92 protein-coding genes and 5 tRNA genes (1 of these 97 running past the window's edge) are annotated in these 115343 nt (G+C 39.4%); 55 read left to right on the forward strand and 42 right to left on the reverse strand.

Going from position 1 to position 115343, the window contains the following annotated elements; genetic code table 11:
- From pseI to AAG747_RS24720, 17 genes are all read left to right on the forward strand, one after another.
- Positions 1 to 982 (forward strand): pseudaminic acid synthase (gene pseI, locus AAG747_RS24640; RefSeq protein WP_346823917.1); only part of this gene is annotated, 982 nt, incomplete at its 5' end.
- A gap of 241 nt (positions 983 to 1223) precedes the next feature.
- On the forward strand, positions 1224 to 2477 hold the full coding sequence (locus tag AAG747_RS24645) for a lipopolysaccharide biosynthesis protein (protein ID WP_346823918.1): 1254 nt from the start codon (positions 1224 to 1226) through the stop codon (positions 2475 to 2477).
- Between the two features lie 8 nt (positions 2478 to 2485).
- Complete coding sequence (locus tag AAG747_RS24650; RefSeq protein ID WP_346823919.1) at positions 2486 to 3091, forward strand: DapH/DapD/GlmU-related protein; 606 nt, start codon at positions 2486 to 2488, stop codon at positions 3089 to 3091.
- Positions 3088 to 4479, forward strand: a complete 1392-nt coding sequence (locus AAG747_RS24655; RefSeq protein WP_346823920.1) for a capsular polysaccharide export protein, LipB/KpsS family — start codon at positions 3088 to 3090, stop codon at positions 4477 to 4479. Before AAG747_RS24650 ends, AAG747_RS24655 begins: the two co-directional genes overlap by 4 nt.
- 9 nt (positions 4480 to 4488) lie before the next feature.
- Positions 4489 to 5739 carry a hypothetical protein gene (locus AAG747_RS24660; RefSeq protein WP_346823921.1) on the forward strand — a complete coding sequence of 417 codons (1251 nt, stop codon included), beginning with the start codon at positions 4489 to 4491 and terminating at the stop codon, positions 5737 to 5739.
- Positions 5729 to 7057: a glycosyltransferase family protein gene (locus tag AAG747_RS24665; RefSeq protein WP_346823922.1), complete on the forward strand. Its 1329-nt coding sequence runs from the start codon at positions 5729 to 5731 to the stop codon at positions 7055 to 7057. The genes AAG747_RS24660 and AAG747_RS24665 overlap by 11 nt, the downstream gene beginning before the upstream one ends.
- A 6-nt stretch (positions 7058 to 7063) precedes the next feature.
- The gene (locus tag AAG747_RS24670; RefSeq protein WP_346823923.1) at positions 7064 to 7951 is read left to right on the forward strand and encodes a carbohydrate deacetylase; all 888 of its coding nucleotides are present in this window, start codon (positions 7064 to 7066) and stop codon (positions 7949 to 7951) included.
- A gap of 905 nt (positions 7952 to 8856) precedes the next feature.
- A complete protein-coding gene (locus AAG747_RS24675) occupies positions 8857 to 9984 on the forward strand; it encodes a glycosyltransferase (protein WP_346823924.1) in 1128 nt (375 codons plus the stop codon).
- A 128-nt stretch (positions 9985 to 10112) separates the two neighbouring features.
- Positions 10113 to 11240: a glycosyltransferase family 4 protein gene (locus AAG747_RS24680; RefSeq protein ID WP_346823925.1), complete on the forward strand. Its 1128-nt coding sequence runs from the start codon at positions 10113 to 10115 to the stop codon at positions 11238 to 11240.
- Positions 11241 to 11256: 16 nt separating this feature from the next.
- The gene (locus AAG747_RS24685; protein ID WP_346823926.1) at positions 11257 to 11868 is read left to right on the forward strand and encodes a sugar transferase; all 612 of its coding nucleotides are present in this window, start codon (positions 11257 to 11259) and stop codon (positions 11866 to 11868) included.
- A 40-nt stretch (positions 11869 to 11908) separates the two neighbouring features.
- The gene (locus AAG747_RS24690; protein ID WP_346823927.1) at positions 11909 to 12136 is read left to right on the forward strand and encodes an acyl carrier protein; all 228 of its coding nucleotides are present in this window, start codon (positions 11909 to 11911) and stop codon (positions 12134 to 12136) included.
- Positions 12137 to 12246: 110 nt separating this feature from the next.
- Positions 12247 to 13305, forward strand: a complete 1059-nt coding sequence (locus AAG747_RS24695; RefSeq protein ID WP_346823928.1) for a ketoacyl-ACP synthase III — start codon at positions 12247 to 12249, stop codon at positions 13303 to 13305.
- A gap of 5 nt (positions 13306 to 13310) precedes the next feature.
- Positions 13311 to 14084, forward strand: a complete 774-nt coding sequence (locus AAG747_RS24700; RefSeq protein WP_346823929.1) for an SDR family NAD(P)-dependent oxidoreductase — start codon at positions 13311 to 13313, stop codon at positions 14082 to 14084.
- A gap of 11 nt (positions 14085 to 14095) precedes the next feature.
- Positions 14096 to 14752 (forward strand): acetyltransferase, encoded by a 657-nt coding sequence (locus AAG747_RS24705; protein ID WP_346823930.1) that lies wholly within the window; start codon positions 14096 to 14098, stop codon positions 14750 to 14752.
- A gap of 82 nt (positions 14753 to 14834) precedes the next feature.
- Positions 14835 to 15542: an ElyC/SanA/YdcF family protein gene (locus AAG747_RS24710; protein WP_346823931.1), complete on the forward strand. Its 708-nt coding sequence runs from the start codon at positions 14835 to 14837 to the stop codon at positions 15540 to 15542.
- A gap of 77 nt (positions 15543 to 15619) precedes the next feature.
- Positions 15620 to 16753, forward strand: coding sequence for a DegT/DnrJ/EryC1/StrS family aminotransferase (locus AAG747_RS24715; RefSeq protein ID WP_346823932.1), 1134 nt, complete (start codon positions 15620 to 15622; stop codon positions 16751 to 16753).
- Positions 16754 to 16942: 189 nt separating this feature from the next.
- Positions 16943 to 18904 (forward strand): polysaccharide biosynthesis protein, encoded by a 1962-nt coding sequence (locus AAG747_RS24720; RefSeq protein WP_346823933.1) that lies wholly within the window; start codon positions 16943 to 16945, stop codon positions 18902 to 18904.
- A gap of 40 nt (positions 18905 to 18944) precedes the next feature.
- On the opposite strand, the gene AAG747_RS24725 is transcribed toward AAG747_RS24720, so the two are convergent.
- From AAG747_RS24725 to trhO, 6 genes are all read right to left on the reverse strand, one after another.
- Positions 18945 to 19718, reverse strand: coding sequence for a LytR/AlgR family response regulator transcription factor (locus AAG747_RS24725; RefSeq protein ID WP_346823934.1), 774 nt, complete (start codon positions 19716 to 19718; stop codon positions 18945 to 18947).
- Positions 19715 to 20782 (reverse strand): histidine kinase, encoded by a 1068-nt coding sequence (locus tag AAG747_RS24730; RefSeq protein ID WP_346823935.1) that lies wholly within the window; start codon positions 20780 to 20782, stop codon positions 19715 to 19717. Before AAG747_RS24730 ends, AAG747_RS24725 begins: the two co-directional genes overlap by 4 nt.
- 13 nt (positions 20783 to 20795) lie before the next feature.
- On the reverse strand, positions 20796 to 21848 hold the full coding sequence (locus AAG747_RS24735) for a sensor histidine kinase (protein WP_346823936.1): 1053 nt from the start codon (positions 21846 to 21848) through the stop codon (positions 20796 to 20798).
- A 251-nt stretch (positions 21849 to 22099) separates the two neighbouring features.
- Positions 22100 to 23662 carry a hypothetical protein gene (locus tag AAG747_RS24740; RefSeq protein ID WP_346823937.1) on the reverse strand — a complete coding sequence of 521 codons (1563 nt, stop codon included), beginning with the start codon at positions 23660 to 23662 and terminating at the stop codon, positions 22100 to 22102.
- Positions 23663 to 23899: 237 nt separating this feature from the next.
- On the reverse strand, positions 23900 to 24679 hold the full coding sequence (locus tag AAG747_RS24745) for a hydroxypyruvate isomerase family protein (RefSeq protein WP_346823938.1): 780 nt from the start codon (positions 24677 to 24679) through the stop codon (positions 23900 to 23902).
- A 192-nt stretch (positions 24680 to 24871) separates the two neighbouring features.
- Positions 24872 to 25912, reverse strand: coding sequence for an oxygen-dependent tRNA uridine(34) hydroxylase TrhO (gene trhO / locus AAG747_RS24750; protein ID WP_346823939.1), 1041 nt, complete (start codon positions 25910 to 25912; stop codon positions 24872 to 24874).
- Positions 25913 to 26610: 698 nt separating this feature from the next.
- Between trhO and AAG747_RS24755 the strand changes: the two genes are divergently transcribed.
- Entirely contained in the window at positions 26611 to 26754 is a 144-nt protein-coding gene (locus AAG747_RS24755) for a hypothetical protein (RefSeq protein WP_346823940.1), read from the forward strand.
- A gap of 235 nt (positions 26755 to 26989) precedes the next feature.
- Complete coding sequence (locus AAG747_RS24760) at positions 26990 to 28033, forward strand: tetratricopeptide repeat protein (RefSeq protein ID WP_346823941.1); 1044 nt, start codon at positions 26990 to 26992, stop codon at positions 28031 to 28033.
- Between the two features lie 65 nt (positions 28034 to 28098).
- Here AAG747_RS24760 and mazG read toward each other — a convergent pair whose 3' ends face one another.
- From mazG to AAG747_RS24775, 3 genes are all read right to left on the reverse strand, one after another.
- Positions 28099 to 28896 (reverse strand): nucleoside triphosphate pyrophosphohydrolase, encoded by a 798-nt coding sequence (mazG, locus tag AAG747_RS24765; RefSeq protein ID WP_346823942.1) that lies wholly within the window; start codon positions 28894 to 28896, stop codon positions 28099 to 28101.
- A 109-nt stretch (positions 28897 to 29005) separates the two neighbouring features.
- Positions 29006 to 29476, reverse strand: a complete 471-nt coding sequence (locus tag AAG747_RS24770) for an NfeD family protein (RefSeq protein WP_346823943.1) — start codon at positions 29474 to 29476, stop codon at positions 29006 to 29008.
- A gap of 257 nt (positions 29477 to 29733) precedes the next feature.
- Complete coding sequence (locus AAG747_RS24775; RefSeq protein WP_346823944.1) at positions 29734 to 30516, reverse strand: hypothetical protein; 783 nt, start codon at positions 30514 to 30516, stop codon at positions 29734 to 29736.
- A gap of 512 nt (positions 30517 to 31028) precedes the next feature.
- Between AAG747_RS24775 and metF the strand changes: the two genes are divergently transcribed.
- The 4 genes from metF to AAG747_RS24795 all read left to right on the forward strand — a co-directional run bounded on the left by metF (position 31029) and on the right by AAG747_RS24795 (position 38353).
- Positions 31029 to 31982 (forward strand): methylenetetrahydrofolate reductase [NAD(P)H], encoded by a 954-nt coding sequence (metF, locus tag AAG747_RS24780; protein WP_346823945.1) that lies wholly within the window; start codon positions 31029 to 31031, stop codon positions 31980 to 31982.
- A 32-nt stretch (positions 31983 to 32014) separates the two neighbouring features.
- Positions 32015 to 33292, forward strand: a complete 1278-nt coding sequence (locus AAG747_RS24785) for a hypothetical protein (RefSeq protein WP_346823946.1) — start codon at positions 32015 to 32017, stop codon at positions 33290 to 33292.
- Positions 33293 to 33306: 14 nt separating this feature from the next.
- The gene (locus AAG747_RS24790) at positions 33307 to 35805 is read left to right on the forward strand and encodes a ligase-associated DNA damage response DEXH box helicase (protein WP_346823947.1); all 2499 of its coding nucleotides are present in this window, start codon (positions 33307 to 33309) and stop codon (positions 35803 to 35805) included.
- 262 nt (positions 35806 to 36067) lie between these two features.
- Complete coding sequence (locus AAG747_RS24795; protein WP_346823948.1) at positions 36068 to 38353, forward strand: NADP-dependent malic enzyme; 2286 nt, start codon at positions 36068 to 36070, stop codon at positions 38351 to 38353.
- Between the two features lie 169 nt (positions 38354 to 38522).
- Here AAG747_RS24795 and AAG747_RS24800 read toward each other — a convergent pair whose 3' ends face one another.
- Both AAG747_RS24800 and AAG747_RS24805 read right to left on the reverse strand, forming a co-directional pair.
- Positions 38523 to 38651 carry a hypothetical protein gene (locus AAG747_RS24800; RefSeq protein WP_346823949.1) on the reverse strand — a complete coding sequence of 43 codons (129 nt, stop codon included), beginning with the start codon at positions 38649 to 38651 and terminating at the stop codon, positions 38523 to 38525.
- A 195-nt stretch (positions 38652 to 38846) separates the two neighbouring features.
- Positions 38847 to 39755: a hypothetical protein gene (locus AAG747_RS24805; RefSeq protein WP_346823950.1), complete on the reverse strand. Its 909-nt coding sequence runs from the start codon at positions 39753 to 39755 to the stop codon at positions 38847 to 38849.
- Positions 39756 to 39934: 179 nt separating this feature from the next.
- On the opposite strand from AAG747_RS24805, the gene AAG747_RS24810 reads away from it, so the two are divergent.
- Positions 39935 to 40093: a hypothetical protein gene (locus AAG747_RS24810; protein ID WP_346823951.1), complete on the forward strand. Its 159-nt coding sequence runs from the start codon at positions 39935 to 39937 to the stop codon at positions 40091 to 40093.
- Between the two features lie 241 nt (positions 40094 to 40334).
- Complete coding sequence (locus tag AAG747_RS24815; RefSeq protein WP_346823952.1) at positions 40335 to 43679, forward strand: UvrD-helicase domain-containing protein; 3345 nt, start codon at positions 40335 to 40337, stop codon at positions 43677 to 43679.
- Between the two features lie 61 nt (positions 43680 to 43740).
- Here the strand turns inward: AAG747_RS24815 and AAG747_RS24820 are convergent.
- The 5 genes from AAG747_RS24820 to AAG747_RS24840 all read right to left on the reverse strand — a co-directional run bounded on the left by AAG747_RS24820 (position 43741) and on the right by AAG747_RS24840 (position 44327).
- Positions 43741 to 43816: transfer RNA gene (locus AAG747_RS24820), tRNA-Lys, on the reverse strand.
- Positions 43817 to 43885: 69 nt separating this feature from the next.
- Positions 43886 to 43961: transfer RNA gene (locus AAG747_RS24825), tRNA-Lys, on the reverse strand.
- Positions 43962 to 44032: 71 nt separating this feature from the next.
- A tRNA-Lys gene (locus AAG747_RS24830) sits at positions 44033 to 44108 on the reverse strand.
- Positions 44109 to 44124: 16 nt separating this feature from the next.
- A tRNA-Leu gene (locus AAG747_RS24835) sits at positions 44125 to 44208 on the reverse strand.
- 46 nt (positions 44209 to 44254) lie between these two features.
- Positions 44255 to 44327: transfer RNA gene (locus AAG747_RS24840), tRNA-Lys, on the reverse strand.
- Between the two features lie 332 nt (positions 44328 to 44659).
- Between AAG747_RS24840 and AAG747_RS24845 the strand changes: the two genes are divergently transcribed.
- The 4 genes from AAG747_RS24845 (at position 44660) to AAG747_RS24860 (ending at position 50221) form a co-directional block, all read left to right on the forward strand.
- On the forward strand, positions 44660 to 45199 hold the full coding sequence (locus AAG747_RS24845) for an SH3 domain-containing protein (RefSeq protein ID WP_346823953.1): 540 nt from the start codon (positions 44660 to 44662) through the stop codon (positions 45197 to 45199).
- 436 nt (positions 45200 to 45635) lie between these two features.
- A complete protein-coding gene (locus AAG747_RS24850; protein ID WP_346823954.1) occupies positions 45636 to 46043 on the forward strand; it encodes a hypothetical protein in 408 nt (135 codons plus the stop codon).
- Positions 46044 to 46285: 242 nt separating this feature from the next.
- Positions 46286 to 46678, forward strand: a complete 393-nt coding sequence (locus AAG747_RS24855; RefSeq protein ID WP_346823955.1) for a response regulator — start codon at positions 46286 to 46288, stop codon at positions 46676 to 46678.
- Positions 46679 to 46999: 321 nt separating this feature from the next.
- Positions 47000 to 50221, forward strand: a complete 3222-nt coding sequence (locus tag AAG747_RS24860) for a translocation protein TolB (RefSeq protein WP_346823956.1) — start codon at positions 47000 to 47002, stop codon at positions 50219 to 50221.
- Between the two features lie 145 nt (positions 50222 to 50366).
- On the opposite strand, the gene AAG747_RS24865 is transcribed toward AAG747_RS24860, so the two are convergent.
- The 5 genes from AAG747_RS24865 to AAG747_RS24885 form a co-directional block, all read right to left on the reverse strand.
- Entirely contained in the window at positions 50367 to 51101 is a 735-nt protein-coding gene (locus tag AAG747_RS24865) for a polyprenol monophosphomannose synthase (RefSeq protein WP_346823957.1), read from the reverse strand.
- 93 nt (positions 51102 to 51194) lie between these two features.
- Entirely contained in the window at positions 51195 to 52079 is an 885-nt protein-coding gene (locus AAG747_RS24870; protein WP_346823958.1) for an aldose 1-epimerase family protein, read from the reverse strand.
- A gap of 5 nt (positions 52080 to 52084) precedes the next feature.
- Positions 52085 to 52498, reverse strand: a complete 414-nt coding sequence (locus AAG747_RS24875; RefSeq protein WP_346823959.1) for a DoxX family protein — start codon at positions 52496 to 52498, stop codon at positions 52085 to 52087.
- A 198-nt stretch (positions 52499 to 52696) separates the two neighbouring features.
- Positions 52697 to 53620, reverse strand: coding sequence for an endonuclease/exonuclease/phosphatase family protein (locus AAG747_RS24880; RefSeq protein ID WP_346823960.1), 924 nt, complete (start codon positions 53618 to 53620; stop codon positions 52697 to 52699).
- A 150-nt stretch (positions 53621 to 53770) separates the two neighbouring features.
- Complete coding sequence (locus AAG747_RS24885; RefSeq protein ID WP_346823961.1) at positions 53771 to 55126, reverse strand: MptA/MptB family glycosyltransferase; 1356 nt, start codon at positions 55124 to 55126, stop codon at positions 53771 to 53773.
- 99 nt (positions 55127 to 55225) lie between these two features.
- Between AAG747_RS24885 and AAG747_RS24890 the strand changes: the two genes are divergently transcribed.
- A complete protein-coding gene (locus tag AAG747_RS24890; RefSeq protein WP_346823962.1) occupies positions 55226 to 57166 on the forward strand; it encodes a PAS domain S-box protein in 1941 nt (646 codons plus the stop codon).
- Between the two features lie 10 nt (positions 57167 to 57176).
- Here the strand turns inward: AAG747_RS24890 and AAG747_RS24895 are convergent, their stop codons facing one another.
- The gene (locus AAG747_RS24895; protein ID WP_346823963.1) at positions 57177 to 58244 is read right to left on the reverse strand and encodes a DNA polymerase beta superfamily protein; all 1068 of its coding nucleotides are present in this window, start codon (positions 58242 to 58244) and stop codon (positions 57177 to 57179) included.
- A gap of 65 nt (positions 58245 to 58309) precedes the next feature.
- Entirely contained in the window at positions 58310 to 60472 is a 2163-nt protein-coding gene (locus AAG747_RS24900) for a hypothetical protein (RefSeq protein ID WP_346823964.1), read from the reverse strand.
- Between the two features lie 85 nt (positions 60473 to 60557).
- Here AAG747_RS24900 and AAG747_RS24905 point away from each other — a divergent pair, with 85 nt between their 5' ends.
- Positions 60558 to 60806: a hypothetical protein gene (locus AAG747_RS24905; RefSeq protein ID WP_346823965.1), complete on the forward strand. Its 249-nt coding sequence runs from the start codon at positions 60558 to 60560 to the stop codon at positions 60804 to 60806.
- Here AAG747_RS24905 and AAG747_RS24910 read toward each other — a convergent pair.
- From AAG747_RS24910 to AAG747_RS24920, 3 genes are all read right to left on the reverse strand, one after another.
- On the reverse strand, positions 60803 to 61324 hold the full coding sequence (locus AAG747_RS24910) for a DUF2867 domain-containing protein (protein WP_346823966.1): 522 nt from the start codon (positions 61322 to 61324) through the stop codon (positions 60803 to 60805). The genes AAG747_RS24905 and AAG747_RS24910 overlap by 4 nt on opposite strands.
- A gap of 73 nt (positions 61325 to 61397) precedes the next feature.
- Positions 61398 to 61940: a TetR/AcrR family transcriptional regulator gene (locus AAG747_RS24915; RefSeq protein ID WP_346823967.1), complete on the reverse strand. Its 543-nt coding sequence runs from the start codon at positions 61938 to 61940 to the stop codon at positions 61398 to 61400.
- A 66-nt stretch (positions 61941 to 62006) separates the two neighbouring features.
- On the reverse strand, positions 62007 to 62474 hold the full coding sequence (locus tag AAG747_RS24920; RefSeq protein ID WP_346823968.1) for an Lrp/AsnC family transcriptional regulator: 468 nt from the start codon (positions 62472 to 62474) through the stop codon (positions 62007 to 62009).
- Positions 62475 to 62669: 195 nt separating this feature from the next.
- Here AAG747_RS24920 and AAG747_RS24925 point away from each other — a divergent pair, with 195 nt between their 5' ends.
- Entirely contained in the window at positions 62670 to 63809 is a 1140-nt protein-coding gene (locus AAG747_RS24925) for a histidine decarboxylase (RefSeq protein ID WP_346823969.1), read from the forward strand.
- A gap of 190 nt (positions 63810 to 63999) precedes the next feature.
- On the opposite strand, the gene AAG747_RS24930 is transcribed toward AAG747_RS24925, so the two are convergent.
- The gene (locus AAG747_RS24930; protein ID WP_346823970.1) at positions 64000 to 65520 is read right to left on the reverse strand and encodes a sulfatase family protein; all 1521 of its coding nucleotides are present in this window, start codon (positions 65518 to 65520) and stop codon (positions 64000 to 64002) included.
- Between the two features lie 585 nt (positions 65521 to 66105).
- Here AAG747_RS24930 and AAG747_RS24935 point away from each other — a divergent pair.
- Positions 66106 to 66594, forward strand: coding sequence for a beta-barrel fold lipoprotein (locus AAG747_RS24935; RefSeq protein ID WP_346823971.1), 489 nt, complete (start codon positions 66106 to 66108; stop codon positions 66592 to 66594).
- An 85-nt stretch (positions 66595 to 66679) separates the two neighbouring features.
- Here the strand turns inward: AAG747_RS24935 and pckA are convergent, their stop codons facing one another.
- Positions 66680 to 68293: a phosphoenolpyruvate carboxykinase (ATP) gene (gene pckA, locus AAG747_RS24940; RefSeq protein WP_346823972.1), complete on the reverse strand. Its 1614-nt coding sequence runs from the start codon at positions 68291 to 68293 to the stop codon at positions 66680 to 66682.
- A gap of 489 nt (positions 68294 to 68782) precedes the next feature.
- Here pckA and AAG747_RS24945 point away from each other — a divergent pair, with 489 nt between their 5' ends.
- The 5 genes from AAG747_RS24945 (at position 68783) to AAG747_RS24965 (ending at position 75522) form a co-directional block, all read left to right on the forward strand.
- Positions 68783 to 70237, forward strand: a complete 1455-nt coding sequence (locus AAG747_RS24945; RefSeq protein ID WP_346823973.1) for an arginine deiminase family protein — start codon at positions 68783 to 68785, stop codon at positions 70235 to 70237.
- 220 nt (positions 70238 to 70457) lie between these two features.
- Positions 70458 to 71207, forward strand: a complete 750-nt coding sequence (locus AAG747_RS24950; RefSeq protein WP_346823974.1) for a 2-phosphosulfolactate phosphatase — start codon at positions 70458 to 70460, stop codon at positions 71205 to 71207.
- A 91-nt stretch (positions 71208 to 71298) separates the two neighbouring features.
- A complete protein-coding gene (gene smpB, locus AAG747_RS24955; protein ID WP_346823975.1) occupies positions 71299 to 71763 on the forward strand; it encodes an SsrA-binding protein SmpB in 465 nt (154 codons plus the stop codon).
- Between the two features lie 174 nt (positions 71764 to 71937).
- On the forward strand, positions 71938 to 72768 hold the full coding sequence (locus tag AAG747_RS24960) for an aminotransferase class IV (RefSeq protein WP_346823976.1): 831 nt from the start codon (positions 71938 to 71940) through the stop codon (positions 72766 to 72768).
- A gap of 213 nt (positions 72769 to 72981) precedes the next feature.
- Positions 72982 to 75522, forward strand: a complete 2541-nt coding sequence (locus tag AAG747_RS24965; protein ID WP_346823977.1) for a DUF5686 and carboxypeptidase-like regulatory domain-containing protein — start codon at positions 72982 to 72984, stop codon at positions 75520 to 75522.
- 11 nt (positions 75523 to 75533) lie between these two features.
- Here the strand turns inward: AAG747_RS24965 and AAG747_RS24970 are convergent, their stop codons facing one another.
- The 3 genes from AAG747_RS24970 to AAG747_RS24980 all read right to left on the reverse strand — a co-directional run bounded on the left by AAG747_RS24970 (position 75534) and on the right by AAG747_RS24980 (position 78182).
- Entirely contained in the window at positions 75534 to 76181 is a 648-nt protein-coding gene (locus AAG747_RS24970; RefSeq protein ID WP_346823978.1) for a hypothetical protein, read from the reverse strand.
- 331 nt (positions 76182 to 76512) lie between these two features.
- Positions 76513 to 77781 carry a lipopolysaccharide biosynthesis protein gene (locus AAG747_RS24975; RefSeq protein WP_346823979.1) on the reverse strand — a complete coding sequence of 423 codons (1269 nt, stop codon included), beginning with the start codon at positions 77779 to 77781 and terminating at the stop codon, positions 76513 to 76515.
- 5 nt (positions 77782 to 77786) lie between these two features.
- Positions 77787 to 78182 carry a DUF3127 domain-containing protein gene (locus AAG747_RS24980; RefSeq protein WP_346823980.1) on the reverse strand — a complete coding sequence of 132 codons (396 nt, stop codon included), beginning with the start codon at positions 78180 to 78182 and terminating at the stop codon, positions 77787 to 77789.
- A gap of 331 nt (positions 78183 to 78513) precedes the next feature.
- Here AAG747_RS24980 and AAG747_RS24985 point away from each other — a divergent pair, with 331 nt between their 5' ends.
- From AAG747_RS24985 to AAG747_RS25005, 5 genes are all read left to right on the forward strand, one after another.
- A complete protein-coding gene (locus AAG747_RS24985; RefSeq protein ID WP_346823981.1) occupies positions 78514 to 79221 on the forward strand; it encodes a CoA transferase subunit A in 708 nt (235 codons plus the stop codon).
- 158 nt (positions 79222 to 79379) lie between these two features.
- Positions 79380 to 80750, forward strand: a complete 1371-nt coding sequence (hisS, locus tag AAG747_RS24990) for a histidine--tRNA ligase (protein WP_346823982.1) — start codon at positions 79380 to 79382, stop codon at positions 80748 to 80750.
- A 74-nt stretch (positions 80751 to 80824) separates the two neighbouring features.
- Positions 80825 to 81739 carry a DUF72 domain-containing protein gene (locus tag AAG747_RS24995; protein ID WP_346823983.1) on the forward strand — a complete coding sequence of 305 codons (915 nt, stop codon included), beginning with the start codon at positions 80825 to 80827 and terminating at the stop codon, positions 81737 to 81739.
- Positions 81740 to 82241: 502 nt separating this feature from the next.
- The gene (locus tag AAG747_RS25000) at positions 82242 to 83000 is read left to right on the forward strand and encodes a response regulator transcription factor (protein ID WP_346823984.1); all 759 of its coding nucleotides are present in this window, start codon (positions 82242 to 82244) and stop codon (positions 82998 to 83000) included.
- Complete coding sequence (locus AAG747_RS25005) at positions 82997 to 83449, forward strand: peptidylprolyl isomerase (protein WP_346823985.1); 453 nt, start codon at positions 82997 to 82999, stop codon at positions 83447 to 83449. The genes AAG747_RS25000 and AAG747_RS25005 overlap by 4 nt, the downstream gene beginning before the upstream one ends.
- 167 nt (positions 83450 to 83616) lie before the next feature.
- Here AAG747_RS25005 and secDF read toward each other — a convergent pair whose 3' ends face one another.
- The 3 genes from secDF to AAG747_RS25020 form a co-directional block, all read right to left on the reverse strand.
- Complete coding sequence (secDF, locus tag AAG747_RS25010) at positions 83617 to 86664, reverse strand: protein translocase subunit SecDF (RefSeq protein ID WP_346823986.1); 3048 nt, start codon at positions 86662 to 86664, stop codon at positions 83617 to 83619.
- A 96-nt stretch (positions 86665 to 86760) separates the two neighbouring features.
- Positions 86761 to 87087 carry a hypothetical protein gene (locus tag AAG747_RS25015; RefSeq protein WP_346823987.1) on the reverse strand — a complete coding sequence of 109 codons (327 nt, stop codon included), beginning with the start codon at positions 87085 to 87087 and terminating at the stop codon, positions 86761 to 86763.
- Between the two features lie 100 nt (positions 87088 to 87187).
- A complete protein-coding gene (locus tag AAG747_RS25020; protein ID WP_346823988.1) occupies positions 87188 to 88675 on the reverse strand; it encodes a hypothetical protein in 1488 nt (495 codons plus the stop codon).
- Between the two features lie 557 nt (positions 88676 to 89232).
- Between AAG747_RS25020 and AAG747_RS25025 the strand changes: the two genes are divergently transcribed.
- Complete coding sequence (locus AAG747_RS25025; protein WP_346823989.1) at positions 89233 to 90708, forward strand: Do family serine endopeptidase; 1476 nt, start codon at positions 89233 to 89235, stop codon at positions 90706 to 90708.
- A 133-nt stretch (positions 90709 to 90841) separates the two neighbouring features.
- Here the strand turns inward: AAG747_RS25025 and AAG747_RS25030 are convergent, their stop codons facing one another.
- From AAG747_RS25030 to folD, 4 genes are all read right to left on the reverse strand, one after another.
- Positions 90842 to 92050: an outer membrane beta-barrel protein gene (locus AAG747_RS25030; protein WP_346823990.1), complete on the reverse strand. Its 1209-nt coding sequence runs from the start codon at positions 92048 to 92050 to the stop codon at positions 90842 to 90844.
- A 152-nt stretch (positions 92051 to 92202) separates the two neighbouring features.
- Positions 92203 to 92862 (reverse strand): DUF2461 domain-containing protein, encoded by a 660-nt coding sequence (locus AAG747_RS25035; protein ID WP_346823991.1) that lies wholly within the window; start codon positions 92860 to 92862, stop codon positions 92203 to 92205.
- A gap of 259 nt (positions 92863 to 93121) precedes the next feature.
- Positions 93122 to 93703 carry a 7-carboxy-7-deazaguanine synthase QueE gene (locus AAG747_RS25040; RefSeq protein ID WP_346824031.1) on the reverse strand — a complete coding sequence of 194 codons (582 nt, stop codon included), beginning with the start codon at positions 93701 to 93703 and terminating at the stop codon, positions 93122 to 93124.
- 153 nt (positions 93704 to 93856) lie between these two features.
- Positions 93857 to 94729 (reverse strand): bifunctional methylenetetrahydrofolate dehydrogenase/methenyltetrahydrofolate cyclohydrolase FolD, encoded by an 873-nt coding sequence (gene folD, locus AAG747_RS25045; RefSeq protein WP_346823992.1) that lies wholly within the window; start codon positions 94727 to 94729, stop codon positions 93857 to 93859.
- A gap of 365 nt (positions 94730 to 95094) precedes the next feature.
- Between folD and aat the strand changes: the two genes are divergently transcribed.
- The gene (aat, locus tag AAG747_RS25050) at positions 95095 to 95802 is read left to right on the forward strand and encodes a leucyl/phenylalanyl-tRNA--protein transferase (RefSeq protein ID WP_346823993.1); all 708 of its coding nucleotides are present in this window, start codon (positions 95095 to 95097) and stop codon (positions 95800 to 95802) included.
- 122 nt (positions 95803 to 95924) lie between these two features.
- Here the strand turns inward: aat and AAG747_RS25055 are convergent, their stop codons facing one another.
- Positions 95925 to 96935 (reverse strand): isoaspartyl peptidase/L-asparaginase family protein, encoded by a 1011-nt coding sequence (locus AAG747_RS25055; protein WP_346823994.1) that lies wholly within the window; start codon positions 96933 to 96935, stop codon positions 95925 to 95927.
- 235 nt (positions 96936 to 97170) lie between these two features.
- On the opposite strand from AAG747_RS25055, the gene AAG747_RS25060 reads away from it, so the two are divergent.
- From AAG747_RS25060 to AAG747_RS25080, 5 genes are all read left to right on the forward strand, one after another.
- Positions 97171 to 98889: an alpha-amylase family protein gene (locus tag AAG747_RS25060; protein WP_346823995.1), complete on the forward strand. Its 1719-nt coding sequence runs from the start codon at positions 97171 to 97173 to the stop codon at positions 98887 to 98889.
- 150 nt (positions 98890 to 99039) lie between these two features.
- On the forward strand, positions 99040 to 100827 hold the full coding sequence (gene lepA, locus AAG747_RS25065; protein WP_346823996.1) for a translation elongation factor 4: 1788 nt from the start codon (positions 99040 to 99042) through the stop codon (positions 100825 to 100827).
- 101 nt (positions 100828 to 100928) lie between these two features.
- Positions 100929 to 102140, forward strand: a complete 1212-nt coding sequence (locus AAG747_RS25070; protein WP_346823997.1) for a lycopene cyclase family protein — start codon at positions 100929 to 100931, stop codon at positions 102138 to 102140.
- Positions 102141 to 102192: 52 nt separating this feature from the next.
- Positions 102193 to 103251, forward strand: a complete 1059-nt coding sequence (locus AAG747_RS25075; protein WP_346823998.1) for an N-acetyltransferase DgcN family protein — start codon at positions 102193 to 102195, stop codon at positions 103249 to 103251.
- A gap of 78 nt (positions 103252 to 103329) precedes the next feature.
- Entirely contained in the window at positions 103330 to 104397 is a 1068-nt protein-coding gene (locus tag AAG747_RS25080) for a mandelate racemase/muconate lactonizing enzyme family protein (RefSeq protein ID WP_346823999.1), read from the forward strand.
- A 152-nt stretch (positions 104398 to 104549) separates the two neighbouring features.
- Here AAG747_RS25080 and AAG747_RS25085 read toward each other — a convergent pair whose 3' ends face one another.
- Entirely contained in the window at positions 104550 to 105257 is a 708-nt protein-coding gene (locus AAG747_RS25085) for a flavodoxin family protein (protein WP_346824000.1), read from the reverse strand.
- Between the two features lie 461 nt (positions 105258 to 105718).
- Between AAG747_RS25085 and carB the strand changes: the two genes are divergently transcribed.
- Both carB and AAG747_RS25095 read left to right on the forward strand, forming a co-directional pair.
- Positions 105719 to 108532, forward strand: coding sequence for a carbamoyl-phosphate synthase large subunit (gene carB, locus AAG747_RS25090; RefSeq protein WP_346824001.1), 2814 nt, complete (start codon positions 105719 to 105721; stop codon positions 108530 to 108532).
- 387 nt (positions 108533 to 108919) lie between these two features.
- Positions 108920 to 109993 (forward strand): potassium channel family protein, encoded by a 1074-nt coding sequence (locus tag AAG747_RS25095; protein ID WP_346824002.1) that lies wholly within the window; start codon positions 108920 to 108922, stop codon positions 109991 to 109993.
- 110 nt (positions 109994 to 110103) lie between these two features.
- Here the strand turns inward: AAG747_RS25095 and AAG747_RS25100 are convergent, their stop codons facing one another.
- Both AAG747_RS25100 and AAG747_RS25105 read right to left on the reverse strand, forming a co-directional pair.
- On the reverse strand, positions 110104 to 110553 hold the full coding sequence (locus tag AAG747_RS25100) for an Hpt domain-containing protein (protein ID WP_346824003.1): 450 nt from the start codon (positions 110551 to 110553) through the stop codon (positions 110104 to 110106).
- An 859-nt stretch (positions 110554 to 111412) separates the two neighbouring features.
- On the reverse strand, positions 111413 to 111895 hold the full coding sequence (locus AAG747_RS25105; RefSeq protein ID WP_346824004.1) for an Mpo1 family 2-hydroxy fatty acid dioxygenase: 483 nt from the start codon (positions 111893 to 111895) through the stop codon (positions 111413 to 111415).
- Positions 111896 to 112189: 294 nt separating this feature from the next.
- Here AAG747_RS25105 and AAG747_RS25110 point away from each other — a divergent pair, with 294 nt between their 5' ends.
- From AAG747_RS25110 to AAG747_RS25120, 3 genes are all read left to right on the forward strand, one after another.
- A complete protein-coding gene (locus tag AAG747_RS25110; RefSeq protein WP_346824005.1) occupies positions 112190 to 112639 on the forward strand; it encodes a GNAT family N-acetyltransferase in 450 nt (149 codons plus the stop codon).
- Between the two features lie 104 nt (positions 112640 to 112743).
- Positions 112744 to 114729, forward strand: coding sequence for a putative porin (locus AAG747_RS25115; protein WP_346824006.1), 1986 nt, complete (start codon positions 112744 to 112746; stop codon positions 114727 to 114729).
- Positions 114730 to 114878: 149 nt separating this feature from the next.
- Positions 114879 to 115343: the 5' portion of a hypothetical protein gene (locus AAG747_RS25120; RefSeq protein ID WP_346824007.1), read on the forward strand. Its footprint extends 27 nt past the window's final position; the window shows 465 of its 492 coding nt (coding positions 1-465); the start codon lies at positions 114879 to 114881; the stop codon falls past the right edge of the window.

Genomic DNA, 115343 nt, shown 5'->3' on the forward strand with positions numbered 1-115343 from the left:
AAACCATAACCAAGACATTCGTATCGCTATTGATACCATAAAGGCTGCTAAATTAGCGGGAGCTGATGCTATCAAATTTCAAACATATACTCCTGATACCCTAACCATTGATTGTGATAATGAGTATTTTCGCATCGACCAAGGAACACTTTGGGACGGAAGAACGCTATATGATCTTTATAAGGAGGCCTATACTCCGTGGGAGTGGCATCAGGAACTGTTTCAAGTCGCCAGAGAAGAGGGCTTGATCTGCTTTTCTTCCCCTTTTGATAAAACAGCCGTGGACTTTTTGGAAAACCTCAATGTTCCGGCCTACAAAATAGCCTCATTTGAAATTCAAGATATTCCATTGATTGAATATGTGGCGTCTAAAGGTAAGCCTGTAATTATCAGTACGGGTATTGCCAGTTTGGAGGACATTGAATTGGCCCTGGAAACTTGCAAAAAGGTAGGTAATGAGCAAGTCATATTACTGAAATGTACTTCTGCGTATCCGGCACCGTTGGAATTGGCGAATTTGAATACCATGCCCGATTTGAAAAAACGTTTCCGAGTAGAAGTAGGTCTCTCAGATCATACATATGGAATTATTGCGCCTATTACATCAGTCGCTTTGGGAGGCAAAGTCATTGAGAAGCACTTTATCCTTGATAAAAAGCAAGGAGGACCCGACGCGGATTTCTCTTTAGATCCTCAAGAGTTTAAACAAATGGTAGAAGCAGTGCGTGATACGGAGAAAGCTTTGGGAAAAGCCACCTATCAACTCTCTGAAAAAGTAGAGAAAAACCGAAAATTTGCAAGGTCATTATTTGTGGTAAATGACATCAAAAAAGGAGAAGCTATCACAGAAGAAAATGTGCGGTCTATCCGCCCAGGTTATGGACTGCACCCTAAATATTTAAAAGGTATTTTAGGAAAAACCGTGACACAGGATTTAAAAAGAGGAATACCGCTTACATGGACTTATTTAGAAAATAAATAAAATCCTGGTATAAAGAGATAAACATATATATAAATGTTTGTTAGGTCAAATTACAATTAGAAACTTAGGTTAAGGTTTTGACATTCATAAATAACTTCCAAGAAATTGGAAACATATAAGATATTGATACCCCTCTAATTCAAGATAACAGTTTTCAATTATGCCAATTCTTATAGTGTATTTTATTTACACAAAATAGGAAAAGTCATTTTATTCTCTAAATTAAATTTATTATTAAAATTTGATAACTCTTATTAAAAATAAGATTCAAGGTAATATAGGAGAACTAGTATATTTACTAGGGCAATATAGCACTCCTATAGTAAGCTTTCTTATTAACACATTGGTAATGCGTTACATAGCTCCTGAAACCCTTGGCATACATCAATCTATAATGCTTTGGACATCATATCTTTCATTTCTTCAACTTGGTGTATTCAATGGATTAAATAGAAATTTAGCGTATTATAAAGGGGCGAATGAAGAGGAAAAATTAAGGAAAGCATCTTCAACCGGATTTGTATTCTCATTTTGTGTTTCAGTAGTATCTATAATAATCGTAATATTAATATACAATACTTCATCAGATGATCAATATTCTGAAATATCTTTTTTAGCTTATGTGCTGTTAGGTTTAACAGTTTTTACACAACCCATCATTACTTTTTTTGATACACTTTATAGAACTGGACAAGATTTTAAAAAATTAGGAGGTTTCATTAGTACTAATAATGCTATTTATCTAGCTAATAGCTTGTTAATGTTTTTTTTTGGTTATGTTGGATTTGTGATTCAATCAGCCATAAAATTAGCAATAGCTTTAATATTACGAACTCATAAAAAAATATTTTTTCTAAGGGTTAAATTCTCAAAAAATTCTTTTAAAGAACAAATAACCACTGGATTTCCAATTTTACTTAATAGCTATTTAAGTAGTACGTTTTTTATTTTCGATCAATTTTATATAACACACAATTTTGATAAAATAGAATTAGGTTACTATAATCTAGCTAGACTTGTATTATTCATCATACCTGTTATCCCTAACTCATTGACAACAATTTTTTACCCAAAAGCATCAACTTTATATGGTAAATCAGGTAAGAATAAACAGGTATTAAAACCTTTTTTTGTCAAATCATTACTAATTAACTTGCTTATTGTATTTCCTTTAATTGGATTAGTCTATATTACAATTGAGCCAGTTGTTAACCTTTTTTTACCAAAATATGTATCTGGAATTGAATATGCAAAGGCATCTGTTCTTGGAGGGTTGGGATATATATTTGTAGGACCTTCTGTTATTTTGGGAGTATTAAAATCTAATAAAATTAATTTTGTGCTTCTAGCCGGTTTGTCAACAAGTACTTATGGTTTATATTTTATTAATATTTTAGAATTTGGATCTATAATTAACTTAATTTACTACAAAAACCTTTTATTCATTGGGTATTCTATATTTATGATATGCTATGTTTATTATAAAATAAAATAAAATATGATATGATAAAAAAACACTTAGATATTGTTACATATTTTTCAATTATTAAAAACAAAGTTTTGTCACCTTTAATTAAAGGCTATCTAATAAATTTTTGTGGAATTACAATTGGAAAACATGCACGGTTCTATGGAATGCCCATTTTATTAGCTAGAAACAATGGTAAAATAATAATTGGTGATAATTTTAAAGCTAATTCAAATTCAATTGCAAATCCAGTCGGTATATCACACCCATTAATTATCACTGCAACAGGAGATATTGCAAAAGTTTATATTGGGAATAATGTAGGTATTTCTGGAGCTAGTATTACTTGTAAAACCAAAATTACAATTGGTGATAATGTTTTAATAGGAGGAGGAGTTGCAATTTGGGATACAGACTTTCACCCTGTAGACGCAGAACAAAGAATTCAAGAACCTAATGCAGGAAAAACAGCTCCCATCTCTATAGAAGACAATGTCTTTATTGGAGCTAGGGCCATCATACTAAAAGGAGTAAGTATAGGGGTTAATAGTGTAATCGCAGCTGGTACTATTGTAAATAAGTCTATACCTCCTAACTGTATCGCTTATGGTAATCCCATGCTAATAAAGAATTTAAAATGAGAAACTACGTATTTATTGTTAGACCTTGGAATTTAAGCTTTTTTCTTTCGCTTGAAGGATTAATCCTTCAAAAAGAGGGTCATGCCAATATTATATGGTTAACTATGCAAAGAAAAGTTATAAATTCTCTAATGAAAAAAGGTAAAAATGTACACTATTTACCTGAAAAATTATCCATGTATAAAGATGATAACTTAGAAAGCTCAAAAGTGACAAAATCATTTGATATTTGGATGAACAAACATTATAATTTTGGAATTAATTTACTTTTTGACTGTGAGAGGTTTAGACCATCCCAAGAACAATCCAATCAATTTATAAAATCTCATATATGCACTTTAAACAAACTAATTCCAGAAAAAAGTGTACTAGTATCGTTAACATGTGATCATTTTGTTTATTTCGTGAGTGCTTATCTTAATAAGATGAAAGATGGGCACAACTTTTTTGTTCAACCTATTGGCTTCCCCTTAAATGCTCAACTTATAATGGAGTCACCTTGGGATGTAGTAAACTTCAGGAAAGAGGCTTTACCAGATTGCAAATTAATTGAATACATAGATTCATTACAATTAGCTCCAGAAAAATCCATCCATTATATGAAAAAAAGTAAACTTCCAAGTCTTTGGGAAAGTTTAGCTATAAAATTCAAAGAATTAAAAGACGCATCTAATATACCTAATAATATATATACATATTTAGAGAAAAAAAGAACAAATATTCTACCTGAAAGAATATTACTAAAAAAAATAATACCCTATAATTGTAGGTTTATCAATGACGAAGACTTGACAAAAAGTAAAAGAAGTTATAATCTATTTTATTATCCTTTGCAGTTTGAACCAGAAATGTCAATACTTGCGTATTCTCCATGGTATAAAGATCAACTAGAAATTATACGTTTGATCAGTCAATCAATGAACGCTGAAGACATTTTATTGTTAAAAGAAAATCCTAAAATGCAGGGCATTAGAAAAATGGATTTTTATAAAGAAATAGATAAATTCCCTAATGTTAAATGGGCACACCCAAAATTAAACTCAAGATTAATTATTCGAAATTCTGATAAAGTTATTTCTATCACAGGAACAGCCACAATAGAAGCAGCTTGTTTGGGTATTAATTCAATGATTTTCGGATATCCTCCATTCAGAACTTTATTGAAAGAAAGGCCCATATCAGAACAGAAGATAAGTAATTTCAAAAAAATACTATATAACTTTTATGATGCAGAAGATATTCTAGATCATTTAAAAAGTAAATGGCCTCAGTTTTCTAAAGGTGTTCTTTTTGCTAATTATATTCCTCAAAGGCAAGGTAATGAAAACACCTTAATGGCCCCCAACAATCTAGCAATACAGTTTTACAATGAAGTTATTCTACAATAATCTTTTGGCTTGAAAAAATATAGATTAATTACCAGATTTGTATTAATACTTTATAGCATCAATTTAGTTGCGATGGCTATGTGGGTATTTAGTTTTGATACTATAAGAATTGTGTTATTATCTTTTTCAGGTATTGGTTTATATATATTATTCTTCATATATGCAAAGCAAAAGACTGCTTATATTTTGAAAGCAGTTTCAATATTACTAGTTATTCTTGGATTCATAAACTCTAGTGATCGATATGTGTACTCACTTATATTTGACATCTGTTTTATTGGGATAATAGGATCCGTATTCCTTTTGAAGGATATAGAAAAACAAGCCATAAATCGCTTTTTTTATGTGATAGCAATGTGTTTCATTTGTTATTACATTTACGTAATACCTAAGTTAAATTACATGTTGATATTTTCAGGATCAAGTATTACAAGAGAAAGTACTTTTCATTTTGTTACTTCTGCTGATTCTGAATACCTAAAAGAATATTTAATATACTTAACTCAAAGTATGTTTGTTAATTTATTGCTTATATTATTACTAATATACCCTTTAATAAGAATAAAAAATAAAGTACTGGATATATTAATATTTACACTGATCTTTACCATTATATTACTCTATAGTATATATTATGTAAAAAGGCAGCCGTTTCTTGAATTAGGGATAGTTTTATTTATATATTTCTTTTTTTATAAGAAAATTGCAAAGGGAATTATTCCCTCCAATATTCTGATTCGAAATACATTACTTATTTCAATTATATTAGTAATTCTCAGTGCAAATATAACATCAACTATAACTGAAAGGTTTGGAAACTTAATACAAAATATTAGTGAGTTTGATCGGTTAGAAGAAACTCAAAAGGTTTTTTCAGAATTTGATTATATTGATTACATATTTGGACGAGGGTTAGGTGTAATTACTTCTACTGCATTTAGTGCTGGTAACACCCTTCACATTGGATATGCTAATTTGATATTTAAAGGAGGGGTTATCTTATTATTATTTTATATATCCCAGTTCGCTTTCAATTTTTTATATTGTTATAAACGGTCTCAAACAGAAAGTAAATATTATATAATAGGATCTGGTATTTCCTTGTTTGCCGCTATTAGTTTATTCTATACTCCAGGATATTATTGGACTATCAACACAATAGTTGTTCCTTTAGGGATGTTTTCCAGGTATCCTCTAAAAGCTTATTTTAATAGTATTTTTTCTAGTCAAAAATCCATACTAAATAAAAATGAATCATAACTTTCCTAAAGTTTTACTTGTATGTGGGTTTAACCAAAATACAGCAAATGGGATTACAATTAGTAATTTATTTCAAAAATGGCCATCTGAAAAGATTGCCGTACTTGAATACAGCTCCAATATACAGGACATTGCTGTTTCGAATATTGAGAAATATTATTGTTTAGGAAGTCGAGAAACAACATTAGTTTGGCCTTTTAGACATTTCCAGAAAGTAAGACAATCATGCCATTTCAACAAATATATAAAAGATAAAGTACAACACGAAGAGGTCAAAAATGACATAATTAGAACGCAGAGTTCTATAAAAAGGCTCTTATTCAAATTAAAACTTAATTTTTTGTACATTACTGGTTTAATATATAAAACTAGGAAATATACAATTTCGGATGTACTTGATACATGGATACAAAACTTTAACCCAGATATTATATATGGTACTACAGAAGATCTTGAAAAAATGAACTTCTTACTTATCTTAAAAAATAGGTATCAAAAAAAATTAGCTATACACACTTTTGATGATTGGGTACACAGTGGGCATCGATATCATTTTTTACAAAGATATTGGAATAAAAAAATGATAACTACTTTTAAAAAAACACTTGATAAATCAGATATAAGACTGACTATTAGTGATAAAATGTCAAATGAGTACTCACAAAAATATAATTTATCATTTCATGCATTTCATAACCCTGTTGACACCAATTTTTGGAATGCGGACAACTTTTTAAAAAACAGCCAAAAAGAAAGTATATTTACTTTTATCTATGCAGGTAAAGTAAATCGGGATACCATACAACCACTACAACAATTTATCAGAGCTATTGAAAGTTTAAAAAATGAAGGTCTAAATATTGCTTTTTCTATTTACTCTCCATATGATATTAAAGTCATATATGAATATCTAGGTCAAAACGCAAAAAAATACTTTAAAGGCACTGTTGAATATGAAATGCTTCCAGTTATATTTAAAAGATCTCATGCTCTTTTATTACCACTTGCTTTCAATAAAGACACTATCAATTATATAAGATTATCAATGTTAACAAAAGCAACAGAATATATGATTTCTGGCACTCCAATTTTTTTATATACACCTGACAATGTAGCTGTTTCTGAATACTTAACAAGTCACAAAGCTGCATATAAACATGAAAATAGTTTAAGCTTATCAACTTCAATTAAGAAGTTCATAAATGATTATACAAATGCAATGAAGTTTGCTAGTAATGCAAAAAAAAGAGCGGAGCAATTTCATAGTATAGAAAGAGTAACAGCAAATTTGCAAAAAGTATTAAACTTAAATAGATAAAGGCTAATGAAAGTAATAATCAATGTTGATGACTTTGGGTTTTCACAATCTACAAATGACGCTGTTTTTGAATTAGCTGAAAAAGGTACCATTACCTCAACAACTGTAATGGTTAATATGCCTTTCTATAAACAAGTTATTGAATTAATGAAATATGGGAATATTAGTGTAGGGTTGCATTTTAATTTAACAATGGGGAAACCCATATCAGATCCTTTATATATTCCTTCATTAGTAGACAAAAATGATAGTTTTTATTCAGTCAATGAATTTAAACGCAGAGCCTTATTAGGAAAAATAAATAAACCTGAAGTATTAACTGAATTAAAGGCACAATATAACAGATTAAAAGCTCATATTGGAGAGGAGAGCATTAGCCATTTTGATTCTCATAATGATATTACAAAATTTAATGTGGTAACAAATGCTTTAATTTCATTAAAACACGAATTAAATTTAAAAAAATCCATTAGAGTTTATAATAAACATATTATTGGCATGAATTCAACTAAACTTATAAACATGAATTCTCCAAGAATAAATACCATAAAATTCTTTGGTCTCAAAAGAACTTTCCTAGAACTTTTATTAATACAGCACACTAATAAATTAGGAAATCACTTCACTCATGGAGATGGTTTAATTTTAACTAAAAGTTATAGAGCCCTGGACATTTTTAAATACTTAGCTGAAGCATCGTTAGAATCTCTTACATCTTTAGAAGGAGTTTTTGAGATATGTTGTCACCCAGCTATAACAACTGCCGATCTTCCCAAGACAATTTTAACACACACAAGAGTACGAGAATATGAATACCTAAAATCTGAAGAATTTAGCAAGGTTAAGGAAAAAGCTCAACTTATAAATTACGATACATTGTTAAAACACAATTAAGATCATAATAAAATTTTGAAGTGACCAAACAATAAAGTTTATGGAAATATGATTTTCGGGATGTAGTGGACTCTTTCTTGTACTGCCTACGCAATGGGCAATAATGGTATAGCCTCTCGATAGAAGGACATCCTCCTTGGTACATGGTATATTATTATTTCCAAAATGGCAGAGAGAGGGCACAATACTCTGTTGAGAGTTGTGAATACGACACGACCCTCGACAAGTTAGAATAAACAGGAAAGTCTAGAAGGCTAACCCAAGCATACATACTTTCCATTGATAATCAGTTAATCAAGTGTGCCTCTTTTATCGACCAAGCCACCAGACTAGATGGAAAAAGAAGATAGCTGGCCGGAAAAGGCATGTCATCAACGACATGCCCAGACTAGTCAATGTCGTCAATCCAATAAGCATCATGGCACAGTAGACCAAAAGATAGTCAAACCGCTCTTAGGCTATCTACACAAAATAAAAAAACAGGCCGATCAGGCCTATAAAATCAGTTTATGGAATGGGTAGAAAACCTGAGCTAGTAGGCAGACGTAGAAGCGGAAATTCTCTTCCATCCATATGCTAAGGCTTTTGCTTATTAAGTGAAATATGGATAACTGAAAGGTCATTTTGACTACTTCAATTTCAGAAGACTATGAAAGTCAAGAAGCTTTGGGGTATTATGACAGACAATAACCGTTAAATAACTCTTAACAGACTTAATAATTTTTTTTAAAAAAATCTAAATTTGTAGGCTTACAACTTATCATTAATATTTCTAGAATTTGGTTGTATATATACTTTTGAATTAGGAAAGAGTATTTGTCTAAATAAACGTTAATTAGACATAAATAATTTTCATTTAAACAAGGGAAATAAAAAACCTTGTTAATTTATACTGCTTACTAACAATGAATAATTCTGATATAAATAAAAGAGTTTGTGTTCTATTTAATTATCCATCTCATTATAGGGAAGAGGTATTAGTTAAAATACAAAAAGAACTAAATGCTGATATTTATTTTGGCTCAGCGACTTTCGCGAAGATAAAAAAAATGTCATTTAATAGTTTCAAAGAAGAACCAAAAACTCTCAAGTTTATAAAGCTTTTTTCTTATTTTAATTGGATAAAGGGATCTGTCTCTTTATTAAGAAAATATAAAACTTTCATAATTTATGGGGAGCTTTACTGTATAAGTACATGGGTTATTCTTATAATATCAAACATAATTAATAAAGATTTATATTTATGGTCTCATGGATTTTATGGTAGAGAATCAAATGTTAAGAAAAAAATTAAGTCAATATTTTTTAGGTTATCAAAGGGTGTTTTTGTTTACGGAGATTACTCGAAAAAATTAATGATAGAATCAGGTGTACCTAAAGAAAAAATTCATGTAATAAATAACAGTTTAAATCATTCTAAAATATTAAAAGCCAGAGAAAAATCTACAAAACTGTCATCACCTTATCAAGAATATTTTAAAAATACTAACCCTATGATAATATATATAGGACGGGTTCAAAAACAAAAAAAAATTAGCCAGCTTATAGACGCACTTCTTTATTGCAAAGAAGAATTAAATTTAAATTTAAACATGGTAATTGTTGGTACAGGTAACGATATCCATGAAATTAAATCATATAGTAAGAAAAAAGGAATTGATAAACATATATGGTTTTATGGTCCTAGCTATGATGAAGAAATTAATGGGAATTTGATTTTTAATGCTGATGTATGTGTTTCTCCTGGGGAGATTGGACTTACTGCAATCCATGCATTATCATATGGAACTCCTGTAATTACTCACAACAATTTCCCATATCAAGGCCCAGAATTCGAAGCTATAAAGAATGGAGTAACAGGCCTATTTTTTAATGTTAATGATCACATATCATTGGCTTCACAACTTGCTAAATGGTTATCATTACACCCAACAAAAAGTCAACAATTGATTAAAGAATGTCAGTTAGTTGTCGATAAATCCTACAATCCTGATTTTCAAGTAAAACTACTTAAAGAGGTCATATTTAAATAAAATAGATTTGAAGTGGAGGTAAAAACTGCGAATAGATAAATGATTACTATATAATAATTTAAATCAAGTATATACATTAAAAAACTTTTTTAATTTGTTTGATACATCAAATAAATTATAATTAAAAAATGAGAAAGGAAATAGTATTTATCAATCAAAACTCAGGTTACTTGATGATTGATATTATAAATGCTTATTTGAAAAGAGGATTTACATGTTCTTTGATAACTGGCAGAGTAATTACCCGGAATAATCCTTTACCCTCAAATGTCAAACTAGAAAAAACAATTGCCTATGATCGTTCTTCTACCTTAAAAAGGTTATTCACGTGGACTGTTGGAGCTTTACAAATGCTTTGGATTATAAAGACAAAATATCGCAAAGCTGAATTGTTTATTGTCTCTAATCCTCCCTTTGCGACATTTCTACCTCTCTTTTGTAAAAATTCGTTTCGCTTATTAATTTTCGATGTTTACCCGGATACCTTATTAGCATATAAGATATTCAAAACAGATTCATTCTTGATCCAAATGTGGAAAAAAGCAAATAAACGCATTTTTGCTCAAGCCCATAAGGTATATACACTTAGTAAAGGAATGAAAGATCTATTAAAACAGTATATTACTTCTAATCAAATTGAGATAGTACCTATTTGGACTGACAACTCCTTTTTAAAACCATTAGAAAAAAAAGAAAACCTTTTCATAAAAAAATACAATCTACATGATAAGTTTTTAGTCATGTATTCTGGAAATTTAGGACGAACTCATCCGGTTGAAGTACTTTTGGACGTTGCAAAAATAGTTTCATCAAAAAAAGTTTTTTTTGTAATTATAGGAGAAGGAGAAAAAAAGGTATTACTAGAAAAAAAGAAAGTGGAAAATAACTTAAGCAATTGTCTTATTTTACCGTTTCAGACAACAGAGTTTTTTCCTTATTCCCTTTCGGCTGCCGATCTCGGAGTAGTTACTTTAGGAGAAGAAGCATCAAAATTAAGTGTTCCAAGCAAAACATTTAATTTAATGTCAGTAGGAGCTCCTATTTTAGCTATTGCAGGTCAAGATTCTGAATTACATAACTTAATTGATCAATATAATATAGGGCAAACTTTTCAACCAAATGAAGTAAAAGCTATTGGGAAATTTATTGACCAATTAGCTTCAGATCATGAGCAACATCTTATGTTAAGAGAGAAAGCAGTGAAAGCTACTAATTTTTTTGGACCTGATAATGCTGAAAGATATATCACCGAATAATTAAACACCAAAAAGAATGTATAAATCTTTTTTTAAGCGGCTAATCGATTTTACTGCAGCCTTAATTGGTCTACTTTTACTACTCCCTCTATTTTTTATAATTACCTCTTTATTATTTCTTGCTAATCATGGCAAACCTTTTTTCTTTCAAGATAGACCGGGTTTGGGTGACAAGGTTTTTAAGGTCATCAAATTTAAAACGATGAATGATAAACGAGACACTACTGGTAAATTACTACCTGATGCTCAAAGATTAACTGAAGTAGGAAAATTTATTCGCTCAACATCTATGGATGAAATCCCCCAACTGGTCAATGTGCTAAAAGGAGATATGAGTTTAGTTGGTCCCCGGCCTTTACTTGTAAAGTACCTCTCCCGTTACAATGACAGGCAAGCTAAAAGGCATGAAGTTCGTCCTGGAATTACAGGTTGGGCACAAGTAAATGGTAGGAATGCTCTTTCTTGGTCAGAAAAGTTTGAACATGATGTTTATTATGTTGAAAATATTAGTTTTGCCTTAGATGTGAAAATTTTATTTCTTACTATAAAAAAAGTCTTCCTAAAAGAGGGAATTAGTTCTCAAACAAGCATGACAATGGAAGAGTTTGTAGGTAATGAAAATTACTAATAAAAAATATTTAATCTCAATACTTAATTTAAGCATTATTATGGAAGAACAATTTATAAACGCATTTAAAGAAGCTTTAGAAATTGAAGACAAAGAGATATCTTTGAACGATCAATTTCGTGAATATGACGAATGGGATTCTCTTGGTCAACTTTCTTTGATTGCAATGTTAGACGAAAATTATAGCGTTGTAATTGAGAATAATGATTTTGAGAAAATAGTAACTGTTGGAGATCTGCTTAATGAAATTAATAAACGAGCAAAATAGTTTTTTATATCTCCCCTTCTATTTTTTGAACCTAACATGTTCTATGCGTTTTAGGTATTTTTTGTTAAATATATCATTCAAGCCAACCTGATAAAGAAAGAATTTCAACCATGGCTTTTTTAGAATTTCAAAATATTGGAATTACCGGAATAGCAGCAGCTGTACCGAAAACTGTAATTAACAATTACGAATATACGGCCCACTTCAACAAAGAGGACGTTAAAGAAATTGTTGAAAAAACTGGGATAGAAGAGAGACGTTTTGTCGATGAACATACCTGTTCTTCAGATTTATGTTTTGCTGCTGCAGAAAAGCTTTTTTCGGATATGGAGATTGATAAATCGGAAATAGATTTATTGGTATTTGTATCTCAGACTCCGGATTATAGAATGCCAGCTACTGCTGTGATTCTTCAACATAAACTGGATTTACCATCCACAACAATTGCATTTGATTTGAGTTTAGGCTGTTCAGGATTTGTGTATGGCTTGTCTGTTGTATATTCATTTATGCAACAAAATGGTCTCAGGAAAGCCTTATTGTTAGATGGAGAAACCCGTTCTAGGGTTTATTCACCTAAAGACAGAAAAACGGCTTTTCTGTTTGGAGATGGAGGAATTGCAGCGCTTATTGAAAAAGACAAAAAATTTGGAGACAGTTTCTTTTCTTTAAACTCCGATGGTTCCAGAGAATCGTTGATAAAAATAAATGCTGGAGGATATAGAAACCCTAGTTCGGTTGATACTTTGAAAGAAAAGGTTATTGATGAATATGGAAATATTCGAAGTGAAGAACATGGATATATGAATGGAGCTGATGTTTTTAACTTTGTAATCAGAGAAATTCCCAAAAATATAAAAGCTCTTTCTTCTCACGCAAAAGTGGACTTATCTGTAATAGACTATTTTGTGTTTCACCAAGCAAATAGTTATATGAATGGGTATTTACAAAAGAAAATGAAGATTACAGCAGCAAAAGCTCCTATCTCCATTGCGAAGTTTGGGAATACGTCTTCTGTCTCGATTCCGCTTACTATTGTTTCAGAGTTACAAAATAAATTACAAGAGAGAAAACAACTTTTATTATGTGGCTTTGGTGTAGGCATGTCTTGGGCAACGGCAATTATCAATACTGAAGATTGCCATATAAGTGATATAACAGAAGTATAGTATTTATGGATATAGAAAAAACACCTTTTAGTCTAACAGGAAAAAATATAATTGTTACAGGAGCTTCTTCAGGTATTGGCAGGCAGTGTGCAATTAACTGTAGCCAGATGGGAGCAAATGTGATATTACTTGGTAGAGATAAACAAAGGTTGGATCAAACACTAAATTCTACTACCACTCCCCTCAAGCATTTAACTTACTCCCTTGATTTACTTGATTATTCCAAGGTAGAAGAAGTTTTGAAAGATATTGTATCCCAAAAAGGGAAAATACATGGATTAGTGAATTGTGCTGGTATCTCAACCACTTTACCTCTTAGAGCAATTACCCCTCGAAAGCTCGATGAGTTTCTGCATACCAATGTTCACGGTGGCATACAACTAACGAAACTTGTTACCAAAAAAGCGTTCATAAGTGAAGAAGGAGGATGTATTATCTTCATTACTTCGGTGATGGGAGCAGTAGGTGAAGCCGGTAAATCACTTTACAGTATGTCCAAAGGGGCTTTAATTGCAGGCTCAAAATCATTGGCGATAGAACTAGCAAGTAAAAAGATCAGGGTTAATTGTATTTCACCTGGAGTAGTAGAAACTCCCATGTCAAAGGAGGCGGTATATAGCCAGGATGAGACTTCTTTAAATCAGATTAAAAGCTACCACCCACTAGGATTGGGACAGGCTGAGGATGTAGCAAATGCATGCATCTACCTCTTATCAGAAGCCTCTAAATGGGTTACTGGAATTAATTTATTTGTAGATGGGGGATATACAGCCCGTTGAATTAATACCTTATGAAGAAAATCATTATTATTGGAGCAGGTGGTCACGGAGCAGAAATAGATGAATATATTTTATACTCTAAGCAAAAAACTAGAAATAAAGATCTTGAAGTAATTGGTTTTTTAGATGACAACCCTGATAACTATTCAAAATATAAGCTTTCCGCACCTCTATTAGGTAGTATACAAAATCATGACATTCACCATGACTGTGAGTATATTATAGGGATTGCTAATTTGAAATACAGACGCCCAATTATAGAAAACTTCTTGAGTAAGGATGCTCAGTTTACATCTTTTGTACATTGTGACGCCTATGTATCTCCTTCTGCTTATCTTGGTAAAGGCGTAGTAATTGCTCCTCATGTAAATATTGGCCCCAATGTAAAAATTGGAGATTTTACACTATTGAATGCAAGATGTAGTATGGGGCATGATTCCAACATTGGCAATTTCAATTTCATTTGCCCAAATGTCTGTTTTTCCGGATTTACTCGAGTAGGAGATGAAAACCTCTTTGGGATTAATAGTGCTACCATCCCCTCAATACAAGTAGGAAACAGGAATAAAATTGCAGCGGGAATGGTATTAGATAAAAACATAGGAGATGATTCAGTAGTATTTTTCCGGCATAAAGAAAAAGTATTAGCTATCCCAAAAGGAAGCTAAATAATTTGAATCTTCATAAGATATATAGTTGATGCTATATTCCTCACTCTCTTACCTTATTCATCCTCTACCCACAATAGTTATGATGACAGGAATAGCTGGTTTTCTCCTTTTATATAGAAGAAGAAAACCGGCCTTTATACTTTTTTGCTTTTGTATCTTATATTTCCTGCTAGCCTCGACACCTTTCCTTCCTAACTATCTGATTAATAAGCTCGAGTCCCAATATTCTGTTTTTGAACCTAATGAATTTCACCCTCAAAGTAACACTGTCCATATTATGGTGCTGGGGGCCGGTTACGGGGTTGATGATCGTCTGCCTTCCACCAATCAATTAGAGAATAGCACGCTTGGTCGACTAGTAGAAGGTTTTAGAATATACAGACAAGTCCCTGGAGCTAAATTAGTGTTATCAGCTGGAAAAATCAGCCAGCCGAAAACACAGGCTGAGGTAGTAGCTGAGGCTGCCCTTTTATTAGGTACCTTGCCAGCAGATACCCTGATGTTGACGAGTCCATTAAATACTTTTGAAGAAGCACAAGCTTATTTTCAGTGTTTTGGAGGCAGTCACCCTCTGGTACTTGTAACAGATGCCACTCATATGCCAAGAGCAATGCAACATTTCCAACATTTTGGTTTATGTCCCATCCCCGCCCCTACCAACCACTTGATTAAAAAAACTTATTCTGTTAACTGGATTTCCTTCCTACCTTCAATTGGTTCTTTAACTCGAATGAACAAAGTTATGCATGAATATATGGGCATGCTTTGGGCAAATATTTGGAACTAGGAATAAAGTGACAAAACTCCTGTTAAGAAGTATATTTGTGACTAATTCAATTCGATCAAAATAATAGTAGTTAAAATATGAGTACTAAACCAAAAATCTGGCTATCCTCCCCTCATATGGGAGAAAAGGAGTTTGAATTTGTAAAAGAAGCCTTTGAAACCAATTGGATTGCTCCTTTGGGGCCTCATGTAAATGGTTTTGAAGAAGACTTACAGAGATATACAAATACCAAACATGCCGCTGCATTAAGCTCCGGTACAGGGGCTTTACATTTGGCTTTAATTCTGTTAGGAGTACAAAGGGGAGATGAGGTGCTTTGTCAATCCTTTACTTTTTGTGGCTCGGCTAATCCCATTACTTATCAAGGTGCTACTCCAGTTTTTATAGACAGCGAAAAAGATACTTGGAACATTAGCCCTGAGTTTTTAGAAGAAGCTATAAAAGACCGGATTCAAAAAGGCAAAAAACCTAAGGCCATCGTTTATGTGCATCTATATGGAATGCCAGCCAAAGTAGATGAAATTCGCCAAATTGCTGCTAGCTATGAAATTCCTTTAGTTGAAGACGCTGCTGAAGCGTTAGGTTCTACATATAAAGGTCAAGCTTGTGGTAGTTTAGGTGACTTAAGTATTCTTTCTTTTAACGGAAATAAAATTATCACTACTTCTGGTGGAGGGGCTTTACTTTCCAATAATAAAGAATGGATTGAAAAAGCACGTTTCCTAGCTACTCAAGCCAGAGATGTAGCTCCACATTATCAACATTCAGAAATTGGCTTTAACTACCGAATGAGTAATGTATGTGCTGGAATAGGAAGAGGACAAATGCAGGTAATTGATCAACGTGTAAACCAAAGAAGAAAGGTTTTTGAGTTTTATCAGGAAATATTCAAGAATTCAGAAGGTATCACACTGCAACAAGAAAGCTCGGAAAATTTTTCAAACCGTTGGCTCAGTTGTATTTTAATTGATCCCAGTATAAAAAATCAAATCAAGACAGAAACAATATTGCAAGCTTTGGCTGATGAAAATATTGAAGGAAGACCTTTATGGAAGCCTATGCATTTGCAACCCGTTTTTGAAAAGGCACCTTTCTATGGTGACGGAACAGCCGAAATACTTTTCCAAACAGGCCTATGTCTTCCATCCGGGTCAAATATGACGGAAGAGGATTTATCCAGGATTTCACAGGTTCTGGATCATTTATTGTAGTAGAGGATTTTTAAAATATAAAATGCCATCTATCACTCTTAGTATAGTACTATTTATTCATAAAATAGCAATACAAACATCGTGGTAGTTGGTATTTCTTTTTTTTAACTTACCAATTGTAATTCATACACTTGTCAAGCCTGAGACTAACCACTATTTTTGAGTGAAAATTACCTGACTACATAAAACATGAGCCAAAAAAACTATTTCAGTATTGCCTATGCCACACGAATACTGATTGTATTACTGGACCTATTTTTTTGTACCGTAGCTTATTTTGGAGCTACTCTCTTACGATTTAACTTTTCTCTTCCTCAAGGCTTTTCTTTCGAAGAAAACCTTGGTGGATTTGCGATTTTAATGGTTTTAAAACTCATTGCTTTTAAGTATTTTAAAACCTATTCGGGAATCATCCGGTTTACTGGGGAACAAGATGTAAAAAGAGTTTTTTATGCACTTTCTGCCAGTTCAGGGGTTGCTTTATTATTAAGCCTTCTAACTTTCTTCCCTGAAAATATCTTCTTTTCCAAATCCATTTTGATCATTGACTATGTACTTAGTCTGTTTCACTTGGTAGCATACCGTATCATCATGCGGATCGTCTTTGGCTATCGGCACAGGATATACAAAAACAAGTCGGTTAATGTAGCAATTTTTGGAGCGGGATATTGTGGTCATATCACCAAAAGAACTATTGAGGCACACAAAGGAAGCCAACAAAAAATTGTTGCTTTTTTTGATGACAATGCTATGGTAAACCGAAAGTCATTGGATGGAGTATCTGTATACAACCCCAAAGTCTACCTCTCAAAAGCTATCAAAAAATACAATATCCACAAGGTCATTATTGCCATTGAAAAACTTTCGCTTGATCGTAAAAATGAATTTATAGACCAGTGTCTGGAAGCCGGGATAGAAGTAATGCAAGTTCCTCCTGTGGAAAAATGGCTTGATGGGGAGTTACAGGTAAATCAAATTCGCAATGTGAAAATTGAGGATTTACTCCACAGAGACCCTATCCAACTCAACGTGGATAATATATCCAAAGAGCTTAATAATAAAGTTATCTTGGTTACAGGGGCTGCGGGCTCTATTGGTAGTGAAATGTGTCGCCAGATCATTAAATATTCTCCTAAAGAGCTATTAGCTCTGGATCAGGCTGAATCTCCGTTGGTTGACTTACATATCGAACTAGAAGAAAAGAATACAGGAAATAAAATTACTCCAATTGTCGCAGATATTAGGGACAAAGAACGATTGGAAGCCATGTTCCATGAATATCAACCTGATGTGATTTTTCACGCTGCAGCCTATAAACACGTTCCGATGATGGAACGTCACCCTGTAGAGTCAGTGAAAGTGAATGTATTGGGCGTAAAAAATGTAGCTGATTTAGCTATTAAATACCAGGCACAAAAATTTGTGATGGTTTCTACTGACAAGGCAGTCAACCCAACTAACGTTATGGGGGCTACCAAACGGATCGCCGAAATTTATACACAATCGTTGGATAAATTTTTCTCTGAAAGTGGTCACACTCGCTTTGTCACTACCCGTTTCGGTAATGTATTGGGCTCCAACGGATCGGTAGTTCCCAGATTTACCAAGCAAATTGAAGCAGGTGGACCTATCACGGTGACTCACCCTGAAATTACTCGCTTTTTTATGACTATTCCGGAAGCATGTCAGCTAGTCTTGGAAGCAGGTAGTATGGGAAAAGGTGGAGAAATTTACTTATTTGACATGGGGAAACCGGTCAAAATTGTAGACTTGGCAAAACGCTTAATCAAGCTTTCAGGCTTGAAGCTGGATAAAGATATCAAAATTGAGTACGTGGGGCTAAGGGAAGGAGAAAAGCTGTATGAAGAGCTTTTAAATAATGACGAAAATACCATCCCTACACACCATCCAAAAATTATGGCGGGTATTGTCCGGGAATATGAATTTGAAGAGGTCAAACGAAAAATCAATCAACTTATTCAATCGGTAAATGCCAGGGATGATTTTAAAGTCGTTCGCTATATGAAGGAAATCGTACCTGAATTTATCAGTAACCAATCCAAATTTGAAGTGTTGGACAAAGAGCTAAAAGAGGTTATTCAAAAAGGTGGATATGTGGAAAACAAAGCAGTTTTGAATAGTCCTAAATAAAAAAAGCGGCCTGTAATTAAATAATTACAGGCCGCTTTTTTTACATCCCTCCAAACCACTTCTTAAATGCTTGGACCTTTTCTCTACTTACAATAATTTCTCTATCCAAATCATAATCAACAAATACTCGCAATCTGCTATTTGAATAGATCATTACATCCGTGATTCTCTCTATATGTAAAATAAAACTCCTACTGACCCTGAAAAATACCTTGGGGTCTAACATCTCTTCCAGACTTTCTAACTTATGATCTAATATATATTTGCGCTGCCCTGTAGTAATCAAGAAAGTATTTCTCCCTTCTGCATAAAAACAGATTACTTGGTTTGTGGAAATAGAGTGAATATGATCCCCCAGTTTCACCAAAAACCGCTCGGTATATTTAGGTTGATTAAAAGCTTCTAATAGCTTTTCCAAGGATGGACTTTGTACCTCCTCCCTCCTACTTAACTCATGACGGATATTCTCTAATTTCTTCATACTGTCGCTTAAGGACTGAAAAGAAATTGGTTTCAACAGATAATCAATACTGTTTACCCGAAATGCCTCCAATGCATATTCATCAAATGCGGTAGTGAAGATAATGGGTTTTTGAATTTCAATTTGTTTAAAAATTTCAAAGCTCAATCCATCCGTCAATTGAATATCCATAAAAATCAGATCTAAAATATCTTCCTTTTCCTCCAGCCAGTTAACGGCGGCCTTGACGCTGGCTAAGTTTGCTTGGATGACGATGGAATCATCGTATTTTAACAATAAGCGTTCTAATTTTTCAGCAGCAGGTTTTTCATCTTCAATTATCAGTACATTCATTTTGTAGTAAGATTATCCTCTTCTATCAACTTAATTTCCGGAATTTTAATCAACAATTTATCATACGCCTTCATTTTTACGATAGGCTCATTTGAGTATAAAGAATAAGCCCGTTGTAATTCATTGATGCATGCTTTTCGTTCTACAACCAAGTGCAAACGGTCATTTAAAGGGGTTTCCATTACAAAGTAATTATCCGAATCCCTATACAATTCAATCACTAACGGTTGAATGGTATTTACAATAGTCGTTTCTACAATACATTCAATCAATGAAATCAAAGTACCAGGAATGACTTTCACCTGTTTCCAATATTGACCTTTCCCTTGCACTTTCAAGGAAATAGCGTTTTGGTATTTGTGATTCAACAAATTTAGAAATTCATTGACAATGCTCAATTCTTTATTAATTTCTACCAACTCTGTTTGCCTATTGCTCAAAACATAGCGATAGACAGCCGCCAGTTTTCCAATAAATTCGTCTGCCAAATCAAGGTCTTTATGAAGCAATGAAATTAATGATTCCATACTGGTATAAAAAAAGTCCGGATTGATTTCATTCTTAAACCGGTGCAACTCATGTTCTATCTTCTGCTTTAATTCCTGCTCTTCCCGCAATTTGGTTTCATTCTCTTTTCCCAAATACAAAACACTAATGTACAGCAAATTATACAACACCGAAGTAATAGTAAATATCAAGTTAAAAATCAATAACTCAACTGTAAAGACAGACAAGCCAACCAATTGACTGAAATATAAAGACAAAATTGACGAGACTAGTAAGGCAGTTGATAAGAGGCTAAAAAAAAGTTGGGAAATAATCTGCTTTCTAAGTCTACCTTTCCATACATGCGACTTCTGCTGCAGTATTTTGATAATCAAACGGTTCAACTCAAATACCAAAAAAGTCAATAAAATACAAAGAAGTTGTTCCTGACTAAAATAATTTTCAAGCAACTCCCCCGCTGAGTCAAATGCAAGCAATACCTGGATATACACCAAAGTACCATACACAGGAGGGGCTAATAACCGGAAAGTGGGATTATCAATAAAATAACGCTGCATTGGATATTGTACTTTAGTGGTAAATAGATAACCCGTTGTCACTTCGAATAATAGGAAGTGTCACTTGATAATCGTCCTGGTTGTGAACCGAAATTTGCTCATGGGTAAAGTATTGGTATCTCTTTTTGATATTATCCAAACCTACGGCAAACGATGTTACCTCTTTCGCTTTTTCCGTGATATTATTTGATACCACAATTCCTCTACCGACTTTATGCTCAATGCATACTTTTAAAGGCCATTCGTCTGAAATCACATTGTGTTTGACGGCGTTTTCCACCAGCATTTGCAAGGTTAATGGCGGCAACTGAGTGGTAACTATTTCCTCAGGCAAATTTATTTTCAATTCAAATGCGTCTTCAAATCTCACTTTTAATAAAAAGTAATACGCTTTCACAAAATCCACTTCTTCTTCCAAAGAAACCAACTTGTTTTTATTGGTTGTCAATATATACTGATACGTTTGGGCCAGCTTCCGGATAAAACTCTCAGCCAAATAAATATCTTTGTACAAAAGAGAAGAAATGGTATTTAACGAATTAAATAAATAATGAGGGCTAAGCTGACCTTTTAGAGCTTCAAATTGTAATTCCAGCTGCTTTCTTTTTAAGCGTTCCGCTTCTATTTGCGCTACGGCATATTGATGATACGAATACAATGTAAAATCAATCACCGAATAGATAAAAGCAACAATTAATGTCAATAGTATCCACTTAATGGATGCTGTTTCATAGTGATCTAATATTCCCCCCATATTCCCTTTTAAAAAGGCAAAGTAGCTATAAATAGCTACACCGGAAATAGCTAAAGTTGCACATGTATGAACCAAAACACCACTAATCAGGCGTAAGAACATCTGCTTTTTCCAAGGTATCCACCGGGTGAGGACTTTACTTAAGAAAGACATGCTTTCCCCTACCCCATTTCCAATCAGCACCGACATCAGATACCCTTCCCAATCAACAGTTACCGAAGGTACACTTCCATATTCCCCATAAAATAGGTAAATAAAGAAAAATACCCCGGCAGCAGTTTGCAGTAAGTACTGTGGTCCAGGTTGATTCATGGGTAGGTAAAAAATTGAATAATGTAAAATGAATTTTAACGCTGATCAAATGAGAAGTCCTGTATCAATCCAATAATGTTAATCAAATAAACAACACAATAGCAAATTAATAAACATTTGACAATATAAAAAGCATTGACTAGTTAAATTAAATAGCTCTTTTCAGGTATCAAACTTTGCGTTATTTATACTATACAAATCCTTAAAGCTCGACATTTATTTAACACATAATACCAAACCAGTTTTTCATGTTACTCTTTATAAAGTGCATCCATCACTCTACGAAACTCCATACTTGAAGAAATTGTACTGGCAGCTTTTTGATAAGCTGCCAGTGTATTTTTATGCTCCATATCTATATGCTTACATAAAGCCAATAAGACTTCCGCTTTTTCAAGCGAAGAGGAAATTCCGGGCACAAGCTCCAGAATTCCCAATATGGCAACCTCTGATAATTTTTCTTTTTGGGATAGAGCTCTCAACAGCCCACCTTTCTCCACATTGGACGTTAATTCAGCCACGACATCAAAAAAACCGGCTAGTTGAATCTTTGAAGCCGGATACCGGTTGATGACTTCTCTCAACACTGAACCTTTTTCATACGAACTGCTAATACTGCTAACAGCCTTATAAAAAGCAAGTTGGTTTTGAAAAGTAAGTTTTTCCGAATGAATAAACTTTCGTAAAACCTCTCCTTTTTCATGGGAACTGGACACCGATATGACAGTTTTAAAATATTCATTGGTTACCTGTTCCCCGGTGTTTAGATAGGGAATAACTTGTTTTAAAACTCTGGCTTTCTCATAACTGGAGGAGATCTCCTGACATCCGGACAACACGCCTAATATTACTTGAGGATTTTGATTCTTTACTTTCAGGAGGTATTGCAAACATTGGCTCAACTCAAAATTGCTATCAATGCTCTTTAAGGTTGCAAAGTAAGCATTTACTACTTGGGCATTGTTAAAAATCTTTTGCCGGTCTATCCCACTTAACACTCTTCTCTTTTCCACGCTTGAATCAATCGTCCGGATTGTTGCAAATAAATAGAGTAACTGTTTTTCCGAAAGTTGATGTTTTTGCAATATATGATACAGCGCCTCTGCTTTTTCGTTCGAAGAGGCAATCTTAGCCATTTCAAAAAAATATGTTTTTGCCGTAGGGTCACCGGCTAAAAAGGTGCGGGCACTCTCCCGGAATAGCCTTCCTTTTTCCGTTTCACTTTCCAGTTCTTTTCCAATACGTACACATACCGTATTGATTTCATTTGAGGTAAGTTGCGGAATCCCCAACAAAGCACTGAAATATAAACTTTTGACCCGGGAATTATCAATTTTGGAAATTTCTTGTAAAACCGATTGGGCTCCCCCTTTTTGATACAGATTCCATACTTTTGTGTCAGCGCCAATTCCTGAAATTCTAAAGATCTCTTCTAAAGAACTTTTCAAATAGTTCTCCCCTTCCGGATGCCATTTTTCCTTCTTTTTGCCTACAAAATACAATTTTTCCTGATAGCCACCCTCTCTCCCGATTAAGTGTATCGTCCGTTTGTTACCAAAAGTACTTTTACTGAATTTCAGGTACCCCCCTGGTTCTATATTTTCGATGGCAGTACCATCTGCCGAAAACTTTACTTTTCCTTTGTGCCTCAATTCTATCGTATAGAAAGGATTTTGTATTTTATATACCACCTCACCCTGCTGCTCTTGATAATTGCTATAGTTTTGTGCTTGAAGAGAATTCCTGCAAAACATCATCAAACACAAAGCAATTGTCAACACCAAGCCTTTCCAATAGGTATTATATGTCATCATACTATGGCTCACCGGTTATTTATTTAACTTAAGTAAACATACACTACTACAGCATAAAATATAAGTATATCACACAATTACAGCTTCTTTTATACAATTAAGCAGAACTTTCCGGAAAGTAAAAAACCCTTCAGAGTGAACTGAATATTTTGTGTGTTGAAGTAAAAATTTGGTGTAGCAAAGTTGTACTTTACTACACCCAAACGTAAGTTCACATGATGGTCTTTGTTCGAGAACCTATACATCACAAATCATCACTCCAGCTTTCAGTGAAGCTAGCGGACCTTCTCCTCGAGGGATAAATTCCTGGCCTACATAGCCTTTATAACCACTTGCTACGATTGCTTTCATAATGGCGGGATAATTTAACTCTTGAGTATCATCAACCTCGTTACGCCCTGGCACACCTCCTGTATGATAATGAGCAATGTAAGGATGATACTTTTGAATAGTCGCAATTACATCTCCTTCCATTATCTGCATATGATAAATATCATAGAGGAGTTTAAAATTTTCAGACCCGACTTTATCACAAAGTGCGACTCCCCAGGCGGTATGATCGCATTGATAATCGGGATGGTCAACTTTACTGTTCAAAAGCTCCATCACCAAGTTGACTTGATATTTTTCCGCAAGTTTTACAACCGGTTCCAAACCAATTGCACAATTGTCCAAGCCCTTTTCATCACTTATGCCTTTGCGCTCTCCTGAAAAACAAATCACATTTTTTATTCCGGCTTCAGCGGCTTTGGGGAGTAACTCTTCATAATCATTCCATAGCCGGGCATGATGGGCAGGATTGTTAAACCCTTCGGGGATTCCAAGCGGACTGCCAAACGACAAGGCACACTCAAGCCCGTGCTTAAAAGCCACCTCCCATTCGTGTGGATGAAGTAATTCCACTGATTTCAACCCTATTTCTTTTGCTGCCAGGCATAGCTCGTCCAAAGAAATATCTTCATAACACCAGCGACATACAGAATGATTAATATTTCCTTTCAAGATTTGTTTTTCCATTTGCATATTTTCGTTTTCAATTAAAAGTACTACACGGACAGCATTCTAGACAAACAGGCTCTCAAAGGCCCGACTTACAAAGTAGTATTGAAAAGCTAAAATAATAAGAGCGCTTGTATACTTTATCAATTCAAGCGCAAAGAAAGAGGTGGGCATAAAAAAACCCGGAAAATTTATCCGGGTAGTGATTGTTTATTTTATTTTTTCTAATCCTGATGAACTCTTCTTAAATCTGCCTTTCGAAAAAATGCGTATCCCGCTGTCTTGTTGCTTTCTGAGTTCTTTTTGTTTTTCTTCAGACAAATGAATAACCTCCTGACATTCTTTCGAGCAACAATTCTCATACTTCTCCGCACATTCCTCACACTGCAAGAAAAGTAAATTACAGGCTTCGTTTTTACAGTTTGTATGATCATCACAAGGTTTTCCGCATTGATGGCATTTACTGATGATCTCTTCGGAAATACGTTCGCCTAAGCGCTCGTCAAATACAAAGTTCTTTCCTTTGAATTTATTTTTAAGCCCCTTTTTAGAGATATCTTGTGCATACTTAATGATCCCTCCTTCCAACTGGTATACGTTCTCAAAGCCTTTGTGTTTGAAATAGGCACTGGCTTTCTCACAACGAATCCCCCCCGTACAATACATCACCAGATTTTTATCTTTTTGACCTTCCAAAATTTCCTCTACAATAGGCAATGAGTCTCGGAACGTATCCACATCCGGGCAAATGGCATTTTCAAAATGCCCTACTTCCGTCTCATAATGATTTCGCATATCCACCAACACCGTATCATCCTGGTCTGTCAATTGGTTAAATTCCTCCGCACTCAAATGTTTTCCTTTGTTGGTCACATCAAAGCTTTCGTCATTCAACCCATCGGCTAAAATCTTCTCTTTGACTTTAATTTTAAGCTTGTAAAAAGATTTTCCATCATCGTCCACCGCCACATTCAAGCGAATCCCGTTCAAAAAAGTAATTTCTGCCAAATACTGTTTAAATTGTTCCAGGTTATTTTCCGGAACACTGATTTGCGCATTGATTCCTTCTTTGGCAACATATATTCTTCCATATACCCCCACTTCAGAAAACTTCAGGTAAAGATGATCTCTAAATAATTGAGGATTATTAAGGTTCCAATATTGGTAAAAAGAGATGGTTACCCTCTTTTCGTCACTTAGTTGTAGTTTCTGCTTTAGTACTTCCCGGTTTACTCGATTATATAATTCCATAAATCTAACCTGTTGAATATCTTTTTTGCTTAAAATAAGATGAATCAGGACTAAACATCTTTGTTCAATAGCCAAAAGATAGCCTGTTCGCCATTTTTATTAATAAAAATTTGACTTATGATCGGAATTCACAAGTAATCTCTGTAATGGCTTAGAGTATGTATTTTAAAAATCAAAAATATGTAATATGCCAGCTAACATACCCCACATCCAAATAATAGGGGCAAAGATACGAATTTCGTCTCTATTCCATACCTTCACGTCTAAGTCTGTTAAGATTTTCACCGCTTTACGAAGATACCTGTAACCTTCCCAAAGCTAAGCCTCTCTTTTGTACCCTATTTTCTCGCGTAAAAATACAATTGACTACTCAGCTTAAAATATGACAAAGGTCAACCTTACAATATGACGAAAATCAACAAGAGCACAAGCGATTGAATATCAATATATTAACCTGTAAACAGAATTTCATCATGACTTTTATCCAAAAAATATTTCCGTAAATACCCCGTTAAATAAATGAGAATATTGAAACAATCACTTTGATTAACCTTATATCTCACCAACGATAGATTAAACAGTTTTTTTAACTACACAATTCTCCGCAAAAGTGTCGTTTTTGCATTGATAATACTAAAACCATTTTTATTTTAAATTCCAGTGCTATGAAAAAGAAAGGTATAAAACAAATAATTGGCATGGTCTTATTAGTTGGGTTTATAGCAAGTATGAGTGCTTGTCATACTACGCCCCCTTCTCCTTGGGAGCCCAATTATAATGCAACCATCAGCAAGATTTCTCAACGGAATGCTGATTTTCAAACGATCGAACAATCAAAATGAAAAGACTTACAGTGTTAATTTTTTCTCTGAGTATTTTACTCCTTACAACCTTCAGTTGTAAACCCAAACAAAGAATGATCAAACCCGGAAAACCTATACCGTGTCCTATAAAAGATTGTTAAAATCTGGTTTTGATAGTACTTTTGAAAACGGTTCGAATTTGAGAAATTCGAACCGTTTTTTATTTGAAATTTTGAGAAGTAGCCATTTTGACAAATTAATATTGACACATGCTATGAAAAGACCATATATTCAATCCCTGCTGGCTGCATGGATACTTATACTCCTGTTCAACGCCTGTTCTTCCGAAGGCGAAAGAAAATCCAGTACAATCCGCTTCTTCAAAAAAGGTAAAATGGCCCTGGAGAAAAAAGAGTTTAAAAAGGCAAAAAACTTCTTCTCAGAAGCTATACGGGAAGATAGCACCTTTAAGGAAGCCTTTAATAACCGGGGAATTGCCAAGTTCGAAACACAAGATTACTCAGGAGCGATAGAAGATTACAATCAGGCTCTCACACTGGACTCTTCCTTTACCGATGCCCTTTATAACCGGGCCAACGCCCACTTTGAACTAGGGCATTATACGGATGCACTTCAAGATCTTAACACAGTCTTAAAAGCTTACCCTGACTCAGCTTATGTGTATATGAACCGGGGAACGGTTTTTATTCAGTTGCAACAAAATGATCGGGCATTAAAGGATTTTAATAAAGTACTGGAGCTAAAGCCTCTCAATACCGAAGCTTTTATCAACAAGGGATCGGCTTATTATCATATGCAACAATGGGACTCCGCAGAAATTTTCTTCAAAAAAGCGCTGGAGCAAAACCCTATGCAAGACTTTGCTTTGAACAACATGGGCTTACTAAAAATGCGACAGAAAGATTTTCAATTGGCATTTGATTATCTGAGCAAAGCCGTCAACATCAAACCGGCCCACCCCTATTATTTGAACAACCTGGCGTTTGTTAAAATCAAATTGGATCAACTGGAAGAAGCAAAAAAGGATTTGGAGACCTCACTTTTTTATCTCAAAAACAACTCTTGGACTTACCGCAATTTAGGGATTTATTATTTGAAAAAAGGAGAAGTTCAAATGGCCTTACAACAATTTGAAAAGGCCTTGGCACTTACTCCCAATGCTGAGCAAATATATTATTACAAAGGCTTGGCCCACAAGCAACTTACTCAGAACAAAGAAGCGTGCGAAAGTTGGGAGCAAGGCCTGCAAAACGGTGACATAGAATGTGAGCAAATGCTGAATGAGAATTGCCATTAAATAAAAAGCCCAAGTGCTTGAACAGATTCAAGCACTTGGGCTTTTTAACATTTACAAAATACATTTTATAATTTTTTGGCTGCTTCCCAATACTGGTCCATTTCTGCCAGAGACATTTCTTCAAAAGACTTTCCGTCTTTTTTGGATTGCTCCTCCAGGTAGTTAAAGCGTTTGATAAATTTCTTATTGGTTTTTTCCAAGGCTGTTTCCGGGTCTATCCCTACAAAACGGGCGTAATTAATCAGAGAAAACAACAAATCGCCAAATTCCTCTTCGGCCTTCTCAACGGCATGTTTTCCTTCTTTTTCCACCCTGATTTCCTCTTGAAACTCCTCCATCTCTTCTTCCACCTTTTCCCAAACTTGCTCTTTTGCCTCCCAATCAAAACCAACCCCCCGTACTTTTTCTTGAATACGGGTAGCTTTCACCATTGCCGGCAAAGAAGAAGGCACCCCTCCTAAAATCGTTTTATTCTTATTCCCCTTCTCTTTTAATTTGATTAATTCCCAGTTTCGTTTCACATCCTCATCCGAATCCACCTTCACGTCTCCATAAATATGCGGATGCCTGGAAATCAATTTCTCACAGACTCCATTCAAGACATCTTTAATATCAAAATCATTGGTTTCCGAAGCTATTTTTGAATAGAAAACCATATGCATTACCAAATCGCCCAATTCTTTCCTGACTTCTTCCAAGTCGTTGGAAATGATGGCATCAGAAAGTTCGTAGGTTTCTTCTATTGTGAGATACCGCAGTGACTCCATCGTCTGTTTTTTATCCCATGGGCATTTCTCTCTCAAATCATCCATTATTCTTAACAACCGCTCAAAAGCTTTTAGCTTTTCTTCCATTGATGACATTTTTATGAATTTTAATTTTGGTTTTTAATCTATAATCATTCTTGTACAGTCTTGAAAAACAGACTCCGCCCTTATCAAGCCATCATTTTACTTACCCCCTCATTCGTACTTAACTCACTATTGCTTCTACATAAATTTTGCGTCCTTCCACCCTTACCACTTTCACTTTGGTGCCCACATCCAGGAAGTTACCCATGGTTCTGACTTCTCTCACCTCATCGTCAAACTCTGCCGAGCCAATCGGGCGAAGTGCGGAAACGGTAATGCCTTCGGTTCCGAGCGTGATAGTTTCATCATCTTCGTTCACTTTACTTTCTATGACTTGTTTTAAGGCCAGTTTATCCCAGGCACCGGATTTAAAACTGTAGTAAAGCGCAGTTCCGGATACCGTGAGGGTACTCACCATTATCCAAGTACCTGTGGCAGAGCCAAAATAGCGATACCCCAATACTACTCCTATGATAGCGCTAATGCTACCTATCACACCTACAAAAGTAGTCCCGGGAATGAAAATCACCTCCACAATAATCAAAAACACGCCAAAAAGTATCAGGGAAATTACTGTAACCCATTCAGCCATAATTCAGTGTTTAGTTGAGAAAGAATTATACATCTTGTTTGCATGTATAACCCGAAAGATAAAGAAAACAAATTGTGATTGGGCAACATATTTCCATTATTTTTTACAGACAAACCATATCCACCGAAATGCATAACCACACACACTGTACTGCGTTCCGCAACAAAAAAGCGAAGGTATCAGAAGACACCTTAGCTTTGTACTATCATTGACGTGTATTATAATCTATCTTTCGAATGCAAACACAATGGCATCGTTTACTTTTTCAAAAACCGGTTGGTCATGTTATCGTAACTCACATAATAGGTTCCGCTTTCCAGGTCCCCACAATCTACCCGGGACGCGATACCTGATTTCAGCACTTTCCCATAAATATCCATAATTTCATATTTCACTTCTCTGGTAAAATTGAGGATGGAAGAAACTCTTTTGGGATAAAAACTTGCCTTTTCTATTCCTGATTCGAATTCTATTTCCGGAGAGTGAATAATTTTCCCGGTCACTTCCAGATATTTTATTTTATAGCGGTTAACTCCCGAATGCTGTCTAACGGATACGCTATACTCCTGCATTCCTTGCTCCCCCTTACAGCTCACGGCCCGTTCGACTTGCCAATTATTATGTTCATACTTCATAATGAAATACTTCCCATATTTTTTTTCACCTTGGGCAATCCAGCTTACCTCTTCTCCATGTTTTTGGATGGATAAAAATTTAAATTCCTCCCTGGGGAGAATCGCATTGGGGTTGATTATCTTAGGCGCGCAAAAATCACCGTGTACAATTCTGATTTCCAACGCTTCTCCTTCTTCAAATTGAGAGAGATCCAGGTTAAAAGCGGTAGAGGTTGGCACATTGTTCAAAGAGGTGCCATTCAGATAAATTTCCGAGATGCAATAATTCCCCTCTCCGTCATGGGGATTTTGAATGTAAAGGTTAGCCCCCCGGTAGATCCCATGAACAATCAATTCGGCAGAATGTATTTGGCTTATCAATGACAAGGTTAGGGTGATGGTAAGAAGAAGTTTGCTAAGTGACATTTTAATTAATTTATTACTTATCATATCAATAATAATGTATAATACAGATAATCCCACATGAATGATTAGTAAATACAAAGATGAAAAGATAGAGTACCTATTCTAGGAAGTGTTTTTTAGGTAATTATGTAGTTATATACGGGGATGTAATATTTTTGGCTATAACAATTCATTACAAAAGTAGGTATTTCACCATGAAAATTAAAAAACTCCTCTGAATAAATCTTAATGATAATTATTACTTTTGCAGCCATATCTTTTTGAAGACCAAAGGAAAAAGTACAACTTGCTGCTTTCAGGTACTGCTATGCCTGTGAGTTCATTTGCTTCTTCATAATTTTTATTACTATTCCCGGTGAAGTGTCAAAAGGGATTCGTACAAACCATCAAAAAAATGTAAAGTAGTATGTACTTTTACAATTGCTATCTGAGTGATCTTTAAATGTATCTTGACCAGAAGATCACCGATATAGTTTGATTTTAAATATTCATGTTCATAAAAAGCGAAAAAATTGAAAGTAATCGATTATATCCGTCAATCTGACAAAACGTTGTTTTCATTTGAAATACTTCCTCCTTTAAAAGGCCAAAGCATCAAATCCATCTTTGATGCCATTGATCCTTTAATGGAGTTCAAACCTTCTTTTATTGATGTCACTTACCACCGGGAAGAATATTATTACAAACAGCATCCCAATGGCCTGTTAGAAAAACGGACCATCCGTAAGCGGCCGGGTACTGTAGGCATTTGCGCTGCTATTATGAACCGATATCATGTAGATACCGTGCCTCATTTGATTTGCGGAGGATTCAATAAGGAAGAAACGGAAAATGCCTTAATCGATTTGCACTTTCTCGGCATTGAAAATGTACTTGTGCTCCGGGGAGACTCCATCAAATCCGAACCCGCTTTTACCCCTACCGAAGGAGGGCATCAGTACGCTTCGGAATTATTGGAACAGGTAGCACAAATCAACAATGGCATTTATCAAGATGAAATTTTGGAAAACCGCACTCCTACTGACTTTTGTATTGGCGTAGCCGGCTATCCGGAAAAGCACTTTGAAGCACCCAACCTCAACACCGATTTAAAATATTTAAAACTGAAAGTAGACCTGGGAGCTGAATACATCGTGACACAAATGTTTTTTGACAACCAAAAGTTCTTTGAGTTTGAGCAAAAGTGCCGGGACATGGGCATTACCGTTCCGATCATTCCCGGATTAAAGCCTTTCAGCAGCAAGCGGCAACTGACAACTCTTCCGAGCTTTTTCCATATAGACATTCCTCAGGAATTGGTAGCAGAAGTGGAAAAATGCCAAAACAACGAACAAGTACGGGAACTGGGCATTGAATGGTGTGCTCAACAATCCAAAGAGCTCATCAAACACGGTGTTCCGAGTTTACATTACTATTCTATGGGAAAATCCCGCTCAGTTAGTAAAATTGCGGCTCAACTTTTTTAATCGCCAAACTGATCGAAACAATTCTTATATATTTGTGTAATGCAGGGTTATTCACCCTGCTTATCTTTTTATTTTACCGTTACACATCCTTTAGCCTACCGAAAAAATATTTTTTTGCAGGGCTAGGTATTAAATTATTAGCCGGGACCACCCTGGGTCTGGTTTACCATTATTACTATCACGAAGGGGATACACTCTCCTTATTTAAAGATGCCACGGTACTCACCCGGGTCGCTTATCAAGCTCCGTTTGATTATCTGGAAATGTTATTTTCCAACCCCTTTGAAAAATACCCTCATGTATACGAAGCCATTGGCAATTTAGACGTCAGGGCGTTGTTAATGAGTAAAATGATCAGCCTCGCTAATCTCCTTACCAATAACAACTATTGGCTTTCCAATCTTTATTTTTCCATACTAAGCTTTTGGGGAATATGGTACTTGTGCAATAAGTTAATCCAGCTTTTTTCACTGGATCGTTCTATCGTAGTGATAAGCTTCTTACTTTACCCTTCGGTATTTTTTTGGGGTTCCGGTATTATCAAAGAAAGTGTTCTAATGGGATGCCTTTGTTTTATCGTAGGTTATTCACTCAACCTCCTCTATAGCCCTCCACAGAAGCCCTCCCGTCTTTCGCAAGTATTCGACTTTTTACTCTTCCTTTTTACCTTATTCATTGTTTTTAAATTAAAATATTATTACCTGGCCATTCTGTTACCCACTTTGATGTCATTAGCCATTTCACAAAAATTAATAAATCATCACCCACGATTGGAGAAGTATAATATACTACTTTTCAGCAGTTGTTTCGGACTGTTAGTCATTTGTGCTTCTTTTTCTCACCCCAACCTTCATTTTAAGGTCTTTTTTGAAGTATTGGTTAATAACTATTATGAAATGCTGAAGCAGTCGCCCAAACTGCATAATACCATTACTTATACCGGTTTACAACCCAATGTATTGAGTATCATTCAGCATGCCCCACAGGCAATGCTTGAGGGACTCCTCAGGCCTTATCTATGGGAAGAAGGTAATGTTTTAAAGAAGATTGCTGCTGTAGAAAACCTTCTATTCGGAGGTACCTTCATTCTTGCCATCATCCGTGTCATTGTCAAGAAACCCAAAGTCTCTCCCAAACTTCAATTGCTCATTTTCGCTACTCTCGTATATTCTCTTCTAATGTTGACATTGCTATCGTTGGCTTCGCCCAATTTAGGCAACCTGGTAAGATACAGAGTAGGCTTTATGCCCTTCTTACTTTTGCTTATCTTAGCCATTCTTAGGTTGAAGAAGGAGCTTCCCGGCAAATAAAGATAACTTACCCGATGACCGAACAACTCATTCATACTTCTCAAGGGTACCAACAGATCCATCAGTGGTTTTTAAAAAATCACTGGCAACCCTTTCCTTTTCAACAAAAAACCTGGATAAGTTACTTACAAGGAAATAGCGGATTACTGAATGCCCCAACCGGTAGCGGAAAGACCTATGCGTTATGGATGCCCTGCCTGGCTGAATACATCAACTCCGTTCACACCTCGACAAAATCAACTCATAAAGGCTTACAAGTTTTATGGATCACTCCCTTAAGAGCTTTAACCAAAGATATTCACCGGGCTATGGAAGAGGCCTGCCGGGCTTTAGACGTCCCGTGGCGGATTGCTTTTCGAACAGGTGACACCTCTACCAAAGAACGACAGGCACAAAAAAAAGATATGCCCGAATGCTTGATCACCACCCCCGAAAGTCTGCATATTTTATTAGCCACCAAAGGTTATGAAAGGTTTTTCAAAAACCTCAAAGCTTTTATTGTGGACGAGTGGCATGAGTTATTGGGTTCCAAAAGAGGCGTACAAGTAGAATTGGCCTTGTCCAAAATTATTGGTCTCAACCCCAACGTAAAAGTTTGGGGAATTTCCGCAACCATTGGCAATTTACCTCAAGCGGCAGATGTGCTATTGTCCCCTGTTCAAAAAGCTCCTCATAACATTATCAGAGCCCATCTTCAAAAAAAGATAAAGGTAGCATCCATCCTTCCCGACAGGATAGAAAAATTCCCTTGGGCAGGCCATTTAGGCATTCATTTGGCAAATAAAATCCTTCCGGTTATCCAACAAAGCAAAACGACATTACTTTTTACCAATACCCGGGCACAAACGGAAATATGGTACCAAAAACTCTTGGAAATTTCCCCGGACTTGGCCGGATGCATGGCCATGCATCACGGTTCTTTGGACAATGAAATCCGTACATGGGTGGAAGAAGCATTGCATAAAGGTATTTTAAAATTAGTAGTCTGCACATCCAGTTTAGACCTCGGGGTCGACTTCCGCCCAGTCGAAACGGTGATCCAAGTAGGCAGCCCTAAGGGAGTTGCCCGCTTTCTCCAACGTGCAGGTCGCAGCGGCCATCAACCTGGAGCATTAAGTAATATATATTTTCTGCCCACACATTCCTTAGAGCTTATAGAAGGAGCAGCCCTCAAACAAGCAGCATATGAATTAAGTCATCATAATCATTCCTCTTCTATCGAACACCGATACCCCATCGTCAAACCACTGGATGTATTGGTACAATACTTGGTGACACTGGCCGTATCCGAAGGCTTTATCGCCACTCAGGTTTATCAGGAATTACGCAATACTCATGCTTACAGAAGTCTCAGCAATGAAGAATGGCAATGGATATTAAATTTCATCACTTCAGGTGGGAGTAGTTTAGGAGCTTATGATGAATTCCACAAAGTAGTACGAGAAGGAAGTGTTTACAAAGTTACCTCACGAAAGGTAGCCATGCGGCATCGCATTTCCATAGGAACAATTGTCAGTGAGCCTCTAATCAAAGTCAAATACAAATCCGGAGGCTATATTGGTTCTGTAGAGGAGTATTTTATTTCCAGCCTAAAGGCCGGGGATGTATTTTGGTTTGCCGGTCGAAATTTAGAATTTATCCGGCTCAAGGAAATGACCGCTCAAGTACAAGCAACCCGCAAAAAATCCGGCAAAATTCCCCGGTGGATGGGTGGCCGCCTTTCGCTATCGTCCCAACTTTCACAATTACTACGTCAAAACCTGGAAAAAGCCATGCACTCACAAGAACCTGAATTGCTGGCAATCCGCCCCTTATTGGAATTACAAAGCCGTTGGTCTGTTCTTCCCAAACAAGATGAGTTTTTGATCGAACAAGTAAGAACTTCCGAAGGATACCATGTATTCTTTTATCCTTTTGAAGGCCGTATGGTGCATGAGGTTATGGCCGCATTAATTGCTTACCGTATCAGTCAAATAACGCCCATCACTTTGTCCATCGCCATGAATGATTATGGTTTTGAATTGCTGGCAGATCAGGAAATACCATTGGAACATGCCCTGGAAATGGACTTATTTACCCAAGAAAATTTAATATTTGATATCGAGCAAAGTATGAATAACTCGGAAATGGCCAAACGTAAATTCCGGGACATTGCCTCGATAGCCGGCTTGATTTTCCAAGGGTATCCCGGTCAGAAAAAACGTTCAAGACATCTGCAAGCTTCTTCTCAATTACTATTTGAGGTATTTTTTGAGTATGATCCGGAAAATTTATTAGTACAACAAGCCTATGACGAAGTCATCCGTATCCAATTGGAGCATAACCGGTTGGTAGATGTGTTGGACAAAATCAAAAAGCAAAAACTACTTTTACAAAAGCCTCCAAAACCTACTCCTTTTGCTTTCCCTATTCTGGTGGATCGTTTAAGAGACCAAATCAGTTCGGAATCGTTGGATACACGCATTCAAAAAATTCAACAGCAGCTAGAAGCCTTTGCCGGTGAAGAAAAATAATTTGCAGGGATGAAAAAAGTAGCATTGATGAACAACTTTCATTTTGGATATTGCTTTTCAATTCCGTTTACGGACATATTCACAAAGCACTTTCTCCCCCCTCCACTCCGTTAGGCACTTGTAAAAAGACACTTACCCAAACATAAAAACCACTTCATTATCAATACAATACCATATCCTGCGAATGGTTAAGCGCATGCCTAACACTGTTTTTCCAGAATAGTATTAACTTTGCCCAGCCAATAAACCAAATCCAAAGAAAATGTCAAAAAGCAAAATTAGAAAAGAAGACGCCCTGGAGTATCATAGCCAGAATCCAGCTGGTAAGATTGAGGTAATACCTACGAAGGATTCCAAATCACAACGAGATTTGGCGCTGGCATATTCACCAGGTGTTGCCGAACCTTGTAAAGAGATTGCAAAAAATAAAGAAGATGTATATAAATATACTGCCAAGGGGAATTTAGTTGCGGTAATCTCTGATGGAACAGCCGTACTTGGTTTGGGAAACATTGGCCCGGAAGCTTCCAAACCTGTAATGGAAGGAAAGGGAATCCTGTTTAAAATCTTTGCAGGTATTGATGTGTTTGACCTGGAGCTGAATACTTCCAGTGTTGAGGAGTTTATCCAAGTGGTAAAAGCCATGGAGCCTACCTTTGGGGGAATTAACCTGGAAGATATCAAATCACCGGACTGTTTCGAAATCGAATCCCGTTTGAAAAAAGAATTGAACATTCCTGTCATGCATGACGACCAACACGGTACGGCCATCATTGCTGCAGCAGGTATGTTGAATGCTTTGGAAATTGTAGATAAAAAAATAGAAGATGTCACCATGGTGGTATCCGGAGCCGGGGCCTCTGCCCTGTCTTGTGTAAAGATCTTGAAAGAACTTGGCATGAGAGCAGAAAACATTGTTGTATGTGACAGCCGGGGGGTTATTAGAAAAGACAGAGAGCAATTAGATTCCATCAAAAGCCAGGTAGCTACGGAAAAAGATGCTCACCAGTTAGAAGACGCCATCGTAGGAGCTGATGTTTTCTTAGGCTTGTCCGCTGCCAATGTATTGTCTCCGGAAATGCTTCAAGGCATGGCCAAAGACCCTATCGTTTTTGCATTGGCGAATCCCGACCCGGAAATTGACTACGAATTAGCCATTCGCACTCGGGAAGACGTCATCATGGCGACCGGACGTTCCGACTACCCGAATCAAGTAAACAATGTACTTGGTTTTCCATTCATTTTTCGTGGAGCATTGGATGTAAGGGCTACGGAAATTAACGAAACCATGAAATTGGCTGCGGTAAAAGCCTTAGCCGAATTGGCAAAAGAACCCGTACCGGAAGTCGTTAACCAAGCTTACAATCAGGCCCATATTACCTTCGGCCGTCAATATATCATTCCGAAACCTCTCGACCCAAGACTATTGACCACCGTTGCTCCCGCAGTCGCAAAAGCTGCTATGGAATCAGGGGTAGCCAACGCTCCGGTTCAAGACTGGGAAGAATATAAAATAGAGCTTCGCAAAAGGATGGGTACGGATGACAACATCATTCGATTACTCAGTAATAAAGCCAAACAAAACCCTAAAAGAGTTGTATTTGCCGAGGCCGATGATTTCAGAGTATTAAAAGCAGCACAAATTGCTCAAGACGAAGGCATTGCAAAACCTATTTTGTTAGGCCCTGTTGACAAGATCAATTCGATCAAAGAGAAATATCAACTTGACCTGACCGATATCCCTGTCATTGATCCGCGGAGTGAAGAGGCTTCCGAGCAAAGAAACGCGTATGCAGAGATGTTTTTCGAAAAGCGGAAGCGCAAAGGGTATAACTTATTTGAGGCGAAAGATGTAATGAAAAGCAGAAGCTACTTTGGAGCTATGATGGTGGAATTAGGTGAGGCGGATGCAATGATTTCCGGCCTTTCCCGCAAATATTCTTCAACAATCCGTCCGGCATTACAAATTGTAGGTACTTACCAGCCTAAGAAGAAAGTATCCAGCATGTATTTAATGCTGACCAAAAAAGGCCCTCTTTTCTTTGCCGATACCACCATTATTCCGGAACCTACTTCCGAAGAACTGGTTGACATTGCCAAGTTGGTAGCATCTACGGTGAAGGAATCTTTCAATATTGAGCCGCGCATTGCAATGTTATCGTATTCCAACTTCGGTTCTTCCGATGAAGCGGAAGCCAAAAAAGTACGGAAAGCAGTAGAGCTTTTAAAACAAGAAGGAAATGATTTTGTCGTAGACGGTGAAATTCAAGCAAACTTTGCATTCAACACTGAAGCATTAAAAGAAAACTATCCGTTTTCCGACTTGGTTGAGGGCGAACCCAACATCTTGATTTTCCCGAATTTGTCTTCTGCTAACATTGCCTACAAACTCTTACAAGTAATGCAAAGCGCAGAAGCTATTGGCCCAATTGTACTAGGTTTGAAAAAGCCGATCCATGTGCTTCAACTGGGTAGCTCTGTAAGGGAAATTGTCAATATGGTAACCATCGCCACTATTGATGCCCAAAGCCGCGAAAAAACGAACTAGAAGCTAACTTTAGCTATGAATATAAATTAGAAAAGGGGCCATACAGGCCCCTTTTTGTTTGTAATGAAATCTATCCAATTAGCTGATTATATTCTTACTAAGCATTGAAATACACTCCATGATCAATACTCCATTGATCAATTCCTATGCTGTCGTTCATATACGCGTTCTATTGACTACTGATCAATAACATAAATACATAAGTAGCCCAGAATACCACATCAAAAAACAAAGCTCTTTGCCGGATCACTTTCCTTACATTTTGTTTATACACATATTTGAGCCAAAGACTTACCATCTGTTTGGATAGTTTAAAGTTAAAACTGGAGTGTTTTTACTATTAAGACAACAAACAGACCACCTTCGTCAATTTTTAAGCCTCCCTTTAACTCTTATTAACAAATAAATACGAATAATTTTGCCCTTTCAAAAAAGTTGAATTTTACCCCAAAAAGTACCTTATCATTATTCGAGTATTTACGCAATAATTACTTTATTTTTTCGAAAAAAATGTTTCCAAATACTGATGAACATACTCCTTTTTTCTTCCTTTGGGTTTCGGAAATAACAAAAACAGTTTTCCTTTTTCATTGGTAAACAAAATATGATTTTCATCTAAAAAAAGAAGCGCTTCTGTCTGCCCTGAAAACCATGTTCTTTTGCATTTACACGGATCCATCTCAAATTTATCTTTCTGATTTTCAGATAGGTTCAACAAAAACACTTTTCCATATGTCATTAAAGCGAGTTGATTGTTTTTCGGGTTAAAATCAGCCCCTGTTATTGGATGTTTCAAAGCCAGAGAATCAACCAACTCTGCTGTATAATCCCCTGGTTTATCGGGAATTCGGTAAATTTTCATATTGGAGTGGGTGATATTTTTTGAGAATAAATACAAGTTGTCCTTATACCAAATCATGGCTTCGCAGTCAAAATTCTTTGCCTGTGTTTTTCCCGGAGGAAATTTAAACTGATCTGGGTAATGAAATTTTATGGTGTGTACAGAGGAATCTTCCACATTGACTTTCAGCACTTTTAGCTCTTTACGAGCATTTCCATTGTTTCCAAAATCCCCAATGTAAAGATTTCCTGTAGAATCTTGGGCCAAGCTTTCCCAATCTCTGTTTTGGATAGAATCCGGAAAGTTGATCACCTTTTGGGGAAATTTCTGGGGCACCAAAAAATCATTTATTGAATACAAAGCGGCCTTGTTTCCACTGTCTCCATGCGTTACCAAGGATTGCCCCCAATATGCCAGCCCGGAAGATTCCGGAATATTATCAGGGAGCTTTCCAACCTTACATATGACATAATGGTCTTTACTATTGAATTCCTTAGACAAAGGACAACCAAACAGGATACTTCTTACAGCTATAAGTAAGACGGTAAAATTTTTGAACATATATTCATAACTTTTTTACAAATCAATACTTAATTTTGAATCTCAAAAAAAATAAAAAAGGGTTATATTTATTCATGCACCGAATTAAACAAACGGAACATGCTCCGTTATATAAATGAGGTGTATTTTTTGTTTTCCATAAATTATCAATAGGAAATATAAATATTTAAAAGTGAGCTATGATTACTACATTTCATCGAATTAAGAAATCCATCACTTATCAACTCATAGCTTTGGCTATGTTAGTTCTGACAGCTGCTATTGCTTTTATTACAGATACCACCGAAACAATGGCTGATAAAAATGTGGAAATACTTAAAGCCGAACTCCCCCACTGATTCAACCCGATTAAAAAGTAGAGGTATGAAATAAGAAAAATTACGATAAAGAAAATCTTTTTTACAAAATTAAAAGCCCACTCATAAGGTGGGCTTTTGACATTATAATACCTCATTTGAAGCTTTAATTTTCTTCCGCGAATCAAACTTCAGATTAAGTCATCGGAATCTTCAGCCAGTCTTGCTTATCTTGTTCCCTGGTTATTACTTTACAAATATTGACAGAGAACACAAGCCTGGTATGAATTCACAAAAAAACTTTCAAGTTTACCGCTCATCCGCAGGGTCAGGAAAGACCTTTACCCTCACCAAAGAATACCTCAAACTTGCTATTGCTTGCCCGGGATTATTCGGAGAGTTTCACCCCCGTTATTTTAAAACGATACTGGCCGTTACGTTTACAAATGCGGCAGCCAACGAAATGAAAGAGCGTATACTGGGAAAATTGGCAGCTTTCAGTCAAAAAACAGAGGAAACCGATGAAATGCTTCTGATGATCGAAGCCGAGTTGAAAGCTCAATACCCCGAACAGGAATTTTCACTAGAGGTCATTTGTAAAAGAGCTCATACCATTCATCAACACATCTTACACAATTACTCCGACTTTTCTGTCAGTACAATTGATTCCTTTAACCATCGCATAGTTCAATCATTCAAAAAAGACTTGGGCTTACCTTTTAATTATGAAATCGAATTTGATAAGGATGGGCTTCTACAAAAAGCGGTAGATCTCCTACAAAACGAAGTGGGTGAAAAGTTAAATAAGGAGCTAAGCGAATTACTTTCTGAATTTACAATCTATAAAGCGGATGAGGGCAAAAGTTGGTTTATCGATGAAGACCTGATCCAGTTTGGAAAAAACATCTTTCACGAAGAACATTATGAAGCCATCGCCCCCTTACAAGGACTTGAACTCTCCGATTTTAAAAAATTAAAAAACAGACTTGTGGGCTATGTCAATGAAATTGACAAGTCCGTAAAAAAACTGTCCGACCAAGCCTTACAACTTATAGAACAACATCAACTTGAAGCCAAAAGCTTTTATCAGGGAGCCAGGGGCATATACGGTTATTTCCAGAAGCATAGTCTACTGAGTCAACCGTTCTATAGTATACCGGCAAATAACTATGTTAAAAAGACCATTGACGAAGATAAATGGACCAAAACCAAGCCCAGTAGTTTTGAAGAACAGGCGATAGAAACCATCAAATCACAACTCCGTGAATGCTTCCTGCAAATAGAAGAGATTAAACAACAGGAGACGGACTTATATATAGTTGCTTCTTCTTTAAAAAACTCCATCTATTTATTGGCTACTATTCATTTGATAGAATCACAGTTACAAGCCGTAAAAGCCGAAAATAACCTGGTACATATTTCTGATTTTAACCGGAAAATCAATCAAATTGTAGAGCACGAACCCGTTCCGTATATTTTTGAAAGAATCGGGGAAAAATACAACCATATCCTGGTGGACGAGTTTCAGGACACCAGCCAGATGCAATGGCACAACCTAATGCCCTTGGTGGTCAACACACTTGCCAAAGGAATGTTTAATTTGATAGTAGGTGATGCCAAACAAGCTATCTATCGTTTCAGAGGTGGCAAATCTGATTTGTTGGTTGCACTGCCAGATAGCCCTAGCCTACACCCTGAGTCTAATTTATATCATGACACTCAGGTTTTCCATAATGAAATCAATGTATCCCAATTGCAAAAAAACTTCAGAAGCAAAGCCAATATCATTACATTTAACAATTCCTTTTTCGAGTTTTTCAATACAACATTGCAAGAGGCCTATCCGGACTTACCCGATTACTTCAATGAAGTTCAACAAGAGTCCAATACCCAACAAGGAGGCCATATATCCATTTGGACTTGCCCTCAAGAACATGCTGCTCAAGCAACCCTTGCACAAACGCTGACCTTAGTAGAACATTTAATTCATCAAGAATCTTATAAACCCTCTGATATTGCCATACTGACCCGGAAAAATACAGAAGGGGCTGCAATTTCCAAACACCTTATCGCTGCAGGCTATGCAGTACTTTCCTCCGAGTCACTGTTACTCAACAGCTCTGCCACCATTCAGTTTATTTTAAACTTCTTTAAAGTAAGTCTACAGCCCTATGATCTGAAAGTAAAATTCGATATTCTATACTACTTGATCAATCAGGAAGGAGGAGAGGATGTTGACAGTATTATTGAGTTACTGGAAGAAATGAAAGCCATTGATAATGAAGCCGAACAGCTGGCTTTATTTCAAAACTACTTATCTCAACATCATCAAATCCATTTGGATCTTCATCAATTGCGGAACCGCTCCCTGCACGAAATTGCCGAAGACATCATCCGTAAATTTAATTTATGGAGTAAAGTCCAAGAGAAAGCCTATTTATACCGCTTTTTAGATGTATTGAGTGATTATAGTCAAAAGAATGGAAATCACCTTTTGGATTTTCTCGATTTCTGGAACAAAAAAGGCAGTAAATTTTCCATTGCAACCCCTGAAAATGCCAATGCCATCCGGGTTATGACTATCCATAAATCCAAAGGCTTACAGTTTCCGGTAGTGATACTTCCTTTTGCCGAATGGACTACTACCCCCAATACCAACCATAGTATTTGGAGAAAATGGCCAGAAAACCCTTTGACACCGGAACTCAGCTCAGTACTCCTCCCCTATAAAAAAGACCTAAAGCAAACCCGCTTTGCTCAAGACTATCAGGAGGAAAAACAAGCGGCTTTTCTGGATGCTTATAACTTACTATATGTTGCCCTTACCCGTCCGGAAGAAAAACTATTCATTTTGTGTAAAGAGCAGAAGACTATGATCAAACCAGATGAAGGGGTAAATAACTGTGGTCAATTAATTCTTCATTATCTTGAAAAGGGACCGCTTCAACACGAGGATTCGGCTTGTAAAGTAAGTATTCAAAAACCTCTGCCGGCTAATGTGGATTGCAAACTTCACCTCTACTTTAGAGATGAGAAAAAGCCTCATTATCCAAAAGGCAAATCTTTAAAAAGCTCAAAAGCGCCCTCAATACATTTATTACATACCGATTATAGCCATAAAATTCAATTGAGAAGAAATGAAGGGAGTGGCTCCGAATCTTTACTTTCTGTGGTCGATTTATACCACAAGCGTGTAGAAGGCATTTTGGTGCACCAAGCTTTCGAATTTGTAAAGTACCAAAAGGATATTCCTAAGGCGATTCAAAAAATGCTGAATAAAGGCTATATCACCAAAGAAGATGGTATTCGTTTGCAAAAAACCATGGAAAAGGTAGTAAACCTGCCGGAGATCAACACCTATTTTCAGCCACACCCCGGGCTCAGAGTACTGACCGAGCGAGAAGTCATCATACCGCAAGCTCCTAACCGCTATGCGATACTCCGACCCGACCGGATCGTCTTTTACCAAGGCCTGGTCATTTTAATGGATTATAAAACAGGAATTGAAGAACTGGAAAAGCACAAAAAACAAATCAACCGCTATGCCTCGGTATTACGCAAAATGGGCTATAAAAAGATTCGAAAACTTATTATCTATACGGAACAGGCCCGGGTGGAAGAAGTTTGATGCAAATCGCTTTCCACTAGATGCTAAAAAGGCTACCTCATAAAAAGGTAGCCTTGTAATTTGGTGATCCCGCTGGGGCTCGAACCCAGGACCCTCTCCTTAAAAGGGAGATGCTCTACCAGCTGAGCTACGGAATCGGATGATACATTTGCATGTACTCAAAAAAGAAAAATAAACAATAATAACCGGTGGATGAAACCAAGCTTTGGTGATCCCGCTGGGGTTCGAACCCAGGACCCTCTCCTTAAAAGGGAGATGCTCTACCAGCTGAGCTACGGAATCATTAGTTTTCACAAAAAAGCATCTGTAAAGAGGCATAAAAAAGGCTGGAGGATAAAGCCAGCCTTGTAATTTGGTGATCCCGCTGGGGCTCGAACCCAGGACCCTCTCCTTAAAAGGGAGATGCTCTACCAGCTGAGCTACGGAATCTGATTATTTGGTAGTGTGCCCACGAGAAGATTCGAACTTCCACGGGCTTGCGCCCACCACCCCCTCAAGATGGCGTGTCTACCAATTCCACCACGTGGGCTTAATTTCAGATGATTCTTTGTTTACAAGCGTCTCTTGTAATATAGTGATCCCGCTGGGGTTCGAACCCAGGACCCTCTCCTTAAAAGGGAGATGCTCTACCAGCTGAGCTACGGAATCATATCATTGCAAAAAACCAGGTGTTAAAAAACGCTAAATCTTAGATAAATCCCCTTCTTTTTGCGTCATTTGGCTTGTTTTTAAGCCCTTCCTTTTCGTTATTTGCGCTGCAAAACTAATACATAAATATTTCTATGCAAAGGATTCCGAAACTTTTCTTTTTTACCTTTTTTTGCCTATTAACTCTAACTTCTGTTTCTCAATCAGTTAAAGCGGAAAAACCTTTAAAAAAATTATTTCAAGCCGATTCTTTATTTGAAATAGGCAATTATACCGCCGCATTTGAGGTTTACCAGGGCATTTTACATCAAGAACAATTTTACTCTCCTCAGATGCTTTTACGGATGGCCTACGTCAAAGAAGGCTTGGGAGATTATACTAGTTCTTTGTATTTCTTAAACCTTTACTATACACATAACCCCAATCAAAAAGTATTGGAAAAAATGTCTGAAGTAGCCAATGAGCACCGGTTGGAAGGTTATCAATTTAACGATAGGGAATTCTTTTCCTCTATGTATTACAAACATTATCCTGAACTGACCGCTGGCTTATTATTACTATTCACACTAGGGGCCTTATTGTTAGTTTATCAAAAAAGGAAAAACCGCCCTACCCTTCCTTTAGCCATCGTATATGCAATTTTAATGGTATTCACGTTTGGAGGATTGCATTGGGGTTTGTCCAATCACAGAGGGATTATTCACCATGAAGCGCTCTTAATGGAAGCCCCTTCTGCCGGAGCCAAGCAGTTAGAGTTAATACAAAAAGGGCACCGGGTAGATATTTTAGGTAAAAAAGACATTTGGTACAGAATACGTTGGAAGGACCAAACCGCGTATGTTAGAGAAAACAACCTATTGGTCATCAAGTAGGCAAACGACCCTACCTAAACAGGAAGCCCATTTGGCCAAAGCTAGTTTTAGCTTTGGTTTTTTTTGTCATAGAGCATGTCAGAAAGATACTTCCCCAAAAGAGACTATACACATACCCTCCTTTCTGACAAAAACCGTCCTGATTTTTAGTTGGCAAACAAGTATTTTTGAAGCAATCGCTTTTTAAAGTTGGACAGTATTATGCAAGACACCCGGATTATCAAATATCCGGTAGTGTACACTAGCAAGGCATGTTTATTTAACCGGAGAATATACAAAAAACAGGTATTTCACAAAAACTGTATAATCACTATCAAAAACCACAATGTAATTTTTTGATAAACAATAGGATTTTTCAATGTAGGGAAAGTTGCATATTTGTTCTAGGTAATACTCACTAGATGCAATTGATTATTTTTTACCAAATTCAATCCCAATGAAAAAATTACTACTATTCACCTCCGCATGTACGTTGTTATTTATTACGGTTGCATTTACCCCTGAAAGCGCAAGATTTGCCCGCCCCAGTTTAGAGGATATCGCTGAGGATTGGAAGCTTTCCCAACTTACCATCAATGGAGAGCCTTACGCTGGCAATACCTCCAACTTCCGGTTAGTCTTATCCGGAAACTATACCTATAAGCGAATCTCTTTAGAGGGTTTTGAAGACAAGGGATCATGGAGATGGGACAGACTCCAGAATCAAATTATATTAAACAAAAATACGGAGTATGAAGAGGTATATCAAGTACAATACAGTGATGCAAACAGTACGATGACTTTCACGGAAAAAACATTTGAAAAAAACAATTCCTATCACACAGAATACATTCTTTGGAAATAATACCCTGCGAAAACTAGCCATCAACCCAAAACTCTGTATATTTATGTTATACAGAGTTTTTTATTTCGAGTAAGTTAAACTTGATTTTTTAGAAAAAACACATTTTAATTGTGCTTCTGATATAATTCAAAATATAGTTTTATCTTTGTTGATTCTTCAAAAAGATTATATAATTTCACACAGTGTTCTGTTTCAAGTAATTGAAGGGAATTAATCAATAAAACTAAAATAAAAGCATAAAAGTGAAGAAATACAATCAAATTCTCATCATTGATGATGATGAAATTAACAATTATGTAACCACCAAGTTTATTAAGAAAATGGATCTCAGTGATGTAGTAGATACCATTTCTAATGGCTCAAGCGCTATCAATTACCTAGAAAAATGCGAAGGCTCTAAAGGTAAATTCCCTGACTTGATTATTGTAGATATCAGCATGCCCATTATGGACGGTTTGGAGTTTTTGGAAATTTATGAACAGCGCTTTTGGAAAAAACATAAAGCTACCAAAATGGTTGTAATTACGGCTTCCATCCGGGAGAAAGATAAAGAAGATGCCATGAGCTTCAAATGCATTTCCGGATTTTTAAATAAACCGGTAGATGTAGATAGCTTGACAAGGTTACTCAAATAAGCGGCAGCACCTCCCTTTTGACAATTAAACCAAGTATTCCTGGAATTATACTCCCTCCTGCTCCTCCTCCATTTTTTACTTATTCTTTATATTTTTCATCCTTTTTGCTCTCTTCTGTGTCTTCATAGAAAAGCAGAAAGCATTTGGCCATATGACAATCTGTTTTTACTTCTTTCCCCCAAATAAAAGATAAACAGGAAATCAAATCTTAGTTATGTTACATAATTATTTTATTGTAAATTACCCTAACGAAAGAACCGAATTTATTTCGTTCAGTGTTTTTTAACATATTTGCAAGCTGTTTATTCAATACATAAAAAAATGAGATTCAACCTGACCATGCTAAAAAAAATACTACCTCTCTTGTTTGTACTTGCAGTGGTCCACTCCTCTTTAGCCCAATTCACCCAAGAAGATAAGTTTGGAAAAAACCGGGTACAATATAAAAACTTCCATTGGCGATATATTACCACTACCAATTTTGACATCTATTACTATGACGGAGGGTATGAAATTGCCAAACTCGCCGCCAATATAGCCGAACAAGAATTCAACCGTATTACGGATTTGATCGGGCACTCTCCTTTTTATAAAACCAAAATATTTTTATACAACTCTGTGATTGACCTCCGGCAAAGTAATATCGGAGTTAATCAACAAGGTATTGAAGTGGGGGGACAAACAAACTTCGTCCGGTCTGAGATAGAGGTAGCATTCACCGGGTTAAGACACACATTTAAACAGGAATTGACTCACGGGATTGCCGACATGTTTATTTTTGATATGATGTATGGCGGGAACCTGAAAGAGGTACTTCAAAGCTCGTACCTCTTAAACTTACCGGAATGGTTTATGGCCGGTGCCGCAAAATATGTTGCAGAAGGCTGGAATGTAGAATTGGATGATTATATGCGGGATATGTTAAGTAACCGGAAATTCAAACGTCCCGAAATTCTGACAGACAAAGAAGCCAAATTAGTTGGACAAGCTATCTGGAACTATGTAGCGGAAGAATACGGGTCTGCCAATATTTCAAATATCCTCAACCTTATCCGAATTGTCCGGAACGAAGAAGTCAGTATTCAACAAACATTGGGGGTATCGTATAAATCTTTTATGGAAGGGTGGAAAACCTTTTACCTGAAACAACTTTCTACCTTATCCGATCAACTTACTTTGCCTTCCGATGAGGCCATCCTTTTCAAAAACAACAAAAAGTATGACTATAATAAAGTAAAATTCAGTCCTGATGGGCACTATTTGGCCTATACCACCAACTTTCAGGGAAAATACAAAGTAACCTTGGTAGACCTGCCCAACAACAAATCCAAGGTATTACTAAGAGGCGGTTACAAGGTTATCAATCAAAAAATAGATAATAATATTCCCTTGGTAGAGTGGAGAGCCAATAGCGATTTGGCTATTTTCTCTCCCAAAAACGGAAAAAATTATTTGTGGTTGGTCAATATCAGCAAAAAACGTGTTAAACGGAAAAAAAGGCACTTTTCCGACTTTAGCCAAATCAAAGAATTTTCCATATCCAAAGGCGGAAATATGATTGTGATGGTAGGTGAGAGGAGAGGGAAATCCGATTTGTATTTACACGATATCCGGGGAAGACGCACCCAACAAATTACCAATGACGGATTTGATTATTTGGGCCCGCAATTCTTGGGTAGTACGGATAAAATCGTTTTTAGTTCTAACCGGGTTTCAGATACTCTGAAAAAGAAAGAAGAGAATCTCAAAGAGATTTCTTCTAACTTCAATTTATTTGTCTTGGATAGAAAGTCTCCAAAAGTATTGTCCCGTCTAACTAACACCCTCAGCAGGGATATCAAACCTTTGCCAATCAATGAAAATGAAGTGGTATTTCTAAGCGATCAAAGGGGAATTTATCAACTCTACAAATACAACCTTCAAGACAGTATCTCTACACAACTTACCAATTACAAATTAAGTATTCAAGATTATGATATTGTGGGTGATCAAATAGCGATGGTGATGTACAAAGGGGGGAAGGAACAAATTTACCATATGGATCACATCGATTTGAATACGTCCAATTTCACCAATAAAACTTACCGGCAACAAGTATTGGACCTTCGGTACTTACAAACCATAAAACGGAAACGGGCGCTAGAAGAACAAAAAAAGAAACTGGAAGAAGCCCAAAAGAAAAGAGAGGAAGAGGCTCAAATTCCGAAAAAGGAAGAGGAAAAAACAGCACAAGCCAAACCTCAGTTGGCAGATGATGAAGTAGATACCGATAATTACCAATTTGATACTTTCGCCAAAGAGAAAAAACAAAGTTTTCTGGACCGGTACAAAGCCCGTCTGAAGTCCACAGACAAAGATGATACGCCCAAAGAAGTGAAAATCAGCCGGCCCAAACCCTATGAAAACCAATTTACAGTGGACAATTTTGTAACATCACTATTGATAGATCCCTTAAGGGACTGGGGATTGCTGTTTGAAGTAGCCATGACCGATGTGATGGAAAACCATAAAATCAATGCAGGGCTATACGGACTTATCAACCTTAAAAACAGTAATTTTTATGGGGAGTACCAATACTTAAAAGGACGGTTGGATTATGGCTTACGCTATGAAAGGTATAACCTGGAAAGAACAGGCGAAGCAATTGCACATGAGTATAGCTTGAACCACTTGCAGGCCTCTGTCTCCTACCCCTTTAACATTACTTCCAGAGTCACGCTTTCACCTTTTTATGCCTCTACCCGGTTTACCAATACGGATATAAGTCAATTGGCTCAGCCCGACCAAACCGACCATTATGCAGGAGCGAAAGCAGAATTCACCTTTGACAATAGTTTGGTGACCGGTACGAATATGTTACAAGGTACCCGGGCCAAAATAAAAGTAGAACATTACTTTGGCTTAAAGGATTCTGAGAAAGGCTTTGGGAATTTGCTGGTCGATATCCGCCATTATCAAAAATTACATAAATCCATCATTTTCGCCACCCGGTTAAGCTACGGACAGTTTTTCGGAAACGCAGAGAAAACCTATCGTTTGGGAGGTACTTCCAATTGGATGTTTGCCGATATGGCCAACGAAGAAGAAGTAAACGTACAATCTGCTGAAGAAAACCGCTCTGATTTACTTTTTACCAAATTTGCAACTCCTCTCCGGGGTTTTGATTTCAACCATTGGTCCGGGGCCAACTACATGCTTCTCAATGCCGAATTGAGAATTCCCTTGTTGAAATATTTTTACCGGGGAACTATCACGTCCAACTTCTTCAGAGATTTGCAGATCGTTGGTTTTACAGACATCGGTTCTTCCTGGACAGGCATCAGCCCTTTCAACAAAGAAAACTCTCTCAACACAGACTATGTGAATTCCGGGAATTTCAATATAAAAGTATCTAATTTCAAAAATCCGTTCTTGGTGGGCTATGGTGCAGGCATCCGTACCACTATGCTAGGCTACTATGTCAAGTTCGATGTAGCCTGGGGTGTGGAAGACAAAGTAAGAAGCGATGCCAAATTCTATTTATCACTGGGGCATGACTTTTAAAACCTGTCTTATCACAAGATCATAAAATATTAACTACAAAGCTCAACAGGAATTTCCTATTGAGCTTTGTAGTTTTTTTTACCTCAAGTTACTGGCATTTCGCTAAAGCAGGGGCAAAGAGAACACCTTAGCACAAGCTCTTTGCTCAGTTTCGTTTGTAATTTTTGAAAAAGCTTTTGAATTTCATTTGAACAACCCCGAAAAAGGCTTCTTTGAAAATCCCCTTCGACATTTTGGAAGTTCCTTTAGTCCGGTCCGTAAAGATGATGGGGACCTCTTTGATCTTAAATTGATACTTCCAACAAGTAAACTTCATTTCAATCTGAAAAGCATAGCCTACAAACCTTACTTTATCCAGGTTAATGGTTTCCAAAACCTTACGGGTGTAACACATAAATCCCGCAGTGGCATCTTTGATGGGCATTCCGGTGACCGTTTGTACATAAATACTGGCAAAGTAAGACATTAACACCCGGCTCATCGGCCAGTTTACAACATTGACGCCCTGAATATACCTGGAGCCAACCGCAATATCATTTCCTTCTTTTGCGCAAGCATTATATAGTTTCACCAAGTCATTGGGATTATGCGAGAAATCAGCATCCATTTCAAAAATGAATTCATACCCCCATTCCAGTGCTTTCTTAAACCCATGAATATATGCTGTACCCAAGCCCAGTTTTCCTTTCCGCTCTTCCAAATGAATTCTACCTGTATAAACCTCCATCAACTCCTTGACTTTGGCGGCTGTTCCATCGGGGGAGCCATCGTCTACAATCAGTAGATCAAAGGCAACATCTTGAGTCAATACGGCTTTAATAATCGCTTCTATATTCTCTATCTCATTGTAAGTAGGAATAATTACAATACATTTATCCACTTTTTCTTCAGCTAATAGTTTGGTTTAGTAATATGCGGTTTCAGGCATGTTTAAGGTTGAAATCGTTAGTATTAGATACAGCGAAACACACACTTATATATTTTCAATTACAATGGAATAAGTAGCCAAAAACTCTTCACTTCTTTCCAAGCTTTGAATACCTTCTTTTTCTATAAAATCAAGCGTTACCCCTTGAGTATCTGCGATTCCAAACCATGGTTCCAAACAGACAAAAGGCGCCTCTTCACTTTTTGACCAAATGCCAAAATAAGGAAACCCAGGAAAATGCAGTGAAAGAATGTGCTCTCCGTTTTGATGCGTCAGCGTTATTTTTTTGGAAACAAGGTCTTTGAAGATCAACGCATCCTTAGCAAAGAGCCCCTTGTGTAAAGGCAAACGGGATGTTTCGTTTAGAAAATTCTCTTCTTTACCAGCAATCAAACCTTCTTGCAAAAAATACTGGTGCGCAGTTTCCTTTTTTTCAAAAGTTAATTGATATTCTTCTTTCTTCGTATCAGGTAATATGGGACAATTAAAAGCCGGATGCGCCCCTATTGAAAAATAAATAGTCTTATCGTCTCGGTTCTCTACTCTATAGACTATTTCCAGTGTTTTTCCTTTCAATCTATATGAAATTTGAAGACTGAAAATATACGGGTACTTTTCTATCGTATCCACATTATTCAGTAATTCAAAAGTCAGATGTTCGTCACTTCGGTCAATCAATTCAAATGGCATATCCCTGGCAAAGCCATGCTGGGATAATTGATGGGAAGTTTGACGTACTTGAAACCGATCGTCCGCCAAACGCCCTACAATGGGAAATAATACGGGAGCATGCCTTCCCCAGTAGGTTGAATCGGCTTGCCATAAATACTCTAACTGACTTTTAGGCGAAAATAAACTGGTGAGTTCAGCTCCTTTTGCATTTACTTTTATCTGTAAATACTCATTTTGTAAGGATGTAACCTTTTCCATATTCACTAGGCTAAGATTACAATGGCTAACACTGACAAAATAAAGTAGCTCACCAAAGTAGCCGCACCTACGTAGTCTTTGGCTACCCTTTGACCAAAAAACAACATAATCAAGCTGACGGCAGAAAGTTGGGCTCCCAATAAAGCAATCGTAGCCTCTCCCCCACTCACTAATACAACACAGCCGGCTGCTGATACAAACCCTGCGGCCAATTCAAATACGGTGACCACTCCAAGCATCAACGGAACTAAATTCTTTAAAGGACTTTTTTCAAAATGCCCTTTCAACCAAGAGAGGTTCCCTCCCCAATCGAATACCTTATCCAAGCCGGACTGAATAAACAAAATTGCCAGGAAGGCTGATACCAATATTTTTACAGATAGAACGCCCTTAAGCAGTTCAATAAAAGCTAACTCCATAGGAATAAAATATCTCAATTTGTAATCAATAGATAATGAGCGCCAAAAGAATTCCGGTCTACTGCATCATAAGGGTTAAAATTAGGAATTGAGAAGCTTAGAACAAACTGTTATTGGAAGAATAAGCTGTTCTTTGCAAGTAAAAGGAAAGAAAGAAGGATTAACGGAAGCTCGAATTACACCACCACCCTCAGTCATTTACTTCCGAAATATCATTTGTACCGGGTAATGGTCGGAAAGTTGATGGGTCACAGAATCTTTAATGATCGCAACTTGCGTACACTTTTTTGCCAGTTTTTTATCCGTCAGGATAAAGTCAATCCGTACTTTTTCTGAAAGTGGCACTTCTCCAAACACTTTTGTAGGAAAGCTGTGCTGGAAAGCTTGCTGAGATTTTTTTTCTGAATAGATATCGTGAAGCCCCTTTTGCAGGAAGGTATGGATAGGTTCAAAAGGAACAGCTCGTCTTTCAGTTAAATTATTTACATGCGAATGTTTTTCTCCTTGTTCTTTTAATGCCTTTTGTAAATCACTTTTCAGATAAAAAAGACTGTCTGATGCTGCATAGGTATTAAAATCTCCCATTACTAAAACATGTAGCTCCTTCCGTTTATATTTTTCCATGTCTTTGAGTAGAACTTGGGCTTCTTCAACCCTTTTCTGATGAGAAAAAGGAGAAAGGTGAACCACATAAACCAAGAGGCCTTCCACTTCGGCCACCAGATAGCCGTGATGCATATTTTGCAACACCTTCCGGACATTTTTCAATGGATAACGGGAGGTCAGCCCCACAGGGTAACCAGCCTCTTTAGAAGTGCTTACGTACGGGTGTCCCCATGCTTTGGCCATCTTTTTTAACTCGACCTCAGAAATGTTGACCAATTCCTGCAATGCAAGAATATCAGGTTGTTCTTGTTTTACCCACTCGGTGAATTTTTTCTTTCTACTTTCTTCCCCTTCGAAGCCGTTCCAAATATTGTAACTTAATATTTTCAGGTTTGTATTCTTCAGACTTCCCTCCGTCTCTTGTTGGCTGACATCTAGCTTTTTATGATAAAACCCTAATAAAAAAACAGGGATTAAAACGATTAATATTAGTCTGAATAAATTACTTGGTCTCATGCCTGGGAATTATTATTTCAAAGCGAAAATTAGACAAACTCTGAAAAATCACCAAATCGTAGGAAACAGAAACCTTATACTTGTTCAAGAATATTAACCAACTAAGAAAAAGGTGTCAAGCAGTTTCAGCAAAGAAATATTTCTCAAAAATCACCGCCGAAGGTGCAAACCCAACAAATAATATTTACGGATTTCCCAGAGAAGCGTAGCAATAACTACCATATATTCAATAGCCACCAACCAGAGGTTTTCTTCATAGGTATCAGACTGGTATGCAGCATAAGAAAGTACAACCATAGCACTCCAAATCATTGGAAAACGAAGGGGGGTAAAAACACAAAAGGCTATCAACAAGCTAATATACCATGGGTGCACAATGGTAGCACATAAAAGGTAAATTGTAAAAGTTAAAACAACTTTTTCAAAGAGTTCCTTCCAAGAGTAACGGCCATTAAAAGAAAGTAACAATATTCCCGTAAGCACTACCAATGACAACCAAGGCCCTGCTGCATGAATAATATTGAAATCATAGAGTTGATATCCCACCCAGCGTACGATGTAATAAATACTCGCATTGAATTCAAACTTTTGGAAATACAAATTCACACTCTTCCATACATTCAACAGCAACTCAACATCCCACAAAGGCAAGAAAAATAACACTGTAAACAATGCAACCCTCAAATAATAACGCACTGCTTTCCGAAAGCCAAGCTTCATCATTATTAGCGGTAAAAACATCAGTGGTAACAACTTAGCTCCCACTGCCAGGCTGAAAAACAAGGCCGATCGGATGTTTCTTTCTTGTAATAAATAGTAAAATGCAGCCAACAAAAAACAAATCATCAACGCTTCAAAGTGCAAGTTTCCCGTTAACTCTACAATTACCAAAGGGTTTAGTGCATATAGCAATACTCCCTTTCGGGGAAATCTCAACTTATGTAATATTTTGCCTATTAAAACGATCGAAATCCACTCCGCCAATAATACAATTAGCTTCATTACTGCTACATTTGCCCACAAGGGACCTGACGGAAAGAGAAAAACCGAAAGCGCAAAAATTACCTGTAGAATGGGAGGGTAAATAGTATAATATTCCGGTGAATTGAGGTTTTCAAACAATGCTTGATGCGTACTTGCAAAATCAGTGGAATTACTCATTAATTCCGAGGGCAAGTGCCGAAACGGATTCATTCCCATATTGATCATTTCACCGTCCCAAAGAAACCGGTAGAAGTCGTCAGATAGGTTAGGAAGAGCAAATAATAGCAGTCCCCGAAAAAAAAGCCCCCATAAAATGAGCATTTCTATCTTTGTACTTCTATATTTATATAGTAGTAAGTAACATACAAACAATGCCCCAAAGCCTGACAACACCTGAACAAAGCTTTGACGATCTACAAAATAAACTAACCATACATAGCCAAATCCCGAAAGTAAAAACAATACAACATCCAAAGGTTGTACTTTTGAAGGAGAAATTTCTTCCGGTTGTGGGATTATCATATTGATTTAAAATTTAGGATCTAAGCAAACTTACCGCTTTCTCAGTTGTGGAGGGCCGATACTACGGAATTTTGCAAAAAAGCGCCAAAACCAACACTTATGCAAGTAAAGCTTACAAATAGCCAACTATTGGAGAGCCTTCATCAAAGTGGCTGCTTGCTATTACAACTAATGAAAGGTAAAATTATCGACTGTAATAACACCTTTACGCAGTTACTGCAAGTAAACAAAGAGGAACTACTCTACACCCAGCTAAAAGACTGGATCATTGATGTACCCGGAGCTTTACATAAAGTCCCTTTCCCTGTTTTTAATGAAAACGATGAAAACTGGCATGGAGAAATTGCATTTAATAGCCCGGGCGGTACAGTTAAATGGATACAGATGCACCTAACGCATCATCCGGACGGACTTTGCATCGCAGTGGGGTTTGATATTACGGCCCAAAAAAACCGGGAAAAATACCTTTTCCAATTCCATCAGTTTTTAGAATTTGCCAATGATGGCATCCTTATTTCCGAAGCAGAATCAGGAAAATGTGTAGATGTCAATATTATGCTTTGTAAAATGCTGGGGTATACCAAGGAAGAAATCCTGCAACTCAACGTCAGGGATATCGAAGTCGGTTATCCGCTTCACACCAAAGAACAGAGAAAGAAACATGTGGAAGCAATTAAAAGGCAACAAAACTTCCCTAAAATTCTAATAGGCATCCATAAAAGAAAAGATGGAAGTACTTACCCGGCGGAAGTCACCATCCATCATGAAGCGTACGAGGGTAAAGGCTATTTTATTTCTATCGTCCGGGATACTACAAGCCGTATCCAAACGGAAAATAAATTGCAGGATACCATCCTTGAACTGGAAGAAGCACAGAAGTTCGGCAACTTAGGGAATTGGAAATATTTCTTTGTGAACCAAAAAATAGAGTGGTCAAAACAAATATTCCGCTCCTTTGGGATGCCAGATGAGCAATCTCCCCCTGCTTCGGTAGAAGATTACTTACAGTTAATCCATCCGGACGACCGGAATACCATCTTAGAGACGATTTCGAAAGTACAGGAAAGCCAAAAGCCGGTCAATTTTGAAATCCGGCAATGGCAAGTCAATACAGGTACCTACCGTTGGTTTTACGCCCGGATGAAACCCCTACTGGATGAAGTCGGAGATATCATTGGCTTATCAGGAGTTAACTTTGATATTCATGATCGCAAAACCCATGAAGAGCAAATCAATGCTATGCTCGAACAAGAATTGCATTTGAATGCACAACTGGCTGCCAGGGAGGATGAATTGGTCAAAACCAACGAACAACTCTCGGAAAATATCGATCAACTCAACCAACGAAATGAAGAATTGGATAATTTGGTTTACAGCATTTCTCACGACCTCAGGGCACCTATTGCCTCTGTGTTAGGCCTGATCAAATTAGCCAAAGACAGTGATCAGTGGGAAGATATTGGAGAGTATTTGGAAAAACAGGAGTATTGTATTTTTAAATTGGATAATTATATCAAAGACATTCTGGATTATGCACGCAATATGCGCATAGAGGTGAAACCGGAAGAAATCCCCATCAAACAACTGATTTTGGATACCTATGCACAATATGAATTTCTGAAAAACACGAGTAAGATTCAACTGGTCATCAATATCAGTCAAACAATACCTTTTCACTCCGATCTATTCCGGCTCTCTATTATTTGCAACAACCTAATTTCCAATGCCATTAAATATGCCCGTACGGAAAAAAACCGTCCTTATATCAAAATACAAATTGATGTGGAAGCTCAATACAGCTATTTCACTTTTGAAGACAATGGTATGGGAATCAATGAGCGGCATCTTTCCAAAGTATTTGATATGTTTTATAAGGCCGACTCACACTTTCAAGGAGCCGGCATCGGGCTTTATATCGTAAAAGAAACCGTTAAAAAACTCAAAGGAAACGTACAATTGCATTCGGAATCAGGTAAGGGAACTACCATTACCATTTGTGTACCCAACTTATACAAAGGCGCCTCCTCTCACCGGAAGTAACGACTTATTTTTACTCCCTTTGTGCATACCAGTCTTTGCGAACTTTGATCAGAAGCTTCTCAATTTCAACTTTATCAGGTACATCAGGTAAAGTAGACTCTTTTTCCAAGGCCTCAATTCGCTGCACTTTTTCTTCAGCCATTTCCAGTAGCTCCTCATATTCATAACACCCACTGCGAATATTCAACAGCTCTTCACGGTTGGGTCTTTTCACAATCACTATCCCGGAAGAAAGCACTTCTTCGGCCATATCCAAAAGGCGAAACGTATGCATCATATTCTTGGCATCATAATTTTTGCCATGTTCTAAAGTTCCTTGGTACCGGGCTTCGTTCCGCTTTTTTACCCAAGCCCAATACTCCTTATATTCTTTACAATAACATGTATAACCGTCTTTGTTAAAATACAAATAAGCCAAGGGTTGCAAGCTTTTGGGCACACTGCTCAATGCTACCTCATTGGCCGCCGTTTTTTGCATGATTCCTCGAAAGCCCAACTCCTGTCGCTCATCATAATACAAGGCATAAAGGAAGGGCATATGTTGAATATTTACCAATCCGCACTGCTCCTGATTCAAAGCGTTTTTGTGAAGCCAAGCTCTCAACTCCATGGACTTCCCCTCCCCTGCTATATAGCAAAACTCCAAAATTGTTTTCCGCTCTTCGGGCATAGGGTTCATGATTTTTTTATTCAGCCCCCTGGCCTTTTTCACTTGACTGATGGCATAATTGGCAAATGTTTTTTTGCAGAGTTTGGAGAGAAAATTCACTTCTTTGATCTGATCAAACACCGGGTGTTTATATAAAATATGTTCTTCCGACACATTGAGCATCTCCAATAAATTAGGATTGCTTTTCATCAACAACTCCAAAAACCGCTTTAGCTCATAAAATACCGTATCGTTGGAAGCATCGTTTACTTGGCCAATATAGTCAAAGCCAAAAAACTGCTCCTCCGGCAGGATATAAACCCCTTTAAGATCTACATCGGAGGTAGGCAGATCCAATCCGTAAGCCTTACTTCCCGAAAGACATTCAAAAATGACCAGCCCTCGTTCTCTTAGTTCTTCGATTGTCACAGCTTTCTTAAGTTTTAAATTTCCTTTTCAAAAACACTCTTACCGTACAAAGTTGATTCCCCTGCTCAGGACAGTGATTCTTCCTTTAAGTATAATCTGTTATAAAAATCCTTTTTAAAGGCTTCATCTTCCGGTTTAGCATAATATTTTCGAACAACCCTCTCTCTTAAATCATCGTCCTGTTTGCCCGTAATCAACTCATAATTGTCAACCGTATCAGCCAAATGCCAAGGTGATTCGTCATGATTCCGGCCTTCTTCAAACAAATGGTCCAAATAAATACTTCGAATCGCTATTTGAAGCCTTTCCCGGTCTTCCAATAAATGTTGGGCACGGATAAAGAAGTCTCTCCAGCGGCTGTCAGAAGTAGAAATATGCTCCATCACCACCGGATAGGTCAACAGGTATTCTAAAAAATTCTCAATGGTTCCTACCGAACGGAAATTTTTTACCACCTTACGACAAACGTGTATGTCAGGATAGCCATTCGGCAAAAAGAGCATTTTGCTAAGCTCACTCCAATAATTAGGCAGATAGACATCGGGTAAGGATGCTTTCAAATCCCTAAGGGTATCGTAGCGGGACATCCACCCTATAAATTTATTGTTTTCGTCCCACATTCCCTGAAGCATTTCCGAAACCTCGTTGTCTGTTTTCACAATGATGTTCACCCATTCTTTTTCCGGAAACGCCTCGTACATTTCCCGGAATAATTGCCCAATCAAAGGTGCTTTTATCTCCGTGTGAAAACTGTTAAGGAAATCTAAAGAAAACTTAAACCTACTGTGCAAAATTTTGAAATTGTCAACAGTAAGTCGCTGATGCAGGTATGCATCATTCAATACCGAAGTAGCTTCCAAGTCATCTTTTTGTAAATCCAACAAGTCTATACACTCTGACACTTGATCTTCCTCAAGCATTCCCTTGCTATAATATGCCAATAACGCCCGGGAAACAACGGGTAATCCCTTCAAATTTTCAGGGTAAGTATATCCTACGATAGGCTCATATGTATATAGCTCATCCCAAAAATCTGTGGGGTTTATTTCCGTAAGTTTTGCATGACGGGCATTTTGTTCATGGTAATAATCCGGGTAATAGTTACTTTGAGATAAAGCCGCTATCTTTCCCCAGCCTTTTGGCAAGTCCACTTCCGTTGGCACTCCTCCCAATGAATCATAGGCGGTTCTGACAGCCAAAGTATTGATCCAAAAGGAATTATACTCCAGGTCTGCAATCAATAGTTGCTTGCTATCAAAATGATGCGCTAACAAATGAAGGGTTGCCTGCACATCTTCTACGGTTAACGTAGGGCCATTCACCGTAAAAACATAAGGTAGTATTTTCCCATGTACCTCTGTAGTGATCAGGTAAACATAGCCACTGGGTTTTTCATCAAAATCCTGTGATTTCCGAATCCAAAAGCAATAACTGTCTTTGATCATTCCATAAAAGGGCACGCTCACCATAGAGCAGTCACCGGCCAAAGCTCCTCTGAGTGGTGTATACGCCGGCGGAACCTGTTCCAAGGAGATTGTGCGCTTGGAAACGATTTCATTTTCGGAAGAGTACCGTTGAATGGCAGGGGTAATTACTTTAGGAATAAATTGATTGAGAATATAACTAACAGTATGGTGTAATGTACCAAACCCCTTATTGTTGGCAAAATGTATAAGAACCGGTGCCAAATGAGCCGAGAAAAAATCACAATATATATTTTCCAGTTCACGGGGCGGGTACAAATTCGGGTCAAATGATAAATGACCGGACAATGCATTGCCTTCCGCATCATACAGTAAGGGAGCGATCTTGGCAAAGGAGATTAAGTTTTTTTTAAAGACCTTATTGTAACCGGTTCTATTCTTTTCTTTGGTTACTTGTTGAAGTTTATAGAGGTCATCTTTTACATTGCTGCAAGAATTGTCCAGCAATTCCACAACCAGGTTAAAAGCCCTATCCAACTCTTGATGCGCAACGTTTACTTTATCTTGGTCGTAATCCGTATTTTGCTTCTCAAAAAACGAAGCCCCTATTCTCGGAAGAGCTTCCACTGTTAACGGATGCCCATCCTCTTGCAAAGCTTCTTTTACCTCTGCACTTTTCATGATGAGTTCAACAAAATTACGGTTAAACCGGAGGTTTTCTATAGGTAAGTAGGGGTGCCGGTTCAAAAGTGCACCCACTGCGGAAAGTTTGTCTTTGGTAGTTTCAAAATTTAATTCCCACATGGTAATTAAGATCAATGGTTTATGATATGTGTACTTAATCCCGCATTTTACTAAAAAAAGGGAACAACTGCATAAAAATAAAGGAATGGATTTTACCGGTATCTTTAAAACCCGCTCTTTTCAATTGGGAGATACAAACGGAAACAGGGATCAAAAAGCCGGGAATATTCAATGGAAAAAGCAACAACTGCTTTGCAGAAAAAACTTAAACAACCCAAGAAGTAAAAAGGAAAAGCTCCTTAATTTTTTTACAATTAAGGAGCTGAAGATCAATTTAAAATACCGGAAGCGGGTAGCGGCATATGGTAAAACTTCCCAGGTAAAGGCAAACTAACATTTAGCCTCCAACCCTTTTATCATATTTCTCAATATCACCGGTACAATTCTTTTATGAAACGGTTTCACAAATAGCCAATAAACCCGTCCCAAAGCACCGTGAATTTGTACAATGGTACAAATCGTTAATAAATGTTTTGAATGAGTAAGCTTTTCCTTGATAAAAGAGACCCTGAAATCTAAATGTTTATCATTTTCACCTAACAAAACTTCATTTTCAGCCACATCATATATATGAAACAACCCGGTCAATTGTCCTTTTTTTAAGGTGATGGAAGTAACTTCCTTCGTTTTCCCTGTTTTGAGTCCAACCAGGCTCGCTAAAAAATTCCGGATTTGCATCAATACCTTAATCCATCCCGGGCTTGATTGAAAAAAAGCTTTCACTATATCTTCCTTAGTCAATTTTCCTTGTGTTGAAACAGGCGCCTGAAAACCATCTGCAAAATCTATTGTAGAAAAATGCCTACTGACCAGAGTGTTTGACGGGAGGTTTACTTTTACAATGTTCATCATGTGATCGGTTTTGTATAGAAAAAAGAAATCAAAAACAAACCATACAGTATTGTATGTTTATGGATAAAAAAACTTATGGAATTAACTTTTTCTGTTGTTGCCAATACACCTCAAACAATCCGGATAATTCTTGTTCGGATATATCTGGTGACATTTGTTGAATACCTATTAGCATTGCATAATCCAACTTGGCTGTCAGCCAGGCTTCCTGTTTCTTATATCCCAATGCAAGCAATATTTCTTCAAGGTACTTCAACCGGGACTGGTCTACCCTTTCCAAATAACTTTTTACGATAGGATCGTAAAACCCCCATGAGCGAATTGCCGCTTCAATGGAATGATTATTCTGTAAAACCAGCTGGCTTAAAATGGATAATTTCTCAACCGGAGCTTCTCCTTCATTTGCCTTCTCAATAAATGAATATGTGTTCTCCTGTTCCCATTTTTTTAATAATGCGTCAATATAATTTTCTATACTGGTAAAATGATGATAGAATGAGCCACGGGTTACCCCTAGTCGTTCACACAAATACATGATACGGATTTTGTTTTGTGCAAATTCCGAAAGGATTTTAAATCCCTCATCCAGCCAATTTTCTTTAGTGAGTCTTGCCATAGGGATACAAAGGTAATAGACAAATCTAAAACATACAATAATGTATGGTATTGAATTGCTCTTTGCTTATTCAGACATGGCAAAAGCTGTTTCCACCTTTACATCTCCCATTACAAACACGCTTTGGAAATGAGCCATGGCTTCCGTTTCCGCAAGTTTTTCCATAATAAACTTTTGATAAGCATCCATATCCGCCACCATAATTTTTAACAAATAATCAAAACTTCCTGCAGTATGGTAACACTCCATAATTTCGGAAAATTGGAATATATGTTTTTCAAATTTCACGATATCAGGTTTGCTATGGCTTTTCAAGGTCACTTGGCAAAATACAGTCAGTTGCCGGTTAATTCTCTCCTTGTCCAATAAAGTCACATACCCTTTGATGATTCCTTGCCGCTCCATCCGTTTCACCCGCTCGTAGGCAGGAGTGGTGGAGATACCTGTAGCAGCGGCAATCTCTTTCATCGTAATACGGGCATTGTTTTGTAACAGCCCCAATATTTTCCGGTCAATGAGGTCTAAATTTTCCATAGAATAATTTTCTGATTTTTATTGGCAAAGGAGTAAACAAAAATAGTTTTTTCCAATAAAGCCAATAAAAATAGATTTATTTTCCAAGTTAAAATCATAATCAAGAATTATACACTATATATACTTGTTTTACTATTAAATTTGTCTATAAAAAATTTAACAAATCGGTTCATTCATCCAATAACTAACACCACTATGAATACCATCGACACACATAAGGCACTGGATTGTTTATCAGACAGTTTAAAGTCGAATGCACAAAAGAGTTTAGGCTACCCGGTGGCTAAGGATTTTGACTATTCCTTCCTCTACCCTTTCTTACAATTGCCGTTAAACAATATAGGAGACCCTTTTACACCTTCTACTTATAAGGTAGATACTAGAGAAGTTGAACGGGAAGTCCTGAATTTCATGGCTCAACTTTTCAGAGCTCCTAAGGATCACTGGTGGGGATATGTAACCAATGGGGGGTCTGAAGGCAACCTTTACGGGCTTTACCTGGCTAGAGAATATTTTCCGAAAGGGATGGTATATTACTCTCAGGCCACTCATTATAGTGTGACCAAAAATCTTCATTTACTGGATATGCCCAGAGTGGTGATCAAAGCACAGGAAAACGGAGAAATCGACTATGAGGACTTACGGCAGACCTTGCAAATCAACCGGCATATCACTCCCATTATTTTCATCAATATTGGTACTACAATGAAAGAGGCCAAAGATGATTTAAAAAAGATTCGCCAAATGCTGGATGAGTTGGCCATTGAAGATTATCATATTCATGCCGATGGGGCCTTGTCAGGAATGATCGCCCCCTTCTTAACCCCTCGTCCGGCCTTCGATTTTGCAGATGGGGTGGATAGCATTGCAGTAAGCGGACATAAATTTATTGGCTCCCCCATCCCTTGCGGGTTTGTATTGGTAAAGAAACATTTAAGGGATAAAATTGCCCGGTCCATCTCCTATATAGGCAGTGAGGACACCACCATTTCCGGTTCCAGAAACGGATTTACCCCCTTAGTACTCTGGTATGCGATCAAACAATTGGGCAAGGAAGGGCTGGCTCAACGAGCACAACAGAGCCTCCAACTAGCCGAATATACTGAAAACAGACTGAAGGAAATGGGTATCCCGGCTTGGCGAAACCCTAATGCAATCACTGTGGTTTTTCCTGATCCGGGACCTGAAATTACTCATAAATGGCAATTAGCCGTAGAAAAGGGCATCACTCATGTCATTTTAATGCCTGGTACGGACACACATCAAATTAATGCTTTTTTGGAGGATATGGCAACAACTGTAATCCCAAAAGGTGAGTTTGCAATGATTGATTAACAAAGGTAGGTAATGGGTGATTAGTAGCATCATAGTTAAGTAAACTACTAACCACCCATTACTATTTAATTCAAGTTGCCGTTTATGAGCAATGAGAAATTCCCTACCCCTTGTGTGAAAGGGCATTTTCAATGTTCTCTTCTTCCATTCGTCCCTTCAAGCGTTATCCCGCGACTTGTGTAAAGTAGTTTTAAATAGACCTGCTATAGCCTTGAGATTTATATTTTTCTAACAAAGTTTTCAACTCTTTCACCTTATCAGGTTGCCCCTCATACAAGTTATTTTTTTCCAAAGGATCACTTTCCATATCATACAATTGCCCTGCCGGTTCTTCGTCTGTAGGTTTGGCTGACCAGCCTCCCGAGCCTTTGCCATCAATAAATTTCCACTTTCCTTTACGAATTGCAAACATTCCATCTATTCCATGGTGAATAGTAGCCTCTCTGATAGGTTGATCTGCGGTTTGGCCTAAAAATGCCGGTAATACATTATAGCTATCTTCCCCTGCATCGTGTGGCATTTCCAATCCGGTAAGGGCCGCACAAGTAGCCATCAAGTCGGTAGTGCATATCACCTCATCACTGATCGTAGCGGCAGGCACTCTTTCCGGCCAATGTACGATAAACGGCACCCTGTGTCCTCCATCCCATACATCCGACTTCATGCCGCTTCGCCCATGGTTGGCCTCATGGTTGAACGTCTCAATATCAGAAGGTAACCAATGAGCCCCGTTGTCACTGGTGAAAATCACCAAGGTATTTTCTAAAACACCGTTTTCTTTCAATGCCTGTATCACTTGCCCTACTGTATGATCCACCATCGCCACAAAATCGCCATAAACTCCTGCCTGGGATTTACCTTGAAACTCTTCTGACGGAAGCCACGGAGTATGAGGGGCTGTCAAAGGAAAGTAGAGAAAGAAAGGCTCTTTTTGTTTCGCTTGATCGTGGATATATGTCACCGCTTTACGGGTCAATTGAGGCAAGACATCACTGTGGTCAAAATCTTCTGCAATATCTCCATGCCTATACCAAGCTCCACGGGAAGTCGTATCTTTCCAAAAGTCCACATGTCTGTTAACTGCCGCTGTCACTTTTTGATTTTCAATATACACATAAGGCGCAATGTCCAATGAAGCGGGAATAATGTATTCGTAATCAAAGCCATAATCCGCCGGACCGCCTTTCACCAAAGCCGTATAATCTACATTTTCCGTGCTGGACATATCCCATAAATTGCCTTCAAACAAAGCCTGAGTGGAATCTTTAGCTTGCCAATCCAACCCTAAATGCCACTTACCTACCGCTCCGGTATGATAGCCCGCTTGCTTGAGTAAGGATCCGACCGTCATTCTTCCCTTTTCGATCAAAGCGGGTTCATGCCCGACCAGGACTCCGCTTTTCAACCGGGAACGGAAACAATACCGGCCCGTAAGCACTCCGTAACGGGTAGGGGTACACACTGCAGAATTGGTATGAGCATCGGTAAAACTCCTCCCTTGTTCAACCAGTTTATCCAAATGTGGTGTGGGTATTTTCGCCCGGTGGTTTAAAGCTGCCACATCCCCATAGCCCATATCATCGGCCAGGATATACACAATATTGGGAGGACGTTTTTTTTCTTCTTTTTGTGATGATTTACATGCAAGTAACTGGCAACTAAAAACAATTGCCAACCCATACTTGAAGAAAAGGTTAAAATAGGTATACATAGGTTAAAATTCTGTTGACAACATCTAGGATAAAACTGTTCACTAAAATAGAAAAACCCTTCATAAAATTGTAAACAAACGTTTGTATACCCTCAGCAAGGAGTGAATATTCCAACCCTTTATTCTTTACAAATACAGAAGGCTTCTTCTGCTCTTATCCGTTGTAACGGTGCAAGTTAAAGCCAAAAACTTATTTAGTTTCAAGAAACTCCGTGTCAGCAACAAGGTACAACTAGCTGGTTTTCAATGAAATTGATCCGAATATAAAGAAAAAAGCTATTTTTATTCCATCTTTTGGAACGATTCGAATTCATTTCCGTAAACCAACTATATCTAATTTTAAGCCTCATGAATAAAATTGAGGTATTCAAAATACATTAATCGTAACTAATAAAAAGTAATCTTCACCTGTAAGAAGTGTTTGTTGATTTTGGCTTTTGTAAATCATGGAATTGAATTAATTCCATTTTAGAATAAGTCACAAATGATCAGTGCTCCATTTTCAAGCTTTTCGAAAGAGGTTCAAGCCTTCTAGAAAAGTGTAGAAATACAAACAGGGAAATTCAATCAATTAAAACAAAACAAATGAAAACACGCATCTTGTATTTCTTATTTATCCCTGCACTCTTATTTATGTTTTCGTGTAATAATGATGACGATGATGGGGTCAATCCGGACCCGGAACCGGTAAAAGAGAACAGTACCTATAAAATAGTATACAAGCAAGAAGGAAATTATACTCTCGCTATGAGAAAACTGACCTTGAATGAGACATACATCAATGCGAAAACCAAAGAAGAAGTAAACGGTACCCTTTCCAATCATTATCTACCCGACTCAGAATATACTTTTATCACTAAAAATGACGAGAAAAAAATCTCCATTGATATTGAGTTGTCATGGATCGGCAAAGTAGAACAAGGTGATCACACCACCGTGACACTTACGGTTTTTCGAGACGGGCAGAAAATTGACGAGAAGACAATGAAATTAACGAAGGTATATGAAGGTCTCACCTTGTCCAAAAGTTTTGAATATTATCACTCAACTCAAGAGACTAACTCATCCGAATGATAAAATAGTTTCTGTTTTAATTAAAAAAGGAGGAGCCCGTTCACACAAGCCTCTCCTTTTTTATTCAAATTTCACAAGCAATTTCCTACGTCAATTCTTTCGCTTTCGGTGCTCCATCCAGCATTTCCTCATTGGCATATTCGGAAAATTTTGTAAAGTTCTTATTAAACGAATTGGCCAATAAGTTGGCCTTTTCATAATAAGCATTTTTGTCTTGCCAGGTTTGAATCGGATCGAGGATTTCAGCCGGTACTTCCGGACAAGTCGTTGGCATGGCCACTCCAAACACATCGTGTTTTTTGTATTCCACATTGTCCAGTTTTCCTTCCAGTGCCGCCGTAATCAACGCACGGGTATAAGGCAAGGAAATCCGGCTTCCGACCCCGTAAGGTCCGCCTGACCATCCGGTATTCACCAACCATACATTTACTTGGTGATCTTCCATTTTTTCTCCTAATAATTCCGCATATTTAGTAGGATGCAAAGGCATAAAAGGAGCTCCAAAACAAGCAGAGAAAACTGATACCGGCTCTGTGATTCCGGCTTCGGTTCCGGCTACTTTGGCTGTGTATCCGGAAATAAAGTGATACATAGCTTGCCCCTTGCTCAACCTGGAAACCGGGGGCAATACACCGTACGCATCACAAGTCAGGAAGAAGATGTTTTTCGGATGTCCGCCTACGGATGGCTCTACGGCATTGTCAATATGGTACAATGGATAAGACACCCGGGTATTTTCGGTAACTTCACTATTGGTATAATCTACTTCATGAGTTCCCGGTAAGAAACGGGTATTTTCCAATAAAGCCCCGAATCTAATCGCTCCGTAAATTTGCGGTTCTTTTTCTTTGGAAAGATCAATCACTTTGGCATAGCAGCCCCCTTCAAAGTTAAAAATACCTTTCTCGGTCCAGCCATGCTCATCGTCCCCGATTAACTTACGAGACGGATCGGCAGAAAGGGTGGTTTTTCCCGTACCGGAAAGTCCAAAGAAGATAGCCGCATCGTCTTGTTCTCCGATATTGGCACTGCAGTGCATAGACAATACATGCTTTTGCTCCGGCAATAAGAAATTGAAGACACTGAACATTCCCTTTTTCGTTTCACCGGTATAGCCGGTCCCTCCTACCAAGATCACCTTCTTCGTAAAGTTTATAATCGCAAAATTACTTTGCCGGGTACCGTCAACTTCAGGATCCGCTTTAAAATCAGGAATGGCCAAAATGGTAAAATCGGGAGTAAACTCAGCCAATTCTGACTTATCCGGACGGATAAACATATTGTAGCAGAATAAGTTATGCCAGGCTTGCGTATCAATCACCCGGACCTTCATTTGGTATTCCGGATCTGCCCCAACACAGGCATCACGGATATATAACTTTTTGCCAACCAGATGATCAATCATTTTTTCATACAATTGATCAAATTTTTCCGGATCAAAAGGTATATTGATATCCCCCCACCATACTTTATCAGCAGTATACTCATCTTTCACGATAAAGCGGTCTTTCGGTGACCGGCCGGTAAACTTTCCTGTGTCACACATTAAAGCTCCGCTGTTGGTCAAGGTACCTTCCCGGTTTCGAATGGATTCTTCCACCAGCTCGGCAGGACTTAGGTTCCATAGTACTCCGCTTGCATAATGGATTCCCATCTCTTCAAGACCTTTCAATACTGATTTAAAGTTCGTTCTTTTCATGATGAAAAAAGTTTTGAAGTTGACAATATGTTAATCATGAGTTTTTATGTGTGAATTTTGTTTTATGGTTAAGGCCCTTTCTCATCGACAAAAGAACAATCGGGCCGAAATTTATTAAATGACCAAAATCAGTCTCTTTTAATAAATTTCCTCAAAGTTATACCTCTTTTTTAAAAGAAACGAAATTTCGCTAAGGTTTCAACTTTCGCTAAACAAAAACTTTTCTTTTCTGCTGAATTCTGCGATTTTTGTGGGCTTTGATATAAAAGGAGGAAAGAAGGAAAGGAAAGTGTATTTTTGCCTGCAACCGATAAATTATGACGGATGTATTTTTCAATGAAAAATGCATTTTTTTCTTTGCTTGGAGCTGATGGGAACAGACAAATGCATGACTTGATCAGTTCCTGATTAACTCTAAATACCTCTTCTGTTACTTAAAAACAGCGAAATAAAAATCACCAAAATTATAAAAATAAGTCTATCTGTTTTATGGAAAAGACCAATGACACACAAAGGATCCATGTCGACTCTGAAGTCGGCAGATTAAGGCGGGTCATCATTCACAGCCCGGACAAAGGATTAGGCAAAATCATTCCGACCAAAGCCCAAGACTGGCTTTTTGAAGATATCGTCCATTTGGAAACGATGCGCAAAAAAGAATACGATTATTACGTAAAAACTTTATTGTACTTTCTGGATCCTGGCAAAATCAAAGGCAAGCTTCAGGAAATCGATGATCCTAAAAACAATCGCGCTTTTTACAAACCCAGTCATCCGGACTACTTCAACTCCGATAAAGTAGTGGACCCGGAGTTTCTATTAAGCCAAATCCTGGATTCCAAAGAAATCAAAGACCGCTTGGTAGCCGCAGTCTGTGCTCATGAGCGGGTCTCGTATGCAATTCAAACCCAACTGCATGCATTGCCTCCTTCTGACCTGGCCATCACCTTGATCACCGGAATATTGCCGGATGGCAAAATGATTTTCGGCCCGGTTCCCAACTTTATTTTTACTCGGGACATTGGGATCACCATCAACAAGCATATCATGCTTACCCGGCCGGCCAAGCAAGCCCGTACCCGGGAAGGTATTCTTACAAAATTCATCCTTTTCAACCACCCTCATTTTGCCGAATACCGCAACAATATCATTGAAATCACCGATTTGGATGAATTCTTCCTCTTGGATGACGAAGAAAAGCCTTTCAAGGCTGTAACTGTAGAAGGAGGCGATGTAATGACCGTAGCCCCAAATCATTTGTTGATCGGCTGTAGTGAAAGAACTACCATACATGCCATCAACCAAGTGATCCATGAGTTGTTTGAACGCAACGTGGTGGACAAAGTCACTATGGTAAAAATCCCTAAGCGCAGGGCCTACATGCACATCGATACCACTTTTACCCAAGTGAAGAAAAACATGTGGGTGATCTTCGGTCCCTTCTCAAGATATGGCAAGGAGATGGACCGGAGAGAGCTTTTGGAAGGCCTGGGCCATCCTCCGGAAACCATCAAATTGGAACTGGTACAATTTGAAAAAGGTAAAGAAGGCAATCCTAGAAAATTCGAATCCCTGGAAGATTTATTGGACGACATTAGCCAAAAAGACCTGAAAAGCACCGAACCTACAGAGTTTATTTGGTCAGGTGGTGGAGAATTCCCTTACGGCCAACGTGAGCAGTGGACGGACTCTTGTAACGTGCTGGCAGTGAAGGAAGGCGTTGTCATTGGCTACGACCGGAACGATAAAACGGCTGAGGCATTCCAGGAAAAAGGTTTTGACATCATCCGGGCAGAAGATTTAATTCAAAAATTCGAAAATGATGAAATTCAACCGGAAGAAGTTGAAAATACATTAATTTTGCTGCCTTCTGGAGAGCTCTCCAGAGCCAGAGGAGGCTCGCATTGCATCAGTATGCCGATACTCCGAGACCGGATTTTATAAATAAAGGCATATACCTCTTGTTAAAAGGTTGACCCCTGGAGCGATAATTGATTATTCGACTCGCGACTCAAGGAGCACAATACAGCCTTATAACAGCAAAAGGACCTATGCTAAAGCACACAATGGAAAGAATTACATTCCACCGTGTCAACTTAATGAAACCCGCCTGGCGACTATAAACAGCTTGGCGGGTTTTACTTTTTTAAGCCCCCTCTGGTATATGTATAAACTAAATAAAAAGGATAAGAAAATGCGGAATCTGGAAGTTTGTTTGTCACCAGCCTTGGTAGATCTTCATGAGTTGGAAGGAAAAATTGTGGTGGTGATCGATATCCTGAGGGCCACTTCATGCATTACGGCAGGCCTGGCCACCGGTGTAGAAAAGATTGTACCGGTCGCCACGATAGAAGAAACACTCTCTTATCGCCAAAAAGGCTTTTTAGTTGCAGGGGAACGCAACGGGAAAAAGATTGAAGGTTTTGACCTAGGCAACTCTCCTTTTAATTATATGGCCAGGGAATGTCAAGGCAAGTCCGTGGTCATTACCACCACTAACGGAACACAGGCAATAAAAAAGTCCTTACCCGCCAAAGAAATTATCATTGGCAGCTTTTTGAACCTCAGTGCGATTGTAAAATATCTACAACACAAGCAAGAAGATATAGTACTGTTTTGTGCAGGTTGGAAAAACCGGTTCAACATGGAAGACACCTTATTTGCCGGAGCAGTAGCGGAACAACTTGCCCAAGAAGTAGAAATGAATTGTGATGCTTCCCTAGCTGCCAGACAGCTCTTTTTACAAGCCCGGGAAGACATTGCCGGATTTCTGCAAAACTCTTCCCATGTCAAGCGTTTAGGACGTTTAAATGGAGCAGAAGATGTGCAATTTTGCAGTAAAATTGATAAATTCGATATTGTGCCAATCCTACAAGGTAATGAGATTCTTCCTCATTTACCATATAAAGGTTAACTTTGTACCGCCTATAGGGGAAATACAGGATAGGGAAATATCCGTGATCAAGCACCTCTCTATTCACAATTAATAATGGACGATTAAAACAATGGCAGGTAAAAAACTAGAACTACAGAAGAAGGTCAGTATTAAAAACCGGAAGGCTTCTCACGAATATACTTTTCTGGATAAATATACTGCGGGGATAGTATTGAAGGGAACCGAAATCAAATCTATCCGCTTAGGAAAAGTCAATATGTCCGATGCATATTGTTATTTTTTCAAAGGGGAATTGTATGTCAAAAACATGCATATTTCGCCTTATGCGCTCAGTACCATGATCAATCACGAAGCCAAGGCTGACCGCAAACTATTACTTACCAAAAGAGAGTTGCGCAAACTGGAAGAAAAATCCAAAGATGTGGGGCTTACCATTATACCTACGTTTTTATTTATCAATGACCGGGGTTTTGCCAAGCTGGAGGTAGCTTTAGCCAAAGGAAAAAAGCTTTATGATAAACGACAAGATATAAAAGAAAAGGAATCCAAACGAGCCTTGAGAAACATCCGTTGACAGTGACTGCCTAAAAAGACAGATCTATTCACACTGCAATAACGGATTTCGTGGCATTCTATGTTTATCTGACTTTTCGGACGGCCTTCTTTATTGTGCATTTCGGATACAAACCAGCTACTTGCATATAGGACTTTATCGAGGTTTCAACTCTTCGTATCTTACTTCAAAAACATGCATATCAGTTACAATTTCCGGGTGATACCCAGCACAGAACTGAAAATCCCCTACTCTGACAGGGCTTTTCAGTATGGAGACGGTTTGTTTGAAACAATGGTATTTCAATACGGGAAAGTCTGCTATTTTCAAGATCATATGTACCGGCTCCGCAGCGGTATGAAAGCCTTTTCTTTTGACAATTTACAACGCTTGGATGCAGACCTGATCTTTCAACACATCTTGCAACTAGTCCAATACAACCGTATTGAAGAACAAGCCACGGTAAAAATCCAAGTATGGCGGAAAGAAGGAGGCAAATACAGCCCTCAAAGCAATGACTTTAATATCTTGATCAGTTTACGCTCTCGTCCTGGAGTAACAACTCATCACCCAATTCACTTGGGAATCAGCCAAACTTCGCAAGTAACCTTTTCCCTTTGGTCTCAATTTAAAACTTGCAATGCGTTGCCTTATATTTTGGCCGGCATTGAAAAACAACAATCTCCTTATGACGATCTGATACTGCTCAACCAACAGGGGTATCTCTCAGAATGCATTGCCAGTAATTTGTACTGGATCAAGCGTGATTGTCTTTATACACCCAGTATACAGACGGGGTGTGTCTCAGGTATTTTCCGCAAAAACTTACTACGGTCTTTACAAACACATGGTATTCCCTATCAAGAGGTAGAAGAAAAGGCCGAGGTACTTCATCAGGCCGATCATGTTTTTACAACGAATGTCCAAGGAATCGTGTCCGTCAATAAGGTTATGCAAAACAATTACACTCCTTTATCTTCATCATGGTTAGCCATTTTGGAAAATAAACCGGGTACAAGCGGATGAAATAAGTCCGTAACTTGTTTCCGAAAAACATACTCAATGGAAAGACAACTTGATTATTTACAAATATGGCTCGTCTTTTGAGCGAGCCTGCAACATATTTGTTTGAAATACTCAAGCCGTAATTGGAAATAAAATTACCAATTACACTGTACTTATGTCAATTACGAATTGTCAATTGTCTTTTAGACTAACCTATCATCCCAAAAGAGACTTATGAAATATCATATACACTTAAACCCATTAACATTCAAACATTTTTTACCGTTTACTTGCTTGGTATTTCTATTGGGCTATGTGCCCGGCATGGCACAGACAACACTGATTGAAGGTAAAGTGATTGATGCAGATACGGGTGATGGCATTCCCTTCGCCAATGTGTATTTTAAAAACACCTCTTCGGGAACCACTACCGACTTCGATGGATTTTACAAAATTGAAACGTCTACCCCTTCCGACTCTCTGACCGCTTCTTATGTAGGTTATAAAACCATCAGTAAAAAGATTAAAAAAGGAGAAAAACAAACCGTCAATTTTCAACTGACTTCGGATGCTCAGGTTTTACAAGAAATTGAAATTGTGTACGGTGAATACGAAAACCCCGCCTGGGAAATTCTCCGAAATGTAGTTAAGCAGAAAAAGTACAACGATAAGCGTGCATTGGAGGCATATCAATATGAAACCTATTCCAAAACCGAAATTGACATTGACAATATCAGTGAAAAATTTAAGAAAAAGAAAGTAGTGCAGAAGGTTATCAATGTCATTGACAGTATAGAACACATCGCCGGAGAAGATGGTAAACCGATCTTACCTATCTTTATTTCCGAATCGCTTTCCGAATTTTACTACAATACCAACCTGAATCGCAAAAAAGAGAAAATCCTGAAGTCTAAAATATCAGGGGTAGGCATTGAAAACGGCAGTACCGTTTCTCAACTTCTGGGGACTACCTTCCAGGATTATAACTTTTATAAAAACTGGATGCTCATTGCCCAAAAAGATTTTGTTTCTCCCATCTCGGAAAGTTGGAAGTTTTTTTACGAGTATGAACTGGCTCCCAAACCGGAAATAGTTAACGATCATGAATGCTATCGCATCACTTTCCAACCCAAAAGACCTGAAGATCTGGCCTTTGCAGGCACCATGTGGATTACCACCGATTCTTATGCATTAAAGCAAATTGATGTCAGTATCGGTAAAAGTGCCAATTTGAACTTCATTGAAAAAATTAAAATCCAACAACAACTGATTCAGGCGCAGGACTCCGGAGCCTGGCTTCCGGAAAAAACACGGGTGTTGATGGACATCGGAGAAATCAAAAACGATTGGGCCGGTATGTTGGCCAAGTTTTACGTTTCCAACAAAAACTTCGTCATTAATCAACCCATGCCCGGTAAGTTTTTTAACCAGCATGTGGAACTGGCGGAAGACGCATTGATTGAAAACGGAGAGGATTTCTGGAACCAACACCGTCATGAAAAACTCACACCATCCGAACGCAATGTGTACAGCATGATCGATACGATTAACAACCTCCCTACTATTAAGACCTATGTAGAGATTGCCCGTATTTTATTTTACGGATATAAGTCTTTTGGCAAGATCGACATTGGCCCCTACCCGACTCTTTACGCCTACAACAACATCGAAGGACACCGGTTTCAGTTAGGCATGCGAACCAATATCAATTTCAGCAAGAAATTTATCTTTGGCGGGTATGCCGCTTACGGTACACGTGACAAAGCTTGGAAGTACCAGTTGGAAGCAAAGTACATCTTCTCCCGCAGCCCTTGGACAGTCGGGGGAATAAGGCATAAAGTGGACCTGGATCAGGTAGGTATTTACAAAGATATGGGCGACCAATATAACTCTCCTTTGTTTGAAGCCGCCAGCCGTTTCGGGACTTTGCGAAACGCATACAAACACACCATCAATGAAGCTTGGTTGAATCATCAAATTATCCCCGGACTTTCACATTCTTTTACCTTAAGACACCGCAACTTCCAACCCTTGTTCAATTTTGCGTACAGAGGCCAAGAAGAGGACCCTCAGATCAACAACACGTTTACGACCAGTGAAGCCTCCTATCAATTGCGCATAGCATTTAGCGAACGGTTTATTCTTGATGATAATGACCGGGTGAGTTTGGGAACGAACGGTAAGCCCATCTTTACGTTAAAGTATATCCGGGGGATAAAAGGCGTGATCAACAGTGATTTCAATTACGATAAATTTTTATTAGGCATTAACCATTCTTTCCGTTTAGGCGGCTTAGGCCGAACCACCTATCAATTACAAGCCGGTTATATTCCCGCTACCTTGCCTTACCCCTTACTGGAAGCACATTTGGGAAATCCCTTTTTCTTCTACAACGATGCCTCTTTTAACATGATGGATATTTTGGAGTTTGTCAGTGATCAATACTCATCGCTCAAAGTAATTCACCGTTTTGAAGGCGTATTAGTCAACAGAGTTCCTTTATTGCGAAAGTTACATGCTCGACTCTTTATGACGGGCAATATCCTCTATGGACAAGTAAGTGATAAAAATCTTGCCTTGATCCCTACACATGACCAAAATAACCAGGAGATACAACCTTTCAAAGGCTTGGGTGATGAGCCTTACGTGGAATTAGGTTACGGAATTGAAAATATCTTCCGTTTCATTCGAGTAGATTTTATACACCGGTTGACTTATTTGCATCCGGAAGCGGATAAATTCGGAATAAAATTTTCCGCTCAATTGCGTTTGTAGACAAGACTCGTTTATTCCTCTTGTTGATCCACACTGAAGGCTGCCGGAGAGGTAGCTTGCGGAGCATTAGGCAAGATCCGGATGTTATCTAACGATAAGGCCAAGGGTTGATCCCCCTCCCAAATTTTGATGTACAAGTCTTTTGCCACTTCCAGAAAAGCATGTTCTTTCAAATAATTCGTTTGGGCAAGACCCAATTCATCCTTTGGTTCCAGAAGTTCTACTTTTGAGGCCTTTGCCAATGTGTTCCGGGCCGGTTGCAGAACTAATCGCTTACCGGATGGACAAAGCAACGTGTCATGATACAAAAAATTCAGTTTTGTAATTAACCCTTTACCAAATAGTTCATCAAATTGCGATTTTGCCGGGGTTTGTTGGTTTGCTTTTTCAAGATGGGCATATACCGGAGCCTGTTTATCCAACGGACTTTTCTTAGCGGGTCGGTAAGTAAATAATTGTCCCTTGGCTGCCAGTGATGAGGCGATCTGTTGGTTGCTGACAACATGCACAGGGTCAAAATAAAGCTTGGCATAATCTTCACCCACCATTTCTTCCACAGGGGGTTCAGGGGCTGTTGGGGACAAATAATAACTCCAGACCGTTACACCTGCAATCACCAACATTGTAATACAAAAGAAGTATAACTTTTCAGTTTTCATAGAGAAGGTATATTCAATAAATACAAATCCGTATAGCTACTCCATAGGCGGTTAGACTTGTAAAATAAATGCACTATTCGCTGTTACATGTCTGGGTGTGTTTTCCAGCTAAATGCCCTGTGTCTGAACCTCACAGAGTGCTTACTCTGATACTTTGAGGGATGTAAGTTAATAATTTTGCTATGAAAAGCCGGACAATTTTAAGGTATATTAAGAAAACATTACATAAGATCAAAATGGTTTTCCAATGGGATAAAAATATTATTACTTTTTTATTACTAACTGAGGAATAATCTATTATAATTTAAAAAACCATCTCTAAAAGTTTTCACTAAATCCTAATTTTATATTTTTCCAAAATTTTTCTTACATAATATACACTCAGGAGGGCTTTGAAAAGATGAGCCATAAAACTCACGATCGCCACGGCAATTAAACCGGGGTAAAACTGCAAGACCAACCACAGACCTCCCCCCTTCACCAACAAGGCCAAAGCCATTTTATATAAGTTATATTCCGGACGCTCCACCGCATCCAATGCCACTCCGTTCAAGCGGTCCAAGGGAGACAACAAATACATGAATACTACTATTTTTAGCAGTGCAGGTGCCGGGGTATTTACATACTGGGGGCCTCCCAACAAATTCACTATCCAGTTGGCAAAAATGAAAACACCCAAAGCGACTCCCAAATGTAAAAGAGATGTAAAGCGAATGTACTTGCGAAGTAGCCGCTGAAAGCTCCCGAAACGCGATTGATTGACTTCCGAAGCCAACAGAGGGTACAGGTTAGAAATGACACTGCGCAACAACAACTCAAAGCCTTCTGTCAATTTTAAAGGGATATGGTACAGCGCAGCGGCAGTAGGCCCCATCCAAAAGCCGATCAAATAGATTTCCAAGTTCTTGTAAACTTCCATTAACCCGCTGGTGCCAAAGCTATACTTCCCAAAGTGTAACATCTTTTGTAAAGACTTGCGGTGCAAGGCAAATGAAAAGGGAATCTTCCGGTGTTCGGCAAACAGTACGGCTACAGAGGCGATGCCATGGCAACTGATATATAAGTAAGCCACCCATTCAAGGTCTTTTCCTTCAAAGTAGTGGTAGATAATTCCGGTGGTAAACAATAGAAAAGTCCCCCCTCTCAAAGCCAACAATCGCAAAAAATCTCTTTCGGCCTGATAGTACCAAACGATAAAATAATTGGGCAAAGACAACAGAAAAAATAAAGGGGAAAAGCGGAAAAAAAGCCGGAACGAAGGATTAACCGAAAAGAAGCCCAAACCAAAGAGGAGAAGCGAAAGCCCGGCAGAAATCGCCCAGCCCATCCACCAGGCCTGTTGACGGTATTGTTTCTGTGACTCGTGCGAAGAAGCAGCCGTATATTTGATCAACGCTGGCAAAATCAAGCCCGTCCTGAGCATTTCAATCAGAGACACGCCTGCTAAAAATACCACCCATTGTCCGAAGACATCCGGTGTCAGGCTCCGGGCCAATACGGCATAATTCACAAAGCCCAAGGCGGCTACGGCAATGTTTCCGCCCAGGGCCTGCGTGTTTTTATTCTGTCTGAGTTGGGTTACCAGCCAGCTCAGTAACATTCGGACTAAAACGGTAATTCATCATCTCCCGCCTCTGTAAAGGTCAGGCCGGCAGCATCGTCTCCACCATCGTTCGTAGAAGGATTGTCTTGTACCGCGCCCGTTTCAGCAGAAGCCGCTTGGCCTGATTTTTCAATTTTCCAAGCATCCAGGTTAGTAAAATAAATCGTTTCGCCCCCTTTGTCATAAGGGCGTCCCTTCAAGTTGAAAAAGACCTTTACCTCATCGCCTTCACCGCAATCATCCAACAATTCACAACGGTCTTGAGTGAGTTGCAACTTAATATATTCGGGATACATACCGTCCTGGATCATCACGACAAATTCTCTTTTTTTAAACCGGTCAGTCACCGAGTGGGTATCATAGATACGTTCAAGCTTTCCTTGTAATTCAAAAGACATACTGAATGATATGATTTTATAGAATGAATATTCAATTTCAGATGCAATGGCGGCCCTCTCCGTTTAAGTATTCCGCTACCACTTCACCTGTTCGCAAAGGTGAAAAATTTAAAAGGGAATTCTATCTTTCTTTTGAAGAAATTCTTATTTTTAAAATGATTGCATGTTTCTTCTTTTCCTTATTGGAATACAAAAATAAAATATAAACTTACACTTAAAAGGTATTTATTCGTAAACAAAGGCTCAGGTTTCTTCCTAAGAAATATGCATTTCCTGCGAAATAACAATACCTGAATTCTACCAACTAATCACCAATAAACACTCATCTGACATGATCAACAAAGTTGTGGCTAATGCCGAACAAGCCATCAAAGGCATTCAAGATAATATGACACTCATGCTGGGGGGATTTGGCCTGTGTGGCATTCCCGAAAATGCCATTACCGCCTTACTCAAAGCAAAGACCAAGGGCCTCACCATCATTTCCAATAATGCCGGAGTCGATGATTTCGGAATTGGCCTTCTCTTGCAAACCCACCAAGTAAAAAAAATGATTTCTTCCTATGTCGGAGAAAATGCCGAATTTGAAAGGCAATTGCTATCCGGAGAGCTGGAAGTGGATTTGATCCCCCAAGGCACTTTGGCCGAACGCATACGAGCGGGAGGAGCCGGTATCCCAGCATTTTACACCCCGGCAGGATTTGGTACCGAAGTGGCAGAGGGCAAAGAAGTGCGGGAGTTTGACGGAAAAATGTATTTGATGGAACGCTGGCTGAAAGCCGACTTTTCTCTGGTCAAAGCCTGGAAAGGCGATACTGCCGGTAACCTGATCTACAAAGGAACCGCCCGGAACTTTAACCCGATGATGGCTACTGCCGGAAAAATCACCGTTGCAGAAGTAGAAGAACTGGTACCGGCAGGCACCCTGGATCCGGCTCATATCCATACACCGGGAGTATATGTCCAACGGATTTTTGAAGGATCAAATTACGAAAAACGCATTGAACAAAGAACAGTAAGCCAGGCAACTCACCAATAGGCTTGCGAAATGTCTGATTGCTCTGTTATTGAGCCATCAATCTATCATTTTTCAGGGGCATTCATCAGAATGTCCCTATTTTTTACCGATTATTTTTTTGAAGAGGACAGCCTTCTTATTTTTGCTAGTCAAATAAGTAAATTTAGCAACTCACGACAATGGCAAAAAATAAACCGGGTATTCCCCGGGGCACCCGCGATTTTGGCCCCGAGGTAATGGTAAAGCGGAATTTCATCTTTGAAACCATCAAAAGTGTTTATAAAAAATACGGCTTTCAACCGCTGGAAACACCCAGTATGGAAAACCTTTCGGTACTCACCGGAAAATACGGTGACGAAGGCGACCAGCTTTTATTCAGAATATTAAATTCGGGTGACTTTCTTAGCAAAAGCCAAGTAGAGGATTTTGAAAAGGGGTATAAACATCTTACCGGGAACATTTCCGGGAAAGGTTTGCGATATGACCTGACAGTACCATTTGCCCGCTACGTAGTGATGAACTGGGGACAATTAAACTTCCCGTTCAAACGCTACCAAATCCAACCGGTATGGAGAGCTGACCGCCCTGCCAAAGGTCGCTATCGTGAATTTTACCAATGTGATGCCGATGTAGTAGGTACGGATTCCCTAATCTGTGAAGCGGAAATTGTCGCAATGATCAATGAAGCTTTTGAAAAACTGGGAATCGAAGACTTTACCATCAAGCTGAACAATCGCAAAGTATTGGAGGGAATCGCTGAGGTAATTGGCGAACAAGGCCGGCAAACAGAGCTATGTGTAGCCATTGATAAATTGGATAAAATCGGACTGGAAAAAGTCAACGAAGAACTTATACAAAGGGGATTCAGCCAGGCTGCCGTAAAGGCTTTGGCGCCTTTCCTGAATATGTCAGGCAACAATTTTGATAAATTGGCCATCCTCAAAGAGCAATTTCAAAACTCGGAAACCGGAATGCAAGGCTTAAAAGAGCTGCAAGAGGTATTTGACTATCTGGAATTGATGAAAGTCAATGCTACTACCGTAGAGTTTGATCTTACCCTGGCCCGCGGCCTGACTTATTACACAGGCGCTATCTTTGAAGTAAAGGTCAATAATGTACAGATCGGAAGTGTGAGTGGTGGTGGCCGTTATGACAACCTTACCGGAGTATTTGGCTTGGACGGTATGTCAGGAGTCGGGATTTCCTTTGGCGTGGATCGGATCTATGATGTCATGGAAGAGTTGCAATTATTCCCGAGTGATTCTTCTGAAATCACCACAGCCCTGTTTATCAATTTTGACCGGGAATCCGAACGCTATTGCCTCCCGGTATTACAGCAATTCCGCCAAGCAGGAATTAACGCAGAATTATATCCGGATGCGGCCAAAATCAAAAAGCAAATGAACTATGCCAACAAGAAAAATATTCCTTATGTTATCTTGGCCGGATCAAACGAAATTGCCAACCGCCAAGTGACATTAAAAAATATGCAAAGTGGCGAACAGCAGTTGCTCACTCCTGAAGAAGCGCTGGAAGTCATCACAAAATAACCTTCTAAAAGGCGAGTGGGTATCAATATTTCACTGCTCTTACTCGCCTTTATTCCTCTTTATACACGGTTCCTATGGAATTTGGCAAATTACAAGACATCTCTCAAGTGGATTTTTCACTGCCGGATGACCACCTGCAAACCCAATCCTTATTAAAAAAACTGCCTCAGCCGCAAACAACACAGTTGTATGTGGGTTGTCCTCAATGGGCCAACAAAGAGTGGATTGGAAAAGTCTACCCTCCGGGTACCAAAGCCAATCAGTTCCTTCAGCACTATTCCAAACATTTTGATACCGTAGAATTAAACTCCTCCTATTACCATGTTCCCGAACCGGAAACCATTCGGCGATGGAAAAGTCAAACCACAAATAATTTCACCTTTTGTCCCAAGGTATTTCAAGAGATCAGTCATGCACCGGGTCTGGGCTTACAAAGCCCGGCATTTGACAGCTTCACCGAAGCTATCGCACATTTTGAAGAGAAATACGGAATCAGTTTTCTTCAACTTCCCCCTTATTTTTCTGTATTTGATGCTCCGATCTTACTTCGTTTTTTGGAAGCCTTTCCGGAGCATTTACCCTTGGCTATAGAGTTTAGACACCCTTCCTGGTTCCGGGGAGACAACCCTTTGGCCGATGACGTTTTTGATTGTATGGAAGCATTGAACATTGCTCCGGTCATTACGGATGTAGCCGGCCGCAGAGATGTGCTTCATCAGCGGCTTACCTGCGGAACCGTTGCCATACGTTTTGTAGGCAACAATTTGCATGAAAGTGATTACACACGGCTCGAAGCCTGGGCCGGACGCCTGCACTACTGGATGAGTGCCGGAGTACATCGCATTTACTTTTGGTTACACCAACCCGATTTACTCAATAACCTTTATATGGCAAAGTTTTTTGCCGAGGTCATTTTCAAAAAGACAAAAAGACAAATCATCTCACCGAAGTTTCTTACAAACCCTGTTCAAAAAACAATTTTTGATTAAATTTACCTTTCGATTGACCAAAATACACTTAAAATTACCTGTACTTTGCAAGACTTGACAGGGTATAAAAGTGAGAATTCTTGCCATTAAAGGCCAACTAAACAATTCCCGGAAATTTTTTCAACCTGGTCAATGCATTTTTTTTAACTGGCTAGCTATTCCAGATAGAAACTTAAATTACAGATAATTATACTTATGCTAGATTAGCACGGGCGCTTTTATGCCTGAAATAGCCATACAACTACAATTACTATTGCTGTATCCAAACCAATAAGTTTCTTGGGTTATCTTACAATTTATTGAAATACATAAACTGTATAATATTTACTATATTTAGTTATCAGTGCCGGAAAATACCCAAAATTTCTGGTAAGAAATTAAAGGGAAAAGTATTTTTTTATTATAAATATCAAAATCTGTATTTAAAAGAGCACGTTATTAGTTCAGTTCGTGGAATTATTGTAATTCAATTTGTAGAATCTCATTAACACTAAGAAATCAAATGGTCGACAGTATTAAAATTTTACTATGTGAAGATGACCGTGTAATGGCCAATGTAGTCAAGAAATACCTCGATGTGAGGGGCTATGAAATTACATGGTGTGACAATGGAAACGCTGGTTTGAAAGCCTTTTCCAAGTACAGGTTTGATTTGTGCATCTTCGATGTTAACATGCCTTACAAAGACGGGTACACCCTGGCCCAAGAAATCCGGAACCGCGATAAATACATCCCCATTCTTTTCATGTCTTCCAATACACTTCCCAAAGATAAAATCAAGGCATTCCGTATTGGTGCTGACGACTATGTCGCCAAGCCTATTGATGTGGAAGAATTATTACTTCGTATCGAAGTCATCATGAAGCGGCAAAACAGCCAACCCAAAGTAGCCGAAGACAACGAGAGTAAAAAGACAAAGATCCAAATTGGCAAATATCTTCTGGACTTCCCCTATCAAAAGCTAACGATTGGAGAAGAGGAAAGAAAGTTAACCACCCGGGAAGCCGAATTACTGCGCTTTTTGTATATCCACCGCAACGACCTGATTAAGCGGGAATTCATCCTGCAAGAAGTTTGGGGAGATGACGATTACTATAAAGGCCGGAGCCTGGATGTGTTCATGTCCCGTTTGAGAAAATATTTAAAAGACGATCCGGGAATAGAGATCATCAATGTACACGGAATCGGATTCAAGTTTTTGATTGCCGATGAAGTAGAACAAAAAGAAGGAGAAGAAGAAGGTAAGGGCAATGGAGAATGAGGCAAGCCAAAATCAAGACTAATCAAGGCTCCTTAACCGCAGTCCTCTTTGAAGAGGAAGCCCCCATTACAGTCGATAATTTTTGCGACTTGGCAGAATCCGGCTTTTACAACGGTCTTCGTTTTTTCAAGCATATTCCGGACATCCTGGTTCAAGCAGGCTGCCCCTTCAATAATGGTACCGGAGGAGCCGGATATTTTATTAAAACGGAGATGGCAGGTCTGCAACAAGAACATAAAAAAGGAACCCTTTCTATGGTACATGGAACACACCACAGCAATAGTTCTCAATTTATGATTTGCCTGGATGACGCCTTCGTCCATAGCTTTGATTCAAATTACACATGTTTTGGTCTGGTCAAACCATCTGATTTTGAAGTACTGCGAAAACTCCGGAAAGGAGATCAGATTGAACATATTGACATTGAATACTTCAACGCGAATCAATAACCCGACTTTCTTGATTTGATTTCTTAAAACTTTACTTATAAAAGAAAAAGCAAGAGGGCTTGTGTAACAGTTACATAAGCCCTCTTGCTTTTTCAATGTATTACCGCCTTAAGCAAGGCAACCCGCTCCCGGCTATTTCAAGCACTCGAAGCGGGCTGTACAAGCTTTTAAGCAGCTTTTTCTTTCTGCTTTTTCGCTTGTTGTTTATGATAAAGTAAGGTAGTATCGTAAACAATCGGTGTTGCCACAAAGATTGAAGAATACGTACCGACAATAATACCGACTAACAAGGCATATGAAAAACCTCTTAAGACTTCGCCACCAAACAAGAACAAGATAAACACGACTAGTAATGTGGTAAATGACGTGATCAACGTACGGTTAAGTGTTTGGTTGACGGATTTGTTCAACAGGTCTTTTAAGTGAGACTCCTCACCACCTAATTGAATATTTTCCCTCACCCGGTCAAATACCACCACCGTATCGTTAATCGAATAACCGATAATGGTGAGAATTGCCGCTACGAAAACCTGATCGATTTCGAAAGAGAAACCCAACACTCGGGCAATGGCAAAGGCTGAGAACACCACCAATGAATCGTGGAACAAGGCTGCTACCGCACCCAAGCCAAATCTCCACCTTCTGAAACGCACCCAAATATAAATAAAAATCGCAATCAGCGAGAATACCCCGGCAGTTTCAGAAGCTTTTGCAATATCATCGGCAATGGTTGCTCCGACTTTTGCAGTACTAGGAATCATAAATGTTCCCTCTTTTACGGCTTCTTGGTTTGCAACAAATTTATCTCCGGTAAACGCCTCAATCCCCTTAACTACTTCACTCATGACCAATTCATCCGTCTCAGTAGATTCGTCATCTACCATATAGTTTGTGGTAATTTTTACGGTCTGCGAATTGCCAAACGTTTTGATATCCAAGCCGGCTTCGCCTAAGTTTTTCTTCAAAGCGACTTCCATTTTGGAAGGTACTACATCATGAGAGAACTGAACCACATAAGTTCTACCTCCTTCAAAATCTACTCCCAAATTTAAGCCTTGTGTAACGATCAAAACAACTCCTACAATAATCACTGCAGCCGAACTGAAGTAAGCCGTCTTACGCTTGCTCAAGAAGTCAAAATTCGAACTGCTTAAAATGCGTTTGGAGAATGGCGTCACAAATGAAAGGTTGCTCTCATTTCCTTTCTTAGTCATCCATGTCACAATCACTCTGGTGATAAATACCGCAGAGAAGAAAGAACAAACAATACCGATAATCAAGGTAACGGCAAATCCTTTGATAGGCCCTGATCCGAATGTATACAAGAACACACCGGTGAGTAAGGTCGTCAAGTTCGAGTCAAAAATGGTAGAGAACGCTTTCTCATAACCCAGTTTAATTGCATTCAATAAATTCTTCTCATCTTTTCTCAACTCCTCCCGGATTCTTTCGAAAATCAGCACGTTTGCATCAATGGACATACCGATGGTCAATACGATACCGGCAATCCCTGGCAAAGTCAGTGCCGCATTAAATTGAGCTAAAATCCCGAAGATAAAGAATACATTGATGATCAATGCGATATTGGCAATAAAACCACCCTTGGCATAATACAATACCATAAACAAGACGACCAAGCCCAATCCAACCAGAATCGACACAATCCCTTGCTGTTGCGCTTGCACACCCAAAGAAGGTCCTACCACTACCTCTTCTACAATACGGGTAGGTGCCGGCAGTTTACCCGCTTTCAAAATATTTGCTAAATCCTTCGCTTCTTCAACCGTAAAGTTCCCGGAAATTTCAGAGCTTCCGCTAGGAATTTCTTGGTTCACTACCGGAGCCGTGCACACTAACTCATCCAATACGATGGCCACTTGGCGCCCGATATTTTTACCTGTTAACCTCTTCCACTCTCTGGCACCGGTCACGTTCATTGACATGGAAACACTTGGCCTTCCGTATTCGTCAAAGCTATGACGGGCATCATCTACCACTTCACCAGTCAATGGTGCTTTGCCACCGCGACCTATTTTTACCACATTCAATTGATAAATATTGGTCAATTGTCCGTCTTGGCCTTCGTTAGGCTTCATGTTCCACAAAAACTTCATATCCGGAGGTAAGATGGCTTTCACCTCAGGATCGTGGAAGATACGGTTAATTTTACTTGTGTCCCGGTCTTCATATGACAATCCGCCCTTGGCCAAACGGTACAAATCCGACATTTGGCTTTGCAAAGCATTCATCAACGAGTCCGCTTGAGCGGCAGAATCGCTTTGTGCAGTTTGTCCTTCAAACAGTTCCCCTTGAGTCGTATCTGTACTAAGGGTTTCTTCAACATTATCGCTAAAAAGCTGCCCTCCCTCAGCCACTGTACCTTCCGGCTCGGCTGCGGTTCCGTTCAACTTTTCATTGGCTTTTTGTCTTTTTACTAAAAGGGTATTGATTTTATCCAAATAGGGCCCGTACTCTTGCGGAGTAAACACTTCCAAAAATTCCAATTTGGCCACTCCTTGCAATAATTTTCTGACCCGGCTAGGATTGTCCACCCCTGGTAACTCGATTTGGATTCTTCCTGTCCCTTGAATTCTTTGAATATTGGGTTGTGAGACGCCAAACTTATCCACCCGTGTCTTGATAATTTCATACGCCCGGTTCATTGCACCGTCTACCTCAGCATCAATCACCTTGCGCACTTCTTTGTCAGGAGTGTCGAAGCCGATTTTTTCCCTGTTGGCACTGGTAGAGAATACTTCCGCTAAAGGCGTATTGGGGGCCAACTCTTCAAAAGCGTTAAAAAACAGGGTGGTAAATTTCGCCTGACTTTCTTTTTGCATTTCTCCGGCAGCTTTCACCGCTTCCCGGAATTTAGGATCTTCATTATCTCCTGACAAGGCAATGATGATATCTGCCGGAGAGACTTCAAGGGTTACGTGCATCCCCCCTTTCAAGTCCAAGCCTAAATTCAATTCGTTTTCTTTAACTTCCTTATAGGTGAATTTTTTAATGCCTAAGAAGTTAAATACCGGTTCGTTCCAAAGTGAATCCAGGTACTCTTGCTTCTTAAAATAGTTGACATTGCCGTCTGTTCCTCTGGCAAATTCATCTGCCTGTCCCTCTATACGAGACGCAATAAACGTAAACGACAGATAAAATACACACAGTAATGTGACTATTACCGTGAGAAAAACTATCCCGTTCTTATTCCTCATAATTGAATATCTTTTGAAATGAAACTCTCGAAAAAAATAAAAAAACCCCTCCTTTTGCTTAAAAGGGAAGATAAAGCTGGGTAAAAGAAAGGCTTGCTATGGGGCGTTGGGCGCCAGTATATACTCCAAAATTACTTGAAAATATTCTAATAAAGGAGGATAGGCTAAAGGAGCAAAAGTTATTTTAAGAAAAATAAAGAGAGGTTTGGAAAAGAATGCGGAATCAATCCTATTAAAAAAATCAAAAGAGAACTGGGTGGTTTGCAACAGGTTATAGGAAACCTTATACACAAACACCGGCTCTTCCTCATCGCTGTTTGCATCTTCTGATTGCTGCACAGCGATGGGCGATAGCTTGCTTGTATTTGTGTTCTGTTGCCATGCTGTCCACTGCCCTAGATTCAACAACAGTAGGAGCAGCATTACAAGCAATGAACTTACGCAATTCTCTATGGTGGAAGACCTCTTCATTTTCAACTCGCAAATCTAGGGAATTTGTTGGTAGAATAAAATAATGAACCGGTTAAAAATCTCCCGAAAGCCAACCGGCAAAAAATCCGGTCTTCCGGAAGCCTTTCCCGAATTGAAATTCGGCCACTTCTTTTTCCAAGGTTTCTTTGTCAATCCCCACATGCTGATAATACTCTCCGGCATACAGATCCGTACAGAACTGCAAGCGCCTGGGTTGCATACTATATTTCCTGGATTTTGCATCTCTGGTTTTGGCATAATGCAATAAAGCATTCTGCCCGTACAAATGCAATGTATCGGTTTGCTGGGCTTTTACTCCCGCATACTTATAGTCAAAGTACCGCTGGCTTACCACAGGGTTGTTCATCCAGCCAAAGGAGAGCTTCCATAGTCCGTTACCCGGTTGATAAAATCGAAACTTAGCTTCATAATGCCCCCGAAACCTTCGGAAATGCCGGTTGGATCCGCCATCGATGAATTGAATCTTACTGACCAATAGAGAGGAGTTCATAGCCGTTTCCGGAAGCATTTGAAAGGTATTGTTGAATTCCAGATAGTGCTTTAAATTTTCTTTGCCAAAGGATTCACTCACTTCTCTCATCACTTTATCCGATTCTCCCGAATCTTGAATAAAGAACACATACTCCTGGGCCGGGTCCATCAGTAGCAGGTAGCGTTTCAGTTGGTCCGGTCTGGGGGTAATATTCACCAAATACCCCTTCAAGGTAGCAAAGCTACCCGATTCTACCGGTAGTTTTTCCTCAAACTCATACACCCGGGTATCCAAAATCACCTGGGCAAAATATTCCATTAAGTTCTCATGGGTCACTTTTTCCGGTGAAGTTTTCAGTGCATGCACCGTAAGCTTACGTCCCATCAAGGCATCTTCGTACACCACTTCGGCCAAACTACTCCCCATTGTCCATAATTCTTTGGGAGCAATTCCCCGGGGCAAATCCAAAAAAAGATCCCGGACGGAAGGAAAACTTAAAATAGAAATACTGTCCGGTTGCATCAACAAGGTAAAAGAACGCAGGTGGTACTCTGATAAATAAGGTAATTTTTCCAACAATTGTTTACCCGCTTCCGGTAGGTTGGGAGCCACCGTAGCCACCTGTTCCTGGGGCACCTCCCCCATTTCCACCATGTTAGAAGAAAGTTTATTGAAATTGACAATCCGGATGTCTTGTAACCCATGTTTATCTTCCAGAACGATTTTTTGAGACATCATCGTTTCCAGGTCCTTTTCTGCTCCGGCCACCAGATGGTACCAGCGTCCCTCATCCTCAGTCTCACTGGCAATCAAGTACGCATTGATCTCCATTTCGGTCAGGCGTTTCTGTGCTTTTTCGGCCTGTTGATAAAGCCTGTAACGGTGAATTTCTATGGCATAGGGAACCCTAGCGCTAAAACGTTTTTCACCTCCGCATGAAAGCAGACAACATATAAACATAAAACCAAATAGATGCAAAGATTTTATTCTCAACAACATATGCTTATTCTTTCTTTTATACTGATGTTGGGTAATATCGTTTGACAAAGGAATCCGTTTTCTAAAAATTCCGATCAGACAAAAAAGCAACTTCGTTTCACAACAGTTTACAAATTTTACCTAATACGATGCAATTTTATTTATAAAAAGCAAAGTTGTTTTTTTAGAAACCTCCCCTTAAAATGCCATAAAGACACCTAGTACACCCCCTGAAATGTCAGAATGGCAAAGTAACCGGTCATAAATCGCTTGGCACTGGGATTGTTTTTATCGGATATAAAGTCAGTTTGTTTGGGTTAGCCTACTCCCTTCTTCTCCGGAATAAAGGAAAATGGTCATTGAGTTTATCACTATGCGATTTACCTACAAAACTAAGACAAAGTCAGTGAGTAAAAAAATGACAATAAAAACCTCTGACAAGCTTTGACAATCAGCTGGTTGCCTGGTATATTCATAGGCTATATTCAAAGCGCCCCTGGCTTTTTTTAACATTAATTATATTTTCTTAAGAGCGATTTAACAGCCATTCACCCGGAAATTACCGTTTTTCGAATTGTGAAAACCTTAAACGAAAGTTATACATACTCTAAAATAGAGAAACTATTATGAAGACTACCATCAAACTAATTTTGGCAGGTATGATCGGTGGTATGATTACCCTAGGATCGTACAAACTCTTTGAGCCGGAACAAGCCTCCCAACAAAATTATCCCCGGGAAAACATACCTGCTCGTTACAGCAACTATTCGGTCAACAACGCTCATAAAGTTGCTGAAGCAGCCTTGGATTTTACTTATGCCGCTGAAAAAACCGTGGATGCCGTGGTTCATATCCGCTCGGTCAGTAGCCGTACGACAGGTGGCCCTCAACAGATACCCGCTCCTTTCCGGTTTTTCTTTGACGAAGAGGACCTTGGCAGAGGCTATCAACCCCAACCTCAAGTGGGTAGTGGGTCCGGAGTGATCATTAGTAAAGACGGATATATTGTAACCAATAATCACGTAATTGATAACGCTGACGAAATCGAGGTAACCCTACATGATAACCGCAGCTTTGCAGCCAAAGTAGTGGGTACCGACCCCTCAACGGACATTGCCGTAATAAAGATTGATGAAGAGAATTTACCTTCTTTGACCTATGGAAGCTCAGATGCCTTAAAACTTGGCGAATGGGTATTGGCGGTAGGGAATCCCTTTAACCTTTCGTCAACGGTAACGGCAGGAATTGTCAGTTCCAAGGCCAGAAACATCCGGATCATCCGTGACAATGCGGCCATTGAGTCTTTTATCCAAACAGATGCCGCGGTGAACCCGGGAAACAGTGGCGGAGCTTTGGTCAACTTGCGAGGAGAACTGGTGGGCATTAATACCGCTATTTCATCTCCTACCGGCTCCTACACCGGGTATGCCTTTGCGGTTCCTGTTACCATTGTGCAAAAAGTAGTGTCGGACTTAAAAACCTACGGCAAAGTCCAAAGGGCTTACTTAGGAGTGTATATCCGTGACATGAGTAGTAAACTGGCCGAAGAACTGAAAACTACTATTACCGAAGGGGTATATGTAGACAGCTTGGTAGTAGAAGGTGCCGGAGACCTGGCGGGGATTCAGAAAAAAGACATCATTATGAATGTAGACGGAAAACCGGTAAAATCCGTAGCCGAACTGCAAGAAGCAATCGGTAGAAAGAAGCCGGGAGATGTGGTAAAAATATTGCTTAACCGCAATGGCTCATCCAAAACACTTTCCGTAGAACTCAAAAACAGAGAAGGAAGTAAAGACCTGGTAAAAGCACATAAAAACAGCACCTTACAAGAATTGGGCGCTGAGTTTGAAACCTTAAGCAAACAGGAGAAAAAAGAATTGAACCTCGAAAGCGGTGTTCGCTTAAAAAAGTTGTATCCTGGTAAGTTACGTTCTAAAACCCAAATGAAAGAGGGTTTGATCATAACCAAGATAAACAATAAGTTAATCAATTCCGTAGAAGATTTAATAGAGGAGTTAGAAGATACGAAAGGTGGCGTATTGATTGAGGGGATGTATCCGGGAAAAGACGGAGTTGAATATTTCGGATTTGGCATGTAATTGTTCACTTTCATATTTAAACAGGCAGACCCGGCTTCTTAAGCCGGGTTTTCTTTTATGTCTGCCTTCCGTGCGAAAAACTCAGACCGGTCACACTCCTCCCTTTCTACAGGCCTGATCTACATGCCTGGAATTAAAAATCAAAGAAATAACTTACCCCTACTTGTAACCTCACTCCGTTTTCTGTGATTTTAAAATCTTCATCATTTTCCTTTTCCCAATAATTAAAATAGTACAGCATTGCATCGAAGGCCAATTGGTCGGTTACAAATAAAGGATATCCCAACCCCAAGCGTATCTCTCTGATACTATTGGTTTGTTTATCGGTTTCTCCGTCATCTTCCTCCTTAAAGGTTATTGTACCAAAGTTGACGGCTCCATAGGCATAGGGCATATAGTTTTTCACGGGGAGATGTATACGTGCATTGGGCCCGGCGATAAACCAGGTATCGGTATCTTTCTCATCTCCACTTTTATACCGGTCCCAGCCCACGTCCAGATCCAGACCTAAAGCAATATTGTCCCAAAAATAATACTGAACCATGGGTGAAAAGCTAAAGAAGGTACCGTTTTCATCATTGGGGTTGGTATCCGGCTCTTCATCAAAATTCAACAGGTCAAAGTCGGCAATACCGGTTCCTGTGATAAAAGTCCCGGCAGAAAAGCGATCCGGATAATTACACATCCGGCCGGTATTGACATCCCGCTCATGTGAAAAGAAGTAATTCACCCCCACATCTATCATCAACCCGTTTTGTTTATCTTTGAAATCGGTATCTCCGGATTTTCGATTAAAAAAGCCGTATGCAAATTTAATATCCCCTACTACCCGGTCGGCAATTTCCGTTTCAAAACCAACACCAAAATTCAGGAAAGACAGGTTGTCCGTATTGCGGTTGGAAGAACCGTTCGATTTGGTTTTAATATATTCCCAACCAAAACCGCCTTCGGCAAAGGCAAACAGTCCATGTTCTTCAAAGGGGTAGTAACGCACTTGGGGAGCAAACGTCAAATCGGATATGGTGACCCTATTGTCAGAGCCTTCCGTTTTACTGCTCGAAGAAAAATAACTGACTTCCAAACCTACCGCCAGGTTATCAATCAGAAAGTAATTTGCGGTAGGAGAAAAACCAAAACTTCTGAAGTCGGTAATGGTTTCGGAAGCATTTTCACGCTTTTGCCTGTAAAAATTCAAATGGGTGCTGAAATCTACAAACCAGTTGCCCTGGGTATGCAACCCGTAGCTAGCTGTATTGTCAACACTTTCGTCTACTTGAGCATAGGAGGAACAATACACCAGACAACAAATCATTGCCAAACAATGGTAAATCCATGGTTTCATAAGAATTCTATTTAAATAAAGAATGGTAAGTGGTGGATAGTAATGCCAGGGCAAATCCGTTTGTGGTTTTTAGGATGCCCTGGTATTTCTGTAGTTGTTGCCTGTTCGGGTAAGGACTATTGACTGGCTTATCAAAAGTGTATTTGAGGAAATTAATCGTTGATTGCGGTATTCAAAAAATGGTTAAAGGGTTTCATGGCTTCAAATACTTGTAAAAGATACTGTTCAAAACCATTTTCCAAAACGGTTTTGTCCTGTATGGGATGCATCATCAGATAACTTTTGAACCGCAACAAATCGATATGCGGATGGTCTTTAGGATAGCCTTTAGGAGCCGTTTTGAGCTTCTCCCCTTTAATCTCGGTAAAATACTCTACAAATTTTTGGTCTTGAATCAGCTTCAAAAAGTCTTCGGTGTTATAATCAATCTCCTGCCGGATCTTTGCCAGCTGCTGACCACCAGGCATATATACGCCTCCTGCCAGAAAGCTCTCACCGGGTTGTAAGTGAACATAGTAACCTGCCATCCCTGACTTCCTTCCCCCCGGGCATATAAATGCACCAAAGTTTTCTTTGTAAGGGCGCTTATCCTTACTAAATCGAATATCCCGGTTAATACGGAAGATACACTGTTTCGCTTCCAATACACCCAATGTATCGTCCAACTTGGATACACCTGATATCACGGATTCTACCAACGATTTAAATGTTTGACGGGCCTTTTCATATTCAGGCTTATTTTCCATCATCCATTCTCGGTTATTGTTTTCGGATAGTTTTGTTAAAAAATCGAGTGTTTGACGTAAGTCCATAGTAATAATGAATTAAAGAAGTTACAGGATTTAAATGGTGTAAGATACGCTCTGAAAGACGGCTGGATTTACCCGGTGCAATACCCTTAGTCGTAAGTGTGTGTTGACGAAATACAACTAAACCTATCATAAAATTAAAAAAGGGAGCAGGTCTATCTCTTCCCTACTCCCTATATTTCTATGTTTAATTTGGCAAGCGGCTTTCAGTCTCTTATAAACTTCAATGCACTTTCAAATTAGTAAAAAATCAGATGCTATGCTATGGAATATCCATGAACTTATGGGTTTGCAAGGAAATATTCCATTGTGGATTTTGCTTTACATAGTCGACAATCAAGGGCATCACCTCTTGTTGCTTACTCCATTCCGGTTGTAAAAGCAAATGACAATCCTCACTCACCTGTGCAGCATGTTCTTCAGCCCAACGAAAATCCGATTTGTTATACACCACTACTTTGAGCTCATCCGCTTTCTTCATCACTTCCGGCAAAGGAGCTTTGAATTTTTTAGGGGAGAGGCATACCCAATCAATATGCCCGGAAAGAGGGTGGGCTCCGGATGTTTCAATATGCACACTAAATCCATTTTCTTTCAGTGCAAAAGTCAGCGCATCCAAATTATGCATTAACGGCTCACCTCCGGTAATTACTGCTTTCCGGCCCGGGTACTCCATGGCCCCGGCCACAATTTGCTCTACGGTTTGTTGAGGATGCTTGTCCACCTCCCATGATTCTTTCACATCACACCAAAAACACCCGACATCGCAACCTCCCAAGCGGATGAAATACGCAGCATGTCCGGTATAAAACCCCTCGCCTTGCACCGTATAAAAAGCTTCCATCACTGGCAAACTCGTAGCAGGCACTGTGCCTTTCACGCTTGCCTTCCAATCCGGATCCGAATATTTTACTAGCATATTTTATCTCTATTTCTAAATAGCGGACAAGGGAGTATGGCCATCCCTCCTTTCTCCATCCCGACTGTTGCCCAGTCTTTATTTCTTTTCAGCGGCCAATAATGTATTCTTTAACAAAGAAACGATTGTCATAGGTCCCACACCTCCCGGTACAGGAGTGATATAGCTACACTTTGGAGCTACTTCGTCAAATTTCACATCCCCCTTCAGGGCAAATCCTCTTTTTTTGCTTTCGTCCGGTACACGGGTGATTCCTACATCAATCACCACTGCGCCTTCTTTCACCATGTCCGCAGTTACAAATTCCGCACGGCCCAATGCCACCACCAAAATATCCGCTCTGAGAGCTTCTGCTTTTAGGTCTTTTGTACGACTGTGCGTCAACGTGACGGTACAATTCCCCACTTTTGTATTTCGCGAAAGCAGGATACTCATCGGACGTCCGACAATATGGCTTCTTCCGATGACCACACAGTGTTTGCCTTCGGTTTCGATATTGTAGCGTTCCAATAATTGCATAATACCGTAAGGTGTAGCCGGCAAAAACGAAGGAATATCTAACACCATTCTACCAATATTTGTCGGATGAAAACCATCCACATCTTTTTCCGGGTCTATCGCTTCGGTTACTTTTTGCTCGGAGATATGCTTGGGCAAAGGCAATTGCACAATAAACCCATCGATATCCGCATCCTTATTCAGGGCATCAATTTGTCGTAACAGCTCTTCTTCACTAATGGTATCTTCCAAGGTGATCAAAGTAGACGTAAATCCCACTTTTTCACAGGCTTTTACCTTTGCATTGACGTATGTTTGGCTGGCGCCATCATTCCCTACCAATACCGCAGCCAAATGAGGTTGCTTGCCACCCTTGGCAACCAAAGCCTTTACTTCTTCTGCAATTTCCTGTTTGATAATTTCCGAAGTCTCTTTTCCGTTGATTAACTGCATTGTATAAAAATTTGGTTGGTGTTAATGATCTTAGTTTCTCTAAAAAAGCCGGGATACCCAATACCGCTCCTTCCCCTCCTTCACAGATATTGTCCGTTTCAAATCTCTTCCTTGGTCAATGGCCCTTTCTCCTTCTCATATTTTTTTGCAAATTTGGAAAAGTAAAGATTGAAAAAATAATTTTTTGAAATTTTTTGCTCGTTTCCGCAAGTTATTATTGAAAATTGCAGCGCGAAATGGAATCAACCGTTGAAAAGTACTCTTACAGGGCTTTGATTTTTCTTTCAGGGACTTGTGATTCTCAGGTACACACTCTTGAAAGGACACACGGACAAGTTTACAACCATCGACAGATACGCCCAGTTATGCCAGTTTTCAGACTCGACACTAAAGAAGTTTACTTTCCTCCGGCCTATCTGGCAGATGACAGTGGCTTATTGGCTATTGGAGGAGATTTATCCAAAGAAAGATTACTGACGGCCTATAGTATGGGGATTTTTCCCTGGTACAATCCCGATGAACCCATCTTGTGGTGGTCGCCCAACCCCCGCTTTATCCTCTACCCCTCCCAGATTAAAGTATCCAAGAGTATGCGGCAAGTCTTACGGCAAAATAAATTCGAAATTACATTTGATCAAGACTTTGAGGGCGTCATCAGAGGCTGTCAAAACATCCCCCGCCCCGGCCAACAAGGCACATGGATTACCCAGGAATTCATCGATTCCTATCAACAACTGTTTGATATGGGTTTTGTACATTCCGTGGAAGTATGGCAAAACGGAGAGTTGGTCGGAGGGCTGTATGGCGGGTATATGGGAAAATGTTTTTTCGGAGAATCCATGTTTGCCAAGGTAAGTAATGCCTCCAAAGCAGGCTTTATCATGCTGGCAAAAAACCTGGATGAACAAGGATTTGAATTGATCGATTGCCAAGTCCATACCGGCCATTTGGAAAGCTTGGGAGGTGAAATGATTCCCCGGCTGGACTTTTTAAAAATCCTGGAAAAAAACTATCAGGAAAACTATCGCAAAGAAGACTGGAGCAATCATTTCCGGACGGATTTTGAATTCTAAAAAAGCCCTATTCCTGCATCATCATACATAGGGCTTTTCTATTTGGAAAACTCGCAAAATCTTCAGCGCCGACAAAACAGCAAAAGCATTTCTGTTCTAGCTAATTCCTGTCAGGACATTGGTTAATCTTTGAAAATTTTCACCACAATCGTACCGTCCTCTTTCACATACCCCCGGTACATACCTGCGGTATTAAAGGGCATGGCTACGTTACCTCTCTGATCTACGGATATGATCCCCCCGGAACCTCCTCTTTCTTTCAGTTTTTTCATAATCACATGATTGGCGGCTTTCTCTAAAGACCATTTTTTATACTCCATCAAAGCACTAATATCATAAGCCACTACCGAGCGGATAAAATATTCCCCATGCCCCGTAGCCGAGACGGCACAAGTGGCATTGTTCGCATAGGTACCCGCACCGATTACCGGAGAATCACCGATCCGGCCATAGCGCTTATTCGTCATCCCTCCGGTAGACGTTCCTGCTGCTAAATTACCGTGTTGGTCCAAGGCGGCAGCACCTACTGTTCCGAATTTAAAATCATTGTACTCGGCCGGTTCCAGCATCCCTCGGTCCTTTTCCGCATCTTTGGCCCTTTCCAATTGTTTTTGCCTCCGTTCTGTCCGGAAATAAGAGGGCTCAACCATTTCCAAGCCTTGTTCTTTGGCAAATAACTCGGCACCTTCCCGTGCCATCATCACATGGGGAGAATGCTCCATTACCGCAATAGCCGCTTCCACCGGGTTCCGGATGGTCGTAACTCCGGCTACCGCTCCTGCATTGAGTGTTTTACCATCCATCACCGAAGCGTCCAATTCATTTTTTCCGTCATTGGTATACACCGCTCCTTTCCCGGCATTAAATAAAGGGGAGTCTTCCAATACTTGGATACTGACAGAAATGGCTTCCAAACTCGTCCCCCCTTTTTCTAAAATGTGATAACCTGACTGTAAGGCTTCGGTGAGTTTCTCCCGGTATTGTTGCTCCAATTCATCGCTCATATTTTCCTTCTTGATTGTTCCCGCTCCACCGTGGATGACCAATGTAAATTTCTTTCCTGACTGAGCAAAAGCTCCCCAGACAAGCCCAAGGGAAAAGCTTAACAGGAGTACAAAATATCTTAATTTCATAGATGCTGTTGTTTAAAGTGGATAAATGAATAAATATGTGTTCAGATTGCATTCCAGAGATCATCAAACACAGTTCAAAACACCGGTTTCCACCGATCATTGATTCCGGTACCGGTTCGAAAAACTCATAAAGTTACCCTTTACCTTCTCAGAGGATTTCTATAGTTAATTTTGAATGTGTAATTTGTCAAAAAAAGCAAACCAAACTTTGAGAACCAAAATTTTGACTATTAGCATGAAACTTTCCAAAATCATTATCTACCAAATCTTCACTCGTTTGTTTGGCAATACACTCCAAACCAACAAACCCTTTGGCACAAAAGAAGAAAACGGAACCGGTAAATTCAATGATATTACTCCGGAGGCCCTGGTCTCTCTCCGGGAACTGGGAGTAACGCATGTCTGGTATACCGGAATCATCGCCCATGCCACCCTTACCGACTATACGGCTGATGGGCTCCCTTCAGATCACTACAGCCTGGTAAAAGGCCGGGCCGGCTCACCCTATGCCATCAAGGATTATTACGATATCGCCCCGGATTTGGCCCAAGATGTAACGAAGAGAATGGAGGAGTTTGAAAGCTTGGTCGCCCGCACCCACCAGCAAGAATTGAAAGTACTGATTGACTTTATCCCCAACCATGTGGCCCGTTCTTATAAATCCTTGGCCAAGCCCGAGGGTGTGGAAGACTTTGGTGAAACAGATAATATTCACCAAGCGTTTTCCCCGCAAAACAACTTTTATTATTTACCTGGAAGCACCTATACTTCTCCCAAAGGGGCTGCCATCAAAGCGCTTAAAAATACGGAAGAAACGTATCGGGAAACTCCGGCCAAGGCAACCGGCAACGATTGCTTTTCCCCGCACCCTTCTGTGTACGACTGGTATGAAACGATCAAATTAAACTACGGAGTAGATTATCAACATGGGGGAAGCAACCACTTTGATCCACTTCCCGGTACCTGGTTAAAAATGCGGGACATTCTGCTCTTTTGGGCATCCAAAAAGGTGGATGGTTTTCGATGTGACATGGCTGAAATGGTGCCGGTAGCCTTTTGGGGCTGGGTGATTCCCCAGGTAAAAGCAAAATACCCGGAGCTTATTTTCATAGCTGAAGCCTATCATCCGGAACAACAAATGCCTTTAATACAAGAAGGGCACTTTGATTATCTGTATGATAAAACAGGAATATACGATACCCTTCATGCGATTTTGACACAACACCGGCCGGTAAGCCTCATTAACGATTACTACCATCAATCTCAGCCACTTCATCAACATTTGGTAGGCTTTCTGGAAAATCACGATGAGCCGCGACTTGCTTCTAAGAGTTTTGCCCAATCAGCCCAAGCCGGGATCCCGGCCATGACTGTAACCGCCACGCTGCACCAAGGTCCGGTATTGCTCTATTTCGGTCAGGAAGTGGGGGAACCTGCCGAAGGAACACAAGGCTTTAGCCAAGAAGATGGCAAAACCAGCATTTATGATTATTGCGGAGTGCCCGAACATCAAAAGTGGATGAATGGAGGTTTGTTTGACGGAGGCTTGCTGACCCAGCAACAAATAGCTTTGCGCAATTTTTACCAGACTTTGTTGAACGTTTGCAAGGACTCTCCGGCTATCCAGCAAGGAGAGATGTATCCGCTTACCTGCACTTCTGCCGGAAACACAACCCCTTTTGTGTATACCTACCTAAGGGTGCATTCGCAAGAAACCATCGGTATTGTGGCGAATTTTCATCAATCACTTTCAGAAATTGTCCGGATAAGAACGGAAGAAGAACACTTCCATCAAGTTTTCCGGTCGGACCGCTCATACATCTTTACCGATATATTAGGTTCCGGCAAAACTTTAAACCTTCCAGGCAAGCAACTAATCCATCCCGGCATCACCCTGGTACTCAAGCCTTCCGATGCTTTTATTTTTCGCATTGAGGAAAGAGAAAGCAAGTAAGAAAACGGTATCTCAACACAAGTCTCTGGCCGGTTTTGTAGGAGAAAGCCCGTCTTTCCCCACACTGACAAACGGGATTGAGAAAGACAGGGTAAAAATATTCGTGATCATGTTTAATTTTATATCCAATTCCTTTTTTAAATTTGCAGAATGAAGAACATCAGGAATTTCTGCATTATCGCGCATATAGACCATGGAAAGAGTACCTTGGCCGACCGGTTATTGGAGCATACTCAAACCATCAGCGACCGTGAAATGCAAGAGCAATTGCTCGATAGCATGGATTTGGAACGTGAGCGTGGCATTACCATCAAGAGCCATGCGATCCAGATGAACTATCAATATGAAGGTGAGGAATATGTATTGAACCTGATCGATACGCCTGGACACGTTGACTTCTCCTATGAAGTATCCCGGTCCATTGCTGCCTGTGAAGGGGCTTTGTTGATTGTAGATTCTTCACAAGGAATTGAGGCACAGACGATCAGTAACTTGTACCTGGCCTTAGAGCACGACTTAGAAATCATTCCCATATTAAATAAAATTGACCTCCCACACTCCATGCCGGAAGAAGTTTCCGACCAAATCATCGATATGATCGGTTGTGAGCTTGATGACATCATCAAAGCCAGTGGTAAAACCGGCCAGGGAGTAGGTGACATTTTAGAGGCGATAGTAAAGCGCATCCCTTCTCCCAAAGGGGACCCGAAAGCGCCTCTGCAAGCCTTGATCTTCGACTCTGTATTTAACCCATTCCGGGGTGTAGAAGTATATTTCCGGGTATTTAACGGAGAAATCAACAAAGGCGATCAGGTAAAATTTGTCAATACCGGCAAAACGTACGATGCCGATGAGATCGGCATCCTGCAACTCAAACAACTTCCGCAAAAAACCATTTCGGCCGGTAATGTAGGGTATTTGATTTCGGGAATCAAAGTCGCCAAAGAAGTAAAAGTCGGAGATACCATCACCCATGTAAAAACTCCTTGCGAAAACGCCATTAAAGGTTTTGAAGATGTAAAACCCATGGTATTTGCCGGGATTTACCCGGTAGACACCACCGAGTTCGAGGAATTGCGGGCTTCGATGGAGAAGTTGCAACTGAACGATGCCTCTTTGGTATGGGAGCCGGAAACCTCAGCGGCTTTGGGTTTTGGATTCCGTTGTGGCTTCTTGGGAATGCTCCATATGGAAATTGTACAGGAACGCCTGGAACGCGAGTTCGACATGACCGTAATCACCACGGTCCCTTCCGTACAATACCATGCCTTTACCAACAAAGGAGAGAAAATCTTTGTCAATGCTCCCTCCGAACTCCCGGACCCAACCTTGACCGAACGGGTGGAAGAGCCCTATATCTCTGCGGCCATCATTACCAAGTCAGAGTTTGTAGGCCCGATTATTTCCTTGTGTATGGACAAACGGGGCCAAATCATCAACCAAGTGTATTTGACAGCTGACCGGGTAGAGCTGAAATTTGAACTTCCGTTGGCCGAAATCGTCTTTGACTTCTTTGATAAATTAAAAACCATTTCCAAAGGTTATGCCTCACTGGATTATGAATTAATTGGTTTCAGAAGATCCAAGTTAGTCAAATTGGACATTATGCTGAACGGAGAGCCGGTTGATGCACTTTCCGCAGTAGTACACCGCGACAAAGCTTACGATTGGGGCAAGCGCATTTGTGAAAAGCTCAAGGAACTACTGCCCAGACAGCAATTTGAAATTGCCATCCAGGCTGCTATCGGAAGTAAAATCATCGCCAGAGAAACTGTAAAAGCCTTGCGTAAAAACGTAATCGCCAAATGTTATGGTGGGGATATTACCCGGAAGCGAAAACTCCTGGAAAAGCAGAAAAAAGGGAAAAAACGTATGCGCCAGGTAGGAAGTGTGGAAATTCCGCAAGAAGCATTTATGGCTGTCCTCAAGTTGGATTAAACAAGCGTTTTGAAAATATCTGGCCGCTTCCTCTCCCGGAAGCGGCTTTTTTATTTTATCTTTTCTCAAACAAACCATCTTCAACAAAAGGTTTTAAGAAAATGAATTCCTATGACTATATCATTATCGGAGCGGGCTGCGCAGGACTCAGCCTTTCTTATTACCTACAACGATCGGAGAAGTTGAAAGGAAAGAAAGTTTTAGTATTGGAAAAAGCCCCCAAAACTACCAATGACCGTACCTGGTGCTTCTGGACAAAACGCCCTACTGCCTTTGAGGAAATTGTGTATAAAAAATGGAGCAAACTGGACTTCATCAGTGAAGGGTTTCGAAAACAGTTCGACCTGAATGCTTATACCTACCAGCAACTTCGCGGATTGGACTTTTACCATTTCATCCTTCATCGTATCAAAGCAGCTCCTTCGTTCTTCATGCGGTACGAAACCGTCAAAAACGTACAAAACACAGCCCATGGAGTGAGGGTACAAACAAGTGAAAACCACTACGAGGCAAGTGTTGTCTTTGATTCCCGGATTCATTGGCCGGAATTTCACCCTGCCCCACCGGGAAAGATCACGCTTTTGCAACATTTTAAAGGGTGGAAAATCAAAAGTGCTACTCCCGTCTTCTCTCCGGAAACGATCCGTATGTTTGATTTCAAACTCCCTCAAAAAGGCCAAGTGCGTTTTGTTTACCTCCTACCCTATTCTGCTACTGAGGCATTGGTCGAGTTCACTGTCTTTTCTCAAAAAACACTCCTTGACCAGGAATACAACGAACAACTGAAACATTATATCCAATATGCTTTGGGTATTGTCAAGTATCAAATTGAAGAAACGGAACAAGGAGTCATTCCGATGACTAATTATCCGTTTGCCTTCCACTACACCCCGTGTCATATCCGTATCGGCACCAATGCAGGTTTTTGCAAGCCCTCCAGCGGATATACTTTTTTGCGCATCCAACATGACTGCCAACAGATTGTCTCCAATCTGGAAACAGGGCAAGCCTTACAGCATCATCGCAAGCACTCACAAAAATTCCGCTTATACGATACACTGATGCTCGACATTATGCACCGGGACGGAGGGCAAATTGCTACCATCTTCCGCCACTTGTTCGAAAACAATTCTATAGAAGAGATCTTTTCTTTTTTGGACGAAGAGACCTCCTTTGTCCAAGAGCTCAGCATTATGGCTTCTCTCCCCTATTTTCCGTTCCTCAAGTCATTGCAAAATCACGTATTCAACAAGCTGAAAAATTCCGCTTCCCCTTCCAAGATAATCAGAAGAAAAAAGAGTATTTTTGATTAGCATTTTAACTGCCTTAGCACAAGATTGAACATTCTAAAACCTGCAAATATTCATGGACGGAACAGCAATTATCTTAACCAGTGGGCTTTACACCCGGGACAATGGTAAAACAGCACACGGCTTAGTGCGCGGAACAGAACGATTCAAGATAGTAGGGGTAGTTGATTCGGAAGAAACAAGAGGAAAAGATGCCGGAGAGCTCCTGGATGGCACTCACCGTGGGATCCCTATCTTTGCCAGTATTGCAGAAGCCCATCACAGCCTCGGGCAAGTCGACTATTGTATTATTGGAGTGGCGCTGCCAGGTGGCAAGTTGTCAAAAGAGTTAAAAAAACAGATTTCCCAAGCCATGGCCAAAGGCATGTCCATCGTCAACGGCTTGCATACCTTTTTGAACGAAGACCCGGAGATGGCTTTTCTTACCGTACAGCATGAAGTGAACATCTTTGATATTCGCATGCCCAAACCCAAAGAAGCGCTGAGCTTTTGGTCCGGGGAGATCTTCAAGGTACCTTGTCCCAAAATAGCCGTATTGGGAATGGATTGTGCCGTTGGCAAACGTACAACAGCCAAATTGCTTATGGAAAAGGCCCGGGAAAAAGGCCTCAAAGCCCAAATGATTTACACCGGACAAACAGGTTGGCTACAGGGCTTTGAATACGGCTTTATTTTAGATTCCACGTATAACGATTTTGTAGCCGGAGAGTTGGAAAAAGCCATTGTCAACTGCTATAAAAACGAACAACCCGACATCATCTTTGTAGAAGGGCAGTCCGCTTTGAGAAACCCCTCCGGACCTTGCGGTGCGGAACTTTTGCTTTCCGGCAATATGGATGGGGTAATTTTACAACATATTCCCGGCCGGCAATACTGGGATGATAATCCGGCTTGGGGAGAAATGCCTTCGGTAAAAAGTGAAATAGAATTGATTAAACTGTATGGCAAAGAGGTACTTGGTATCACACTCAATACCAGCAAACTTCCCAAAGAGCAAATCAAAAGTTATCAACAAGAATGCTCTGCAGAAACAGGCGTCCCTACTTTTCTACCCTTGGAAGAAGATGTGGAAACCCTTGTAGAGGTGCTGACCAAAAAATTTAACTTAGGATAATACCAACCAAGTCATAAACCTCAATGGGATAACGGCAACCAGACGTATTTACAGTTATTTGATTTAAGCTTATTCATTATGAAAATAAAAGAGATCCGTGCTTACAAGGTAAACCTGGATTTGACACGGCCCTACACCATTGCCTATAAAACCATTTCTCAAGTAGAAAATGTCATCGTGGAGCTGGAATTGGAAAACGGTATCATGGGCATGGGTGCCAGCAACCCCAGTAAGTATGTAGTAGACGAATCGGTAAAAGAAGTGGCGAATAAACTGACTTCGGAAAACCTGGAATGGCTCCGGGGAAGGGACATTCGCCAGTATCAACAACATTGCTATGAACTGGGTCAGCAATTTCAAGAAGCACCAGGCACATGGGCCGCTTTGGACATCGCCTTACACGATGCTTTTGCACAATACCTGGGGCTTCCCTTGTATAAATTCTTGGGAAAAAAAACGAAGGTTCTACCTACCTCTATTACCATTGGCATTATGAATGTGGAGGACACCCTCAAAGAAGCCCGGGACTATGTAGATCAAAAGTTTAAAATTCTCAAAGTTAAATTAGGCAACAGCCTGGAAGAAGATATTGAACGTATTGCAAAATTACGGGAAACCTTCGGGACAAACATCGTGTTGCGCATCGATGCCAACCAAGGATATACCTTTGAGCAATTGGTAGACTTTTATCATAAAACCCAAAAGTACACCCTGGAGCTGATCGAGCAACCGCTTCCGGTAGAAGCCACCGAATCATTGCGCAACCTGGAAGAAGAAATTAAACAACAAATTGCGCTGGACGAATCCCTCATTTCCGACTTAGAGGCTTACCGGCTAACGTTACAACCAAAAGCTTGCGGGATTTTTAATATCAAACTGATGAAATCCGGCGGCATCCAACGTGCTCAACATATTGCCGACATTGGTAACTCTGCCGGAATGGAATTGATGTGGGGCTGTAATGACGAAAGCATCGTGAGCATCACAGCGGCCTTACACGTGGCCTATGCCAACCCACATACCAAATACATCGATCTGGATGGGAGTTTGGATTTGGCCAATGATGTGGTCAGTGGTGGTTTTGCAATCAAAGAAGGCATCATGTATCCGCTGGACTTGCCAGGCCTGGGTATTCAAAAGCTTTAAACACTGTGTCAAACAGCTTTCCGGCTATTGTAGTGGAAAGCTGTTTGCCCTTTCTACCCAAAGCCTTTGAGTAGCCTACTCACCTTTTCACCCTAGCACTCATTCTCAATCGTTCACCCTACGGAAACTACTTAATAAAGTGCAATCAAGGCTTAGCGATAATCAGGATTGGGAAAATCAAACCGGCATCCCGCATCCCATTTGGAGCGTTGGTTGCCATGAGCCGGAATTCCGTCAGCATCCTTAAGCATTCGTGCCATATGCATCAGGTTCCAGGTCATAAACGTAGTATTGCGATTGGTAAAGTCATTTTCCGGACCACCGGAACCTTCATCCATATAAGAGGGACCCGGCCCGGCCTCGCCTATCCACCCAGCATCGGCTTGTGGAGGAATCAAATAACCGATATGTTGCAAGGCATATAATATCCCCATGGCACAGTGTTTTATCCCATCTTCATTGCCTGTAATCAACGTGCCTCCCACTTTTCCATAATATGCATACTGTCCATGCATATTCAAATCCCCGGAAGATCCGTACAATCGCTCGATGACTTTGGAACACACCGAAGACTTTTCTCCCAGCCAAATAGGCGTTCCCAAAATTAAAATATCAGCCTCATCCACTTTTTGAAAAATATCCGGCCATTCGTCCTCTTCCCACCCTCTGCCTTTCATATCGGAATAGATGCCATGAGCAATGGGATAATCCACCGGGCGGAGTAATTCGGTGGTGATACCGTTTTCATCCATAATATGCCGGGATATTTTCATCAACCCTTCCGTATGAGAAAGCTCGGGTGATCTTTTGAGCGTGCAATTCAAAAACAAGGCCTTGAGGTCACTATAATCTTTTTTCATAAAAAAGAGAGTTTATTGTGAAAAACAGCAGTTGGTCTTCAAGGAGTGAATGGGTTCTCAACCAAAGGTATTTGCAACTTTGGGAGAGTATTTTTTATAAAAAGGGGGGGGTGGACCATTTACAAAGTCCCGATTCTAAAACTTCTATTTGTTTGAAAAAGATTAGGAAGCGCCCAAAAAGTTCGGAATAGAAAAAAAGGCAATGCTTGTTTTGTTGTATGAAACCGAGAGCATGTGTAAATTCCATCCATGTCAAGAAAAGCCTTTTCTGGAAAAACAGCAGGAAACCTCATAACAATCAACAGTATAAAATACAAAGGATCGATCAAAAGCCCAGGGAAGCTTATATTTTTTTCATTGTTAAATCACAAAATTTTTTTTATCTATTGATTGCATGTACCTTTGTGCTCCAATAAGCAGAAAGGACAGAAATTAAAGTATTCTTACGATCTTAAAACATCATGCCAAAAAGAAAAGACATCAATTCGGTTCTGATTATTGGAAGTGGACCTATCATTATTGGACAAGCCTGTGAGTTTGACTATTCCGGATCTCAAGCAGCCAGATCTTTACGTGAAGAAGGAATTGAAGTAACCCTCATCAATTCCAACCCCGCCACCATCATGACCGATGAAGTGACGGCTGACAACATCTACTTGCTACCCCTGGAGAAAAAATCGATCATTCAAATTCTGAAAAAGCACAAAATCGATGCGGTATTACCGACCATGGGAGGGCAAACAGCTTTGAACCTGGCCATTGAATGTGACGAAGTAGGTATTTGGGAAGAATATGGTGTAGAAATTATCGGAGTGGACATCAACGCCATCCAAACCACAGAAGACCGGGAAAAATTCCGTATGAAAATGATGGAATTAGGCGTCAGTGTGTGTAAAGGAAAGACTGCTAAATCCTTTTTGGAAGGAAAAGAAATTGCGCAAGAAATCGGTTTCCCACTGGTGATCCGGCCTTCCTTTACCTTAGGAGGTACCGGAGGAGGATTTGTAGAATCCCAAGCGGAATTTGACAAGGCCTTGACCCGTGGTTTGCACAACTCTCCCGTGCATGAAGTATTGGTAGAACAAAGTATTTTCGGTTGGAAAGAGTACGAGTTAGAGCTTTTAAGAGACAATAAAGGAAATGTGATCATCATTTGCTCTATTGAAAACTTTGACCCGATGGGAATCCACACCGGGGATTCCATTACGGTTGCTCCTGCCATGACCCTTCCCGACACTGTCTACCAAAAGATGCGTGACTTGGCAATCAAAATGATGAATGGCATCGGGCAGTTTGCCGGAGGATGTAACGTACAGTTCTCTGTCAACCCGGAGAATGACGATATCATCGCCATCGAAATCAACCCAAGGGTTTCCCGTTCTTCTGCATTAGCCTCAAAAGCTACCGGATACCCTATCGCAAAAATTGCCGCCAAGCTGGCCATCGGTTACAACTTGGATGAATTGACCAATGCCATCACCGGTACCACCTCAGCGTTCTTCGAACCGGCTCTGGACTATGTGATTGTCAAGATTCCAAGATGGAACTTCGAGAAATTCAAAGGTTCTGACACTAAGTTAGGCTTACAAATGAAATCCGTTGGAGAAGTAATGGCCATTGGCCGTAACTTCCAGGAAGCCTTACAAAAAGCCTGTCAGTCATTGGAAATCAAGCGAAACGGATTGGGAGCAGATGCCAAAGAATTTACCGATCAGGAAGAGATCTTGAAGCGTTTGGAGCATCCGAGCTGGGACAGAATCTTCCGTATCTACGATGCCTTTAAGCTGGGAATTTCTGCACGTACCATTCAGAAATTAACCAGTATTGATAAATGGTTCTTACAGCAGATCGAAGATTTGGTATTGGTGGAAAAACAACTGGCAAAACATTCATTGGATACCATTTCAAGAGAACTGTTGCTGGAAGCCAAACAAAAAGGATATGCCGACCGGCAAATCGCTCACTTATTGAAATGCCTGGAAAGCCAAGTACACAAGCGTAGAAAGGAACTGAACATCTTCCGCACCTGGAAATTGGTAGACACTTGTGCGGCCGAATTCGAAGCACAAACCCCTTACTACTACTCTACCTTTGACGATGAAAACGAATCGGTACCTTCCGATAAAAAGAAAGTTGTTGTATTGGGTGCGGGGCCTAACCGGATCGGCCAGGGAATCGAATTTGATTACTGTTGTGTACATGGGGTCTTAGCAGCAAAAGAATGCGGCTATGAAACCATCATGATCAACTGTAACCCTGAAACCGTATCTACGGACTTTGACATTTCGGACAAGCTTTATTTCGAGCCGGTATTCTGGGAGCATATCTACGATATCATCCAACACGAAAAACCGGAAGGGGTGATCGTCCAGTTAGGAGGACAAACCGCTCTGAAATTAGCCGAAAAACTGAGCCGGTACGGGATAAAAATCCTGGGTACCAGTTACGAAGCACTGGACCTAGCGGAAGACCGGGGTAGCTTCTCCGAACTGTTGAAAGAACATGAAATTCCTTATCCGAAGTTTGGGGTGATTGACAGTGCTGACGAAGCATTGGAAATGTGTGCCGAACTTGGCTTCCCTCTGTTAGTACGTCCTTCTTATGTGTTGGGTGGGCAAAACATGAAAATTGTCATCAACGAAAAAGAACTGGAAGAGCACGTAGTAGATACCTTACGCGACAACCCTGAAGGCCGTGTACTTCTCGATCATTTTCTGGACGGGGCTTATGAAGCCGAAGTGGATGCGATTTGCGATGGAGAAGATGTATACATCATCGGGATCATGCAACATATAGAACCTGCCGGTATTCATTCCGGTGACTCATATGCCGTATTACCTCCGTATAATTTGGGGGACTTGATCATTCATCAAATCGAGGACTATACCAGAAAGATTGCGAAGGCATTGAAAACAGTGGGATTGATCAATATCCAGTTTGCAGTGAAAGGTGATACCGTGTACATTATTGAAGCCAACCCAAGAGCTTCGCGTACGGCTCCATTCATCTGTAAAGCTTACCAAGAGCCTTATGTAAACTTTGCTACCAAAGTTATGTTGGGGAAAGCAAAGGTAAAGGACTTTAAGTTCAAGCCGAACACGGATGGATATGCCATTAAAATTCCGGTATTCTCGTTCGATAAATTCCCGAATGTCAACAAGGAATTAGGACCGGAAATGAAATCCACCGGAGAAGGAATCTACTTTATCAAAGATTTGAGAGACGATTTCTTCCTGGATGTATATTCAGAGCGGAACTTATACTTAAGCAGATAATCAATCGACAAGTTGATATACGCAAAGCCCCGGAAGGAACCTGCTCCGGGGCTTTTATTTTTTGCGTAGTTGCCTGCTGCACCCCATACAGTTAACGTATACATTTACTTAAAACGAGTAAACAATGTATAATTAAGCACTGAGCGTACGTTTCATTTTAGACAGCTGCTGCAAGCAAAAACGCTTGTAAAATTTCCCTGGGGAATTCTTATAAAATATTGACAGTTCGCTGCCCTTTTTATATTATTGGGCTCTGTAAATAGCCATGCCAACCTCTTTGACGAAGAGTTGGTGGGAAAATAATTGAAATTCAGCTAATTACATGAATTGATTTTTTAGTGTACCATGGCCTATCAATGCTTAAAATTCCTATAGAGACAACGTAGTATGATTTTTCAACTATTCTACCAAATTCGAAAGCAATTCTCCAAAGGCCCTTTACGCTGGTTAATTCTTATAAGCTTTTGGGTATTTATCTTATTCGGAATCTTCACGGTAGCCTTCAAATACGCAGAAGAGGTCAGTTTTGAAGAAGCCATTTGGCAAGCCTGGCAAACCTTTACAACCGTAGGCTATGGAAACCGGCCTGCCGAAACTACACTGGGTCGTATCATTACCATTATCTTCAGCACCTTGGGGATCGCCTTTCTCGGTGCTTTATTTTCAGCATCCTTCGATTACAAACAGTATTTGATTCACAAAAAACAATCTGGTCAAATGAGCAATCCTTTTACTGACGGGTATGTCATTTTCAATTTTCCCGGTATTTCTACTACCATCAATTTAATTAACGAACTGAGAATCGTAGAAAAGAATGTTGGCATTTGCATTGTGGATGCCCGCCTCGAAAAACTTCCGGAATCAATCAGCCAATTGGGCAAAGTACACTTTCTGAAAGGTGAAACCTTAAACAAGGCAACCTACGAAAAAGCTCATTTAAAAGAGAATAAAGCGGTAATTGTCTTCCCTTTTGAAAGTCACCGGACGGAATCGGACGGAGCCACCAAAACAACCATTGACTTAGTGGCCAAGTTTGTAGGAAATCAGACCCGCATCCTTCATGTGTTGGTGGATCCGAAAAACTCCTGGATGTTTGACGATTCTCCTTCCACCCAAATATTGGGAGAACTGGAAGTCCTCGCCATTGTACAGGAATGTCAGGACAAATATTCTGCCGTCATTATCGAAAAGCTTTTACTCAATACACAAGGCGCCAACCCCAACACGGTTCAACCGCAAAAAATCATTGGTTGGACTTGGGAGCAGCTTGTATTGCAATCGATGAGGGTGTGTCGCAAACACAATGTACATGTCAATTTTCTGGCCTTGGTCAGTAAGGGGGTAAGCAATGCCTGCCCTAGCCTGGATACCGTGATCCAGGAAGGAGACATTATCTCTTTATTAACTTATCATAGACTGGATTGGAAGCACTTTGAAGAGGAATTACTCAAAGTGGAGTAAGTTTACTGATCGGGTAATTTCTAGGTTCAATTGTATTCAGCTATTGAGCTATGGTTTGGATGTTAGTAAAGTTAAACGTGTAATTTTTTAATCATACAGCAAAGATTAAATTAAACATTGGTCTCTTCCTTATTCAAGCGCACTTGCTTTTCTTTTCGAAGTTCTCCCAGTTCCAACTGGTGTTTTTTCAATCGTATTTCTTCTACTACTTGTTTACAAACCGTTACAATCCGGTTCACCATGCCCGGGATTTTTTCGCATTCTCTGCGTTCCTGGGCCATGTGTTCTACTTCCAACACTAATTCCTTAATGCTGTAGATACCCATGAAATTTACTGAAGACTTTAGCGAGTGTGTCAGCTTGTACACTTCTTCCCACTCCGAATACTCGGTAGCAAGTTGTAATTCATCCAAATTGCCGGGCACTCTCTTTAAGAACAATCCCATCATTTCCTTTAGGAAGTCGGGGTCTCCATCTGCTAAAGTTAATAGATAAGTAAAGTCTGTTAATCCTTTTTGAGTTGATTGCATGGGGTTCAGGATTTGTTTAACTGTGTCCATCTCTTTCTCTAATTTGATAGTAAATAAAAGTTAGTTGTAAATGAATGGATAACGCTGCTTTCCATAAAAAACCGAACTTTTCTTTCAGTGTTTACTTTCCTTCTATCTTTTATGAATTTTGAGGTAATGGTAACCCAATACTTATAAAACTCACATCTATATTTGTTATTTTATTCTACTTGATAATATAAATAGCCTTAAACTTCCATTTGCCATTATTTATATTGCTAAATAGCGATTATTTTACGAGATAATTACTTCTTTAATATGAAAATAATTACACAAATAAGTTATTATTCCATTTTAAAGATTAATAAATAATACACCTTCTAAAGATATCACAAACAAACAAAACACCGCTCCCACCCCCTCAACAAAGTCCACCCACTCAATAAAATAAAAAACAATCAGAAAAAAATACCCAACAACAAAACAACTGATTAACAAGCATTTGCAAACAAAACAATTTCCAGAGAACTCCCCACTACAAACCACACACCAACCCATTCCCTCCAGGCGGACCAACAAAAACAAATGAAAAACAGAATACTCCCCCTTAAAAAATTGCACTTTAAAAAGGACATACAAGCCAATAAAAATCAATATTAACAAAAAAACTTACATGATACTCACATCAAAAATATAGTTTTTTGCTTCATCAAGTACTTGAGTAATAGATTTTTCTATCGAGAAACAAATTGTACTTAACACCTTTATCAGGTTTGATTCTTTAAAAGAACAATAGAAATATATAGCACTGATAAGCAAGTATATAGACAAGAAATACTCACAATCTTACTTTTAAGCACAATTTGACTTTTTCAATAATACCTCTTCATATTGGAGAAGAGAGAGAGGATTAATATTTCAGCCCCAGCTTCCGGTAAATGAACCCTAACAGCCAAGCTGGTCCTATCAATAAAAATTGGATATCCTTAAAAAAAGACGGCTTCTTACCTTCTACTTTATGTCCGTAAAACTGCCCGATCCAACCTACCAAGAAAAGTAACAATGATAACATCCAAAGAGGGGCAATCCCCCAGCTTACCAAGGCATTGACTGCCAACAAAGACAGAAAACAGACCAAGGCCATACCCAGGAACATACGAAAAGACAGACGAAGGTAAAACAAGAGCCCCAGCACAATCACCACGGTTCCGAAATGAGCAAACGATTGCATACTTTCGGGAACCCAACGGGCTAAAAACCCGCTTGGAATACTGGCCAACAAACCAATGACGCTGACAAAAATGATGGGGATACAAATCCAGTGCATAAGCTTATTCAGTTTGTTTTGATGACTTTCCCCATATTCGTTAAACCAATCTTGAATCGTTTTCATTTTTTCTTCATTTTCATTAATAAATCGTATTCAATCAGTGAATTAGAAAAAAATGCCCAAAAAATCAAATTTTTCACATAGAGACAAGCACTACCGGATGTTCCGCATATCAACCCTCTTCTTTTTAGCCCAACTACGTTTCTACATACCCTATTCACCGTTATCCCTTTACCGGCAACCTTCCTCTATCTCTCATTCTACAGATCATATCTTTTCAAGGACAAAGGAAATCCGCTATCTTTGCCTGATGATAAAATCATCATCTTTACTACATTTTTCAAAACCAATCAAGCTATGACAATCATTAGAAAGGCCCGGGAGGAAGAGCAAGATACCATTGCCGTATTTCAACAAAACTTAGCTCAGGAAACCGAAAACTTACAACTCGACCCCGAAACGGTAGCCAAGGGGGTCCGCGAAGTGTTTTTACATCCGGAGATGGGCTATTACCTGATAGCTGAAGCGGATGGAAAAGTCATCGCCAGCTCCCTGGTACTCTACGAGTGGAGCGACTGGCGTAACGGGAAAGTTCTTTGGGTACATTCTGTGTTTGTGGATGCCGGCTACCGGGGACAAGGAGTCTTCAAATCCATTTACCTGCATTTGAAAAATGAAGTTCTGCAAAATGAGACACTCAAGGGCATCCGTTTGTATGTGGACAAAACCAACCAACCCGCTCAGGAAGTATACCTTCGCATCGGAATGAGCCGGGAGCATTATGAATTATTTGAATGGATGCCGTAAGTTTGTACTTTAAAAGGAGAAGGTGAAAAATAATCTCATAAACGAATGAGTCACTGTTACTTTATTAACGGAGACTGTATAAATCCTAACAAAACGACATCAGGGTGACAAAACGATATTTGATAACATTCCTTTTACTGAGCATCCAAAGTTTGGTTTTTGCTCAAATTCCCACCGGAAACCAGCTCGGAGGATTGGATGACAAGCCGTTTTTTCAAGAAGAGGACACCGTAAAACAGGAAAAGAGACCTGGCCGGAAAATTCTCGATGACTCTACCAAGTTGGTCTATGGCCCTCATACCACTCAGTACTTTTATCAAGACGACTGGTTTGAAAACCGGACCGTGTTCAATGTGATTGACACGGGCTTAACTAATTTGCACCGGTATAATTACGTAGCCCGCAACGGGTACGCCAGCCAAGACCTCGGCACCTTGGGCACGGCTATTAAGCCTTTGTACTTTCAAGTACCTGCAAAGCTAGGCACTCGCTTGGGCTTGAACTACCTGGCCCCTTATTTGGTCACTCCGGAAAAAGTACGGTATTTCAACAGCAAATCCCCCTATACGGATTGGTATTATGCCCAGGGGGGCGGCAAACGCTCTATCCTGGATATTGAATTTGCCAGAAATATCAACCCCAACTGGAGTGCAGGCTTCCTCTTTCACCGGATTACGTCCCGCATCTTGGCCGGGCAACACCCACAAGGCTCCCGAAGAGACAACCGACAGGGCGATCATCAAACCTTTTTGATGCATACCAGTTATCACTCGCCGAATGGCAAGTATAAAATAATGGGGCATTTCAGTGCATTTACCCATACCATCAATGAAACAGGGGGAATTCAAGTACAAAGTTTACTTGATGAAAACCGGGACTATGATGACCTCTTCACCCTGGACCGGGCCGAGTTTATCAATCAACTCAAAAATGTCAAAACATATCAACGCCAATCCAAAATCCACCTCTATCATGAATACTCCTTATTGGATTCTACCACGGTGCAGTTGTTTCAAGAAGTGGATTTGGACTATAACAAATTCTGGTTTGGCGATGAGAACCTCTCTGAAAATCTCGGTTTTTATGAAAATATAGGCGCCCGGGATTTGTCTTCCCTCTCACAACTGACCAGTACGTACAATCAAATTTTGTTCAATGAAGTGAACCACCGGATTGGGGTAAAGGGCCGGAAAACCAAATTTTTCTATGCCTTGTATCACCGTTTTAAGCGGTATAAATTAAATCATGAAATTACGCTGGGCTCTAGAGTTCCGATCAAATTAAAAGACCAGCATTTTCTGGGAGGGATACTCGATTATCAACTTTCTCAAGATATGCAACTGCGTATAGAAAGTGAAGCGAGCTTGGGCAAAAATTATTTCTTTTCGGGCTTGTTCAACTACAAGTATTTAGAAGGAAAATTTACCCGTAGCGTTACCGAACCCACTTATATGTCTTCTTTCTATAGCGGCAGTCTTTTTTATTGGGACAATGACTTTGAGAGCAGTGTTGCCGATAAGTTGTACGGAGCGATCAAAATCCCCACTGAAAAGCTCTTTTTTAAGCCTTATGTGGAAGTTACCAATTTGAATAATTATATCTACTACGATACGGCATCCGTCCCGCAACAGAGTGGCGAATCCATCAGTTATTTACAAGTGGGATTTGACCTCAATTACACCACCGGCAAATTCCATCATACGGCCAATGCCTTGTATACCCTGCACGAAGATCAGGACATTCTCCGCATGCCCGAATTCTTTGCTAACTATCAGGTGTATTATGAACGCAGTGCTTTTAATGACAACCTGCATTTTCAGATCGGCCTGGATTTTCACTGGCATTCAGCCTTCTACGCAGATGCCTACAACCCCGTGGTTCAGCAATTTTATCTACAAGACCGGCAAAAAGTCGGGAATTACGTACAAGCAGATGCCTTTGTCAATTACCGGATCAGCCGGGTGCGGATGTTTATCAAGTTTACAAATATTATGGAAGGCATGATCAAAAACGGCTATTATGTAACGCCTAATTACATGGGGCAAGCGCGTCAATTTGAATTCGGCGTCCATTGGTTATTATTTGATTAGGATACATCCTTTACGGTACAAATCGCATTATGTAAATAGAGTTCTTACTCAAAAGCATGCTTTGTGGTAAGAATTTTTCTGGTCAATACATATTGAGCCTGACAGTTCATGTTTCACTAGCATGGCATACCATCTTAAATCGTATCACTATGCAATACAAACAAATAACAACCAGCCTGATTTTACTGTTGCTTTGCATTTCCTCTGCTTATTCTCAAAAATACCTGGTGTTGGATAAGTATGGAAAAAAGCGAATTAAGTTGTCTGTAGGCGATGAAATTTATTTCAAACAAAAGAACAACAAAGTCCTTTTTCATGATTACCTGCTTGCATTAAAAGACACCACTGTCATCCTTGGTGAAGCCAACTTGGAATACCCTATTAAAGATTTTGAATCTTTTTACTTTCCCAACAAAGGTATGCGCTTTCTCGGCTTGGGTTCCAACACGATAGGCTTTGGTTTTCTCTTTGCTGCCTCTGTGTACCCTTTGGTATCCGAACCCGCCTATTCTCAGAGTGAATCCGCCATTCTGGGAGGCTCATTTGTGGCCTTGGGGCAATTATTGCGGTTTTTCCGGTGGAAAAAATTCAAGTTAAGGAAAAACAGCCGGATA

The organism is Rapidithrix thailandica (assembly GCF_039710355.1).
In the GTDB taxonomy this organism is placed as follows: domain Bacteria; phylum Bacteroidota; class Bacteroidia; order Cytophagales; family Flammeovirgaceae; genus Rapidithrix; species Rapidithrix thailandica.

Coding starts and splice junctions, on each gene's coding strand:
- AAG747_RS24650 (WP_346823919.1), top strand. CDS start 2,486: ATGATAAAAAAACACTTAGATATTGTTACATATTTTTCAATTATTAAA.
- AAG747_RS24845 (WP_346823953.1), top strand. CDS start 44,660: ATGCTTTTACGGATGGCCTACGTCAAAGAAGGCTTGGGAGATTATACT.
- AAG747_RS24710 (WP_346823931.1), top strand. CDS start 14,835: ATGATGACAGGAATAGCTGGTTTTCTCCTTTTATATAGAAGAAGAAAA.
- AAG747_RS24925 (WP_346823969.1), top strand. CDS start 62,670: ATGAATACCATCGACACACATAAGGCACTGGATTGTTTATCAGACAGT.
- AAG747_RS24900 (WP_346823964.1), bottom strand. CDS start 60,472: ATGTGGGAATTAAATTTTGAAACTACCAAAGACAAACTTTCCGCAGTG.
- AAG747_RS24740 (WP_346823937.1), bottom strand. CDS start 23,662: ATGATGACATATAATACCTATTGGAAAGGCTTGGTGTTGACAATTGCT.
- carB (WP_346824001.1), top strand. CDS start 105,719: ATGCCAAAAAGAAAAGACATCAATTCGGTTCTGATTATTGGAAGTGGA.
- AAG747_RS24885 (WP_346823961.1), bottom strand. CDS start 55,126: ATGATAATCCCACAACCGGAAGAAATTTCTCCTTCAAAAGTACAACCT.
- AAG747_RS24735 (WP_346823936.1), bottom strand. CDS start 21,848: ATGAATCAACCTGGACCACAGTACTTACTGCAAACTGCTGCCGGGGTA.
- AAG747_RS24795 (WP_346823948.1), top strand. CDS start 36,068: ATGTCAAAAAGCAAAATTAGAAAAGAAGACGCCCTGGAGTATCATAGC.
- AAG747_RS24700 (WP_346823929.1), top strand. CDS start 13,311: ATGGATATAGAAAAAACACCTTTTAGTCTAACAGGAAAAAATATAATT.
- AAG747_RS25100 (WP_346824003.1), bottom strand. CDS start 110,553: ATGGACACAGTTAAACAAATCCTGAACCCCATGCAATCAACTCAAAAA.
- AAG747_RS24850 (WP_346823954.1), top strand. CDS start 45,636: ATGAAAAAATTACTACTATTCACCTCCGCATGTACGTTGTTATTTATT.
- AAG747_RS24880 (WP_346823960.1), bottom strand. CDS start 53,620: ATGAGACCAAGTAATTTATTCAGACTAATATTAATCGTTTTAATCCCT.
- AAG747_RS24970 (WP_346823978.1), bottom strand. CDS start 76,181: ATGAAAACTGAAAAGTTATACTTCTTTTGTATTACAATGTTGGTGATT.
- secDF (WP_346823986.1), bottom strand. CDS start 86,664: ATGAGGAATAAGAACGGGATAGTTTTTCTCACGGTAATAGTCACATTA.
- AAG747_RS24670 (WP_346823923.1), top strand. CDS start 7,064: ATGAAAGTAATAATCAATGTTGATGACTTTGGGTTTTCACAATCTACA.
- AAG747_RS24930 (WP_346823970.1), bottom strand. CDS start 65,520: ATGTATACCTATTTTAACCTTTTCTTCAAGTATGGGTTGGCAATTGTT.
- AAG747_RS24725 (WP_346823934.1), bottom strand. CDS start 19,718: ATGAATGTACTGATAATTGAAGATGAAAAACCTGCTGCTGAAAAATTA.
- AAG747_RS24720 (WP_346823933.1), top strand. CDS start 16,943: ATGAGCCAAAAAAACTATTTCAGTATTGCCTATGCCACACGAATACTG.
- AAG747_RS25035 (WP_346823991.1), bottom strand. CDS start 92,862: ATGGACTTACGTCAAACACTCGATTTTTTAACAAAACTATCCGAAAAC.
- AAG747_RS24760 (WP_346823941.1), top strand. CDS start 26,990: ATGAAAAGACCATATATTCAATCCCTGCTGGCTGCATGGATACTTATA.
- AAG747_RS25000 (WP_346823984.1), top strand. CDS start 82,242: ATGGTCGACAGTATTAAAATTTTACTATGTGAAGATGACCGTGTAATG.
- aat (WP_346823993.1), top strand. CDS start 95,095: ATGCCAGTTTTCAGACTCGACACTAAAGAAGTTTACTTTCCTCCGGCC.
- AAG747_RS24800 (WP_346823949.1), bottom strand. CDS start 38,651: ATGGTAAGTCTTTGGCTCAAATATGTGTATAAACAAAATGTAAGGAAA.
- AAG747_RS24790 (WP_346823947.1), top strand. CDS start 33,307: ATGACCGAACAACTCATTCATACTTCTCAAGGGTACCAACAGATCCAT.
- AAG747_RS24920 (WP_346823968.1), bottom strand. CDS start 62,474: ATGGAAAATTTAGACCTCATTGACCGGAAAATATTGGGGCTGTTACAA.
- folD (WP_346823992.1), bottom strand. CDS start 94,729: ATGCAGTTAATCAACGGAAAAGAGACTTCGGAAATTATCAAACAGGAA.
- AAG747_RS24690 (WP_346823927.1), top strand. CDS start 11,909: ATGGAAGAACAATTTATAAACGCATTTAAAGAAGCTTTAGAAATTGAA.
- AAG747_RS24915 (WP_346823967.1), bottom strand. CDS start 61,940: ATGGCAAGACTCACTAAAGAAAATTGGCTGGATGAGGGATTTAAAATC.
- AAG747_RS24975 (WP_346823979.1), bottom strand. CDS start 77,781: ATGTTACTGAGCTGGCTGGTAACCCAACTCAGACAGAATAAAAACACG.
- hisS (WP_346823982.1), top strand. CDS start 79,380: ATGGCAAAAAATAAACCGGGTATTCCCCGGGGCACCCGCGATTTTGGC.
- AAG747_RS24665 (WP_346823922.1), top strand. CDS start 5,729: ATGAATCATAACTTTCCTAAAGTTTTACTTGTATGTGGGTTTAACCAA.
- AAG747_RS24815 (WP_346823952.1), top strand. CDS start 40,335: ATGAATTCACAAAAAAACTTTCAAGTTTACCGCTCATCCGCAGGGTCA.
- AAG747_RS24775 (WP_346823944.1), bottom strand. CDS start 30,516: ATGTCACTTAGCAAACTTCTTCTTACCATCACCCTAACCTTGTCATTG.
- mazG (WP_346823942.1), bottom strand. CDS start 28,896: ATGTCATCAATGGAAGAAAAGCTAAAAGCTTTTGAGCGGTTGTTAAGA.
- AAG747_RS24950 (WP_346823974.1), top strand. CDS start 70,458: ATGTATAAACTAAATAAAAAGGATAAGAAAATGCGGAATCTGGAAGTT.
- AAG747_RS25070 (WP_346823997.1), top strand. CDS start 100,929: ATGAATTCCTATGACTATATCATTATCGGAGCGGGCTGCGCAGGACTC.
- AAG747_RS24860 (WP_346823956.1), top strand. CDS start 47,000: ATGAGATTCAACCTGACCATGCTAAAAAAAATACTACCTCTCTTGTTT.
- AAG747_RS24810 (WP_346823951.1), top strand. CDS start 39,935: ATGATTACTACATTTCATCGAATTAAGAAATCCATCACTTATCAACTC.
- AAG747_RS24910 (WP_346823966.1), bottom strand. CDS start 61,324: ATGATGAACATTGTAAAAGTAAACCTCCCGTCAAACACTCTGGTCAGT.
- AAG747_RS25055 (WP_346823994.1), bottom strand. CDS start 96,935: ATGAAATTAAGATATTTTGTACTCCTGTTAAGCTTTTCCCTTGGGCTT.
- AAG747_RS24755 (WP_346823940.1), top strand. CDS start 26,611: ATGGTCTTATTAGTTGGGTTTATAGCAAGTATGAGTGCTTGTCATACT.
- AAG747_RS25095 (WP_346824002.1), top strand. CDS start 108,920: ATGATTTTTCAACTATTCTACCAAATTCGAAAGCAATTCTCCAAAGGC.
- AAG747_RS24985 (WP_346823981.1), top strand. CDS start 78,514: ATGATCAACAAAGTTGTGGCTAATGCCGAACAAGCCATCAAAGGCATT.
- AAG747_RS24655 (WP_346823920.1), top strand. CDS start 3,088: ATGAGAAACTACGTATTTATTGTTAGACCTTGGAATTTAAGCTTTTTT.
- AAG747_RS24685 (WP_346823926.1), top strand. CDS start 11,257: ATGTATAAATCTTTTTTTAAGCGGCTAATCGATTTTACTGCAGCCTTA.
- smpB (WP_346823975.1), top strand. CDS start 71,299: ATGGCAGGTAAAAAACTAGAACTACAGAAGAAGGTCAGTATTAAAAAC.
- AAG747_RS25025 (WP_346823989.1), top strand. CDS start 89,233: ATGAAGACTACCATCAAACTAATTTTGGCAGGTATGATCGGTGGTATG.
- AAG747_RS24770 (WP_346823943.1), bottom strand. CDS start 29,476: ATGGCTGAATGGGTTACAGTAATTTCCCTGATACTTTTTGGCGTGTTT.
- AAG747_RS24875 (WP_346823959.1), bottom strand. CDS start 52,498: ATGGAGTTAGCTTTTATTGAACTGCTTAAGGGCGTTCTATCTGTAAAA.
- AAG747_RS25040 (WP_346824031.1), bottom strand. CDS start 93,703: ATGGAAGCTTTTTATACGGTGCAAGGCGAGGGGTTTTATACCGGACAT.
- AAG747_RS25110 (WP_346824005.1), top strand. CDS start 112,190: ATGACAATCATTAGAAAGGCCCGGGAGGAAGAGCAAGATACCATTGCC.
- trhO (WP_346823939.1), bottom strand. CDS start 25,912: ATGGAATTATATAATCGAGTAAACCGGGAAGTACTAAAGCAGAAACTA.
- AAG747_RS24870 (WP_346823958.1), bottom strand. CDS start 52,079: ATGGAAAAGGTTACATCCTTACAAAATGAGTATTTACAGATAAAAGTA.
- AAG747_RS24705 (WP_346823930.1), top strand. CDS start 14,096: ATGAAGAAAATCATTATTATTGGAGCAGGTGGTCACGGAGCAGAAATA.
- lepA (WP_346823996.1), top strand. CDS start 99,040: ATGAAGAACATCAGGAATTTCTGCATTATCGCGCATATAGACCATGGA.
- AAG747_RS25080 (WP_346823999.1), top strand. CDS start 103,330: ATGAAAATAAAAGAGATCCGTGCTTACAAGGTAAACCTGGATTTGACA.
- AAG747_RS24945 (WP_346823973.1), top strand. CDS start 68,783: ATGGAAAAGACCAATGACACACAAAGGATCCATGTCGACTCTGAAGTC.
- AAG747_RS24965 (WP_346823977.1), top strand. CDS start 72,982: ATGAAATATCATATACACTTAAACCCATTAACATTCAAACATTTTTTA.
- AAG747_RS24680 (WP_346823925.1), top strand. CDS start 10,113: ATGAGAAAGGAAATAGTATTTATCAATCAAAACTCAGGTTACTTGATG.
- AAG747_RS24675 (WP_346823924.1), top strand. CDS start 8,857: ATGAATAATTCTGATATAAATAAAAGAGTTTGTGTTCTATTTAATTAT.
- AAG747_RS25060 (WP_346823995.1), top strand. CDS start 97,171: ATGAAACTTTCCAAAATCATTATCTACCAAATCTTCACTCGTTTGTTT.
- pckA (WP_346823972.1), bottom strand. CDS start 68,293: ATGAAAAGAACGAACTTTAAATCAGTATTGAAAGGTCTTGAAGAGATG.
- AAG747_RS24745 (WP_346823938.1), bottom strand. CDS start 24,679: ATGGAAAAACAAATCTTGAAAGGAAATATTAATCATTCTGTATGTCGC.
- AAG747_RS25105 (WP_346824004.1), bottom strand. CDS start 111,895: ATGAAAACGATTCAAGATTGGTTTAACGAATATGGGGAAAGTCATCAA.
- AAG747_RS25005 (WP_346823985.1), top strand. CDS start 82,997: ATGAGGCAAGCCAAAATCAAGACTAATCAAGGCTCCTTAACCGCAGTC.
- AAG747_RS24890 (WP_346823962.1), top strand. CDS start 55,226: ATGCAAGTAAAGCTTACAAATAGCCAACTATTGGAGAGCCTTCATCAA.
- AAG747_RS24980 (WP_346823980.1), bottom strand. CDS start 78,182: ATGTCTTTTGAATTACAAGGAAAGCTTGAACGTATCTATGATACCCAC.
- AAG747_RS25085 (WP_346824000.1), bottom strand. CDS start 105,257: ATGAAAAAAGATTATAGTGACCTCAAGGCCTTGTTTTTGAATTGCACG.
- AAG747_RS25075 (WP_346823998.1), top strand. CDS start 102,193: ATGGACGGAACAGCAATTATCTTAACCAGTGGGCTTTACACCCGGGAC.
- AAG747_RS24960 (WP_346823976.1), top strand. CDS start 71,938: ATGCATATCAGTTACAATTTCCGGGTGATACCCAGCACAGAACTGAAA.
- AAG747_RS24730 (WP_346823935.1), bottom strand. CDS start 20,782: ATGCAGCGTTATTTTATTGATAATCCCACTTTCCGGTTATTAGCCCCT.
- AAG747_RS24995 (WP_346823983.1), top strand. CDS start 80,825: ATGGAATTTGGCAAATTACAAGACATCTCTCAAGTGGATTTTTCACTG.
- AAG747_RS24715 (WP_346823932.1), top strand. CDS start 15,620: ATGAGTACTAAACCAAAAATCTGGCTATCCTCCCCTCATATGGGAGAA.
- AAG747_RS24935 (WP_346823971.1), top strand. CDS start 66,106: ATGAAAACACGCATCTTGTATTTCTTATTTATCCCTGCACTCTTATTT.
- AAG747_RS24805 (WP_346823950.1), bottom strand. CDS start 39,755: ATGTTCAAAAATTTTACCGTCTTACTTATAGCTGTAAGAAGTATCCTG.
- AAG747_RS24695 (WP_346823928.1), top strand. CDS start 12,247: ATGGCTTTTTTAGAATTTCAAAATATTGGAATTACCGGAATAGCAGCA.
- AAG747_RS25015 (WP_346823987.1), bottom strand. CDS start 87,087: ATGCTGCTCCTACTGTTGTTGAATCTAGGGCAGTGGACAGCATGGCAA.
- AAG747_RS24905 (WP_346823965.1), top strand. CDS start 60,558: ATGGATTTTACCGGTATCTTTAAAACCCGCTCTTTTCAATTGGGAGAT.
- AAG747_RS25030 (WP_346823990.1), bottom strand. CDS start 92,050: ATGAAACCATGGATTTACCATTGTTTGGCAATGATTTGTTGTCTGGTG.